The organism is Nocardioides sp. Arc9.136 (assembly GCF_030506255.1).
GTDB lineage: Bacteria > Actinomycetota > Actinomycetes > Propionibacteriales > Nocardioidaceae > Nocardioides.
This window is the reverse complement of sequence record NZ_CP113431.1, coordinates 3,939,813-4,052,598: the sequence shown is the minus strand read 5'-3', so window position 1 is coordinate 4,052,598 and position 112,786 is coordinate 3,939,813. Positions and strand designations below refer to the sequence as shown.

At 73.5% G+C, this 112,786-nt stretch carries 109 protein-coding genes, 3 rRNA genes and 1 pseudogene (2 of these 113 only partly in view); 72 read left to right on the top strand and 41 right to left on the bottom strand.

All coding sequences use genetic code 11. The features are described from left to right. The 7 genes from OSR43_RS19605 to OSR43_RS19575 all read left to right on the top strand — a co-directional run. Positions 1-32: the 3' portion of a sucrase ferredoxin gene (locus tag OSR43_RS19605; RefSeq protein ID WP_302268472.1), read on the top strand. Its footprint begins 889 nt before the window's first position; 32 of the gene's 921 nt are visible here — the last part of the coding sequence; the start codon falls outside the window, past its left edge; it ends in the stop codon at positions 30-32. Next, positions 29-1,114, top strand: coding sequence for a hypothetical protein (locus tag OSR43_RS19600; RefSeq protein ID WP_302268471.1), 1,086 nt, complete (start codon positions 29-31; stop codon positions 1,112-1,114). Before OSR43_RS19605 ends, OSR43_RS19600 begins: the two co-directional genes overlap by 4 nt. After that, on the top strand, positions 1,111-2,430 hold the full coding sequence (locus tag OSR43_RS19595; RefSeq protein WP_302268470.1) for a glycosyltransferase: 1,320 nt from the start codon (positions 1,111-1,113) through the stop codon (positions 2,428-2,430). The genes OSR43_RS19600 and OSR43_RS19595 overlap by 4 nt, the downstream gene beginning before the upstream one ends. A gap of 84 nt (positions 2,431-2,514) precedes the next feature. Continuing rightward, a complete protein-coding gene (locus OSR43_RS19590; RefSeq protein ID WP_302268469.1) occupies positions 2,515-3,918 on the top strand; it encodes an NAD(P)/FAD-dependent oxidoreductase in 1,404 nt (467 codons plus the stop codon). Beyond that, a complete protein-coding gene (locus tag OSR43_RS19585) occupies positions 3,915-4,529 on the top strand; it encodes a TetR/AcrR family transcriptional regulator (RefSeq protein WP_302268468.1) in 615 nt (204 codons plus the stop codon). Before OSR43_RS19590 ends, OSR43_RS19585 begins: the two co-directional genes overlap by 4 nt. Beyond that, positions 4,526-5,500, top strand: a complete 975-nt coding sequence (locus tag OSR43_RS19580) for an alpha/beta hydrolase (protein WP_302268467.1) — start codon at positions 4,526-4,528, stop codon at positions 5,498-5,500. Before OSR43_RS19585 ends, OSR43_RS19580 begins: the two co-directional genes overlap by 4 nt. Positions 5,501-5,569: 69 nt before the next feature. Further along, entirely contained in the window at positions 5,570-6,871 is a 1,302-nt protein-coding gene (locus OSR43_RS19575; RefSeq protein ID WP_302268466.1) for an MFS transporter, read from the top strand. Positions 6,872-6,902: 31 nt separating this feature from the next. On the opposite strand, the gene OSR43_RS19570 is transcribed toward OSR43_RS19575, so the two are convergent. The 5 genes from OSR43_RS19570 to OSR43_RS19550 all read right to left on the bottom strand — a co-directional run bounded on the left by OSR43_RS19570 (position 6,903) and on the right by OSR43_RS19550 (position 11,489). Continuing rightward, a complete protein-coding gene (locus OSR43_RS19570) occupies positions 6,903-7,361 on the bottom strand; it encodes a hypothetical protein (protein ID WP_302268465.1) in 459 nt (152 codons plus the stop codon). Positions 7,362-7,457: 96 nt separating this feature from the next. Continuing rightward, positions 7,458-8,630, bottom strand: coding sequence for a sulfotransferase (locus OSR43_RS19565; protein WP_302268464.1), 1,173 nt, complete (start codon positions 8,628-8,630; stop codon positions 7,458-7,460). Next, complete coding sequence (locus OSR43_RS19560) at positions 8,627-9,472, bottom strand: SDR family oxidoreductase (RefSeq protein WP_302268463.1); 846 nt, start codon at positions 9,470-9,472, stop codon at positions 8,627-8,629. The genes OSR43_RS19565 and OSR43_RS19560 overlap by 4 nt, the downstream gene beginning before the upstream one ends. Further along, positions 9,469-10,614 (bottom strand): hypothetical protein, encoded by a 1,146-nt coding sequence (locus tag OSR43_RS19555; protein ID WP_302268462.1) that lies wholly within the window; start codon positions 10,612-10,614, stop codon positions 9,469-9,471. The genes OSR43_RS19560 and OSR43_RS19555 overlap by 4 nt, the downstream gene beginning before the upstream one ends. Continuing rightward, a complete protein-coding gene (locus tag OSR43_RS19550) occupies positions 10,611-11,489 on the bottom strand; it encodes a TIGR03619 family F420-dependent LLM class oxidoreductase (RefSeq protein WP_302268461.1) in 879 nt (292 codons plus the stop codon). Before OSR43_RS19550 ends, OSR43_RS19555 begins: the two co-directional genes overlap by 4 nt. Before the next feature lie 46 nt (positions 11,490-11,535). Here OSR43_RS19550 and OSR43_RS19545 point away from each other — a divergent pair, with 46 nt between their 5' ends. The 3 genes from OSR43_RS19545 to OSR43_RS19535 all read left to right on the top strand — a co-directional run bounded on the left by OSR43_RS19545 (position 11,536) and on the right by OSR43_RS19535 (position 13,148). Beyond that, complete coding sequence (locus tag OSR43_RS19545) at positions 11,536-11,958, top strand: nuclear transport factor 2 family protein (protein ID WP_302268460.1); 423 nt, start codon at positions 11,536-11,538, stop codon at positions 11,956-11,958. A gap of 11 nt (positions 11,959-11,969) precedes the next feature. Continuing rightward, positions 11,970-12,455, top strand: coding sequence for a nitroreductase/quinone reductase family protein (locus OSR43_RS19540; RefSeq protein WP_302268459.1), 486 nt, complete (start codon positions 11,970-11,972; stop codon positions 12,453-12,455). 105 nt (positions 12,456-12,560) lie between these two features. After that, the gene (locus OSR43_RS19535; protein WP_302268458.1) at positions 12,561-13,148 is read left to right on the top strand and encodes a hypothetical protein; all 588 of its coding nucleotides are present in this window, start codon (positions 12,561-12,563) and stop codon (positions 13,146-13,148) included. Here the strand turns inward: OSR43_RS19535 and OSR43_RS19530 are convergent. Both OSR43_RS19530 and OSR43_RS19525 read right to left on the bottom strand, forming a co-directional pair. After that, positions 13,135-14,412 (bottom strand): MFS transporter, encoded by a 1,278-nt coding sequence (locus tag OSR43_RS19530; RefSeq protein WP_302268457.1) that lies wholly within the window; start codon positions 14,410-14,412, stop codon positions 13,135-13,137. The two genes, OSR43_RS19535 and OSR43_RS19530, sit on opposite strands and share 14 nt — an antisense overlap. Continuing rightward, on the bottom strand, positions 14,336-15,280 hold the full coding sequence (locus OSR43_RS19525; RefSeq protein ID WP_302268456.1) for a DMT family transporter: 945 nt from the start codon (positions 15,278-15,280) through the stop codon (positions 14,336-14,338). The genes OSR43_RS19530 and OSR43_RS19525 overlap by 77 nt, the downstream gene beginning before the upstream one ends. Before the next feature lie 40 nt (positions 15,281-15,320). Between OSR43_RS19525 and OSR43_RS19520 the strand changes: the two genes are divergently transcribed. Both OSR43_RS19520 and OSR43_RS19515 read left to right on the top strand, forming a co-directional pair. Next, positions 15,321-15,821, top strand: coding sequence for a MarR family winged helix-turn-helix transcriptional regulator (locus tag OSR43_RS19520; RefSeq protein WP_302268455.1), 501 nt, complete (start codon positions 15,321-15,323; stop codon positions 15,819-15,821). Positions 15,822-15,831: 10 nt separating this feature from the next. Continuing rightward, positions 15,832-16,350 (top strand): universal stress protein, encoded by a 519-nt coding sequence (locus OSR43_RS19515; protein ID WP_302268454.1) that lies wholly within the window; start codon positions 15,832-15,834, stop codon positions 16,348-16,350. 52 nt (positions 16,351-16,402) lie between these two features. Here the strand turns inward: OSR43_RS19515 and OSR43_RS19510 are convergent, their stop codons facing one another. Next, complete coding sequence (locus tag OSR43_RS19510; protein ID WP_302268453.1) at positions 16,403-17,248, bottom strand: aldo/keto reductase; 846 nt, start codon at positions 17,246-17,248, stop codon at positions 16,403-16,405. 65 nt (positions 17,249-17,313) lie between these two features. Between OSR43_RS19510 and OSR43_RS19505 the strand changes: the two genes are divergently transcribed. Beyond that, positions 17,314-17,766 carry an NUDIX hydrolase gene (locus tag OSR43_RS19505; RefSeq protein ID WP_302268452.1) on the top strand — a complete coding sequence of 151 codons (453 nt, stop codon included), beginning with the start codon at positions 17,314-17,316 and terminating at the stop codon, positions 17,764-17,766. Positions 17,767-17,938: 172 nt separating this feature from the next. Next, positions 17,939-19,288 (top strand): CapA family protein, encoded by a 1,350-nt coding sequence (locus OSR43_RS19500; RefSeq protein ID WP_302268451.1) that lies wholly within the window; start codon positions 17,939-17,941, stop codon positions 19,286-19,288. A gap of 6 nt (positions 19,289-19,294) precedes the next feature. Here the strand turns inward: OSR43_RS19500 and OSR43_RS19495 are convergent, their stop codons facing one another. Then, complete coding sequence (locus tag OSR43_RS19495; RefSeq protein ID WP_302268450.1) at positions 19,295-20,296, bottom strand: M28 family metallopeptidase; 1,002 nt, start codon at positions 20,294-20,296, stop codon at positions 19,295-19,297. Positions 20,297-20,310: 14 nt separating this feature from the next. Next, complete coding sequence (locus OSR43_RS19490) at positions 20,311-21,018, bottom strand: aspartate/glutamate racemase family protein (protein WP_302268449.1); 708 nt, start codon at positions 21,016-21,018, stop codon at positions 20,311-20,313. Between the two features lie 72 nt (positions 21,019-21,090). Between OSR43_RS19490 and OSR43_RS19485 the strand changes: the two genes are divergently transcribed. From OSR43_RS19485 to OSR43_RS19465, 5 genes are all read left to right on the top strand, one after another. After that, complete coding sequence (locus OSR43_RS19485; RefSeq protein WP_302268448.1) at positions 21,091-22,014, top strand: LysR family transcriptional regulator; 924 nt, start codon at positions 21,091-21,093, stop codon at positions 22,012-22,014. Positions 22,015-22,124: 110 nt separating this feature from the next. Continuing rightward, complete coding sequence (gene dnaK, locus OSR43_RS19480) at positions 22,125-23,975, top strand: molecular chaperone DnaK (RefSeq protein WP_302268447.1); 1,851 nt, start codon at positions 22,125-22,127, stop codon at positions 23,973-23,975. Next, complete coding sequence (gene grpE, locus OSR43_RS19475; protein ID WP_302268446.1) at positions 23,972-24,640, top strand: nucleotide exchange factor GrpE; 669 nt, start codon at positions 23,972-23,974, stop codon at positions 24,638-24,640. Before dnaK ends, grpE begins: the two co-directional genes overlap by 4 nt. Before the next feature lie 30 nt (positions 24,641-24,670). Further along, positions 24,671-25,858: a molecular chaperone DnaJ gene (dnaJ, locus tag OSR43_RS19470; protein ID WP_302268445.1), complete on the top strand. Its 1,188-nt coding sequence runs from the start codon at positions 24,671-24,673 to the stop codon at positions 25,856-25,858. 1 nt (position 25,859) lies between these two features. Beyond that, positions 25,860-26,297 (top strand): MerR family transcriptional regulator, encoded by a 438-nt coding sequence (locus OSR43_RS19465; protein ID WP_302268444.1) that lies wholly within the window; start codon positions 25,860-25,862, stop codon positions 26,295-26,297. Positions 26,298-26,315: 18 nt separating this feature from the next. On the opposite strand, the gene OSR43_RS19460 is transcribed toward OSR43_RS19465, so the two are convergent. The 3 genes from OSR43_RS19460 to OSR43_RS19450 are packed head-to-tail and all read right to left on the bottom strand — an operon-like array spanning position 26,316 to position 29,232. Then, positions 26,316-27,833, bottom strand: coding sequence for a response regulator (locus OSR43_RS19460; RefSeq protein WP_302268443.1), 1,518 nt, complete (start codon positions 27,831-27,833; stop codon positions 26,316-26,318). Beyond that, the gene (locus tag OSR43_RS19455; protein WP_302268442.1) at positions 27,830-28,435 is read right to left on the bottom strand and encodes a hypothetical protein; all 606 of its coding nucleotides are present in this window, start codon (positions 28,433-28,435) and stop codon (positions 27,830-27,832) included. The genes OSR43_RS19460 and OSR43_RS19455 overlap by 4 nt, the downstream gene beginning before the upstream one ends. Next, positions 28,432-29,232, bottom strand: coding sequence for a hypothetical protein (locus OSR43_RS19450; RefSeq protein ID WP_302268441.1), 801 nt, complete (start codon positions 29,230-29,232; stop codon positions 28,432-28,434). The genes OSR43_RS19455 and OSR43_RS19450 overlap by 4 nt, the downstream gene beginning before the upstream one ends. A 322-nt stretch (positions 29,233-29,554) precedes the next feature. Here OSR43_RS19450 and clpB point away from each other — a divergent pair, with 322 nt between their 5' ends. Genes clpB through OSR43_RS19435 form a run of 3 tightly spaced genes read left to right on the top strand, consistent with a single transcriptional unit; the run spans position 29,555 to position 34,061 of the window. Beyond that, the gene (clpB, locus tag OSR43_RS19445) at positions 29,555-32,143 is read left to right on the top strand and encodes an ATP-dependent chaperone ClpB (protein WP_302268440.1); all 2,589 of its coding nucleotides are present in this window, start codon (positions 29,555-29,557) and stop codon (positions 32,141-32,143) included. 17 nt (positions 32,144-32,160) lie between these two features. Further along, a complete protein-coding gene (locus OSR43_RS19440; protein WP_302268439.1) occupies positions 32,161-33,312 on the top strand; it encodes a hypothetical protein in 1,152 nt (383 codons plus the stop codon). A gap of 38 nt (positions 33,313-33,350) precedes the next feature. Beyond that, the gene (locus tag OSR43_RS19435) at positions 33,351-34,061 is read left to right on the top strand and encodes a hypothetical protein (protein WP_302268438.1); all 711 of its coding nucleotides are present in this window, start codon (positions 33,351-33,353) and stop codon (positions 34,059-34,061) included. Between the two features lie 12 nt (positions 34,062-34,073). Here the strand turns inward: OSR43_RS19435 and OSR43_RS19430 are convergent, their stop codons facing one another. Next, complete coding sequence (locus tag OSR43_RS19430; protein ID WP_302268437.1) at positions 34,074-35,252, bottom strand: pyridoxal phosphate-dependent aminotransferase; 1,179 nt, start codon at positions 35,250-35,252, stop codon at positions 34,074-34,076. Between the two features lie 54 nt (positions 35,253-35,306). Here OSR43_RS19430 and pyrE point away from each other — a divergent pair, with 54 nt between their 5' ends. Both pyrE and OSR43_RS19420 read left to right on the top strand, forming a co-directional pair. Beyond that, positions 35,307-35,846, top strand: coding sequence for an orotate phosphoribosyltransferase (gene pyrE / locus OSR43_RS19425; RefSeq protein ID WP_302268436.1), 540 nt, complete (start codon positions 35,307-35,309; stop codon positions 35,844-35,846). After that, complete coding sequence (locus OSR43_RS19420) at positions 35,843-36,511, top strand: DedA family protein (protein WP_302268435.1); 669 nt, start codon at positions 35,843-35,845, stop codon at positions 36,509-36,511. Before pyrE ends, OSR43_RS19420 begins: the two co-directional genes overlap by 4 nt. 45 nt (positions 36,512-36,556) lie before the next feature. On the opposite strand, the gene OSR43_RS19415 is transcribed toward OSR43_RS19420, so the two are convergent. Next, positions 36,557-37,321 (bottom strand): DedA family protein, encoded by a 765-nt coding sequence (locus OSR43_RS19415; protein ID WP_302268434.1) that lies wholly within the window; start codon positions 37,319-37,321, stop codon positions 36,557-36,559. A 59-nt stretch (positions 37,322-37,380) separates the two neighbouring features. Here OSR43_RS19415 and OSR43_RS19410 point away from each other — a divergent pair, with 59 nt between their 5' ends. Beyond that, on the top strand, positions 37,381-38,061 hold the full coding sequence (locus tag OSR43_RS19410; RefSeq protein ID WP_302268433.1) for a TrmH family RNA methyltransferase: 681 nt from the start codon (positions 37,381-37,383) through the stop codon (positions 38,059-38,061). Positions 38,062-38,086: 25 nt separating this feature from the next. After that, positions 38,087-38,689, top strand: coding sequence for a dienelactone hydrolase family protein (locus tag OSR43_RS19405; RefSeq protein WP_302268432.1), 603 nt, complete (start codon positions 38,087-38,089; stop codon positions 38,687-38,689). A gap of 1 nt (position 38,690) precedes the next feature. Here OSR43_RS19405 and OSR43_RS19400 read toward each other — a convergent pair whose 3' ends face one another. Then, complete coding sequence (locus OSR43_RS19400; RefSeq protein ID WP_302268431.1) at positions 38,691-39,167, bottom strand: TIGR00725 family protein; 477 nt, start codon at positions 39,165-39,167, stop codon at positions 38,691-38,693. Positions 39,168-39,172: 5 nt separating this feature from the next. Beyond that, positions 39,173-39,667: a DUF2867 domain-containing protein gene (locus OSR43_RS19395; protein ID WP_302268430.1), complete on the bottom strand. Its 495-nt coding sequence runs from the start codon at positions 39,665-39,667 to the stop codon at positions 39,173-39,175. 95 nt (positions 39,668-39,762) lie between these two features. Between OSR43_RS19395 and fbaA the strand changes: the two genes are divergently transcribed. After that, positions 39,763-40,794: a class II fructose-bisphosphate aldolase gene (fbaA, locus tag OSR43_RS19390; protein ID WP_302268429.1), complete on the top strand. Its 1,032-nt coding sequence runs from the start codon at positions 39,763-39,765 to the stop codon at positions 40,792-40,794. A 207-nt stretch (positions 40,795-41,001) separates the two neighbouring features. On the opposite strand, the gene OSR43_RS19385 is transcribed toward fbaA, so the two are convergent. Then, complete coding sequence (locus tag OSR43_RS19385) at positions 41,002-42,519, bottom strand: DHA2 family efflux MFS transporter permease subunit (protein ID WP_302268428.1); 1,518 nt, start codon at positions 42,517-42,519, stop codon at positions 41,002-41,004. Between the two features lie 37 nt (positions 42,520-42,556). Between OSR43_RS19385 and OSR43_RS19380 the strand changes: the two genes are divergently transcribed. Next, positions 42,557-42,985 (top strand): DUF3151 domain-containing protein, encoded by a 429-nt coding sequence (locus OSR43_RS19380; protein ID WP_302268427.1) that lies wholly within the window; start codon positions 42,557-42,559, stop codon positions 42,983-42,985. Here OSR43_RS19380 and OSR43_RS19375 read toward each other — a convergent pair. Next, entirely contained in the window at positions 42,958-43,911 is a 954-nt protein-coding gene (locus OSR43_RS19375; RefSeq protein ID WP_302268426.1) for a LysR substrate-binding domain-containing protein, read from the bottom strand. The genes OSR43_RS19380 and OSR43_RS19375 overlap by 28 nt on opposite strands. A 101-nt stretch (positions 43,912-44,012) precedes the next feature. On the opposite strand from OSR43_RS19375, the gene OSR43_RS19370 reads away from it, so the two are divergent. Then, complete coding sequence (locus tag OSR43_RS19370) at positions 44,013-45,041, top strand: YeiH family protein (RefSeq protein WP_302268425.1); 1,029 nt, start codon at positions 44,013-44,015, stop codon at positions 45,039-45,041. A gap of 16 nt (positions 45,042-45,057) precedes the next feature. On the opposite strand, the gene lysS is transcribed toward OSR43_RS19370, so the two are convergent. Next, the gene (lysS, locus tag OSR43_RS19365; protein WP_302268423.1) at positions 45,058-46,779 is read right to left on the bottom strand and encodes a lysine--tRNA ligase; all 1,722 of its coding nucleotides are present in this window, start codon (positions 46,777-46,779) and stop codon (positions 45,058-45,060) included. Between the two features lie 275 nt (positions 46,780-47,054). Between lysS and OSR43_RS19360 the strand changes: the two genes are divergently transcribed. After that, positions 47,055-48,047 (top strand): helix-turn-helix transcriptional regulator, encoded by a 993-nt coding sequence (locus OSR43_RS19360; RefSeq protein ID WP_302268422.1) that lies wholly within the window; start codon positions 47,055-47,057, stop codon positions 48,045-48,047. Positions 48,048-48,061: 14 nt separating this feature from the next. Here the strand turns inward: OSR43_RS19360 and OSR43_RS19355 are convergent, their stop codons facing one another. Next, the gene (locus OSR43_RS19355) at positions 48,062-48,973 is read right to left on the bottom strand and encodes a diacylglycerol kinase family protein (protein WP_302268421.1); all 912 of its coding nucleotides are present in this window, start codon (positions 48,971-48,973) and stop codon (positions 48,062-48,064) included. Between the two features lie 173 nt (positions 48,974-49,146). Between OSR43_RS19355 and OSR43_RS19350 the strand changes: the two genes are divergently transcribed. The 5 genes from OSR43_RS19350 (at position 49,147) to OSR43_RS19330 (ending at position 54,897) form a co-directional block, all read left to right on the top strand. Then, positions 49,147-50,430 (top strand): adenylosuccinate synthase, encoded by a 1,284-nt coding sequence (locus tag OSR43_RS19350; RefSeq protein WP_302268419.1) that lies wholly within the window; start codon positions 49,147-49,149, stop codon positions 50,428-50,430. Next, positions 50,427-51,695 carry a phosphoribosylamine--glycine ligase gene (purD, locus tag OSR43_RS19345; protein ID WP_302268418.1) on the top strand — a complete coding sequence of 423 codons (1,269 nt, stop codon included), beginning with the start codon at positions 50,427-50,429 and terminating at the stop codon, positions 51,693-51,695. Before OSR43_RS19350 ends, purD begins: the two co-directional genes overlap by 4 nt. 36 nt (positions 51,696-51,731) lie before the next feature. Next, positions 51,732-53,150 (top strand): adenylosuccinate lyase, encoded by a 1,419-nt coding sequence (gene purB / locus OSR43_RS19340; protein ID WP_302268417.1) that lies wholly within the window; start codon positions 51,732-51,734, stop codon positions 53,148-53,150. Positions 53,151-53,271: 121 nt separating this feature from the next. After that, positions 53,272-53,835 carry an RNA polymerase sigma factor gene (locus OSR43_RS19335; RefSeq protein WP_302268415.1) on the top strand — a complete coding sequence of 188 codons (564 nt, stop codon included), beginning with the start codon at positions 53,272-53,274 and terminating at the stop codon, positions 53,833-53,835. Continuing rightward, positions 53,836-54,897: a hypothetical protein gene (locus tag OSR43_RS19330; protein WP_302268413.1), complete on the top strand. Its 1,062-nt coding sequence runs from the start codon at positions 53,836-53,838 to the stop codon at positions 54,895-54,897. A gap of 93 nt (positions 54,898-54,990) precedes the next feature. Here OSR43_RS19330 and OSR43_RS19325 read toward each other — a convergent pair whose 3' ends face one another. Further along, positions 54,991-55,422: an Hsp20/alpha crystallin family protein gene (locus OSR43_RS19325; protein WP_302268412.1), complete on the bottom strand. Its 432-nt coding sequence runs from the start codon at positions 55,420-55,422 to the stop codon at positions 54,991-54,993. A 120-nt stretch (positions 55,423-55,542) separates the two neighbouring features. Here OSR43_RS19325 and OSR43_RS19320 point away from each other — a divergent pair, with 120 nt between their 5' ends. Further along, entirely contained in the window at positions 55,543-55,869 is a 327-nt protein-coding gene (locus OSR43_RS19320; RefSeq protein WP_302268411.1) for a MerR family transcriptional regulator, read from the top strand. 7 nt (positions 55,870-55,876) lie between these two features. Beyond that, positions 55,877-56,323: a thioredoxin family protein gene (locus OSR43_RS19315; RefSeq protein WP_302268410.1), complete on the top strand. Its 447-nt coding sequence runs from the start codon at positions 55,877-55,879 to the stop codon at positions 56,321-56,323. 15 nt (positions 56,324-56,338) lie between these two features. On the opposite strand, the gene OSR43_RS19310 is transcribed toward OSR43_RS19315, so the two are convergent. After that, positions 56,339-56,944 (bottom strand): hypothetical protein, encoded by a 606-nt coding sequence (locus tag OSR43_RS19310; RefSeq protein ID WP_302268409.1) that lies wholly within the window; start codon positions 56,942-56,944, stop codon positions 56,339-56,341. Positions 56,945-56,957: 13 nt separating this feature from the next. Next, entirely contained in the window at positions 56,958-58,403 is a 1,446-nt protein-coding gene (locus tag OSR43_RS19305) for an MFS transporter (RefSeq protein WP_302268408.1), read from the bottom strand. Between the two features lie 141 nt (positions 58,404-58,544). On the opposite strand from OSR43_RS19305, the gene OSR43_RS19300 reads away from it, so the two are divergent. Further along, positions 58,545-59,141 (top strand): antibiotic biosynthesis monooxygenase, encoded by a 597-nt coding sequence (locus OSR43_RS19300; protein ID WP_302268407.1) that lies wholly within the window; start codon positions 58,545-58,547, stop codon positions 59,139-59,141. Positions 59,142-59,163: 22 nt separating this feature from the next. Here OSR43_RS19300 and OSR43_RS19295 read toward each other — a convergent pair whose 3' ends face one another. Continuing rightward, positions 59,164-59,778: a hypothetical protein gene (locus tag OSR43_RS19295; RefSeq protein WP_302268406.1), complete on the bottom strand. Its 615-nt coding sequence runs from the start codon at positions 59,776-59,778 to the stop codon at positions 59,164-59,166. Positions 59,779-59,811: 33 nt separating this feature from the next. Between OSR43_RS19295 and OSR43_RS19290 the strand changes: the two genes are divergently transcribed. Genes OSR43_RS19290 through OSR43_RS19275 form a run of 4 tightly spaced genes read left to right on the top strand, consistent with a single transcriptional unit; the run spans position 59,812 to position 62,939 of the window. Then, positions 59,812-60,708: a phosphoribosylaminoimidazolesuccinocarboxamide synthase gene (locus OSR43_RS19290; RefSeq protein WP_302268405.1), complete on the top strand. Its 897-nt coding sequence runs from the start codon at positions 59,812-59,814 to the stop codon at positions 60,706-60,708. 16 nt (positions 60,709-60,724) lie between these two features. Continuing rightward, positions 60,725-61,165, top strand: coding sequence for an SRPBCC family protein (locus OSR43_RS19285; protein ID WP_302268404.1), 441 nt, complete (start codon positions 60,725-60,727; stop codon positions 61,163-61,165). A 48-nt stretch (positions 61,166-61,213) separates the two neighbouring features. Next, positions 61,214-62,779 carry a long-chain fatty acid--CoA ligase gene (locus OSR43_RS19280; protein WP_302268403.1) on the top strand — a complete coding sequence of 522 codons (1,566 nt, stop codon included), beginning with the start codon at positions 61,214-61,216 and terminating at the stop codon, positions 62,777-62,779. Positions 62,780-62,789: 10 nt separating this feature from the next. Next, the gene (locus OSR43_RS19275) at positions 62,790-62,939 is read left to right on the top strand and encodes a hypothetical protein (protein WP_302268401.1); all 150 of its coding nucleotides are present in this window, start codon (positions 62,790-62,792) and stop codon (positions 62,937-62,939) included. Here OSR43_RS19275 and OSR43_RS19270 read toward each other — a convergent pair. Further along, on the bottom strand, positions 62,936-63,610 hold the full coding sequence (locus OSR43_RS19270) for a response regulator transcription factor (RefSeq protein WP_302268400.1): 675 nt from the start codon (positions 63,608-63,610) through the stop codon (positions 62,936-62,938). The genes OSR43_RS19275 and OSR43_RS19270 overlap by 4 nt on opposite strands. Next, positions 63,607-65,562 carry a sensor histidine kinase gene (locus OSR43_RS19265; protein WP_302268399.1) on the bottom strand — a complete coding sequence of 652 codons (1,956 nt, stop codon included), beginning with the start codon at positions 65,560-65,562 and terminating at the stop codon, positions 63,607-63,609. The genes OSR43_RS19270 and OSR43_RS19265 overlap by 4 nt, the downstream gene beginning before the upstream one ends. 133 nt (positions 65,563-65,695) lie before the next feature. Here OSR43_RS19265 and OSR43_RS19260 point away from each other — a divergent pair, with 133 nt between their 5' ends. Next, positions 65,696-66,385, top strand: coding sequence for a hypothetical protein (locus OSR43_RS19260; protein ID WP_302268397.1), 690 nt, complete (start codon positions 65,696-65,698; stop codon positions 66,383-66,385). 135 nt (positions 66,386-66,520) lie between these two features. Here OSR43_RS19260 and OSR43_RS19255 read toward each other — a convergent pair whose 3' ends face one another. Beyond that, positions 66,521-67,042, bottom strand: coding sequence for a general stress protein (locus OSR43_RS19255; RefSeq protein ID WP_302268396.1), 522 nt, complete (start codon positions 67,040-67,042; stop codon positions 66,521-66,523). A gap of 36 nt (positions 67,043-67,078) precedes the next feature. Here OSR43_RS19255 and purS point away from each other — a divergent pair, with 36 nt between their 5' ends. The 3 genes from purS to OSR43_RS19240 are packed head-to-tail and all read left to right on the top strand — an operon-like array spanning position 67,079 to position 68,456. Further along, the gene (purS, locus tag OSR43_RS19250) at positions 67,079-67,330 is read left to right on the top strand and encodes a phosphoribosylformylglycinamidine synthase subunit PurS (protein WP_302268395.1); all 252 of its coding nucleotides are present in this window, start codon (positions 67,079-67,081) and stop codon (positions 67,328-67,330) included. Next, positions 67,327-68,001: a phosphoribosylformylglycinamidine synthase subunit PurQ gene (gene purQ, locus OSR43_RS19245; RefSeq protein WP_302268394.1), complete on the top strand. Its 675-nt coding sequence runs from the start codon at positions 67,327-67,329 to the stop codon at positions 67,999-68,001. The genes purS and purQ overlap by 4 nt, the downstream gene beginning before the upstream one ends. Next, a complete protein-coding gene (locus tag OSR43_RS19240) occupies positions 67,998-68,456 on the top strand; it encodes a DUF3817 domain-containing protein (protein ID WP_302268393.1) in 459 nt (152 codons plus the stop codon). The genes purQ and OSR43_RS19240 overlap by 4 nt, the downstream gene beginning before the upstream one ends. A 38-nt stretch (positions 68,457-68,494) precedes the next feature. Here OSR43_RS19240 and OSR43_RS19235 read toward each other — a convergent pair whose 3' ends face one another. Next, entirely contained in the window at positions 68,495-69,904 is a 1,410-nt protein-coding gene (locus tag OSR43_RS19235) for a glycoside hydrolase domain-containing protein (protein ID WP_302268392.1), read from the bottom strand. 160 nt (positions 69,905-70,064) lie between these two features. Further along, positions 70,065-71,507, bottom strand: coding sequence for an MFS transporter (locus OSR43_RS19230; protein WP_302268391.1), 1,443 nt, complete (start codon positions 71,505-71,507; stop codon positions 70,065-70,067). A 120-nt stretch (positions 71,508-71,627) separates the two neighbouring features. On the opposite strand from OSR43_RS19230, the gene OSR43_RS19225 reads away from it, so the two are divergent. The 4 genes from OSR43_RS19225 (at position 71,628) to OSR43_RS19210 (ending at position 75,793) form a co-directional block, all read left to right on the top strand. Beyond that, positions 71,628-72,176 (top strand): TetR/AcrR family transcriptional regulator, encoded by a 549-nt coding sequence (locus tag OSR43_RS19225; RefSeq protein ID WP_302268390.1) that lies wholly within the window; start codon positions 71,628-71,630, stop codon positions 72,174-72,176. A 44-nt stretch (positions 72,177-72,220) separates the two neighbouring features. After that, entirely contained in the window at positions 72,221-74,488 is a 2,268-nt protein-coding gene (purL, locus tag OSR43_RS19220) for a phosphoribosylformylglycinamidine synthase subunit PurL (RefSeq protein ID WP_302268389.1), read from the top strand. A 16-nt stretch (positions 74,489-74,504) separates the two neighbouring features. Then, positions 74,505-74,930: an alternative ribosome rescue aminoacyl-tRNA hydrolase ArfB gene (gene arfB, locus OSR43_RS19215; protein ID WP_302268388.1), complete on the top strand. Its 426-nt coding sequence runs from the start codon at positions 74,505-74,507 to the stop codon at positions 74,928-74,930. A gap of 95 nt (positions 74,931-75,025) precedes the next feature. After that, positions 75,026-75,793, top strand: a complete 768-nt coding sequence (locus tag OSR43_RS19210) for a S9 family peptidase (protein ID WP_302268387.1) — start codon at positions 75,026-75,028, stop codon at positions 75,791-75,793. A 46-nt stretch (positions 75,794-75,839) separates the two neighbouring features. On the opposite strand, the gene OSR43_RS19205 is transcribed toward OSR43_RS19210, so the two are convergent. Then, positions 75,840-77,477, bottom strand: a complete 1,638-nt coding sequence (locus OSR43_RS19205; protein ID WP_302268386.1) for a M20/M25/M40 family metallo-hydrolase — start codon at positions 77,475-77,477, stop codon at positions 75,840-75,842. Between the two features lie 121 nt (positions 77,478-77,598). Between OSR43_RS19205 and OSR43_RS19200 the strand changes: the two genes are divergently transcribed. Beyond that, positions 77,599-78,021, top strand: coding sequence for an SDR family NAD(P)-dependent oxidoreductase (locus tag OSR43_RS19200; RefSeq protein WP_302268385.1), 423 nt, complete (start codon positions 77,599-77,601; stop codon positions 78,019-78,021). Here OSR43_RS19200 and OSR43_RS19195 read toward each other — a convergent pair. Next, positions 78,018-78,854 (bottom strand): DNA-formamidopyrimidine glycosylase family protein, encoded by an 837-nt coding sequence (locus OSR43_RS19195; RefSeq protein WP_302268384.1) that lies wholly within the window; start codon positions 78,852-78,854, stop codon positions 78,018-78,020. The two genes, OSR43_RS19200 and OSR43_RS19195, sit on opposite strands and share 4 nt — an antisense overlap. A 56-nt stretch (positions 78,855-78,910) precedes the next feature. On the opposite strand from OSR43_RS19195, the gene OSR43_RS19190 reads away from it, so the two are divergent. From OSR43_RS19190 to OSR43_RS19170, 5 genes are all read left to right on the top strand, one after another. Next, entirely contained in the window at positions 78,911-79,291 is a 381-nt protein-coding gene (locus OSR43_RS19190; protein ID WP_302268382.1) for a sterol carrier family protein, read from the top strand. A 15-nt stretch (positions 79,292-79,306) separates the two neighbouring features. Beyond that, positions 79,307-80,668 (top strand): dipeptidase, encoded by a 1,362-nt coding sequence (locus OSR43_RS19185; RefSeq protein ID WP_302268381.1) that lies wholly within the window; start codon positions 79,307-79,309, stop codon positions 80,666-80,668. After that, positions 80,665-81,837 (top strand): CdaR family transcriptional regulator, encoded by a 1,173-nt coding sequence (locus tag OSR43_RS19180; protein WP_302268380.1) that lies wholly within the window; start codon positions 80,665-80,667, stop codon positions 81,835-81,837. The genes OSR43_RS19185 and OSR43_RS19180 overlap by 4 nt, the downstream gene beginning before the upstream one ends. A 146-nt stretch (positions 81,838-81,983) precedes the next feature. After that, complete coding sequence (locus OSR43_RS19175; protein ID WP_302268379.1) at positions 81,984-84,332, top strand: molybdopterin cofactor-binding domain-containing protein; 2,349 nt, start codon at positions 81,984-81,986, stop codon at positions 84,330-84,332. A gap of 10 nt (positions 84,333-84,342) precedes the next feature. Further along, on the top strand, positions 84,343-84,831 hold the full coding sequence (locus OSR43_RS19170) for a (2Fe-2S)-binding protein (RefSeq protein WP_302268378.1): 489 nt from the start codon (positions 84,343-84,345) through the stop codon (positions 84,829-84,831). A gap of 2 nt (positions 84,832-84,833) precedes the next feature. On the opposite strand, the gene OSR43_RS19165 is transcribed toward OSR43_RS19170, so the two are convergent. Then, the gene (locus tag OSR43_RS19165) at positions 84,834-86,600 is read right to left on the bottom strand and encodes a cell wall metabolism sensor histidine kinase WalK (protein WP_302268377.1); all 1,767 of its coding nucleotides are present in this window, start codon (positions 86,598-86,600) and stop codon (positions 84,834-84,836) included. A 155-nt stretch (positions 86,601-86,755) separates the two neighbouring features. On the opposite strand from OSR43_RS19165, the gene purF reads away from it, so the two are divergent. The 3 genes from purF (at position 86,756) to OSR43_RS19150 (ending at position 89,789) form a co-directional block, all read left to right on the top strand. Then, positions 86,756-88,309: an amidophosphoribosyltransferase gene (gene purF, locus OSR43_RS19160; RefSeq protein ID WP_302268375.1), complete on the top strand. Its 1,554-nt coding sequence runs from the start codon at positions 86,756-86,758 to the stop codon at positions 88,307-88,309. 11 nt (positions 88,310-88,320) lie between these two features. Next, a complete protein-coding gene (gene purM, locus OSR43_RS19155; RefSeq protein WP_302268374.1) occupies positions 88,321-89,445 on the top strand; it encodes a phosphoribosylformylglycinamidine cyclo-ligase in 1,125 nt (374 codons plus the stop codon). 155 nt (positions 89,446-89,600) lie between these two features. Further along, complete coding sequence (locus tag OSR43_RS19150) at positions 89,601-89,789, top strand: DUF3073 domain-containing protein (protein WP_302268373.1); 189 nt, start codon at positions 89,601-89,603, stop codon at positions 89,787-89,789. 78 nt (positions 89,790-89,867) lie between these two features. On the opposite strand, the gene OSR43_RS19145 is transcribed toward OSR43_RS19150, so the two are convergent. Beyond that, complete coding sequence (locus OSR43_RS19145) at positions 89,868-91,007, bottom strand: Glu/Leu/Phe/Val dehydrogenase (protein WP_302268372.1); 1,140 nt, start codon at positions 91,005-91,007, stop codon at positions 89,868-89,870. A gap of 95 nt (positions 91,008-91,102) precedes the next feature. Next, positions 91,103-92,065 carry a serine/threonine-protein kinase gene (locus tag OSR43_RS19140; RefSeq protein ID WP_302268371.1) on the bottom strand — a complete coding sequence of 321 codons (963 nt, stop codon included), beginning with the start codon at positions 92,063-92,065 and terminating at the stop codon, positions 91,103-91,105. A 20-nt stretch (positions 92,066-92,085) separates the two neighbouring features. Between OSR43_RS19140 and OSR43_RS19135 the strand changes: the two genes are divergently transcribed. Beyond that, positions 92,086-92,655 carry an RNA polymerase sigma factor gene (locus OSR43_RS19135; RefSeq protein ID WP_302268370.1) on the top strand — a complete coding sequence of 190 codons (570 nt, stop codon included), beginning with the start codon at positions 92,086-92,088 and terminating at the stop codon, positions 92,653-92,655. On the opposite strand, the gene OSR43_RS19130 is transcribed toward OSR43_RS19135, so the two are convergent. From OSR43_RS19130 to OSR43_RS19120, 3 genes are all read right to left on the bottom strand, one after another. Next, positions 92,645-93,922, bottom strand: a complete 1,278-nt coding sequence (locus tag OSR43_RS19130) for a hypothetical protein (RefSeq protein ID WP_302268368.1) — start codon at positions 93,920-93,922, stop codon at positions 92,645-92,647. The two genes, OSR43_RS19135 and OSR43_RS19130, sit on opposite strands and share 11 nt — an antisense overlap. Before the next feature lie 35 nt (positions 93,923-93,957). Next, positions 93,958-97,134, bottom strand: a complete 3,177-nt coding sequence (locus tag OSR43_RS19125; protein WP_302271727.1) for a response regulator — start codon at positions 97,132-97,134, stop codon at positions 93,958-93,960. A 134-nt stretch (positions 97,135-97,268) separates the two neighbouring features. After that, on the bottom strand, positions 97,269-97,481 hold the full coding sequence (locus OSR43_RS19120; RefSeq protein WP_302268367.1) for a hypothetical protein: 213 nt from the start codon (positions 97,479-97,481) through the stop codon (positions 97,269-97,271). Positions 97,482-97,576: 95 nt separating this feature from the next. Between OSR43_RS19120 and OSR43_RS19115 the strand changes: the two genes are divergently transcribed. The 4 genes and pseudogenes from OSR43_RS19115 (at position 97,577) to OSR43_RS19100 (ending at position 100,972) form a co-directional block, all read left to right on the top strand. Beyond that, the gene (locus tag OSR43_RS19115; RefSeq protein WP_302268366.1) at positions 97,577-99,448 is read left to right on the top strand and encodes a PAS domain S-box protein; all 1,872 of its coding nucleotides are present in this window, start codon (positions 97,577-97,579) and stop codon (positions 99,446-99,448) included. Positions 99,449-99,521: 73 nt separating this feature from the next. Next, the gene (locus OSR43_RS19110) at positions 99,522-100,181 is read left to right on the top strand and encodes a hypothetical protein (protein ID WP_302268365.1); all 660 of its coding nucleotides are present in this window, start codon (positions 99,522-99,524) and stop codon (positions 100,179-100,181) included. Positions 100,182-100,264: 83 nt separating this feature from the next. Beyond that, a pseudogene (locus OSR43_RS19105) lies at positions 100,265-100,666 on the top strand (DUF2382 domain-containing protein); the annotation flags it as partial. A gap of 153 nt (positions 100,667-100,819) precedes the next feature. Then, positions 100,820-100,972, top strand: coding sequence for a hypothetical protein (locus tag OSR43_RS19100; RefSeq protein WP_302268364.1), 153 nt, complete (start codon positions 100,820-100,822; stop codon positions 100,970-100,972). A 99-nt stretch (positions 100,973-101,071) separates the two neighbouring features. Here OSR43_RS19100 and OSR43_RS19095 read toward each other — a convergent pair whose 3' ends face one another. Together OSR43_RS19095 and OSR43_RS19090 are read right to left on the bottom strand one after the other, a co-directional pair. Continuing rightward, positions 101,072-101,938: a PRC and DUF2382 domain-containing protein gene (locus OSR43_RS19095; RefSeq protein WP_302268363.1), complete on the bottom strand. Its 867-nt coding sequence runs from the start codon at positions 101,936-101,938 to the stop codon at positions 101,072-101,074. Positions 101,939-102,079: 141 nt separating this feature from the next. After that, positions 102,080-102,871, bottom strand: coding sequence for an SDR family oxidoreductase (locus OSR43_RS19090; RefSeq protein WP_302268362.1), 792 nt, complete (start codon positions 102,869-102,871; stop codon positions 102,080-102,082). A 97-nt stretch (positions 102,872-102,968) separates the two neighbouring features. On the opposite strand from OSR43_RS19090, the gene OSR43_RS19085 reads away from it, so the two are divergent. The 5 genes from OSR43_RS19085 to rrf all read left to right on the top strand — a co-directional run bounded on the left by OSR43_RS19085 (position 102,969) and on the right by rrf (position 109,498). After that, positions 102,969-103,364, top strand: a complete 396-nt coding sequence (locus tag OSR43_RS19085; protein ID WP_302268360.1) for a hypothetical protein — start codon at positions 102,969-102,971, stop codon at positions 103,362-103,364. Positions 103,365-103,426: 62 nt separating this feature from the next. Continuing rightward, on the top strand, positions 103,427-103,753 hold the full coding sequence (locus OSR43_RS19080) for an STAS domain-containing protein (RefSeq protein ID WP_302268359.1): 327 nt from the start codon (positions 103,427-103,429) through the stop codon (positions 103,751-103,753). 473 nt (positions 103,754-104,226) lie between these two features. After that, positions 104,227-105,745: ribosomal RNA gene (locus tag OSR43_RS19075) — 16S ribosomal RNA — on the top strand. 367 nt (positions 105,746-106,112) lie between these two features. Beyond that, positions 106,113-109,253 (top strand): 23S ribosomal RNA (locus OSR43_RS19070). A 128-nt stretch (positions 109,254-109,381) separates the two neighbouring features. Further along, positions 109,382-109,498 (top strand): 5S ribosomal RNA (rrf, locus tag OSR43_RS19065). Together the 16S, 23S and 5S rRNA genes form the textbook arrangement of a ribosomal RNA operon. Before the next feature lie 100 nt (positions 109,499-109,598). Here the strand turns inward: rrf and OSR43_RS19060 are convergent. Beyond that, positions 109,599-110,411, bottom strand: coding sequence for a MerR family transcriptional regulator (locus tag OSR43_RS19060; RefSeq protein WP_302268358.1), 813 nt, complete (start codon positions 110,409-110,411; stop codon positions 109,599-109,601). Between the two features lie 52 nt (positions 110,412-110,463). Here OSR43_RS19060 and OSR43_RS19055 point away from each other — a divergent pair, with 52 nt between their 5' ends. The 3 genes in view from OSR43_RS19055 to OSR43_RS19045 are tightly spaced (at most 51 nt apart) and all read left to right on the top strand, a layout consistent with a single transcriptional unit that may run on beyond the window. Further along, the gene (locus OSR43_RS19055) at positions 110,464-112,293 is read left to right on the top strand and encodes a hypothetical protein (RefSeq protein ID WP_302268357.1); all 1,830 of its coding nucleotides are present in this window, start codon (positions 110,464-110,466) and stop codon (positions 112,291-112,293) included. Beyond that, positions 112,290-112,436, top strand: coding sequence for a hypothetical protein (locus OSR43_RS19050; RefSeq protein ID WP_302268356.1), 147 nt, complete (start codon positions 112,290-112,292; stop codon positions 112,434-112,436). Before OSR43_RS19055 ends, OSR43_RS19050 begins: the two co-directional genes overlap by 4 nt. 51 nt (positions 112,437-112,487) lie before the next feature. Then, positions 112,488-112,786: the 5' portion of an ATP-binding protein gene (locus OSR43_RS19045; RefSeq protein WP_302268355.1), read on the top strand. 133 nt of this gene lie beyond the right edge of the window; only the first 299 of its 432 coding nucleotides appear in the window; the start codon lies at positions 112,488-112,490; the stop codon falls past the right edge of the window.

Sequence of the window (112,786 nt, the reverse complement as noted above, 5' to 3'; positions counted from 1 at the left end):
TCGAGGCGGTGACCCCGGAGGACGCCGGATGACCAGCCCGACCGCCGACGTGCCGCTGCAGGTCCTCGCCGGCCCGCGCACGCACGGCGTCGTGGAGTACGCCGCACAGCTGGCCGCGGCGCTCGGCGCCCGCACCCTGGTCGGCGACGCCGACGTCCTGGACGGGCCGGTGCCGGACGGCCCCGTGCACGTGCACTTCACCGAGCGGCTCCTCGGCCCGACGGCGGCGACGTCGGTGCGCCGGGTGGTCGGCCTGTGCCACCGCGCGCCGACGACCGTCACGCTGCACGACGTGCCCCAGCCGTGGGCCTCGGAGGAGCGGGTGTGCGCCTACGCCGAGGTCGTCCACGCCGCGGCCGGGTGGGCGGTGAGCAGCCACCACGAGGCCGACCTGCTCCGGCGCGCGCTCGCCCGGGTCGGCGCCGACCACGACCTGCCGCCCGGCACGGTCGTCCACCTGCCCGTCGTCGGACACCCCGTCGTCGGACTCCCCGTCGTCGGACACGGCGAGCGGCCCGCCGCCCGTCCGGGACCCGAGGGGCCGGCGACCCTGGCCGCCCTGGGCTTCGTCTACCCCGACAAGGGCCACCGCGAGCTGCTGCAGGCCGCCACCGAGCTGCGCGCCCGGGGTCGCGAGGTGGACGTCGTCTGCCTCGGCGCCCCGGTCCCCGGGCACGAGGACCTGCTCGACGAGCTGCACCGCCGCGCCCGCGCCGGGGGCGTCGGCCTCACCGTGACCGGGTGGCTGCCCGACGACGAGCTGGCCGTCGCGATGGCGCGGGTGGGGGTGCCGGTCAGCGGCCACCGGCACCTGTCGGCCTCGGCCTCGGTCAACCGGTGGCTCGCCGTCGGCCGTCGGCCGCTGCTCCTCGACGGGCCCTACGCCCGCGAGATGGACGCGCTGCGGCCCGGGGCGCACGTGCTCCACGACGACGCCGGCCTGGTCCCCGCCCTCGAGCGCGCGCTCGACGACCCGGCCTCGACCTGGCTGCCCGACGGGGTGGTGCCGGCCCCCGACCTGGCGGCGGCCGCCCGGCAGTACGCCGCGTGGTGGGCCTCGGTCCACCGCACCGTCGCCGACCCCGTCCAGCCGGTCTTCGTGCCGTTCCCGTGAGCCTGCGCCGACCACCCGCCGGCAGCGCGGTCCCCGGCAACCGCTGGGACCTCGCCCCCGCGCGCCCCGGCCCGCGGCCGACCGTCACGGTGGTCGTCACCCACTACGAGCAGCCGCGCGAGCTGGCCCGCACCCTCCACGCGCTCAACCGGCAGACCCACCCGGCCGACCGGCTCGAGGTGGTCGTCGCCGACGACGGGTCCGGCACCGCACCCGAGGTCCCGGACGGGGTGCGGCTGGTCCGCCAGGCCGACGAGGGGTTCCGGGCCGCCGCCGCACGCAACCTCGGCGCCGCGGCCGGCACCGGCGAGGTGCTCGTCTTCCTCGACGCCGACACCACCCCCGAGCCGGGATACGTCGCGGCGCTGGCGCGGCTGCCGCACCGGCTCCCCGAGGCGCTGGTCGTCGGGCGCCGCCGGCACGCCGACCTCGCGGACGTCCCGGTCGACGCCCCGGTGGAGGTCGCCGGGCCGGCCCACGAGCTGCCCGCGCCGGCCTGGCTGGCCGACGGGTACGTGCGGACCCGGGACCTGCGCGACGCCGACGACACCTCCTACCGCTACGTCCTCTCCGCCGTCGCCGCCTGCAGCCGCTGGCTGCACGAGGAGGTCGGCGGCTTCGACGAGACGTTCCGCGCCTACGGCGGCGAGGACTGGGAGTGGGCCGCCCGCGCGTGGCGGCACGGCGCGCTGCTGGCGCACGTGCCGGCCGCGGTCGCCTGGCACGACGGGCCCGACTTCGCCGACCGCCCGCCCCGGCCCGACGACCGCGACCGGGCGCTCGCGGAGACCCTGGCCGTGGCGCGGCGGGTGAGCGCGCCCGGGGCGGCGCCCCGCGGGCTGCTCGTCGGCCCGGCCGACCCGGTGGTCACCGTGGCCGACGACCTGGACCCGACCGGCCTGGTCGTCGCCCTGGACAGCCTGCTCGCCGCGCTGCCGAGCGCCCGCGTGCACCTCGCCCCCGCGGCAGCCGCGCTCGTGGCGGGCGACCCGCGGACCACCGCGGACCCGGTCGACCCGGTCGCCGCCGACCACGCCTGGCACCTCCACCTCGACGCCGCGGCCCGCGGTCCGGCCGAGGCCTGGCGGGCGGTGGTGGCCCGGCTCGCCGGCCCGGAGCCACCGGGCACGCTGCGGCTGACCGGCCCCGACGGCACGCCCCTGCTCACGGCGCACGCGCTGCGCGGCGTACGGCGTCGGCGGCGGTGGGGGCGCACCGACCTCGCCGCCGACGCCGCCGAGCCGGCCGCGGCGCTCGGGCTCGCGCCGGTGCCGCCGACCACCTCGCTCGAGGCGCACCTCGGCGGATGGGGCTAGACCGCCGGGCTGCGGCGGAGCGCACGTGACCTGGTTCACAGCAGGGTGTTGACGCGTGTCAAGAACACGTTCTAGTTTCGGCGCATGTCAGCCCCCACCACCGCCGTCATCGGCGCCGGCATCAGCGGCCTCACCGCCACCAAGATGCTCGGCGACTACGGCGTGCCCGTCACGACCTTCGAGAGCTCCGACCGGGTGGGGGGCAACTGGGCCTTCGGCAACCCCAACGGGCACAGCAGCGCCTACCGGTCGCTCCACATCGACACCTCGAAGTACCAGCTGTCCTTCAAGGACTTCCCGATGCCGGAGCACTACCCCGACTTCCCGCACCACACCGACATCAAGGACTACCTCGACAGCTACGCCGACGCGTTCGGCGTGCGTGAGCGCATCGAGTTCCAGAACGGGGTCGTCCACGCCGAGCGGCTGCCCGGTGGCGGCTGGGAGCTGCAGACGCAGCGTGGGGAGACCCGGCGCTTCGACCTGCTCGTGGTCGCCAACGGCCACCACTGGGACCCCCGCACCGCTCAGTTCCCCGGCGAGTTCACCGGGGAGTCCATCCACTCCCACCACTACGTGGACCCCTGGACGCCGCTGCACCTGATGGACAAGCGGATCCTCGTCGTCGGCCTGGGCAACAGTGCCGCCGACATCACCGTCGAGCTCTCCCAGCGGGTCCTGCGCAACGAGGTCACGCTCTCCACCCGCAGCAGCGCCTGGATCGTGCCGAAGCTGATGTACGGCAAGCCCGCCGACATGAACTACAAGACCTACCCGCAGCTGCCGCTGTCCTGGCAGCGGAAGGTCGCCCAGTGGGGCCAGCGGTTCACCGGCTCGGACCCGACGAACTACGGGCTGCCCTCGCCCAACCACAAGTTCTTCGAGGCCCACCCGACCCAGTCCACCGAGCTGCCGCTGCGGCTGAAGTCCGGCGACGTGACCGCGAAGGGCAACGTCGCCCGCCTCGAGGGCGGCACGGTCCACTTCGAGGACGGCACGTCGGGGGAGTTCGACGTCATCGTCTACGCCACCGGCTACAACCTGACCTTCCCGTTCTTCGACCCCGACTTCATCAGCGCGCCGGAGAACCGGATCGACCTCTACAAGCGGATCATCAAGCCGGGCCTCGACGACCTGCTCTTCGCGGGCTTCGCGCAGGCGACGCCCACGCTCTTCCCGTTCGTCGAGAGCCAGGCGCGGCTGATCGCGGCGTACGCCGTGGGGGAGTACGCGCCGCCGTCGGTCGCCGAGATGCAGGAGGTGATCCGCGCCGACGACGCGCTCTACATGGGGCACATGCTCGACCGGCCGCGGCACACCCACCAGCTCGACTACTTCGTCTACGAGCACCAGATGCGGACCAAGGAGCTCCCGGCCGGACGCGAGCGCGCCCGCCGCCTCGGCACGCCGGTGCTCGCCGGACGGGCCGCCCAGGGCACCCCGGGGACCGCGCCGACCGGGACGCTCGCGGAGCCGGCCGTCCCGTGAGCCCCGCCGCCACCCGGGGGGACCAGCGCCGGGCCGCCCTCCTGGAGGCGCTGGACCACCACCTGCGCGACGCCGGCCGCGACGCCCGGCTCGAGGACATCAACGTCGCGGACCTCTCGCGGCGGGCCGGGGTCACCCGGTCGGCGTTCTACTTCTACTTCGAGAACAAGGCCGCCGCCGTCGCCGCCCTGATGGACGAGATGGAGGACGACGCCTGGGACGCCGCCGGCCTGCTCGGCGGGGAGGGCGTCATGCGCGACCGGGTCGCGGCTGCGATCCGCACCGTCGTCGAGGGCTGGCGGCGGCGCACCCACGTCCACCTCGCGATGCTGGAGGCCCGCGCCACCAGCGCCGCCGTCCGGGAGCGGTGGGAGTCGCGGACCGCGTCGTTCGTCGAGGTCGTCGCCGCCCTCGTCGAGTCCGAGCGGGCCGCCGGGCTCGCGCCCGCGGGTCCGTCGGCCACCGCCGTCGCCACCGCCCTGCTCGACCTCAACGACCGCACGCTCGAGCGCCTCGTCCGCGCGCCCGACGACGCCGACTGGGACCCCCACGTCGACGCCGTCGTGCACCTGTGGACCAGCGCCATCTACGGGAGGACCACCCCCTCATGACCAGCCAGACCAGCCAGACCAGCCAGCCCACCCAGCAGACCGGCCAGCAGGCCCACGAGCCGCGCACCGTGCGGCACGACGTCGCCTTCACCTCCGCGGGCGCCGAGCTCTCGGGGTGGCACTTCCCGGCCGCCGCCGGACCCGGTGCGGAGCTTGCCGGCCCGGCCGGGCGGCCCGTGGTCGTCATGGCGCACGGCCTGGCCGGCACCAAGGACTCCGGGCTCGAGCCGTACGCCGCCGGCCTGGCCGCCGCGGGCCTCGACGTGCTGGCCTTCGACTACCGCGGCTTCGGCACCTCCGGCGGCACCCCGCGGCAGACCGTCTCGATGGCCGGCCAGCTCGAGGACTACCGCGCGGCCATGACCGCTGCGAAGGGGCTCGACGGCGTGGACCCCGAGCGGATCGTGCTCTGGGGGGTCTCGCTGGCGGGCGGCCACGTGCTCGCCGCCGGCGCCGGCCGCGACGACGTCGCGGCCGTCGTGGCGCTCACCCCGCTGGTCGACGGCCTCGCGGCCGGCCGGCTCGCCCTGGCCCACCACAAGCCCTCGGCGATGCTCCGCTCGACCGTCGAGGGCTTCCGCAGCCGGGTCGCCGGGCCGCGGATGATGCCGGTGGTCGCCCGCCCGGGCGAGCTCGGCGCGCTGACGCTGGACGGGTGCTACGAGGACTACCTCGCGATCGCCGGTCCGAGCTGGCGCAACGAGGTCGACGCGACCGTCGGGCTCGAGCTCGGCGGGCACCGACCGGGCAGGCACGCCAAGGACGTCACCTGCCCGCTCCTCGTGCAGATCGCCGACTTCGACCGCAGCGCGCCGCCGCACGCGGCGCTGAAGGCGGCCTTCGAGGGCCGGGCGGAGGTGCGCCACTACCCCTGCGACCACTTCGACGTCTACGCCGGCAAGCAGTGGTTCGAGGCGGCGCTCGCGCACCAGGTGGCCTTCCTGCGCCGGCACCTCGCGCCGGCCGCCTGACCGGCGGGCCGGGCGACCGTTTCGCGCCGGTCGGGTCGAGGTGCGACCATCGCACCTCGTGATCGACGCATGACCCGGACCGAGCGGATCCGCACCACCCTCCGCGGCCTGCGGGTGGACACGACCCCGCTGCGGGACTCCCGCGACTTCCGGCTGCTCTTCTGGGCCGGCACGGTCTTCTACTTCGGCGGCATGGTCAGCTACGTCGCGGTGCCGTACCAGGTCTACTCGCTGACCGGCTCCAACTTCGCGGTCGGCGCGATCGGCCTGGCCGAGCTGGTCCCGCTGGTGGTCTTCGGCCTGTACGGCGGGGCGCTGGCCGACCACGTGGACCGGCGCAAGCTGCTCATCTGGACCGGTGTCGCGCAGGCCTTCTTCACAGCCGTGCTGGCCGCGAACGCGTTCCGCGACGAGCCCGACGTCTGGGTCGTCTACGTGGTGGCGGTCTTCCTGGTCTCCTCCTCGGCGCTGCAGCGGCCCTCGCGCGAGGCCCTCCTGCCGCGCACCGTGCGGCACGACCAGATCATGGCCGCGAACGCCCTGGGCAGCCTCGGCATCCAGGCCGGCGTGCTGGTGGGCCCGGCCATCGGCGGCGTGCTGATCGCCTCGGTCGGGCTGGGCTGGTGCTTCGTCCTCGACGTCACCGGCCTGGTGGTCGCCACGCTGCTCTACGTCCGGATGGGGTCCTACCCGCACCGGGCCGAGACCACCCCGCCGAGCCTGGCCGGCATCGGGCAAGGCATCCGCTACGCGATGTCGCGCCGCGACCTGCTCGGCACCTACCTCGTCGACATCGCCGCGATGCTGCTGGCCCTGCCCGTCGTGCTGTTCCCGGCGCTGGTCGAGGAGGTCTTCGAGAACCCCGAGCTGCTCGGCGCGCTCTACATCGCCCAGACGCTCGGCGCGATGGTCGCCACCGCGACGAGCGGGTGGACCAGCCGCGTCCACCACCACGGCCGGGCGATCGTCCTGGCCGCCGCGGCGTACGGCGCGTGCGTGGCCGTCGCCGGCGTGATGCCGTCGTTCTGGCTGGTGCTGCTGTTCCTCGGCCTGTCCGGCACCGCCGACATGATCTCGGGCATCTTCCGGGCCACCGTCTGGAGCCAGACGATCCCCGAGACGATGCGCGGCCGACTGGCCGGCATCGAGATGCTGTCCTACTCCCTCGGCCCGCTCGGCGGCCAGGTCCGGGCCGGCGTGACCGCCGACCTGTGGTCGGTGCGCGGCGCGATCACCAGCGGCGGCGTCGCCTGCTTGGCCGGGGTGGGCCTCACCGCCGCCTGGCTCCGCGACTTCTGGTCCTACGACGACCGCACCGACGAGCACGCCGTGGCCGAGCGCGCGGTGCGGACCGCGGCCGGCGAGGCCTGAGCCGGCACCACAGCCAGCACCAAGCACCGGCTCAGGGGACCGCAGCCAGCAGCGCGCCCGGCTCGACGCTCCCCGCGGCCCGCTCGAGCACGTCGCACAGGTCGGCGTAGTCCTCCAGCGCGACCGTGGCGCTCAGCGTGAGCCCGCAGCGACCGAGCAGCCAGGACCACTGCTCGGTCACCAGGTCCGCGCCCACGCCGCGGTGGCCGAAGCGGGCGTAGGCGACGTCGCGGCCCTCGAGGTCGATCACCTCCTCGTCCTCCAGGGCGAACGAGTCCAGGAGGGTGCCGAGGTCGGCGAGCGCGGCGGCCCGCCAACCGACCAGGTCGCCGTCGAGCCGGACGGGCACCTCGGTGCGGCGCAGGACCACCTCGGGCGGCACGCCGGAGCCGGGCGGGGGGCCGCCGCGCGCGGCGAGCAGGACGTCGGGGGCCGGGTCGGGGTGGTGCTGCCAGCCGGTGGGGACGGTGAGGAGGGCGGTGGTCGTCATGCGGCCACGCTGCCCGGCGCCGGCCCCGCGGCGTGCCCCTCGACGACCGGGCTGGGGAGCCCCGGGCGCGGACGCTCCCTGTGGAGGGGAGGTGGGCTACCGGTCGAACGCCGCGCGGACGTCGGCCTCGCTCAGCCCGTAGTCCTCGATGGCGTAGCGGTGGGACGGCTTCGCGGCCCCCTGCTTGGACTCCCGGTCGATCTCCTCCATCGCGCCCTGCGCGTCGGGCGTCCAGTCGAGCCCGAAGCGCTCGTAGACCGACCGCGCGGTGCCGAGCGGGTCGGCGAGCAGGTCGGCGAAGGCGACGTCGACGAACTGGGCCTGGTCGTAGCGCCCGCGGGCGTCGTGGAAGGAGTGGTAGGCGCGCGACCACAGGTCGAGCTGGGTGCGGCCGATCGTCTCGCCGACGTACGTCGTGGAGTGCCCGGTCGTGGTCTCGGCCGAGAGCGAGCACGAGGAGGCGATGCACACGACCGGGTCGCGGTGGGTGTAGACGACCAGCGCGTCGGGGTAGACCGCCATCAGCGCGTCGAGCGCGGTCATGTGCGAGGGGTTCTTGAGCACCCACCGCTTGTCGGGGTCGTTGAGGCCGACGAGCTGGAGGTTCTGCCGGTGCCGGGCGTAGGCGTCGGTCCAGTCCTGCTCGGCGAGCCAGGCGGAGTACCGCGGGACGTTCGCGAGCGACTCGTAGGAGCTGGACTTCCCGGTCTGGCGCAGGAGGCGCCAGCACTCCTCGACGGTGGTGGCGTCCATGTAGTGGATGCCCATGTACTCCGGGCTCTCCACGTGGTGGGCGGAGAACGCCTGCTGCATCGCGCCGAAGATCGGATCGGAGTCCCACGTCTCCCGCGGCGGGCGGGGCTGGGGGTACTGCGTCAGCCACATCTCCAGGCCCTGCGCCCGGGGGTCGGCGTGGAGCAGGCGGTGCAGGGCGGTGGTGCCGGTGCGCGGCAGGCCCATGACGAAGACCGGACGCTCGATCGGCACCTCCGCGTGCTCGGGTCGGGCGGTGAACTGCGCCTGGGTGAGCAGCCGCCCGACGAGCGCGCTCTTGACCTCCGAGCGCTGGAAGTAGTTGCCGCGGGGCGTGAGACCGGCCTCGGGGGAGGCGAGGTCCTCGACCAGGACGCGCAGCCCCTCCTCGTGGGCGGTGCCGCCGAGGTCGTCGAGGCCGGTGGTGCGCACGGCCGCCGCGAGGATGTCCTCGTAGGTGCCGACGTCGGCGCGCTCGCGGGTCATCACGTTGAGGCCCTCGGTGGCGCCGCTCATCGGTGGAACTCCCCGCAGTCGACGTTGAGCACCTGGCCGGTGACCGCCGAGCACAGGTCGGTGGCGAGGACGAGCGCCGCGCGGGCGACCTCGGCGGGACTCGCGAGCCGCTTGAGGTCGGTCGGCGCGGCCTTCTCGGCGTACACCTCGTCGTGGGTGCGGCCCGACTCCGAGGCGAGCCAGTCGAAGTAGCCCTTGTTGACGTCCTCGTAGATGTAGGACGGCGCCACGCTGTTGACCCGGATCCCGCGGGGACCCAGCTCGGTGGCCAGCGAGGACGACAGGTGCTCGAGCGCGCCCTTGGACAGCTTGTAGCCGGCGAACTCCTCCTGGGACTGGTAGAGCACGCAGGAGTTGACCATCAGCACCGAGCCGTGGGTCGCGGCCAGGGCGTCGGCGAACAGCGCCGACAGCCGCAGCGGTGCGAAGACGTTGGTCTCGTTGGCGGCGCGGAGGCCGTCGAGGTCGAGGCTCGTGAGCGGGTCCATGGGTGGGATGCCGAACGCGTTGTTGATCAGGCAGTCGACCCGGCCGAACTCCTCCAGGGCCCGCTCGACCAGCGCGACGCGCGAGGGCTCGTCGGTGATGTCGGTGGGTACGACGAGCGCCCGGCGACCCAGCGAGCGGACGGTCTCGGCCATCTTCTCCAGACGTCGCTCGGTGCGGCTGACCAGGACGAGGTCGGCGCCCATCCGGGCGGCCTCCTCGCCGAAGGCCCGGCCCAGGCCCGGGCCGACGCCCGAGAGCACGAGCACCTTGCCCTCCAGGAGCGGGAGCGGCCGGTAGCGGGCCTCGACGTCGGCGTCGGTCTCGACGTGGGCGGTGGCGGTCTGCGGGCTCAACTGATCATCCTTCGGGCCACGGAGCGGGTCCGGGCGGCGATCCGCGCGGCGTACTCCTCGGGGGTCACGGGAGCGGGGTGCGGGAGGTGGTCGCGCACGGAGTCGAACGGCACGACCTCGACGGTGGGGCCGTCCTCGGGGCCGAGGTCGCGCTCCAGGCGCTGCCAGCGCAGCATCATCGCGCCGGTGCGGTGCCCGGTGGTCTCGAGCCAGTTGGCGATGCCCGGGTCCCGCTCGGAGACGACGAACCGCATCCTCCCGTCGGGGTCGGTGACGGCCTGGGCCTTGGTCAGCGAGGTCTGGTGGGTCTCGTAGTCGGTGGAGACGTACCAGTCCGAGCCGATCTGCACCGCCTGGTAGGCGCAGTCGGTGCACTCGGGCACGGTGATGACCAGGGCCTGGTCCTCGTCGAGCTCGTAGTGGCCGATCGAGGACCGCTGCGAGGCGAGCCCGCCGGGGGTCGACCGCGGCGCGGTCAGGGTGTTGACCGGCTCCTCGTACTGGAAGAAGTGGGGGAAGGCGAACCACGTCTGGATCGAGCTGGTCAGCGCCCGGGCGGCGACCTCGTACTTCTTGGCGAGCGTGGCCTGCGACAGCGGCTTCGCCGGCCGGCCCAGGGTGTCGGGCCGCTCGATCCACAGCACGCCGCGCTCCTCGGTGTCCCAGTCGTTGAAGACCTCGCGGACGATGAGCGTCTTGGCGCCGGGCTCGGCGGTGTAGGTGAACTCGAAGGTGCCGTCCTCGGCGATGTCGAGCTCGCGGTCGTCGAAGGCGAGCATCGACGTCGCCGCGCTGGTGGCGGTGTAGGCCCCGCCCATCACCTGGAAGGACAGGTCGGCGCTCGTGCCGCGGCGGCCGCGCACGACGTACTCGACCCCCTCGCGCAGGTAGGCGTTGAAGTAGATCGCGTCGGGGTTGTCCAGGCCCTGCCGGGAGAACTGGTGGGTCGGGTTGACGAAGAGCGGACGCTCGAGGTCGTAGTCGAAGGCCGTCTGCATCGCCATCCGGATCCGCCCGGCGAGGTAGTCGTAGCCCTCGAGCCGGTCCTGCTCGGTGCGGATGAACGGCGCGTTCGCGATCAGCTCCTCGGCCTCGGCGATGGCGTCCTGCAGCGGCTTGGTCAGGCCCAGGGAGCCGCTCACGGGTTCACCTTCGCGATGACGCTCTCGCCGAACCGCTCCAGCGCGGCGACCTTCTTCTCCAGCGGCTCGGTGTCGGGGCCGACGATGTAGGGCACGCGGAACCCGACGATGCAGTCGGTGACGCCCTTGTCCTCGAGGCGCTTGATGCCGTCGGGGGTGTAGGCGTCGTAGGAGATGACGTGGACCTCGAAGTCGTCGCGGGTGTCGCCCTCCTCCTGGCGGATCTCGGTGAGCCGGGCGAGCAGCCGGTCCAGTTCCTCGCCGTCGCCGCCGGCGTGCATCCAACCGTCGCCCTTGCGCACCGCCCGCCGCAGCGCGGCGTCGGCGTGCCCGCCGACCAGCAGCGGCACCCGCTCGGTCGGGACCGGGCTCTGCTTGAGCGGGGCGACGTCGTAGAACTGGCCGCTGTAGGAGAAGTAGCCCCCGCTGGTGAGCCCGCGGACGATGTCGAGGCACTCGTCCATCCGCTTGCCGCGGCGCTCCCACGGCACCCCCATCGCCATGAAGTCCTCCGGCCACGGCGAGAGCCCGACGCCCAGCCCGAGCCGGTTGCCTGAGAGGTAGGCCAGGGAGGAGGCCTGCTTGGCGACCAGCACCGGCGGCCGCACCGGCAGCTTGAGGACGAAGGGGGTCAGGCGCAGCGTGGTGGTCTGCGCGAAGACGTGGGCGCAGAGCACCATCGTCTCGATGAAGTCCTTGTCCTCCAGGAACTCCCGGTCGCCGGTGTCGGTGTAGGGGTAGGTGGAGTCGGACTCCTCGGGGTAGACCAGGCTGTCGGCCACGGTCATGCTCGTGTAGCCGGCCGCCTCCGCCGCCTGCGCGAGGGGCGCGTAGTACTCCACCCGGGTCATGGCCTCGGCGTAGGTGAATCGCATGTCGCGAACAGTAGAACGTGTTCCATTTCTGTGCCAGGGTCGTCCCGTGGACCTGGACGAGCTCGTCGACCGCACCGAGATCGCCGCGGTGCTGACCCGCTACACCCGAGCGATCGACACCGGCGACTTCGACCGGCTCGACACGGTCTTCACCCCCGACGCGCGGATCGACTACACCGAGTCGGGGGGGATCGCCGACGGGTACGACGCGGTCAAGCCCTGGCTGGCCGAGGTGCTGCCGGCGTTCTTCCCCCGGCGGATGCACACCCTCGGCCAGGTCGACGTCGACCTGGCCGGCGACGAGGCCGAGGTGGCGGCGTACTTCCACAACCCGATGCCGGTGACCGGCGAGGACGGCGCCGAGCGGGTCGTGGAGTTCGGCGGGATCTACCACCACTCGATGGTCCGCACGCCCGAGGGCTGGCGCAGCCGACGACTGCACGAGCAGATCGTCTGGAAGCGCGCCTAGGCTCCCCTGCCATGGGCCTCCCCGACGAGAAGCCGGCCGGCCTGGACTCCCCGCTCGTCCCGAAGGTGCTCAAGCGGGTCGCGCAGGTCCAGGTCGCGGCCTTCCGCGCGACCAACGGCCGCGTCGGCAGCAGGTGGCGCGTCGGCGCCGGCTGGCGCAGGCCCGTGCCGACGCTGCTGCTCGACCACGTGGGGCGGAGGTCCGGCAGTCGGTTCACCACCCCGCTGCTCTACCTCGAGGACGGGCCGGACCTGGTGGTCGTCGCCTCCCAGGGCGGACTGCCCAAGCACCCCCAGTGGTACCGCAACCTGCTGGCCCAGCCCGACACCGTGGTCGCCCTGCGGGGGGAGCGGGTACGTCGCGTGCGGGCCCGGGTCGCCGACCCCGAGGAGCGGGCGGCGCTCTGGCCGCGGCTGGTCGAGCTGTACGCCGACTTCGACCGCTACCAGCGCTGGACCGACCGCGAGATCCCCGTCGTGGTGCTCGAGCCGCGCTGAGCCCGGCACGGCGCAGCTCGGCGCACCTCGGCGCAGCATGGCGCACCGGGGCCGCCCCGTGGTCGCGCGGTTGGCCGATCAGGTGCCGTCCCCGACAATGTCCCCGTGGCCCCCGACGAGCTGAGCGACGAGCGCCCCGAGCGCGCCGACCGACCCGTGCTGACCGGCCTGCTCGCGCTGGTGGGCGTGGGACTGGTGGTCGGCCTGGTGCTCGGCGGCGTGGCGCTCGGCGCGGTCAGCGTGCTCGGGCTCGGCGGCGACAGCAGCGAAGGGGGCGGCTCCTCGGACGGGCAGTCGTTCTACCTGCCCAAGCCGGAGCCGACCGAGGAGCCCAGCGACCCGTTGGTCACCCTGGCCCCCGGTCAGGAGGGCAGCGCGGACGACGAGCCGTCGGCGGAGGAGACCTCCGAGGAGCCGGAGGAGGGCGAGATCACCCTGTCCTCGGGCCAGACCAGTGTGACCCCCATGCAGCAGATCGACCTCACCGGGGTCTACCCCGGCGGCGAGGGCGCGATCCTGCAGGTGCAGCGGATGGCCGGCGGGGCGTGGGTGGACTTCCCGGTGACGGTGTCGGTGAGCAACGAGACGTTCACGACCTACATCCAGACCGGCCAGCTCGGCGAGAACGAGTTCCGCGTCGTCGACACCAGCAGCGGGCTGGAGTCCAACCCCGTGAAGGTCACGATCGGCTGACCCCTCGGGCCGGCAGGGTCGGTCCCGGCCGCGCCGCGCGGTCGGCCTCGCGCACCCACCAGCCGACCCAGGCGGTGCCGACCAGGCCGAGGACGCCCACGGCGATCGACGCCGCGGCGAGCGGCGCGACGGCCGCGACGCCGGCCACCAGCAGCGGGCCGCCGGTGTTGCCCAGGTCGCCGCACAGCCGCCAGCCGCCGAGGAACTGGGAGCGTCCGACCGCCGGCGCGGCGTCCGCGCCGAGCGTCATCACGATGCCCGAGCCGAGCCCGTTGCCGACCGCGATGAGCGCGACGACCGCGGTCACCGCGGCGACCGAGTGCGCCAGCGGCAGCAGCAGCGCCGCGACCGCCACGCTCAGCACGACCGGCACCGCCACGACGGTCCGGCCGCGGGTGTCCATCAGCCAGCCGCCGGGGTAGAAGAACGCGATGTCCACGGCGGCGGCGACGCCGAAGATCACCGAGGTGGTCGAGGCCGGGATGCCGACGTGGTCCGCCCACAGCGGGAGCAGGCCGTTGCGGACCGACCGGGAGGCGCCGATCACGACCACGGCGGTGCCGAGGGTCAGCAGGGTCCGGCGGTGCGCCCGCAGCACCGCCCACACGCCGAGGTGACCGCCGGCCGCCTGCTGCTGGTCCCGCCCGGCAGCGCCGAGGTCGGGCATGAGCAGCGCCATCAGGCCGGCGACCACCGAGAGCCCGGCGGCGAGCACGAAGGTGGCGCGCAGGTCGGCGAGGTGGATGAGCACGGCGCCGAGCAGCGGCCCGACCAGCAGGCCCACCCGGTGCGCCCCACCGAGCGCCGCCAGCGCGCGAGCGCGGTGGGCGAGCGGGACGGCGTCGATCATGAACCCCTGCCGGGCGAGCAGGAACGCCGTCCAGGTCATCCCGCTCAGCGTCACCGCGATCCCCAGGACGAGCACCGAGGAGCTCAGTGCGGCGGCCACCATGACGACCGCGTCGACCATGCCGGCCGCCACCAGCGTCCGGCGCTCCCCGATCCGGGCCACCAGCGCCCCGGCCGGCAGGGAGGCCAGCAGCATGCCGACGCCGAGGAGGGCGACGACGGTCGCGGCGGTGCTGACGTCGGAGCCGAGCTCGCGGGCCCGCAGGGCCAGCACCGGCATGACCGCGCCGTGGCCGGTCGCGTTGACGACCGTCGGGCCGTACGCCGCGACCGCGACGTCACGCAGCCGGAAGCCGCTCCCGCCGGTGCTCGGCGCGCGCCCGCTCGACCTCCGCCTCGCCAGCAGCCTCGCCACCCGCCCGATCCTGCACGACCCGCGGTCGCCGCTGGCCGGCGACCACCCCACCGAGCACGAGCAGCACGCCGAGCGCCTGGACCGGGCCGAACGCCTCGCCGGCGACCAGCACGCCGAGGCCGGTGCCGACCACCGGGTTGAGCAGCCCGACGATCGCCACCGCGCCCGCCGGCATCCGGGCGACCCCGCGGAACCAGCAGACGTAGGCCAGCACGGTCCCGGCCCCGCCGAGCCACAGGTAGCCCGCGAGTGCCGGGAGGTCGACCGCGGGCGGCGGTCCCTCGACGAGCAGGGCCACCGGCAGCAGCGCGAGCCCGCCGACGACCAGCTGCCAGGAGACCAGGGTCAGCATGTCGACCGGCGCCGGCCAGCGCTTGACCAGCACCAGGCCGACGGCGGAGGCCACCACCGACGCCGCCGCCGCGGCGAGGCCGACCGGGTCGACGCCGCCGGGGTTCTGCAGCACCAGCAGCCCGACGCCGGCCAGCCCGACCAGGGCCGCCACCACCCGCGCCCCGGACGCCCGCTCGCCGAGCGCGACGTAGGCGATGCCCACCACGGCGAGGGGGAGCGTCGCCTGGAGGGTCGCCGCCAGCCCGCCGGGCAGCGAGTACGCCGCGAGGAAGAGCAGGGGGAAGAACAGCCCGATGTTGCACAGCCCGAGCACGACCGACCGCCACCACCAGACGCCGGTGGGCAGCCGCCGGCGCCACGCCAGGAGGAGCAGGCCGGCGGGGAGGGCGCGGGCCAGGGCGGCGAAGAGCGGGCGGTCGGGCGGGAGCAGCTCCTCGGTCGTGAGGTACGTCGTCCCCCAGACGACCGGCGCGACCGCGGTGAGGGCGACGGTGCGCCACCAGATAGTTTCCACGGAAGACAAAGTATCTTCCGAGTCAGATATATTCCAAGCCGTGGAGGACCCGGACTTCGTCGGCACGGTCATCGCCCAGTGGCGGGCCGAGCGGCCAGACCTGGACGTCGCGCCCCTGGGGGTCGTCGCCCGGTTGCACCGGCTCGCGGGCCGGCTGACCGAGGAGCTGGTCGCCGTCTACGCGCGGCACGGGCTGGGGGAGGGCGAGTTCGACGTCCTCGCCGCGCTGCGGCGCGCCGGCGCGCCGTACGAGCTGGCGCCGAGGGTGCTCGCCGCCTCGACGATGGTCAGCTCGGGCGCGGTCACCAAGCGGGTCGACCGCTGCGAGCAGCAGGGCTGGGTCACCCGGCGGGTCGACCGCCAGGACGGCAGGGGACGGGTCGTCGCGCTGACCGACGCCGGCCGCGCGCTCATCGACCGGGCCTTCACCGAGCACGTCGCCAACGAGCACCGGCTGCTCGCGGGCTTCAGTGCCGAGGAGCGCGCGCAGCTCGCCGGGCTGCTGGAGCAGTGGGGCCGGGCGCTGGAGTCCGGCGACTAGTCTGCGAGGCATGACCGAGACCGCGCAGACCTCTTCCGGCCCCCGCATCGTCGTCGGCAACGACGGCTCCGAGCCCGCGCTGCACGCGCTGGAGTGGGCGCTGGACCACGCCCGCGCGGTGGGCGGCTCGATCACGCTGCTGCGCGCCTGGACGATGTCCACCGCACCGCGCCCGAAGACGCAGACCTTCGGGTACGTGCCGCCGCGCGCCGACTTCGAGGCCGCCGTGCTCGACGACCTCCGCGGCGACGTCGCGGACGTGCTCGCCGCCCGGGGCGAGGGCGTGGAGATCTCCTACGAGGCCTACTGCGGCCCCGCGGGGAACTCCCTGCTCGAGGCCTCGCAGCACGCCGACCTGGTCGTCGTCTCCGCCCGCGGCCGCGGTGGGTTCCGCGGCCTGACCCTCGGCTCGACGACCGACCAGCTGGTCCGGCACGCGGCCTGCCCGGTCGTCGTCGTCCGCGGCGCCCGGACCAACGAGACCGAGCGCACCCGCACCCTCGACGTGGCGCTGCAGCCCTCCGAGTGAGGGCCCCCCGGCGGCGGTGCCGCTGCCGGGGGAGCCCGTCAGGACCGGCCCGTCAGGACGGGACGTAGTCGAACGTGTCGGGGTTCGGGCCGGTGCGGCCGTCCTCCCCGCGGTCGAGCGCGCTGATCTCCGCGACCTCGTCGACGGTGAGCGAGAAGTCGAAGATGTCGAAGTTCTCCCGGATCCGCTGCTCGGTCACCGACTTCGGGAAGATGATGTCGCCGCGCTCGATGTGCCAGCGCAGGGTCACCTGCGCGGGCGTCTTGCCGTAGGTCGCCGCGATCCGGCCGATGACCTCGTCGTCGAGGACCGCGCCCTGCGCGATCGGCGACCACGCCTCGACCTCGACGCCGTGGCGGATCGAGGCGGCGCGCGCCTCCTCGTTGCAGAAGTAGGGATGCACCTCGATCTGGTTGACCGCCGGCACGACGCCGGTCTCCTCGACGATCCGGTCGAGGTGGGCCGGCTGGAAGTTCGAGACGCCGACGGCCCGGGCGCGGCCCTGCTCGACGAACTCGGCCAGCGTGCGCCAGGTCGAGACGTAGTCGCCGTCGTACAGCGTCGGCAGCGGCCAGTGGATGAGGAAGAGGTCGATCGTGTCGAGGCCGAGCTTGTCCAGCGTCTCGTCGAAGGCCCGGCGGGCGTCGTCGGGGCGGTGGAAGCCGTTGTTGAGCTTGCTGGTGATCCACAGCTCGTCGCGGGCGATGCCGGCGGCCTTGATCGCCTCGCCGACACCCGCCTCGTTCTGGTACATCTGCGCGGTGTCGATGTGCCGGTAGCCGATCTCCAGCGCCGTGCCCACCGCGGCCGCCGTCTCCTCCGGCGGCACCTGGTACACGCCGAAGCCGAGCTGCGGGATCGTCGTCTGGTTGTTCAGGGTGATGGTCGGAACGGTCATGTGGATCGACAAGACCAGGCGGGTCCAAATCCTTCCGGCCTGGGCCGGGAAGCGAGAATGCTCACGTGAGCACTCCCGAGCCCGTCCCCTACACCTCCTACGACACCCGCCTGGCGTCGTACGCCGTGATCACCGACGACGAGGGCCGGATCCTGCTCGCGCTGTGGAACGAGGCCTCCGACGGCGGCCGGTGGACGCTCCCCGGCGGCGGTGTCGAGCTCGACGAGACCGTCGAGGAGGGTGCGGTGCGCGAGGTCCGCGAGGAGACCGGGTACGACGTCGAGCTCGACCGGCTGCTCACCGTCGACACCTACGTCATCCCCGCCACCCGCCGCCACGTCGACACCGACCGCCCGATGAAGGCCGTCCGCGTGCTCTTCTCCGCCCGGGTCGTCGGCGGCGAGCTCACCCCCGAGGTCGACGGCACCACCGACGAGGCCCGCTGGTTCACCCCCGACGAGGCCGCCCGCCTGCCGCACGTCTCCCTCGTCGACCTGGCGCTGCGCCTGGTCGGCTGACCGGGGCCGCGGCTTGCTGCTTGCAACGCGCTGTCCGGACGTCTGCCGCGCCGTTCCACCGGCGCGGTAGTCGTCCCGACGGCGCGGTAGACACTCCGACGGCGCGGTGGACGCCCCAACAGCGCGCCAGATCACTGGACAGCGCGTTGCACGTCGCCGCTAGCGTGGCCCGATGAGGCGCTGGGGTGCGGGTCTGGTCGGGGCGGTGCTCCTGCTGACCGGGTGCACCGGCGAGGCGTCGCAGCCGCGGGAGGCGGCCGAGCCGGGGTCGTCCCCGGTGACGGCGGCGGAACCGCCGGCGACCGACCCGGACGAGGACCGGCGGCCGGAGCAGGAGCGGCGGCTCGTGGTGGTCGGCCACGCGACCGAGCCGCAGCTGCGCCTGTCGAGGGGTACGGCGGCGCGGCTGGTCGCCGGCGAGGTGACCCGGTGGCGCGGCCGGCGGGTGGTGACGACCGGTCGCGTCGAGCGGCGCCTGCGGGCGGTCGAGGGTGACCCGGGCTCGCTGGCGGTCGTGCCGCTCGCGGACGTCCGGCCGACGGTGGTCGCGGCGTTGGTGGCCGGCCGCGACCCGGTCCGCGACGACCCGCGGGCGGTCGGCCTGACCGTGGTGGGCGACGTGATGCTGGTCCGCGGGGTCCCTGACCCCTGGGGAGCGCTCGCCCCGACCGCGCGCCGCCTGCGGAGCGCCGACGTCACCGTCGGCAACCTCGAGAGCACGCTGAGCCTCGCCGGGGCACCGACCCAGGGCGGCGACTCGTTCGGCGCGACGCCGGCCCTGCTGCGGCCGCTGCGCCGGGCCGGCTTCGACGTCCTCTCGCTGGCCAACAACCACGCCGGCGACCACGGCACCGGGGCCCTGCTCGACACGGTCCGCACGTTGCGCCGCAGCCCGGTCGGGGTGTTCGGGGCGGGGCCGGACCGGTCGGCGGCCAGCCGGCCGGCGTACCGGCGGGTGGGCGACGTGCGGCTCGCCTTCGTCGGGTTCAACGCGATCGGGGAGACCCCGCAGGCGACGCCCACGAGTCCCGGTGCGCTGGGCGTGCGGATGCCGCCGCGGACGGGTCCGCTGGTGGAGGCCGACGTCCGCCACGTCGAGCGCACGGTCGCGCGGGCGCAGGAGCGGGCCGACGTGGTCGTGGTCCTGCCGCACTGGGGCACGCAGTACACCCACGAGCCCGTGCCCGTGCAGCGCACGGTCGCTCGGCGCCTCGTCGCCGCCGGCGCGGACCTGGTGGTGGGCGGGCACCCGCACTGGGTGCAGGGCGTGGACGCGGTGGCGGGGGTGCCGGTCGTGCACTCGCTGGGCAACTTCGTCTTCGACATGGACTTCCCCGACGAGGAGGTCCGCGAGGGCGTCGTGCTCGAGGCGACGCTGTGGGGTGCGGAGCTCAAGGCGCTGCGGCTGGTGCCGTACGCGATGGCGACCACGGACTTCGCGCCCCGGTTCGTCACCGGCGACCGCGCGGCGGGGATCCTCGACGACGTCTGGTCGACGAGCACCGGCCCCTTCGCGCGCTGACCGGCGTCAGCGCAGCCAGGCCAGGACGGTCCGCGCCGTCCGCCGCAGCTGGTCGCGGGACACGACCGCGGGCACGTCGTCGGCCGAGTGGTACGCCGCGTACGACGTGCTCCCCAGCCGTGCCCCCGGGAGCCCGGCCCGCACGAAGGACCAGTGGTCGCTCGACCGCTGCTCCAGGTCGCTGACCGTCGGGACGCCGGCCCGCCCGGCCGCCGCGAGCAGCTGGCGCTGGACCTGGTCGCCGGCGCCCGCGCTCCCCACCGGGAGCACCGACCCGACGCCGACCCGGTCGAGGGAGACCATGCCGTTCAGGCTGCCCCGCTCCGCGGTCGACAGCCCGGCGACGTACGCCCGGGAGCCGTAGTGGTGGTCGTCGTCGCCGGGCCCGCGCGGCTCCTCGGAGCCGAACGCGACCAGCACCACCGGCAGCCGCGCCCGCCGCTCCGCCAGCGCCTCGGCGACGGCCAGCAGGACGCCGACGCCCGAGGCGTTGTCCTCCGCGCCGGGCGCCTGCGGCACGGTGTCGAGGTGGGCGCCGACCAGCAGCCAGGGCCGGCCGGGACGGACGTCGCCGCGGGTCGCGACCACGTTCGTCGACCGGCCGCCGCGGACCGGCACGCCCCAGGAGACGCCCGCGGGCGTCGGGAACGGCTGCTGCTCCACCGACCAGCCGAGGGACTCCAGGCGGGTGCCGAGCCACCGGGCCGCGCGGCGGTACGCCGGCGACGTGCCCGGCCGTGGGCCCACCGTGCCCGCCAGGTGCTCGACCGCCGCCACCGCAGTCGCGAGGCGCACGTCGTCGGGGGAGACCCGGCGCACGGCCGGGGGACTGGCGTCGGGCGTTGCTGGGTCGGCCGTGGCCGGTGTGGGCGCGGCCGTGATCGTGCTGGACGGTGCGGGCGACGAGGAGGGAGCGCCGGACGGGTCCGCCGACGGGTCGTCGGCGCCGCTGCAGGCCGGCAGCAGGCACAGCGCCAGCCCGAGCGAGGCGATCAGGGGCCGGCGCATCCCCCGATGGTGCCCTACGCGGGCGTCGGCTGCGGCTCGAGCGCGAGGTCGACCAGCAGCGAGGCGTGGGCGACGGCGGAGTCGACGACGGGGAGCGGTGCCTGCTCCGGGCTGACGAGCAGGCCGATCTCGGTGCAGGCCAGCACCACCGCGTCGGCCCCGCGGGCGCGCAGGCCCGCCATCACCTCGACGTACGCCGCCCGGGACTCGTCGCGGAGGACGCCCTGGGTCAGCTCGTCGAAGACGACCCGGTCGACCATCGCCCGCTCGTCCTCCTCGGGGACGACCACGGCGATGCCGTGCGTGGCGAGCCGGTCGGCGTAGAAGGTCTCCTCCATCACCCAGCGGGTGCCGAGCAGGCCGAGCGTCGTCCACCCCTCCTGCCGCGCGACGGCCGCGACGGCGTCGGCGATGTGGATCGCCGGGACGGAGACCGCGGACTCCATGGCGGGGAAGTTCTTGTGCATGAGGTTGGTGCACAGCCCGACGAGGTCGGCGCCGCCGGCCTCGCAGCGGCGCGCGGCGTCGGCGAGCAGCGCCGCGGAGCCGGCCCAGTCGCCCCGGACCTGGCAGTCGCGGACCTCCGCGAAGTCCAGCGACTGCAGCGAGATGCGGGCGGAGGCGTGGCCGCCGAGGCGCGTGGCGACCTCCTCGTTGATCAGCCGGTAGTAGGTGGCGGTCGAGTGCCAGGACATGCCGCCGACGAGTCCGATGGTCTGCATGCGTCCCAGCGTGGGGGCCCGGAGGACCCAAGGGAATCCCCGCTCTCCTAGGAACGGGCATAAGTTCTCCCTATGGCCCTCGACCCCCGCCGCCTCCTGCTCCTGCGCGACGTCGCCCGGGCCGGCTCGATCAGCGCGGCCGCCCGCGAGCTGGGCTGGACCCAGCCCGCGGTGAGCCAGCACCTCGCCCGGCTCGAGCGCGAGGCCGGGGGTCCGCTGCTGCTGCGCGGCCCGGCGGGGGTGACCCCGACCGAGGCGGGTCGGGCGCTGCTGCGCCGCGCCGACGTGGTGGCCGCCGAGCTGCACGCGGCCGACGAGGAGCTCGCGGCGCTGCACCAGCTGCGCGCCGGGCGCGTGCGCCTGGTCGCCTTCCCCTCGGCCGCCGCGACGCTCGTCCCCGACGCGGTGGGCGCCCTGGCCGCCGCGCACCCCGAGATCGAGGTCGGGCTGGAGGAGGCCGAGCCGCCCGAGGCGCTGGCCGCCGTCGTCGCCGGCGACGCCGACCTCGCCCTCGTCTTCGGGTACGACGGCCCGCCGACCGGCCTCGGGACGCTGGCCTGGCGGCCGCTGCTCGACGAGCCGGTGCGCCTGGTCGTCCCGCCCGGCCACCCCGGACCGGGCCGCCGGGGGCTGGCGACCCTCGCCGCGGCGGACTGGATCGGCGGCTGCGTGCGCTGCCGGACCCACCTGGTCGACTGCTGCGAGGCCGCCGGCTTCACCCCCACCATCCGGCACACCACCGACGACTACGTGGTGGTGCAGAACCTCGTCGCCCGCGGGCTCGGCGTCACCGTGCTCCCGGAGTCCGCGCTCGCGGCGTACCGCCACCCCGGGGTGCAGGTCCTCGACCTCCCCGTGCTCGGCCGGCGCCACGTCGGGCTCGCGCACCGCCCGGGCGCCGAGGCCGTCCCGGCGACCGCGGCGCTGGTCGCCCGGCTCGTCGCCGTCGGGAACAACCCGGCCGGTTCCTCCGTTGTGCCCAGTGAGCAAAGTTGAGTTGGACGGGCTCAAGTCGTCTGTCAGACTCGGACCCGGACCTGCGGCGCCCCGTGCGCCGGTCCCCCCGACACCCAGCAGTACACCCGAGCAAGTGGAGGTTGCATCCCATGGCACGTGCGGTCGGCATCGACCTCGGCACGACGAACAGCGTCGTGTCGGTCCTGGAGGGCGGCGAGCCCACCGTCATCGCGAACGCGGAAGGCGCCCGGACCACCCCGTCGGTCGTCGCGTTCGCCAAGTCCGGCGAGGTCCTCGTCGGTGAGGTCGCCAAGCGGCAGGCCGTCACCAACGTCGACCGGACGATCCGGTCGGTCAAGCGCCACATGGGCACCGACTGGAAGCAGAAGATCGACGACAAGGACTTCACCCCGCAGCAGATCAGCGCGTTCGTGCTGCAGAAGCTGAAGCGGGACGCGGAGGCCTACCTCGGCGAGACGGTCACCGACGCGGTGATCACGGTCCCGGCGTACTTCTCCGACTCCCAGCGCCAGGCCACCAAGGAGGCCGGCGAGATCGCGGGCCTCAACGTCCAGCGGATCGTCAACGAGCCCACCGCGGCCGCGCTGGCCTACGGCCTGGACAAGGGCGACGACCAGCTGATCCTCGTCTTCGACCTCGGTGGCGGCACGTTCGACGTCTCGCTGCTGGAGATCGGTGAGGGCGTCGTCGAGGTCAAGGCGACCTCCGGCGACAACCACCTCGGCGGTGACGACTGGGACTCCCGCGTCGTCGACTGGATGGTCACCAAGTTCAAGAACGCCAACGGCGTGGACCTGGCCGCCGACAAGATCGCCAAGCAGCGCCTGCAGGAGGCCGCGGAGAAGGCGAAGATCGAGCTGTCCTCCTCCTCGGAGACCACGATCCACCTGCCCTACATCACCCACGGCGAGTCCGGCCCGCTGCACTTCGAGGAGCGGCTGACCCGCAGCGAGTTCCAGAAGCTCACCGCCGACCTGCTCGAGCGCACCAAGGCGCCCTTCCAGCAGGTGCTCAAGGACGGTGGCGTCAAGGTCAGCGAGATCGACCACGTGGTCCTCGTCGGCGGCTCGACCCGCATGCCGGCCGTGACCGACGTCGTCAAGGAGCTGCTCGGCGGCAAGGAGCCCAACAAGGGCGTCAACCCCGACGAGGTCGTGGCGCTCGGCGCCGCGCTCCAGGCCGGTGTCCTCAAGGGCGAGGTCAAGGACGTCCTGCTGCTCGACGTCACCCCGCTCTCCCTCGGCATCGAGACCAAGGGCGGCGTGATGACCACGCTGATCGAGCGCAACACCACCATCCCGACCAAGCGCTCGGAGATCTTCACGACCGCCGACGACAACCAGCCGTCGGTCGAGATCAAGGTGGCCCAGGGCGAGCGCCAGATGTGGTCGCAGAACCAGCCGCTCGGCAACTTCGAGCTGACCGGCCTGCCGCCGGCCCCGCGCGGCGTGCCGAAGATCGAGGTCACCTTCGACATCGACGCCAACGGCATCGTCCACGTCACCGCCAAGGACCAGGCCTCCGGCAAGGAGCAGTCGATGACGATCTCCGGCGGCTCCGCGCTGAGCAAGGACGACATCGACCGGATGGTCCGCGAGGCCGAGCAGTACGCCGAGGAGGACGCCAAGCGTCGTGCCGCGGTGGACGCCCGCAACCAGGCCGACCAGCTCGTCTACACGACCGAGAAGTTCCTGGCCGACAACGGCGAGAAGATCCCGGACGAGGTCAAGACCGAGGTCCAGGCCGACACCGACGCCCTCAAGGCGATCCTGGAGAACACCGAGGCCTCGGCCGAGGAGATCCAGGCCGGCGTCACCAAGCTCGGCGAGTCCAGCCAGAAGATGGGTGCGGCGATGTACGCCGCGGCCGAGGCCGACGCCTCCGCCGCCGGTGGCACCGCCGGCGCGACCGGTGACGCCGACGACGACATCGTCGACGCCGAGGTCGTCGACGAGGGCACCGAGGGCGAGACCAAGTGAGCGGCGCCCACGAGCCGGCACAGCCCGAGGACGCTCGATCGGAGGACGTGGGCGGCCCGCCGATGACCGACGACCCGGTCGACCCGGTCACCGGCGACGCCGCGGGCCACGTGGACGAGGCGGGGGTCGCCGAGACCCCCGCCGCGCCCGGCCCGGACCTGTCGCCCGAGGACGTCCAGGGCGGGCCCGCCGACGCGGCGGGCGCGCCCGCGTCCGACCCGGCGCAGGACGAGCTCACCGTCACCCGGATGGACCTCGCCGAGCGGACGGCCGACCTGCAGCGCCTGCAGGCCGAGTTCGTCAACTACAAGCGCCGCGTCGAGCGGGACCGCGAGCTGATCCGGGAGAACGCGACGTACGCCGCGCTCACCCCGATCATCGAGGTGCTCGACACCATCGACCGGGCGCGCGAGCACGCTGAGCTCGAGGGCGGGTTCAAGACCGTCGCCGAGCAGCTCGAGCGGACGGTCGAGAAGCTGGGGCTGGCCAAGTTCGGCACCCCCGGCGACGCGTTCGACCCGAGCCTGCACGAGGCGCTCAGCCACGTCGGCGAGGACCCGGACGTCGAGGTGACCACCTGCAAGGTGATCGCCAAGGCCGGCTACCGGATCGGTGACCGGGTCGTCCGCGCGGCCCAGGTCCTGGTCGCCGACCCGGCCCAGTAGGACCAGCACAGATGAGGGAGGGAGGTGCGCGTGAGCACCGATGACGGCTTCCGGGCCGACTGGGCCCAGAAGGACTTCTACGCCGAGCTCGGCGTGAAGAAGGACGCCACGGCCGAGGAGGTCAAGAGGGCCTACCGCAGGCTCGCGCGCGCCAACCACCCCGACTCCAACCCCGGTGACACCGCCAAGCACGAGAAGTTCAAGGCGGTGGCCGAGGCGTACGACGTCGTCGGCGACCCCGAGAAGCGCAAGAAGTACGACGAGATGCGCTCGCTCTACGGCTCCGGCGGCTTCCGTGGCGGCTTCGGCGGGGGCGGCTTCGGTGGTGGTGGCGCGGGCGGCCCGGGCGGCATCAACCTCGAGGACCTGCTGCGCGAGCGGGCCGGGGGCGGCGGCGGGTTCGGCGACATGTTCGGCGACCTGTTCGGCGCCGGGCGCCGCACCCAGCAGACCCGGCGCCCGCAGAAGGGCGCCGACATCGAGACCACGGCGACGATCGGCTTCACCGAGGCGATCGAGGGCGTGACCGTGTCCCTGCGGCTGTCCTCCGACGCGCCGTGCCCGACCTGCTCCGGCACCGGCGGCAAGCCCGGCACCAAGCCCAAGGTCTGCCCCGAGTGCGAGGGCGCCGGGTACGTCGTCGGCTCGGCCGGCGGTGCGTTCAGCATCAACGAGACCTGCCCGCGCTGCGGCGGGCGCCAGCTGGTGTACGACGAGGCGTGCCCGACCTGCCACGGCAGCGGACGCGGCACCTCGGCGCGCACCATCCAGGCGCGCATCCCGGCGGGGGTCAAGGACGGCCAGCGGATCCGGCTGCGCGGCAAGGGTGCGGCCGGCGAGGCCGGCGGCTCGGCCGGCGACCTGTACGTCGACGTCAAGGTCTCCCCGCACCGCATCTTCGGCCGCAAGGACGCCAACCTCACCCTCGACGTGCCGGTCTCCTTCGACGAGGCCGCGCTGGGGGCCGAGGTGAAGATCCCGACCCTCACCGGTGCCCCGGTCACCCTCCGGCTGCCCCCGGGCACGCCGAACGGCCGCACCTTCCGCGTCCGCGGCAAGGGGGCGCCCAAGCCGGACGGCACGACGGGCGACCTGCTCGCGACCGTCGAGGTGCAGGTGCCGGCGGTGCTCGACGCGAAGGCGCGCGAGGCGGTCGAGGCCTACCGCGAGGCGATGGCCGGCAAGCCGCTGCGGGCCGGGCTGTTCGAGGGGGCCTGAGATGGCTGCGTCGACACCCCCGCCGTTCGTGCCGGGTCCCGATGCAGCCGTCTACGTCATCAGCGTCGCCGCCGAGCTGACCGGTCTGCACCCGCAGACCCTGCGCACCTACGAGCGGCTCGGCCTGATTACGCCGGGCCGCACCGGTGGCGGCGGGCGGCGCTACTCCCACCGCGACATCGAGCGGCTGCGCGAGATCGCCGAGCTCACCTCCGCCGGGATCGGCATCGAGGGGGTGCGGCGGATCATGGAGCTGCAGAACCAGGTCCTCGCGCTGCGCTCGCGCACCGAGGAGCTGCACGCCGAGCTCGACGCCACCCGCGACGCGCTGCGCCAGGCGTTGACCGCGCGGCGTACCGACGCCCCGGCCAACAAGCTGCCGGTGCTCCGCTCGCCGGACCCCTCGGCCGCCGTCGTCGTCTGGCGCCGCGGCCGCTGACCAGGGGCCGGACGCGCCTCAGCAGGCGCGCAGGCTGATCGTGAACACCGACCCGCCGTAGGGGCCGGGCGCGTACGACGCGCGGCCGCTCTGCGCCTCGGCGAGCGTGCGCACCACGTGCAGTCCCAGGCCGGTGCCGGTCGCGACCGTCCCGTGGGCCCGGGCGAACTCCCGGAACAGCGAGGCGCGGAACTCCTCGGGCACCCCGTCGCCGGCGTCGACCACGTCGATGGAGACCAGGTCGCCGTCCGGCCGGACGTGCACGGTGTACGGCGCGGCGCCGTACTTGTGGGCGTTGCCGAGCAGGTTGGTGAGCATCTGCTCCAACCGCAGCGGGTCGGCGCGCACCGGTCGCGGGTCGTCGACGCGGACGGTGACGTCGTAGCGGTCCGCGACGACCGACTCGACGACCGAGCGCGGATCGACGGTCTGCAGGTCGATGCGGAGGGTGCCGCGCTGGATCTGCGCGGCGGTCAGCAGGTCGGCGGTGATGCTGTCGAGCATCCGGGCCTGCCGGGCGACCGAGCCCATCAGCCGGTCGCGCTGCTCGGTGTCGAGCTCCGGCCCGCCGATGGTCTCGGCGATCCCGCAGATCACCGCGACCGGCCCGCGGATCTCGTGCGCGGTCGTGGCGATCGCCCGGCGCAGGAGGCCGACGTCCTCGGCGGTGGAGTCGAGGTAGACCAGCACCGACCAGCCGGTGCGGCGCAGCGTCGCGCGGACGGCCCCGCCGGGCAGGACGACCTCGAAGGACGCGTCGTTCTCGAGCCGGTGGAACGCCACCAGCCCGGCCAGCTCCGGCGCGGCCAGCGAGAGCGGCGTGCCGGGCGTGCAGCGCTCCACGAGCAGCCGCTGGGCGACGGTGTTGGCGTAGACGACGCGGAAGAGCGGCTCGTCGGCCAGCTCGAGCACGCCGTACGGCGCCATGCCGAGCGCCTCCCACGACGAGACGTGCGGTCCGACCGGCGGGTGCGCCGGCTCGCTGGTGTCCGGCGCGTGCACGGTCGGCCGGCGCCGGGCGTCCGCGCGCGTCAGGGTGTCGCCCCCGTCGCGCGCGGGTGGTCCGTCTGGGGTCATCTGGTCCGGTTCCTCCGGGGCGGGCGGCGGCGGCTCCGGGACCACCGACAGGGATCGCGGCGCCCGCACCAGCCCTCCGGCCACCACGTCGCGGACGTAGTCGAGGATCGAGGTGAGCGAGGCGCCCTTCTGCACGTAGCCGTCCGCGCCGGCCGCCATGGCCCGCGCCGACATCTGGGTGGCGCCGAAGCCGGAGAGCACCACGATCGCGGCCCGCGGCGCGAGCCGGCGGATGGTCGGCAGCGCCTCGAGCCCGTCCATGACCGGCATGGAGAGGTCGAGGAGCACGACGTCGGGGCGTCCCTCGCGGACCGCCTCGATGCCGGCGAGGCCGTCCCCGGCCTCGGCGACGACGTCGAACCCGCCGCGGACCAGCGCGAGCCGCAGCAGGTCGCGCAGGTCGGCGGTGTCGTCGATGACCACCACGCGCGGGGCGTCGGGGGCGGGTACGGCGCTCATGGGGTCGGCCTTCCGTGGACGGGCTCGGCAGGGGTGACGGCGGCGGGCGCGCTGCGGGTCATGCCGACGTCGAAGTGCTCGCTGCCCAGCAGCCCGGTGATGATCCGGCTGGCGGAGTCGATGGAGGTGTCGAGCGCGGCGTGGGCCTTGGCCGGGTCGTCGAGGTCGAGCGCCATCTTCGCCACGACCATGCCCTGCAGGACCGTGTCGTTGAGCTCGAGCGCCTGCTGCTCGCGGCGGCGGAGGTCCTCGAAGAGTTGGGCCCCCTGCATCAGGCTCGCGTAGGTCCGGCGCAGCGACCAGTACCAGACGCCGACCAGTGCGCCGACGACGTCGGAGATCGCCAGCGGCCAGCCCCAGGCGGTGCGCATGGCGTACCCCGCGGCGAGGTCGACGCCGAGCTCGGGCATCAGCATGTGCACCGAGTGCGCGCCGTGGTGCACGGCGCAGGAGAGGAAGATCGCGGCCGTCGCGGCACCCAGCGGGTTGGACCGCAGCTGGTGGCTGCGCCACAGCGGCACGACGATCGCGACGCTGATCAGCAGGTAGGCGAGCATGATCACCGCGTTGCAGACCAGGCCGACGACCCAGGACTCGATCATGCGGGCACCCCCGCCAGGGACGTGAGCGCCAGGACCAGCGCCGAGCCGACCAGGAAGCGGCGGGCGGCCGGGTGCCAGTCCCGCCAGCCGGGGACGCGGGTGCCCGCGGCCAGGGGAGCGGCGGCCAGCAGCCGCCCGCAGGCGAGGACCACGACGACCTCCCAGCCGGCGGCGAGCAGGTCCCAGGTCCCCACCGGCTCGGTGCCGCCGGCGAGCGGCCCGAGGTCGGGCAGGCCGACCGTGCGCGAGACCGCCCAGACCAGGACGAGGGCGGCGTTCCCGACCGCTGCCGCGCGGAGCAGCGCGGGGCCGGTGCCGGCCGGCGCGAGCGCCGCCCAGCCGAGCTGGCCGAGCGCGCAGAGCAGGAAGAAGCCGCCGAGCGCCGGCTGGTCGCCCAGGTGGGCCGCGCCCACGGCCGCGTGCACCCCGGCGGCCGCGGTGCCGGCCACGAGTGCGAGCGGGAGGGTGAGGCAGGCGGCGGACGACGGGCCGGGCCGGTCGCCGGTGTCGGCGAGGGTGTCGGCGCGGGCGTCGGCGGGGAAGAACGGCGTGCCGGTGGGCACGCCGCTGGGCGCTCCGGCCAGCAGCCGGACCCGGACCTCGTGCACCCGCCGCTCGTGCTCGTCGCGCGGCGCCGCCGGCGGCGGGCTGAGCCGCGGCGCGAGGCGCGGGGCGAGCCGGTCGAGCGCGGCCGGGAGCACCAGCGCCAGCATCCCGGCGGTGCCGCCGAGCACGATGAGCCAGTGCACGCCGTGCGCGAGCAGGCCCGCCCCGCTCGCGGCCGTGAAGGCCGTCATGTGTTTCCTCCCCCGCCCCGGCCAGGCCGGGGCTCCCGGAGGGACGCTAGGACGCGCGTCCCGCCCCGGTCGCGTGGTTGGGGTGGAAATGGCCCGATCGGGTCAGGGGGCCCGCGACCGGGGGTGGCGGGTCAGGGGTCGGTGCAGGGGTACTTCTGCCCTGGCGCCCGAGGGTGCGCCCCGGTAGGCAGGGGCGAGGGGCTGCAGCCGCCGCACGGCTCCGACCTGCAGGAACATCGTGAAGTTGAGTGGAACAGACTCAACTCCTGGTGCGTTGCACGAAGTACGACCACCCTGGTCCACCACGTCACAGGAGACATGCATGAGCCAGTTCGGCGCTGAGAAGTTCACGACCCGCAGCCGCGAGGCCATCGAGGCCGCGCAGCTCTCCGCCACCACGGCCGGCAACAGCCACACCGAGCCGGTCCACCTGCTGGTGGCCCTGCTCCTCCAGGAGAACGGCACCGCCGCCAACCTGGTCGCCAAGGCCGGCGTCGACGTCGCCTCCCTGGTCCGCACGGCCGCGGCCGAGCGGGACCGCCTGCCGAAGGCCTCCGGGGCGACCGTCCAGCAGCCCAGCGCCTCGCCGGCGCTGACCCGCGTGCTCGCCGGCGCGCTCGACCTCGCGTCCTCGATGAAGGACGAGTACGTCGCCAGTGAGCACCTGCTGATCTCGCTGGCCACCGTCGAGAGCAGCGCGCGCACGGTGCTGACCGACGCCGGGCTGACCTCCGACGGGCTGCGCGAGTCGCTGACCGCCGTCCGCGGCAACCGCAGGGTCACCAGCGAGGACGCCGAGTCGACCTACGAGGCGCTCGAGAAGTACTCGGTCGACCTCACCCGGGCCGCCGAGGAGGGCCGCCTCGACCCGGTCATCGGCCGCGACTCCGAGATCCGCCGCGTCGTGCAGGTGCTCTCGCGGCGCACCAAGAACAACCCGGTCCTCATCGGCGAGCCCGGTGTCGGCAAGACCGCCGTCGTCGAGGGCCTCGCCCAGCGCGTCGTCGCCGGCGACGTGCCGGACTCCCTCAAGGGCCGGCGGGTGCTGAGCCTGGACCTGGCGGCGATGGTCGCCGGCGCGAAGTACCGCGGCGAGTTCGAGGAGCGCCTGAAGGCCGTCCTCGAGGAGATCAAGGACGCCGGCGGCCAGGTCATCACGTTCATCGACGAGCTGCACACCGTCGTCGGCGCGGGCGCCGGCGGCGACTCGGCGATGGACGCCGGCAACATGCTCAAGCCGATGCTCGCCCGCGGCGAGCTGCACATGATCGGCGCGACGACGCTCGACGAGTACCGCGAGCGGATCGAGAAGGACCCCGCCCTCGAGCGCCGCTTCCAGCAGGTGTTCGTGGGGGAGCCCAGCGTCGAGGACACCGTGCAGATCCTGCGCGGCATCCAGGAGAAGTACGAGGCGCACCACGGCGTGCGGATCACCGACGCCGCGCTCGTCGCCGCCGCGACCCTCAGCGACCGCTACATCACCGGGCGCCAGCTGCCCGACAAGGCCATCGACCTCGTCGACGAGGCCGCGAGCCGGCTGCGGATGGAGATCGAGTCCTCCCCTGAGGAGATCGACGAGCTCCGCCGCCGCCTGGACCGGCTGAAGATGGAGGAGTTCGCGCTCGCCAAGGAGTCCGACGAGGCCTCCCTCGAGCGCCTCGAGCGGCTGCGCGCCGACCGCGCCGACCGCGAGGAGGAGCTGCGCGCGCTGGAGGCGCGGTGGGAGGCGGAGAAGCAGTCCCTCGAGGGCGAGGGCGAGCTGCGCCGCCAGCTCGACCAGCTGCGGATCGAGGCCGAGAAGCTGCTCCGCGACGGCGACCTCGCCGGTGCCAGCGAGATCCAGTACGGCCGGATCCCCGAGCTGGAGAAGCAGATCGAGGCGGCCGCGTCGGCTGAGAAGAGCGCCCTCGAGCCGCTGGTCGGCGAGGAGGTCGGCGCCGAGCAGATCGCGGAGGTCGTGGAGGCCTGGACCGGCATCCCGACCGGGCGGATGCTCGAGGGCGAGACCGCCAAGCTGCTGCGGATGGAGGAGGTCATCGGCGAGCGGCTGATCGGCCAGCGCGAGGCGGTGACCGCGGTGAGCGACGCCGTACGCCGCTCGCGGGCCGGCATCGCCGACCCGAACCGCCCGACCGGGTCGTTCCTCTTCCTCGGCCCCACCGGCACCGGCAAGACCGAGCTGGCCAAGGCGCTGGCCGACTTCCTCTTCGACGACGAGCGGGCGATCGTCCGCATCGACATGAGCGAGTACTCCGAGAAGCACGCGGTCTCGCGCCTGGTCGGTGCGCCTCCCGGCTACGTCGGTTACGACGAGGGCGGCCAGCTGACCGAGGCGGTGCGTCGCCGGCCGTACTCCGTGGTGCTCCTCGACGAGGTCGAGAAGGCCCACCCGGAGGTCTTCGACATCCTCCTGCAGGTGCTCGACGACGGCCGGCTCACCGACGGCCAGGGCCGCACCGTCGACTTCCGCAACACGCTGCTGATCCTCACCAGCAACCTGGGCTCGACCTACCTGGTCGACCCCACGCTGGACCCGGAGAAGAAGCGCGAGTCGGTGATGGCGGTGGTCCGCTCCTCGTTCAAGCCCGAGTTCCTCAACCGGCTCGACGAGATCGTCACCTTCGACGCCCTCTCGCTGGCCGACCTCACCCGGATCGTCGACATCCAGCTCGGGCTGCTCGGGCAGCGGCTGGCGGTGCGGCGGATCTCGATCGAGGTCTCCGAGGCCGCGAAGGCGTGGCTGGCCGAGAAGGGCTGGGACCCGGCGTACGGCGCCCGCCCGCTGCGCCGGCTCATCCAGTCGGCGATCGGCGACCCGCTCGCGAGGCTGTTGATCAGCGGCGAGGTCGTCGACGGCGGCGCGGTCTCGGTCGACGTCGGCGGCGAGGGGCTGGAGCTCCGCGCGCACTGACCCGGTTGAATGAGGGCATGAGCGACACACCTGCCCGTCCGCGCCAGGCCACGCTGTCGGCCTGGATGATCATGGGCGGCTCGGTGTTCGTCGTGCTCTCGGTCTTCGAGCGGGTCTCGGGGCTCACCAGTCTCGAGACCCGCGAGTCCGTCGAGGACTTCCTGGCCGTCCCGCCGGGCGACGGCCTGGGCCTGGACACCTCCGAGGTCCTCGACCTGCTCCGGGTGCTCGCCATGACGGCCGGGGCCTGCGCGGCCGCGGCGGCCGTGCTCGGGTACTTCGTGCTGCAGCGCTCGCGCGGGGCCCGGCTCGCGCTGTCGGTCCTCGCGCTGCCGCTCTTCCTCACCGGCATGGCGGCCGGCGGCTTCGTGTCCTCCATCGTGGCGGCCGCGGTCGTCGTGCTCTGGATGCAGCCGACCCGCTCCTGGTTCGACGGGACCCAGCCTCCCGAGCGGCCGGAGCGGCCGGGCCAGCAGGCCCGCCAGGAGGGGTCCGGCCGCTCGGGCGCGTCGGGCGCGGGCTGGCCCCCGCCGATGCCCGAGCCGCCCCGCGAGCCCGCGCAGCAGGCTCCCGGGACGACGCCCGGCCCGGGTGGCACCTCGGGCAGCGGGTCCGCTGAGCCCCGCGCCTGGCAGGGCTTCGGCACGGCTCCCGGGGGACCGCAGCAGCAGACCGCTCCCCAGCGGCCGCACGAGCCGCAGCACCCCGCGCGGCTGGGCTACGCCCCGCCCCCGCACGACACCCGGCCGGCGAACCTCGTCTGGGCGTGCGCGCTCACCTGGGCCGGGAGTGGTCTCGCGGCGGTCGGGATGGGCATGGCGGTGCTGGTCATGCTCGCGGCGCCGGACCTCGTCCTGGACCAGCTGAGCCGCAGCCCCGAGCTCAGCGAGAGCGACCTGTCGCGCTCGGCGGTCCGGGACTCCGTCGTCGTCACCGGCGCGGTGGTGGTCCTCTGGTCGCTCGCCGCCGCGGTCGTGGCGGCGTTCGCCTGGCGCGGCGCCCGCTGGGCGCGCACCGCCCTGCTGGTCTCCGCGGCGCTGGCGGCGGCGCTGTGCCTGCTCAGCGTGGTGCTCGGCAGCCCCGTGGCGGTCCTGCCGTTCGGGGTCTGCGTGGCGGCGATCGTGCTGCTCGGCCGACCCGACGTCCGGGCGTTCTTCGCCGCGCGCTGACCCGCGTCCGGGGCCACGCCGTCTGGGAGAGTGGCCCCATGAGCGACTCCCCCTACGGTCCGCCCCCGCCGAGCGAGAACCCCTACGGCCAGCAGCCGCCGCACGACCCCTCCGCCCAGCAGCCGCCCGCCGACCCGTACGGCCAGCAGGCGCCCGGCGCCAGCCCGTACGGCGGCCAGCCGGGCCAGCCCTACGGCGGCCAGCCGTACGGCGGTCAGCCCTACGGCGGCCCGGGGTACGGCACCGCGCCGCGGGACCCCGACAAGCGCCCCTCGACCGTGACCGCGGCGGCGATCACCACGCTGGTCTGCGCCGGCCTGGGCGCGCTGCTGTTCGGCATCGCCACCATCGCGCTCATCGTCGCCCGCGAGTCCTTCTCCGAGGACATCCGCCGCGAGATCGAGGGCGACCCCGCCTTCGACGGCACCGACGTGCCCAGCGCCGACCAGCTGGCCACCCTCTTCGTGGTCATCCTGGCGGCGCTGCTGGTCTGGTGCCTGGTCGCCTGCGTGCTGGCCGTGCTCACCCTGCGCCGCTCGAACGTCGCCCGGGTGCTGCTGGTGATCAGCGCCGTCCTGAGCGCGCTGCTGAGCCTGGTCGGGATCTTCTCGCTGGTCTCCGCGGTCCCGCTCATCGCGTCCGTCGCGGTCGTCGTCCTGCTCTTCACCGGCGGCGCCGGCGACTGGTTCGCCCGCCGCGGTGGCCCGCAGCAGGAGCTGCCGACGGGCACCACCCAGCCCTGGGGCTGAGCCCTCGCCGGGTCAGCCGGCCGAGGGAGCGGAGAGGTCGGCCTCGCGCAGCCGCGCGAGGCCGTCCTCGATGACGGCGGTCTCCTTGCAGAAGGCCCACCGCACCAGGTGCCGACCCGCCTCGACGTCGTCGTGGAAGGCGACGGCCGGGATCGCCACCACCCCGGCCCGCTCGGGCAGCGCGAGGCAGAACTCCCGCCCGTCGGCCCAGCCGTACGCCGCCACGTCGGCGATCGCGAAGTAGGTGCCCTCCGGCACCCGGACGTCCATCCCCACCTCGGCCAGTCCCGCGCAGAGCAGGTCCCGGCGTGAGCGCAGGTCGCGGGCCAGCTCGCGCGGCCACTCCGGCTCCTCGTCGAGCGCCCGCGCCACCGCCGGCTGCAGCGGCGAGCCGGAGGTGAAGGTCAACCACTGCTTGGCGCCGAGCAGCGCGCCGACCAGCTCGCGCGGGCCGGTCGCCCAGCCGACCTTCCACCCGGTGAAGGAGTAGGACTTGCCGGCGCTGGAGAGGGTCAGCGTCCGCTCCCGCATGCCCGGGAGGGTCGCGAGCGGCACGTGCTCGTGCCCGAAGGTCAGGTGCTCGTAGACCTCGTCGGTCACCACGACCAGGTCGTGCTCGATCGCCACGGCCGCCACCTCGGCCAGCTCCTCGCGGGTCAGCACGGTGCCGGTCGGGTTGTGCGGGGAGTTGAGCAGGATCAGCTTCGTCCGCGGGCCGACCGCGGCGCGCAGCTCGTCGGCGTCCAGCCGGAAGTCCGGCGCGCGCAGCGTCACCGGCCGGCGCACCCCGCCGGCCACCTGGATCATCGCGGTGTAGGAGTCGTAGTACGGCTCCAGCACGACCACCTCGTCCCCGGGGTCCACCAGGCCGAGCAGCGCGGCGGCGATCCCCTCGGTCGCGCCGGTCGTCACCACCACCTCGGAGTCGGGGTCCAGCTCGAGGCCGTAGTGCCGGTGCTGGTGGCGGGCGACGGCCTGCCGCAGCGCCGGCACACCGGGCCCGGGGGCGTACTGGTTGTGGCCGCCTCGCAGCGCGGCGACCGCCTCCTCGACGACCGCCGGCGGCCCGTCGGCGTCGGGGAAGCCCTGGCCGAGGTTCACCGAGCCGGTCCGCAGCGCGAGCGCCGACATCTCGGTGAAGATCGTCGGCGGGATGCCGTGAAGGCGGGCGGCCGTCCGGGGAGCGAGCACGTCGGCCAGGGTACGCAGGCGGCCCGGCTGGCGCCGTACGTGAGAATGGCGCCCGTGACCACCACCGACGACTCGCTCGCCGCCGACATCGACGCCTGCTGCCGCCTGACCGGGACGTTCACGCTCCGCTCGGGCCAGGTCGCGCCGGAGTACTTCGACAAGTACCTCTTCGAGGCCGACCCGATCCTCCTCCAGCGCGTCGCCCGCGAGATGGTCCAGCTGCTGCCGCACGACACCGAGCTGGTGGGCGGCCTCGAGCTCGGCGGCGTGCCGCTCGCGACGTCGGTCAGCGGCATGACCGGGACCCCGGCGCTGTTCGTGCGCAAGAAGGCCAAGGAGTACGGCACCTGCAAGCTCGCCGAGGGACCCGACGTCTCCGGCCGGCGGGTCACCCTGGTCGAGGACGTCATCACCACCGGCGGCGCCGTCCGGGACGCCACGGTCGCCCTGCGCGAGGCCGGCGCGGTCGTGGAGGTCGTCGTCTGCGCGATCGACCGGAGCCCCGAGGGCGAGCAGCCCCTGGCCGACCTCGGCCTCGAGGTCCGTGCGGTGCTGACCAAGGCCGACCTCGACGCCGCGCGCGCCTCCGCATGAGCGCCGCCGCCGTGGTCCTCGCCGCGGCCACGGAGACCGAGGAGCTGGGCGGCGTCGCGGGCTGGGCCGTCGACCTGATGGAGCGGCTCGGCGCCCCCGGCGCGGGGTTGGCCATCGCCCTGGAGAACCTCTTCCCCCCGCTGCCGAGCGAGGTGATCCTCCCGCTGGCCGGGTTCACCGCCAGCCAGGGCAGCTTCACGCTCGCGGAGGCGATCGGCTGGACGACGGCGGGCTCGGTCCTCGGCGCGGTGGTGCTCTACCTGGTCGGCGTGCTGATCGGCCGGCAGCGGATGTACTGGGTCTGGGAGCGGCTGCCGCTGGTGAAGGTCACGGACCTGGAGAAGACCGAGCAGTGGTTCGCCCGGCACGGGCGCAAGGCGGTGTTCTTCGGCCGGATGATCCCGATCTTCCGCAGCCTGATCTCGGTGCCCGCCGGCCTGGAGCGGATGCCGTTCGGGCAGTTCCTGCTGCTCACGCTGGCGGGATCGGCGATCTGGAACGTCACCTTCGTGCTGGCCGGCTACTGGCTCGGCGAGCAGTGGCACCGGGTCGAGCAGTACGTCGGCGTCTTCCAGTGGGTCGTCATCGCCGCGGTCGTGCTCGGCGCCTGCTGGTGGCTGGTGCTGCGCGTCCGCGCCATCCGGCACGAGCGCCGGACCGCCTGAGGCCGGCCGGCCGCCCGGTCCCGCCGGCCCCGGCGGACCGGCGGGTCAGACGCTGTCGCGGTGGGGCGGGACCGAGGCGCCGGTGATGTCGCGGTCGGGGCGGCCGTCGTGGTCGTTGTCCTCCGCCAGCGGGCTGTCGGTGCGGCGGTGGCGCCACCACTCGTAGGCCAGCGGGACCGCGGTGAAGGCCAGGATCACCAGGAAGATCAGGTCGATGTTGCTCTCCAGCCACGGCACGGTGTGGCCCAGGAAGTACCCCAGGCTGGTGACCACGACGACCCACGAGACGCCGCCGACCAGGCTCCAGGTGTAGAAGCGCCGCCGCGGCATCCCGGTGATGCCGGCGACCACGGTGATGTAGGTCCGCACGAACGCCACGAAGCGGCCGATCACCAGCGCCTTGTTGCCGTGGCGGTCGAAGAACGCCTCGGTCTGGTCGAAGTACTTCTGCTTGAGCACCCGGCCGTCGCGCTCGCGCAGCCGAGGCCCGATCCGCCGGCCGATCTCGTAGCCGGTCACGTTGCCCAGCCAGGCCGCCAGGACCATCAGCGACATCGCGATGGCCAGCTCGACGAGCCGGGAGCCGGGGAAGAGGTCGATCTGCCCCGTGGCGATGAAGATGCCGAGCGCGAAGAGGAGGCTGTCGCCGGGGAGGAACGGGAAGAACAGCCCGCACTCGACGAAGACGATCAGGAGGCTGAGCCAGAAGAGCTCGGCACCGAACTGCTGGAGGAGCCACTGCGGGTCCAGGAAGTCGAGGCCGAGCATCATCGGCGAGGGGAAGCCCAGGCTTCCCGCGAGCGCGCTCACCGCCACAGCCTACCGGCCGCCTTCCGCGACGGGGGCGGCGCCCGCCTAGGGTCGCAGCCATGCAGGACGACCGCCGCGCGCCGTACGACCCGATGCCGCACGGCCCGGCCGAGGTGGGTGTCGGCCCCTGGGAGGGGCCCTGGCCGACGGGGGAGCAGTACGACGCCGCGCTGCTCGCCGAGGGGGACCGCCGCAACGTCGTGGACCGCTACCGCTACTGGACGCTCGAGGCGATCGTGGCCGACCTGGACACCCGCCGCCACGACTTCCACGTGGCGATCGAGAACTGGCAGCACGACTTCAACATCGGCACGATCGTGCGCTCGGCGAACGCCTTCCTCGCCGCGGAGGTCCACATCGTCGGCAACCGCCGCTGGAACCGGCGCGGCGCGATGGTCACCGACCGCTACCAGCACGTGCGGCACCACCCCACCGTCACCGACCTCGCGGCGTACCTCGGCGAGCGGCCGGGCGGGGCGGTCCCGCTGCTGGGCATCGACAACCTCCCCGGTTCGGCGCACCTGGAGACGATGGAGGTGCCGCGACGCGTGTGCTTCCTCTTCGGGCAGGAGGGCCCCGGGCTGAGCGAGGCGGCGCGCGAGGCCTGCGACGGGACCTTCTCCATCGCGCAGTTCGGCTCGACCCGCTCGATCAACGCCAGCGCGGCGGCCGCGATCGCCATGCACGCCTGGGTCCGCGCGCACGCCGACCTCTCCGGCGACGCCGCCTGGCGCGGCTGAGCGCGCGAGGGGCTCGACGGCTGTCGTGGCCGGGTCCACGATGGCCGGCATGGTCGACGTCGTCTGCTTCCACCACGCGCTCGGGCTGACCCGGGGCGTCCGCGCCTTCGCGGACCGTCTCCGGGAGGCGGGGCACACCGTGCACACCCCGGACCTGTTCGAGGGCCGGCTCTTCGACACCGTCGAGGAGGGTGTCGCGCACGCGCAGGGCCTCGGCTTCTCCACGGTGCTCGAGCGGGGTCGCGAGGCGGTGGCCGGCCTCCCCGAGGCGCTGGTCACCGCGGGGTTCTCCCTCGGTGTGCTGCCGGCGCAGCTGGTCGCGCAGACCCGTCCCGGCGTGCGCGGGGCGGTGCTGATGGAGTCCTTCGTGCCGCCCTCGGAGTTCGGCTCGTGGCCGGAGGGGGTGCCGGTCCAGGTGCACGGCATGACCGACGACCCGTTCTTCGCCGGGGACGGCGACCTCGCGGCGGCCCGGGACTTCGGCGCCGAGGGGGTCACCGAGGTCGAGCTGTTCACCTACCCCGGTGATGTGCACCTGTTCGCCGACAGCAGCCTCGCGACGTACGACGAGGCGGCGGCGGGGCTGATGGTCGACCGGGTGCTGGGGTTCCTCGAGCGGGTCGGCTGACTCACCCGGCGAGGAGCCGCGTCGCCGTCGCGACCGCCGCCGCCGCGTCGGGCGCCGTCGGGCCGACGTCGGCGGGCAGGTCCCAGGGGTCGACCAGCACGAGCGGCACGCCGGTGCGCCGCGCGAGCGCGATCTCGCTGAGCGTGCCCCAGCTGCACCCGACCGCCACGACCGCGTCGGCGGCCCGCAGGAGCAGCCCGTTGCGCAGCTCGCCCAGGCCGGTCGGCAGCAGGAAGGCGTGCTCGGGGGACCCGTCGGCACGATCGGTCCCCGGCAGCAGGCCGATCGCCGTTCCGCCGGCCTCCCGGGCACCGGCCGCGGCGGCCCACATCACGCCGCCCAGCCCGCCGGTCAGCACGGTCGCGCCTGCCTCGGCCAGCAGCCGGCCGACCTCGGTCGCGGCGGACAGCTGCTCGGCGGTCGCGGTGTCGGCCGGGCCGACCACGGCGACGTACCGGCCGGTCAGGGCTGCCGGCACCCCGCTCAGCGCCCCTGGAGGACGTCGCGCACGACGCGGCGGTGGACCAGCTCGGTCACGGTCTCCCGGGCCGGCAGGTCGGCGAGGAGGTACGCCGCGCCGACGATCCCGTCGGGGTCGAGGCGGACCTCCTGCTCGACCCGGCAGGCGGTCGCGCCCTCGGCGGTGACCGTGGTCGTGAGGGTGACCCGCCCCGGGGAGCGCAGGTCGGCGACGAGGACCAGCCGGTGCGTGCCCGACCCGGGGTCGTCCTCGACCTCCCAGACCCGCCAGAAGCCGACCGTGTCGCCGCGCACGAGCAGCGGCCGGTCCGGCACCGACCAGCGGCGCCCGGCCCCGCCGGCCAGCCGGTCGATGAGCCCGCGGACGACGAGCGGGCCGGCGTCGACGTACCACCGGGAGCCCGCGAGGCCGCACGCCACGACCGCCCACGCGTGGTCCGCGGGCACCGGGAGGGTGCTCGCGCGGCGGGTCCGACGGAGCGAGGTGCGACGGAGCATGCCCCGCAGGTAGCCACTAGGGTGCGAGCAGAATCCTGGCCCCGCGCCCGCACGTGCCCGCCCGAGTCCCAGTCCGTCCCCTGGAGGAGCCCGCAGTGCCCATCGTGACCCCCGAGAAGTACGCCGAGATGCTCGACGCGGCCAAGCAGAACGCCTACGCGTTCCCGGCCATCAACGTGTCGTCCTCGCAGACGCTGAACGCCGCCCTCAAGGGCTTCGCCGACGCCGGTTCCGACGGCATCATCCAGGTCTCCACCGGCGGTGCGGAGTACCTCTCCGGCCCCTCGGTCAAGGACATGGTGAGCGGCTCGGTCGCCTTCGCGCAGTACGCCGCGGAGGTCGCCAGGAACTACCCGGTCAACATCGCGCTGCACACCGACCACTGCCCGCAGGACAAGCTCGACGGCTTCGTCCGGCCGCTGCTCGACCTCTCCCGCGAGCGGGTCGAGCGCGGCGAGGCGCCGCTGTTCCAGTCGCACATGTGGGACGGCTCCGCGGTGCCGCTGGAGGAGAACCTCTCCATCGCCTCCGAGCTGCTCGAGAAGTGCATCGCGGCGAAGATCATCCTCGAGATCGAGGTCGGCGTCGTCGGCGGCGAGGAGGACGGCGTCGCCCACGAGATCAACGACAAGCTCTACTCCACCCCGGCCGACGCGATCGCCACCGCCAAGGCGCTGGGCTACGGCGAGCGCGGCTACTACATGACCGCCCTGACCTTCGGCAACGTGCACGGCGTCTACAAGCCGGGCAACGTCAAGCTCCGCCCGGAGGTGCTCAAGGAGGCCCAGGAGGCGGTCGTCTCCGAGTTCGGCCTCGAGGCCGGCGCGAAGCCGTTCCACCTGGTCTTCCACGGCGGCTCCGGCTCCTCGGCCGAGGAGATCGCCGCGGCCGTCGACTACGGCGTGGTCAAGATGAACGTCGACACCGACACCCAGTACGCCTTCACCCGCCCCGTGGCGGCGCACATGTTCAGCAACTACGACGGCGTCCTGAAGGTCGACGGCGAGGTCGGCAACAAGAAGGCCTACGACCCGCGTGCCTGGGGCAAGGCCGCCGAGGCCGGCATGGCCGCCCGCGTCGTCGAGGCCTGCGAGCACCTCCGCTCCGCGGGCAAGTCGCTCGGCTGACCGCCACCTCCTGCACGCCGCACGGCGCCGGTCTCCCCTCGGGGGCCGGCGTCGTGCTGCTTCGTCAAGGTGTGCAGGCGAATGGTCGTCCGCGGCGGCTTGGCTGCATCCCTTGAGGAATCGCCACTCCCCAGGGTGAGCCCACGCTGGGGAGCGGCGACTCGGCTGCATCCCTTGATGAACAGCCGGCCGCCGGCCGCTCGGAGGTCAGTCCGCAGCAGCGGCAGGCACGGCCGCCGCGGCCGCGCCGCCACCGAAGCCGGCGTGGCGGGGCCGCTCGAAGAACAGCACGGCGAGCAGGCCCAGGACCAGGACGGCGGGTGGCAGGAGCAGCGAGGCGCCCATGGCGTCGCTGAAGGACTGCGCCACCTGGGCGGGGAGCTCGCCGACGCCGGTCGCGCCGGCCTCGCCGCCGCCGTACGAGGGGAGCCCCTCGGCCGCGAGCCGGGCGTCCATGAGGACGGCGATCGCGGCGGAGCCGAGCACGGCGCCGACCTGGCGCGTGGCGTTGTAGACCCCGGAGCCGGCGCCGGCCTGCTGGACCGGGAGGTTGCGGGTGGCCGTGGCGGAGTTGGGCGCCCACACGAACGCGTTGCCGATCCCGAGCAGGACCATCGGCGGCACGATCCAGAAGATCGACCCGTCGGGCTGCAGGGCGAGGGCCAGCCAGGCCAGGGAGACGATGATCGCGCTGAACCCGAAGCCGGTCAGCAGCCGCGGGTGGACCCGGTCGGTCAGCCCGCCGACCGGCCGGGCGAGGACGATGGTCATGACCGCCATCGGCACGAGCAGCAGCGCGGCGCGGGTCGGGCTGAGGCCGCGGACGACCTGGGCCCACAGCATGATCGGGATCGCCATCGCGGTGATCGCGAAGCCCATCGCGCTGATCGCGACGTTGGCCAGCGAGAAGTTGCGGTCGCGGAACAGGCCGAGCGGGACCAGCGGCTCGGCGCGGTTGCGCGCCTGCCACCCGACGAAGAGCGCGAGCACCACGACCCCGCCGACGATCATCGACCACACCAGGGCGCTCCACTCGAGCTCGTGGCCCTCCTGGACGCCGAAGACCAGCAGGAACATGCCGGCACCGCTGAGCACGACACCGAGCCAGTCGAAGCGGTGGCTGTTGGTCTGCAGGACCGGCACGAGCCGCAGCGCCAGCACGAACCCGACGATGCCGACCGGCACGTTGATGAAGAAGATCCACTCCCACCCGAGGGCGTCGACCAGCACGCCGCCGAGGATCGGTCCGACCAGGGTGGCCACGCCGGCGGTGGCGCCCCACAGGGCCATCGCCTTGCCGCGCCGCTGCGCGGGGAAGATGCGGGTGATGATCGCCATCGTCTGCGGCGTGATCATCGCCGCGCCCAGGCCCTGCACCACGCGGGCGGCGACCAGGCCCTCGATCGACCCGGTCAGGCCGCACCACAGCGAGGCGAGGGTGAACACGGTCAGGCCCGCGAGGTACATCCGCCGGGGCCCGAACCGGTCGCCCAGCCGACCGGTGATCAGCACCGGCACGGCGTAGGCCAGCAGGTAGGCGCTGGTCACCCAGACCACGGCGTTCACGTCGGCGTCGAGGTCCTCGATGATCGCCGGCGTCGCCACCGACACGATGGTGGAGTCGACGAGGATCATGAAGAAGCCCAGGCAGAGGGCGAGGAGCGCCGGCCACGGGTCCTTCCCGGAGGCGGTCGGGGGCGAGGACGCGGCGGCGGTCGAGGTCACGGGGGAAGTGAACACGTCGCCGTGGACAATGCTTCCCATGACCACTCCGATCGGACGCGACCTGATGGCGGGCCCCCCGCCCACCCACCTCCCGGTGGACCCCGCGAGCGACGCCCTCGGCGGGGGCGAGGCGCCGACCGAGGTGGTACGCCGCTTCCCGGCGTCGCCGGTCGCCTGGGCCGCGCTGGCCGAGGAGGCCGTCGCGGCGGACGCCGACCCGGTGACCGTCTACGCCTACGCGCGGGTCGGCTACCACCGCAGCCTCGACATGCTGCGGCGCAACGGGTGGAAGGGCCACGGGCCGGTGCCGTGGGAGCACGAGCCGAACCGCGGCTTCCTCACCTGCCTCGCGCTCCTCGCGAAGGCCGCCCGGGCGATCGGTGAGACCGACGAGTGGGAGCGGTGCCGCGACTTCCTGCGCGACTCCTCCCCGACCGCCTACCGCGAGCTGCTCGGCGACGCCTGAGCCCGGCTCGCGGCCCGGGTCGGTGCCGGGGCCGACGCCCGGGCCAGCCTGACCAGTGCGGCGGCCGGTCCCTCCGGCCGCCGCGCGGGCAGCCAGACCGCCCGCAGCGACCGGCCCAGGTCCAGGTCGGCGACCGGCACGTCGACCAGCTGGCCGGTCGCGAGCTCGGCGGCCACCGCCAGCTCGCTGAGCACGGCGGGCGCACCGCCCTCGGCAGCGGCCGCCTTGACCGCCGCGGTGCTGGCCAGCTCCAGCCGCTGCTCCCCGAGGGCGTGGCCGGCCAGGTCGAGCGCCCGCACGAGCGTCTCCCGCGTCCCCGACCCCGCCTCCCGCAGCACCAGGTCCGAGGCCACGAGCTCCGCGGCCGACACCGGCGTACGCCGCCGGGCCCACGGGTGGGTCGGCCCGACCACCACGAGCAATCGGTCCCGCGCCACCGTCGTGGAGGCGACCGTCCGCGGCACGGTCGGTGACTCCACGAAACCGACCGGCACCCGGCCGGAGACCACCCGCTCGAGCACGTGGTGGGAGTTGCCGACGTCGAGGCTGACGTGCAGGTCCGGGTGCTCGCGGCGGAACCGGGCCAGCCAGCGGGGCGCGAGGTGCTCGGCCACCGTCAGGCTGCTCGCGACCGTCAGGTGGGCCTTGCGCTGGGCCGCCAGGGAACGGGCCCCCAGCACGACCCGCTCCACGCCCGCCAGCGCCTCCCGGGCCCAGGCCACGACGACCTCGCCCTCGGTGGTGAGCCGGGACCCCGCGGTGGTGCGGACGACGAGCGCCAGGTCGAGCTGGCGCTCGAGCTTCCCGAGGAGCCGGCTCGCGTTCGGCTGCGCCATCCCGACCTGTCGGGCGGCGGCACCGACCGAGCCGGTCTCGGCCACGCGGACCAGCAGGTCGAGCCCGGCGAGGTCGACCGGAGTGCTCATGCCCTGACGATATGAGTGCTGCCCGGCTCATATCAAGACCGCATGGGTGGAGGCCCGATCGACGGCTACCGCGCGAGGCTCACGGGCCGGAGGCTGGGGAGGTGCACCCGACCCTCCCCGCCCCGGCGGCCCGCCTGCCCGGGCTGGCGCTCGCCGGCACCGCCGGCGCCGCCGCCCTGGCGGTGCACGCGCTGGTCCCGCCCCTCGGTGCGACGCTCGTCGCCGTGGTGCTGGGCTTCGCTGCGGCCGCGTCGGGCCGGCTGCCCGCCGCGGTCCGCCCAGGGCTCGCCGCGGCGGCCCGCGGCGTGCTGCGCGTCGGGGTGGCGCTCCTCGGCCTGCAGCTGGTGCTCGGCGAGGTGCTGGCGCTGGGCTGGCCGGTCCTGGCGGTCGTCCTCGGGGTCGTCGTGCTGGGGATCTCGGCGACCCTGCTGGTCGCCCGCCTGCTCGGCGTGCCTCCCGAGCAGGGCCTCCTCGTCGCCTGTGGGTTCTCCATCTGCGGGGCCGCGGCCGTCGCCGCGCTCGACGGCGTGCGCCGCAGCCGGGCCGAGGACGTCGCCCGGGTGGTCGCGCTCGTCGTGGTCTGCGGCAGCGCCGCCATGCTCGCCGTGCCGCTCGTCGGAGCCGCGCTGGGCCTGTCCGCGGAGGGCACCGGTGCCTGGGCGGGCGCCTCGGTGCACGAGGTCGGGCAGGTGGTCGTTGCCGGCGGGCTCGCCGGGGGTGCGGCGCTCCAGGTCGCGGTCGCGGTCAAGCTCGGCCGGGTCCTGCTGCTGGCGCCGGTGCTGGCGGTCGTCGCCCTGCGCACCCGGCGCGAGCCGCACCCCGACCACGCCGACCACCACCCCGGCCGCGCCGAGCACCACCCCGTGCACCGCCCGCCGCTCGTGCCGGCGTTCGTGCTCGCCTTCGTGGGCCTGGTGCTCCTGCGCGCGCTCGTGCCGCTGCCCGAGGTGGTGCTCGGCGCGGCCGGGCAGGTGCAGGCGGCGGCACTGGCCACCGCCATGTTCGCGCTCGGCTGCTCGCTCGACCCGGCCGCCCTGCGGCGCACCGGCCGGCCGCTCGTCGTCCTCGCCCTGGCCGCGAGCGGGTGCGTCGCGCTGCTCGGCCTGCCCGCCGCGTTCCTCGTCGGCTAGCCGAGCCGCCCGCGGCTCAGCGTGGCGCGGTGAGGAGGTGGCGGATGCGGTCCGGGCCCAGCGCGAGGAACAGCGTCGGCAGGCGGGGCCCGCGCTCGGCGTCGACGAGGAGCTCGTAGAGCAGCCGGAAGAAGGCCTTCTGGTCCGCCTTGACCTCGTCGGTCGGCGCGTCGTCCAGGGCGAGGCCCCGGGCGAGTTTCGGGACGCCGTAGACCAGCGCGGTGGTGCCGTCGACGTCCAGCTCGGCGGGGAGCCGGTCGAGCAGCTCGGCCAGCCAGCGCTGCTCCTCCTCGGAGAGCCGGGCGAGCCGCTCGGCGTCCGGCTCGTCGCGGACGGTGGTGCGGTCCTCGGCGGGCACGAACTCCGCGGTCCACGTCATCGCGCGGTCCAGCCGCGGCTGGAGGTCCTCGACCGAGTCGTGGGCGTGCCCGGCGCGGGCGACGATCCCGCTGACCAGCTCGGCGCTGCCGGCGGTGACGTCGGCGACCGAGGACAGCAGGCGGAAGGGCACGACGACGCGCGGGGTGGGCAGCGTGCCGGCGGCCGCGGTCGCGGAGGCGCGCTCGAAGGCCAGCACCTGCGCGTCGCGCTTGGCGGGGTCGGCGGCCTTGCGGCCGAGGGAGTCCCACTCGTCGTACAGGCGCACCACCTCGGCGCCGAAGTCGATGTTGAAGGCCTGCTTGGGCTGGCGACGGGCGTAGAGCCAACGCAGGATCGGGGCCTCGAGCACCTTGAGGGCGTCGGCGGCGGTCGGCACGCCGCCCGCCGAGGACGACATCTTCTGCATGCCGGCGAAGCCGACGAAGGCGTAGGCGACGTAGGAGGGGGCGCGGAAGTCGAAGACGCGCTTCACCAGCTCCTTGCCGACCGTGTAGGACGACCCCGGCGTGGAGTGGTCGAGGCCGCCGGGCTCGAAGTCGACGCCCTCGACCGACCAGCGCATCGGCCAGTCCACCTTCCAGACGAGCTTGCCCTCGTGCTGGGTCGCCACGTTCGTCACGCCGGTGAACCCGCAGGACGCGCACGTGTAGGAGAGGTCGGTGGTCTCGTCGTCGTACGCCGTCACGTCGACGGTGTCGCGGCCGCACTCGCGGCAGTAGGGCTTGTAGGGGAAGCGCGCCAGGGAGCCGCTGCCCGCGGTCTCGTCCTCCTCGGCGACGGAGTCGGCCAGCGCCTCGGCCTCCTGGTCGTTCTCTGCGACCGGCTCGGCCCTCTTGGTGCGGTGCTTGGCGAGCACCTCCTCGATGGTGTCGCGGTGGCGGACCGCGTGCAGCACCTGCTCGGTGTAGGCCCCGGCGCGGTAGCGCTCGGTCTGCGAGACCTCCTCCATCTCCACGCCCATCTCGGCGAGGGCGGTGCGCAGCGGCGCCTTGAAGTGCTCGGCCCACGACTCGTGGCACTCCCAGGGGTCCGGCACGGCCGAGAGGGGGCGGCCGATGTGCTCGGCCCACGAGGCCGGCACGCCCGCGGGGACCTTGCGGAAGCGGTCGAAGTCGTCCCAGCTGTGCAGGTGGCGCACCGGGATGCCGCGACGGCGGATCTCCTCGGCGACCAGGTGCGGGGTGAGGAACTCGCGGAGGTTGCCCAGGTGGATCGGGCCCGACGGGCTGGCGCCTGAGGCGCACGTGATCAGGCGGTCGCCACCGCCGGCGTGCCGGACGGTGTCGTCGGCCGCGCGGGTGACCCAGTCGACGGGCTCCCCGGAGCCGTTCTCGGGCCGGTTGCCGCCTCGCGCCACTGGTTGCTCCTGCTGCTCGTCTCGGGGTCGGACGAGGGGCAACGCTACCGCCGGGGGAGAAGGGCGCCGGAACCGTCCCCTGCGGCGGTCCCGACGCCCTCCCGGGAACGTCGACCGGCTCCCACGTCCCCCGACGGGGGGCCGGGTCGCCCGCCGCCTCCCCCGAGTCCGGCGGGCCGACCTCGTGGTCGACGTGGGGACAAGCATGCCCGGCGACCCCAGGGCATCCTGGCCAGAGCCTGTCGCTGGCCGGAAGTTGCCACTAACCTGCGACCGTGCCCAGCCCCCGGTCGTCGAGCCTCCTGAGCGTCCTCGGCCTCGGCGACGACGACGACCACTTCTACGACCGGGTCCGCGCGCAGTCCGGGCGGGAGCTGGTATCCGTCGCGGCGGCGGTGATGCGCGAGCCCGAGGAGCTGGTCCGTGACCTGCAGCCGCTGGTCGAGCACGGCATCGTCCGGATCGAGGACGGTCGGGTCTTCGTCGCCAGCCCGGCCGAGGCGATCGTGCAGGTGCTGACCGAGACCGCCGCCACCGCCGCCCGCGCCCACTCCCGGCTCTCCGACCTCGCGGCGGCGGTGCCGCTGCTCGCCGGCCGGGGGGCCGGGGCCGACCCGGGCGAGGTCGAGGAGGTCCGGCCCATCGACGGCGAGGTCAGCAGCGGCGGCCAGGCGGGCGGCCTGCTCCGGTCGCTGATCGAGCGCAGCCGCGGCGACATCCGGTGGCTGCGCCCCGACCAGTTCCGCCAGGCCGACGAGGGCGAGATGATCGACCTCGTGGGGCGAGTGGTGGCCCAGGGACGTCGGTCGCGGGCGATCTACCCCGTCCGCGCCCTCACCGACGCCCGGGAGGTGCTGGCGCGGCGCGCGGCGGCCGGGGAGGACGTACGTGTGCTCCCGCACCTGCCGACCCGGATGTGCATCATCGGCTCGACCCACGCGATGGTGCCGGAGCCGCTGGGCTTCGCCGACCAGCCCCGGACGCTCGTCCGCGAGGCCGGGCTGGTCGAGGCGCTCACGTTGTGGTTCGAGTCGATGTGGGAGCGCGCGCTGCCGGTGCCGGGCCTGGAGCGCGGGGACGCCCGCCCCGACGTCCGCCGGTTCCTGCTCCAGCAGCTGGCCGAGGGCGCCCAGGACGAGCAGATCGCCCGCCGCCTGGGCGTCAGCCTGCGGACCGTGCGCCGCCGTGTCGCGGACCTGCTCGGCGAGCTCGGCGCCGACACCCGGTTCCAGGCCGGCGCCGAGGCGGTACGCCGCGGCTGGCTGTAGCCGGGCGGGGACGGCTAGGGGAGCACCAGCGAGTAGGCGCCCGGCTCGAGCCGCCACGTGCGGCGCCGCTCGGGGCCGTACACCTCGCCGTCGGCCGAGCAGTAGAACTGCTCGCCGTCGATGGTGACCTGCTTGGCGCGCAGGTAGACCACGTCGTCGCGCCGGTGGTGCGTGCCGCGCATGAGGGAGGCGAGGTAGCCGACCCGGCCCAGCGACCCGACGGAGCGGGCGACCATCACGTCCATCAGGCCGTCGCGGGCGTCGGCCTCGGGCGTGAGCTCGGTGCCCCCGCCGACGTTCGAGCCGTTGCCGACGGCGACCATGAGGACCGGCTGGTCGTAGTCGACGACCACCTCGCCGTCCACCTCGACCCGCAGCCGGATGAAGGGCGGCTTGACCGCCGCGAGCAGGGCGCCGATCGGGTAGCCGAGCTTGCCGAGGTTGACCTTGCCGACGCCGATCCCGTGCAGCCGGTCCTTCCAGCGGTCCGCGCGGCGGCTGGCCTGCGCCCCGGCGCCGGCGTGGACGCTGTTGACGACGATCTCGCCGACCTCGTCGAGGATCAGGTCCATCCGCCGCGGGCGGCCGTGCAGGACGACCTTGGCGGCCTCCTCGACGTTCAGCGGGATGTCGTTGCCACGGGCGAAGTCGTTGCCGGTGCCCAGCGGCAGCAGCCCGAGGACCGCGTCCTGGAGCTCGCGGCGCCGGTGCAGCGCCGCGACGACGGCGTGCATGCTGCCGTCGCCGCCGGCCACGACGATGCGCCGGGAGCCCGCGCGGTGCAGCACCCCGTCGAGCTCGCCGGGGTCGGAGGTGGCGCAGACCTCGACCGACGTGCGCTCGCGCAGGACGGCCAGCGCCCGCTCGAGCTGTTGCTCGTCCGCGGTGCCGGCGTCGCTGTTGGTGATCACGAGGAGGGGATCCATCGCCGCGACCCTAGCGCCGACACCCTCGCCGCGTCCCCGGACGCGGTCACCGGTCCCGACCCGGCTGCGAACTTGCTAGCGTGTCGTCGCAAGAGCCCCGGCCCAGCCCTTGCTGACCGGGGCCTTTCCCATTGTGGTTCGACGTGTGAGCCACTGCTTGTGAGGAGTCACCTATGCCCGCGATCGTCGTGCTCGGAGCCCAGTGGGGAGACGAGGGCAAGGGCAAGGCCACCGACCAGCTGGCCACCACCGACCCCATCGACTACGTCGTCCGCACCAGCGGTGGTCACAACGCCGGTCACACCATCGTGATCGACGGCGAGAAGTACGCCACCCACCTGCTGCCCAGCGGCATCCTGACCCCCGGCGCGACCTCGGTCATCGCCAACGGGGTGGTCGTCTCGCCCGAGGCGCTGTTCCGCGAGCTCGACGGTCTGCTCGAGCGGGGCGTGGAGATCGGCGGCCTGGTCGTGAGCGCGAACGCCCACGTCATCGCCTCCTACCACTCGACGATCGACAAGGTCACCGAGCGCTTCCTCGGCAAGAACCAGATCGGCACGACCGGGCGCGGCATCGGCCCGGCGTACTCCGACAAGGTCAACCGGTACGGCGTGCGGATCGCGGACCTGTTCGACGAGAAGATCCTGCGGCAGAAGGTCGAGGCGGCCCTCGACGTCCGCAACCACCTGCTCACCAAGATCTACAACCGCCGGGCCATCGAGGTCGACGCGGTCGTCGAGGAGCTGACGGCGTACGTCGACCGGCTGCGGCCGATGGTCGCCGACACCTCGCTGCTGCTCAACCAGGCGCTCGACCGGGGCGAGACGGTCCTCTTCGAGGGCGCCCAGGCCACGATGCTCGACGTCGACCACGGCACCTATCCGTTCGTGACGTCCTCGAACCCCGTCGCCGGCGGCGTCTGCGTGGGCGCCGGTGTCGGCCCCACCCGCATCGACCGGGTCATCGGCGTGATCAAGGCCTACACGACCCGCGTGGGGTCCGGGCCGTTCCCGACCGAGCTGTTCGACGAGGACGGCCAGCAGCTCCAGCGCCTCGGCGGCGAGATCGGCGTCTCGACCGGCCGCACCCGCCGCTGCGGCTGGTACGACTCGGTCGTCGCCCGCTACGCCTCGCGCGTCAACGGCCTCACCGACCTGTTCCTCACCAAGCTCGACATCCTCGGCGCCTGGGACCGGATCCCGGTCTGCGTGGCCTACGAGGTCGACGGCGTGCGGCACGACGAGATGCCGATGACGCAGACCGAGTTCCACCACGCCACGCCGGTCTACGAGTACTTCGACGGCTGGGGCTCCGACATCTCCGGCTGCCGCACCTTCGAGGACCTGCCGGTCAACGCCCAGCGCTACGTGCGGGCGCTCGAGGAGCTGTCGGGCGCGAAGATCTGGGGCGTCGGGGTGGGCCCGGGCCGCGAGCAGACGGTCGTCGTCAACCCGTGAGGGCGCTCGTCGTCGGCACCGGCGGCCGCGAGCACGCGCTCGCGCTCGCGCTGTCCCGCGACCCCGCGGTCACCGAGGTCCACGCGGCGCCGGGCAACCCGGGCATCGGCGCGGTCGCCGCGCTGCACGAGGTCGACCCCGCCGACCCGGCGGCCGTCGCCGCCCTGGCGACCCGCCTCGAGGTGGACCTGGTCGTCGTCGGCCCCGAGGCGCCGCTGGTCGCGGGCGTCGCGGACGCGGTGACCGACGCCGGGATCGCCTGCTTCGGGCCGTCCCGCGCGGCGGCCCGGCTGGAGGGCTCCAAGGCGTTCGCCAAGGAGGTCATGGCCGCGGCCGGCGTGCCCACCGCGCGGTCGTGGGTGTGCTCGACCCCGGCGGAGGTCGGCGAGGCGCTCGACCTGGCCGGCGCGCCGTACGTCGTCAAGGACGACGCGCTCGCCGCAGGCAAGGGCGTCGTGGTGACCACCGACCGCGACGAGGCCCTCGCGCACGCCGCGACCTGCGGCACGGTCGTGGTCGAGGAGTTCCTCGACGGCCCGGAGGTCTCGCTCTTCGCGATCTGCGACGGCACGAGCACCCACCCCCTGCAGCCGGCCCAGGACTTCAAGCGCATCCACGACGGCGGCCGCGGTCCCAACACCGGCGGGATGGGCTCCTACTCCCCGCTGCCGTGGGCGCCGCCGGACCTCGCCGAGGTCGTCGTCGCCACCGTCGTCCAGCCCACCCTCGACGAGATGGCGCGCCGCGCCACGCCGTTCCGCGGCTGCCTCTACGTCGGCCTCGCGCTGACCGCCGCCGGCCCGCGGGTCATCGAGTTCAACGTCCGCTTCGGCGACCCCGACGTGCAGCCGGTGCTCGCGCTGCTCGACTCCTCGCTCGGGGAGCTGCTGCTCGCCGCCGCGGAGGGCCGGCTGGGCGACGTCGACGCGCCGCGCTTCCGCGACGAGGCCGCGGTCAGCGTCGTCCTCGCCTCCGCCGGCTACCCCGAGTCCTCCTCGAAGGGCGACCCCGTCACCGGGGTCGAGGCCGCCGACGCGCGGGCCGACGTCGACGTGGTCCACGCCGGCACGGCGCTGGGCCCCGACGGGCTGGTCACCGCCGGCGGACGCGTCCTCGCGGTCCGTGCCACCGGCGCCGACGTGGCCGCCGCCCGCGCCGCGGCGTACGCCGCCGCCGAGGAGATCTCCTTCCCCGGCATGCAGCGCCGCTCCGACATCGCCGCCGAGCCGCTCGGCGTCGTCGAGGGCGCCTCCGTCACCGGCTGAGTCGGGACCCGACCCCGGCGTGGGAGAATCCGCCGCGTGACCGTCCCGAACGTCCTGGCCACGCGGTACGCCGCCCCCGACCTCGCCGGCATCTGGTCGCCGGAGCACAAGGTGGTCCTCGAGCGGCAGCTGTGGATCGCCGTCCTCAAGGCCCAGCGCGACCTCGGGATCGAGGTGCCCGACGGAGTGGTCGAGGCCTACGAGGCGGTCGTCGACCGGGTGGACCTCGCCTCGATCGCCGCGCGGGAGCGGGTCACGCGGCACGACGTGAAGGCGCGCATCGAGGAGTTCTGCGCGCTGGCCGGCCACGAGCACGTGCACAAGGGGATGACCTCCCGCGACCTGACCGAGAACGTCGAGCAGCTCCAGGTCCGCCAGTCCCTGGCCCTCGTGCGCGACCGCGCGGTCGCGGCGCTCGCCCGGCTCGGGCGGCTCGCCTCGGAGCACCAGCTGACGGTGATGGCCGGCCGCAGCCACAACGTGGCGGCCCAGGCGACCACCCTGGGCAAGCGGTTCGCCACGGTGGCCGACGAGATGCTGGTGGCGCTGGAGCGGGTCGAGGACCTGCTGGGCCGCTACCCGCTGCGGGGCATCAAGGGCCCGATGGGCACCGCCCAGGACATGCTCGACCTGCTCGACGGCGACGAGGCGCGGCTGGCCGAGCTCGAGCAGCGCGTCGCCGCCCACCTCGGCTTCGACCGGGTGCTGACCAGCGTCGGCCAGGTCTACCCGCGGTCGCTGGACTTCGACGTCCTCTCCGCCCTCGTCCAGCTCGTGGCCGGCCCCTCCAACCTCGCGACCACCGTCCGCTTGATGGCCGGCAACGAGCTGGTCACCGAGGGCTTCAAGGAGGGCCAGGTCGGCTCCTCGGCGATGCCGCACAAGATGAACAGCCGCTCCTGCGAGCGGGTCAACGGCCTGGCGGTCGTCACCCGCGGCTACCTGTCGATGATCGGCGAGCTCGCCGGCGACCAGTGGAACGAGGGCGACGTCTCGGACTCGGTGGTGCGCCGGGTCGCGCTGCCGGACGCGTTCTTCGCCGTGGACGGCCTCTTCCAGACCTTCCTCACGGTGCTCGACGAGTTCGGTGCCTTCCCCGCCGTCGTGCAGCGCGAGCTCGACCGGTACCTGCCGTTCCTCGCCACCACGAAGGTCCTCATGGCCGCGGTCCGCAACGGCGTCGGCCGCGAGGTCGGTCACGAGGCGATCAAGGAGGCCGCGGTCGGCACCGCCCTCGACATGCGCCGCGGTCAGGCCGAGAACGACGTGTTCGCCCGCCTCGCCGCCGACCCCCGCCTCGGGCTGTCGGCCGACCAGCTGGCCTCGCTGGTCGCCGAGCCGATCACCTTCACCGGCGCCGCGGTCGCCCAGGTCCAGGAGGTCGTGCGCCGCGTCGCGGAGGTGACCGAGCGGCACCCCGACGCCGCGGCGTACGCCCCCGGCGAGATCCTCTAGACCGGTCGCCCGGGGCGGGTCGGCGGGCGCGCGTGCTGCTCCGGGGGTCGGCCTGGACATCCCGCCAGAGCCGGGACCGACCTCCTGCAACGATCTCGCCCGTGCCGGACATGAGCCAGGCATGAGCGAGGGCCGCGAGGACACCTTCCGGCGGCTGTACGCCGCCCACTTCGACGCGGTCCTCGGCTTCGCGCTGCGCCGGGTCGAGCGACCCGAGGACGCCGCCGACGTCACCGCGGACACCTTCCTCGTCGCCTGGCGACGGCTGGCGCACGTGCCGCCCGAGCCGGAGACCCGGCCCTGGTTGTACGGCGTGGCCCGCCGCGTCCTGGCGAACCACCGGCGCGGCGACGGGCGACGCAGCGCGTTGGGCGACCGGCTCCGCCGCGAGCTGGCGTCGGTGGTCCCCGACGGCAGCGACGCCGTCGTCCACCGCGCCGACGTCACCGCGGCGATGCGCCGGCTGAGCGCGCGCGACCAGGAGGTGCTCGAGCTCCACCTGTGGGAGGGGCTCGAGCCCCGGGAGATCGCCGACGTCCTCGGGGTCACGACGGTCGTCGTCCGGCCGCGGCTCTCCCGGGCCCGGGGCCGCCTGCGGGCGCTGCTGCCCGAGGACCTCGGCAACGATCCGCCACCCGCCGGACATCTCCCCAGCACACCCCAGCTCACCCGGAAGGAGCCGTAGATGAGCAGCGACGACGACCACGCCGGCGCCCCCCTCACCGACGCCGCGGTCGCGCGGCTGCCGCTCGCGGCCGGGCGGGCCGAGCTCCTGGAGGAGATCATGCGCACCGCCGTCACCGACCGACCGACCGCACCGGTTCCGGGCACCCCACCGCGCCGCACGAGGTGGCTGGTGCCGGTCGCCGCGGCGGCCGCCGTCGCGGCCGTCGCCGCAGGCACACTCTGGTGGACCGGAGGGGACAGTGCCGCGCCCCGACCCGCCGCCCCCGCGGGCAGCCCGTCGGCCGCGGCCGAGGCGCCCTTCCGTGCGGTGCTCGACGCCCCCGGCTGGACCGCGACCCACGTCTACGAGGGCGAGGGCGGCGACGGCGACGGCGAGGTGGCCTACGAGAAGGGCTCCGCCTCCGTCGAGGTCAGCTGGCGCCCGGCCGCGGCGTACCAGACCTATCTCGAGGACCGCCGCCACATCGTCGACCCGCCCGCCGACGGCGAGCCGGTCGAGGTGCTCGGGCTGGCCGGCCAGCTGTGGCCCTACAGCGCGGACGACCACACCGTGATCCGTCCGGTGGAGCGCGGTCACACCCTCGAGGTGCGCGGCAGCGGGATGGACCGGGACGCCTTCGAGGCGCTCCTCGGCCGGCTCCGGCTGGTCGGCCGGGCGGACTTCGAGGCGGCGCTGCCCGCGGAGTTCGTGACGTCGGGCGAGCGGGAGGCGGCGATCGAGGCGATCCTCGACGGCATCGCGGCGGCGAGCGGCCAGGAGCGGACGTTCGGGGAGGAGACGCCGCCGGTCACCTCGGACCAGGCGGACCCCTACCAGCTCGGCGCCGAGGTCACCGGCCAGGTCGCCTGCGCCTGGCTGCGCGAGCTCCGGGACGCGAGGCGGGTGGGCGACGACGGGCGTGCCCAGGTCGCCGTCGACGTCCTCGGGAGCGCCCGGTCGTGGCCGGTCCTGCTCGAGATGGCCACGTCGGGGGAGTATCCCGGGTACGTCTGGGACTACACCGACGACGCCGCACGAGGCCAGGTGCCGGAGGGCTTCGAGGGCGGCCTCGGCTGCTGACACCAGCGACACCGCAGGTACACGTCAGGAACACACAGGGGCCCGGACACCGAGCGGTGTCCGGGCCCCTGCTGTCGTTCCGCGCGTCGGGCGTCAGCCCTCGATCGCGGCCGGCTGTGCCTCGGGGGAGGTGGAGCCGATCTCGATCTTGCGCGGCTTGGCCTTCTCCGCGACCGGCACGACCAGCCGCAGCACGCCGGCGTCGTAGGACGCCTCGATGCGGTCGAGGTCGAGGTTGTCGCCGAGGACCAGCTGGCGGCTGAACGAGCCGCGGGTGCGCTCGCTGGCCAGCATCTGCCAGTCGCCGTTGCCGGCCACGCGCTCGGCGCGGACGGTCAGGACGTTGCGCTCGACGTCGAGGTCGATGCTGTCGCGGGCGACGCCCGGCAGGTCGAACTCGATGACGAACCGGTCACCCTCGCGCCAGGCGTCCATCGGCATGACCGCCGGGCGGTTGGTGGTCCCCAGCAGCTGCTGGGTGAGGCGGTCGAAGTCGCGGAACGGGTCGGTGGTGCGCAGCAACATGGGGTCTCCTCCTCAGGATCTGTGTCGCCGGCGGGCCCGGACCGGGTGGTGCGGGCTCGTCGTACCTGTATCAACGGTTACAGGTTTCTTATATTCCACGTTCACGGCAGAATCAACCCCGTGACAGGTGGGCGGCGGCAGACGCACGAGCGGGGGGTCTTCGCGATCTCGGTGGCGGCGGAGATGGTCTCGATGCAGGTCCAGAACTTGCGCGTCTACGAGCGGCGCGGGCTCCTCGACCCCGACCGGACCCCCGGCGGCACCCGCCTCTACAGCCGCGCCGACATCGACCGGCTGCACCGCATCCGCGACCTGCTCGCCGACGGCCTCAACCTCGCGGGCATCGCACGGGTGCTGGCGCTGGAGGAGGAGGTACGCCGCCTCCGCGCGGCGAACGCCCGGCTGCGGGCCGGGCCGCAGGAACAACGCGGCCCGCGCGGGGGTTGAGCCGGCCGTGACCACCGGGACCTGGGTGCTGCTCGGCGCCGTGCTGCTCGCCCTGGCCGTCGGCGGCTGGCGAGCGGTGGTCGACGGACGGTTCGCGCGAGGGAGGGCGAGGATGCAGGAGTCGGGCACGGCGGAGCCGACCGCCTGGTCGCGCGTCGCGGCGGCGGTGCCGGACGCGGCGCCGGGGGAGCGGGCCACCCTGGTGCAGTTCTCGACCGCGTTCTGCGCCCCGTGCCGGGCCACCCGGCGCACGCTGGCCGAGGTCGCCGAGCTGGTGCCGGGGGTGGTCCACGTCGAGGTCGACGCCGAGCACCACCTCGCGCTCGTGCGGGACCTCGACGTGCTGCGCACCCCCACCACGCTGGTCCTCGACCGGTCCGGCCGGGAGGTCAGTCGCGCCGCCGGTGCCCCGCGCAAGGAGCAGGTCCTCGGCGCGCTCGCCGCGGCCGACTGAGCACCGCTCGTCCGGTCAGCCGGCTCCCGGCGGCTCGATGGGCCGGCCCCAGGTGACGGTCTCGAGCACCTCCGCGGGCGCGACCGACCGCAGGTCGCCGTCCGGCCTGGCGCCCAGGGCGCCGTTGACGGTCGAGAACGCCAGGCGCGCCGCGACGTACACCGTCGCCGCCACGACCTGGGCGTCGTCGAGCCCCGCCTCGCGGAGCCGGTCGACGTCGGCCTGCGTCGTCGCGGACGGGTCGCGGGCCACCAGCCGGGCCCAGGCGGCCAGCGCGCGCTCCCGGTCGTCGAGCCCGGCGTCGCTGCCGGTCAGCACCGCGACCGGGAGGGACGGGTCGCCGGCCTCGGCGGCGAGCCTGCCGCCCCAGGCGATCGAGCAGTACGCGTCGCCGATCGTGCTGGCGAGCGCGGTGACCAGCACGCCGCGGTCACGGACCGACAGCCCGGCCGCCTCGGCCGAGGAGGTGGCCAGCGCGGCGTACGCGTCGAAGACCCGCGGCTGGTGTGCCCACACGCGGGTGAGGTTCATGACGAAGCCGTGGCTGGTGCGGTCGGCCTCGAGCATCGCGTCGACGGCGGGGCCGGCCGGGGGGTCGGGGAGGAAGGTCTCGGAGGCCATGACCCATTCGACCTCACTCGTGCCGGCGTGACCAGACCGCGGCGGCGAGCGCCAGGGACAGCACCGCCAGCGAGGCGAGCAGGGCCGCCCGGAGCGCGCCCTCGCCGCCGAACGGGCCCATCGCGATGCCGTACGTCGTCATCAGCAGCGCCGCGCCCAGCGAGGACCCGATCCGCTGGCCGGTCTGCAGCGCCGCGCCGGCGGCGCCGCCCATCCGGGGCGGCACCTCGGCGAGGGTGAGGGTGAAGTTCGGCGAGATGACGCCGCCGCCGCCGAGGCCCGCGAGCAGCAGGCACGGGACCAGCGCCATCCAGATCCGCCCGTCGTCGAAGCCGGGCGCGAGCCAGGCGGTGAGCGCGGTGCCGGTCATCATCGTGACGAGCGCGACGACGGTCAGCGTGCGCCCCGCCTGCGACACCAGCCGGCCCGCGAGGGGTGCGGTGACCGCGGCGCCGGCGGCGAACGGCGTGGTCAGCGCGCCGGCCGCCAGCGGCGAGAGGCCGAGCTCGCCCTGCAGGTGGACCGAGAGCACCAGGAAGATGCCGGTGAACCCCGTGAAGTAGAGGGTGCCGATCGCCATCCCGGTGCTGTAGCCGGGCAGCGTGCGCAGCAGGCCGACGTCGAGCAGCGGCGGCCGGCCCTGGCGTCGCAGCCGGGCCTCCCACCGCACGAAGGCCCAGCCGAACGCCGGGGCGCCGGCGAGCAGCACCAGCGGCAGCAGGGCGCCGCTCTCCAGGCTCACGAGCGGGAAGAGCACGCACAGCACCGCACCGCCGAGCAGCAGCGCGCCCGGCACGTCGATCCACGTGCCGCTGTCGTCCCGACGGTCGGGGCCCGGGACGATCACGGCGATCGCGACCAGGGCGGCCAGCCCGATGGGGACGTTGACCAGGAAGAGCCAGCGCCAGCCCTCCTCCTCGCCGGCCAGCGCGATGATCGCGCCGCCCAGCACCGGCCCCAGGGCCGAGGAGAGGGAGACGGTGAAGCCGAAGGCGCCGAACGCGCGGCCGCGCTCGGGACCCCGGAAGAGCTGTTGGATCAGGCCGGAGTTCTGCGGGGTGAGCAGCCCGGCGGTCGCGCCCTGCGCGAGCCGAGCGGCGATCACCGTCGCGGTGTTCGGCGCGAGTCCGACCGCGGCGCTGGAGAGGATGAAGCCGGTCAGGCCGATCAGCATCAGCCGGCGGCGGCCGTAGGCGTCGCCCAGCCGGCCGCCGGCGACCAGCGTGAGCCCGAAGGCCAGCGCGTAGCCGGACACGACCCACTGGATCGTGCCGGCGGAGGTGCCCAGCCCCTCCTGCATGGAGGGGATGGCGACGTTCACAATCGTCACGTCGAGCAGCGACATGAAGCCGACGACGAGGGTGACGCCGAGGATCCTCCAGCGCCGCGGGTCGGGGGTGTAGTCGTCGTCGAGACGCTCCTCCGGCCGCTGGTCGGCGCTGGTCCCCTCCTCGCTCACCGGGACCCGTTGCCCCGTCGGTGCCGGGCCTACTCAGCGCGGGCGGCGCCGAGTTCGCTGCGTGGTCCGGTCGCGCGGTCCGGTCGCGCGGTCCGGTCGCGCGGTTTGGTGGCGCGGTGCTCGTGGCCGGACCATGCGGGCATGACCGCGCCCGTGACCGTCTCCATCACCCGCACGCTCGACCCCGGGCACGACGCGGAGATGCTGAGCTGGCTGCAGGCGGGCACCGCGCTGGCCCAGCAGTTCCCCGGCTTCCTCGGCGCCGGCTGGGTGCGGCCGGAGACCGGCTCGAGCACCTGGCACATGCTCTACCGGTTCGCCGACGGCGCCGCGCTGCAGGCGTGGGAGCACTCCCCTCAGCGGCAGTGGTGGCGCTCCTCGGCCGCCGGCCTCGGCGTGGTCGACTCGCGCGTGGAGCGCCGTACCGGCATCGAGGGGTGGTTCGACGACCCGACCACCCGCGACGTCGAGGACCTGCGCGCGGTGCCGGCCGCGCCGCCGCGCTGGAAGCAGGCCTCGGTGATCTTCCTGGTGTTCTACCCGCTCAGCGTGCTGGTCAACTGGCTGGCCGCCCCGGTCCTGGGCGGGGTCTGGCTGCCGCTGCGCGTGCTCGCCGTCGTCCTCGTGATGACGCCGGTGATGACGTACGTCGCCCTCCCGTGGATGACCCGCCGGATGGAGTGGTGGCTCCACGGTCGACCCGCCCCCTGGCGCCGCACGGCCCGCGCGACCGGCTGATCGGCCGGCTGGGCGGGGCGGGTCACGCTCGCGCGGTGCCGCCCCAGTTGGCCAGCTTGACGGCGACGGCGTGCAGGTCGGCGCGCCAGACGTCCTCCGGGCCGGGCGGGAGGATCTCGTCCCACTCCGCGGCGTGGGAGCCCAGCACGCCGGTCAGGCCGGCCGTGCGCGCGAAGAACCACTGGTGCAGGTGCGAGCCGCCGTCGCCCCAACGGTCCACGTGCACGCGCCCGATGTTCTCCAGGGCGCCGACGATGCGCACCAGGCGGTTGGTGATCCGGCCCAGCTCGGAGGCGAGGTCGTCGTCGAGGTCGCCGAGGTCCAGGTGCTCGCGGGCGTGCAGCAGGAGCACCAGCGGCAGCCCCGACGGCGCGCCGCGGTGGGTCAGCACCCAGTGCTCGTCCTCCCACACCACCCGGGCGGGGTCGAAGCCCGCGCACGACGAGCAGGGCCGGGCAGGGTCCTCGCCCTCGCGCAGCGGGTCGGGGGAGGGCGGTCGCAGGGCCCGCGGTGCGACCCGGCCCTCGCGCACCTCCCAGGGGAAGCTGTCCCAGTCGCCCGAGGGCGGCATCGGCAGCCGCGCGTCGGCGGCGTGCTCCAGGACGCGGGCGTGGACGGCGGCGGCGGACTCTGCCATGGACCCACTGTGCCACCGCACTAGCCTGGGCACGTGGCAGACGTCGAGATCCCCGCAGCCCCGACCATCGAGGGCGCGACGCACCTCCACTCCGGCAAGGTGCGCGACCTCTACGAGCTGACCGAGGGCCCGTACGCCGGCGCGCTGCTCATGGTCGCCAGCGACCGGATCTCGGCCTACGACTTCATCCTCGACGCGACGATCCCCGACAAGGGCGAGATCCTCACCCGGATGTCGCTGTGGTGGTTCGACCGGCTCGCCGACATCGTCCCCCACCACGTCCTCTCCACCGACGTGCCCGCGCAGGTCCGTGGCCGCGCGGTGGTGTGCGAGAAGCTCTCGATGTTCCCGGTCGAGTGCGTCGCGCGGGGCTACCTCACCGGCTCCGGCCTGGCCGACTACCGCGCGACCGGCGCGGTCTGCGGCAACCCCCTGCCCGACGGTCTCGAGGACGGCTCGCGGCTGCCCGAGCCGATCTTCACCCCGGCAACGAAGGCGGCGTTCGGCGACCACGACGAGAACGTCGACCTCGAGGCGGTCGCGGCCGTCGTCGGCCCCGGCGGCGCCGCCCGGCTGCGGGACCTGACGCTGGAGGTCTACGCCCGCGCCGAGGCCGTCGCGCGGGAGCAGGGGATCATCCTGGCCGACACCAAGCTGGAGTTCGGCGACCGGCCCGACGGCACCACGGTGCTCGGCGACGAGGTGCTGACCCCGGACTCCTCGCGGTTCTGGCCGCTCGCGGAGTGGCAGCCGGGCCGCACCCAGCCGTCGTACGACAAGCAGGTGGTCCGCAACTGGCTGACCTCCCCGGAGTCCGGCTGGGACAAGGCGTCCGGCGCGGCGCCGCCGCCGCTCCCGCCCGAGGTCGTCGAGCGGACCCGTGCCCGCTACGTCGAGGCCTACGAGCGGCTCACCGGCGAGACCTGGTGACTCCGGTGGCGCTGCCGTGAGCGGCTCGGTCCACTTCCCGGTGCCGCCGGAGGTGGTGATCGACTACCTCGCCGACCCGGCCAACCGGGCGGAGTGGCAGTCGAGCCTGGCGCGGGTCGAGGACGTGGTCGGGGAGGTCGGGGTCGGCCAGACCTGGACCGACGTCACGCTCCCGGGGCTCCGCCCGCGGATGCGCACCACCGAACTGGTGCGGCCGCTGCGCTGGTCCGAGACCGGCACCTGGCGCGGCTTCGAGGCCGACCTGACCCTGGAGCTGGCGCCGGCCCCGGGCAGCGGCTGCGTCGTCTCGGTGTCGATGCGGCTGCGCGGGCGAGGGCTCGCGGGCCCGCTCGCGCGGGCGCTGCAGCTGGTCTCCCCGGGCGCCGTCCGGTCCGACCTGCGCCGCGCCGCGCGCATCCTCGGCGCGCGGCACCGGCCGGGCTCGGATCCTTCGTGACCAGTGAGTAGGTTGGGCCCGTCCGGACCGTCGTGATGGAGGCCACAAGTGTCGTCGTACAACCTCTCGTCCCTGCTCGAGACCAGCGCCCAGCAGTACCCCGACCGGGACGCGGTCGTCCTCGGTGAGACCCGGCTGACCTATGCCGCCGTCGACTCGTTCGCCAACATGGTGGCCAACCTGCTGGTCTCCCGCGGGATCCGCCCCGGCGACAAGGTCGCGCTGAGCTGCCCCAACCTGCCCTACTTCTCGGTCGTCTACTACGGCATCCTCAAGGCCGGCGCGACCGTGGTCCCGCTCAACGTGCTGCTCAAGGGGCGCGAGGTCGCCTACCACCTCGAGGACTCCGACGCGAAGGCCTACTTCTGCTTCGAGGGCACCCCCGACCTGCCCATGGCCAAGGAGGGGTACGCCGGCTTCGGCGAGGCCGCGGGCTGCGAGCACTTCTTCGTGATCACCGCCGACCTCGCCGCGGCCAGCCCGATCGAGGGCACCGAGACGATGGCGCAGGCGATGGGCGGCCAGCCCGGCGAGTTCACCTCGGTGGAGACCGACGAGGACGACACCGCGGTCATCCTCTACACCTCCGGCACGACCGGCCAGCCCAAGGGCGCGGAGCTGCGGCACCGCAACATGCGCGACAACGCGCTGCTCGGGGAGCAGCTGTTCGGCGCCGACGCGAGCAAGCCCGACACCTACCTGTGCGTGCTGCCGCTGTTCCACTCCTTCGGCCAGACCGTCATCCAGAACGGCGCGTTCGCCTACGGCGGCACCGTCGTGATGCTGCCGCGCTTCGAGGCGCAGGCCGCGCTCGGGCTGATGCTCAAGGAGAAGGTCACCTTCTTCGCCGGCGTCCCGACGATGTACTGGGGCCTGCTCGGCGCGCTCGAGGAGGGCGTCGACGTCGGCTCCATCGCCGAGAACCTGCGCGTCGCGGCCGCCGGCGGCTCCGCGCTGCCGGTCGAGGTGCACAAGGACTTCGAGAAGCGCTTCGGCGTCACCATCCTCGAGGGCTACGGCCTCTCGGAGACCTCACCGGTGGCGTCGTTCTCCCCGCACGGCCAGCCGCCGCGCGTCGGCTCGATCGGCGTGCCGGTGCCCGGCGTGGAGATGACGCTGCTCAAGCCCGAGTCGTGGGAGGAGATCGACGAGCCGGGCCCCGACGCGGTCGGCGAGATCGCGATCAAGGGCCACAACATCATGAAGGGCTACCACGGCCGGCCCGAGGCGACCGACGAGGCGATCCACGACGGGTGGTTCCGCTCCGGCGACCTCGCGCGCAAGGACGAGGACGGCTGGTACTACATCGTCGACCGGTCCAAGGACATGATCATCCGCGGCGGCTTCAACGTGTACCCGCGCGAGATCGAGGAGGTCCTGATGACCCACGAGGCGGTCTCGCTCGCCGCGGTCATCGGTGTGCCGCACGAGAGCCACGGCGAGGAGATCAAGGCGTTCGTCATCCTGAACGAGGGCGCGTCGGTCACCCCCGAGGAGCTCGTGGCGTGGTCCAAGGAGCAGCTCGCGGCGTACAAGTACCCCCGCCTCGTCGAGGTCGTCGACGCCCTGCCGATGACCGCGACCGGCAAGATCCTCAAGCGCGAGCTGGCGTGAGGTCCGCCCGGTGAGGGTGCTGCTCTACCTGCTCGCGGCGTTCCTCGTCGTCTCCGGGGCGCTGTGGTGGGTCGCCGGGTCGGGCGTCTTCGGACCGATCCTCGCCGGCCTCGGCGTCGCGCTGGTGATCGTGGTCGTCCAGAACACCCGGCGCGGCTAGCCGGGCTGCCCGCCCAGCCCCGCGTCCCGCGCCAGCGCCACCATCTCGGCGCGGGACCGGGCGTGCAGCTTGCCCAGCACGTCGCTGACCCGGTTGCGGACGGTCTTGTCGGACAGGAACAGCCGGCGCGCGATCGTGGTGTTGTCGAGCCCCTGCGCGATCAGCTCGAGGACCTCGTGCTCGCGGGGGGTCAGCTGGGGGAACGCCGAGACCGTCGGCCGCGCGCCGGAGAAGTACGCCAGCACCCGGCCGGCGATGCCCGAGCCGAAGACGGCCTCGCCGCGGGCGGCGCCCACGACCGCCCGCTCGATGTCGTCGACCTCGGCCTCCTTGAGCAGGTAGCCCCGGGCCCCGGCCCGCAGCGCCGCGAAGACCGAGTCGTCGTCGGAGTCCATGGTCAGCACGACCACCGCGACGTCGGGGTGCTCGACCCGGATCCGCGCGGTCGCCTCCAGCCCGCCGACGCCGGGCATCCGCAGGTCCATCAGCACCACGTCCGGCGCGTGCTCGCCGGCCAGCGCGACCGCCTGCTCGCCGTCGGCGGCCTGGGCGACCACCTCGATGCCCGGCAGGTCGTCGAGGACGGTCACCATCCCGGCCCGGAAGACGGGGTGGTCGTCGACGACCAGCACCCGCACGGCGGAGGACGGACGGGACGGGTCGGTGCTCACGGGACCTCCAGGGGCAGGGTGGCGCGGACCGTGGTGCCGCCGCCGGGCGTGGGGACGACCTCGAGCCGGCCGCCCACCTCGGCCGCCCGCTCGCGCATGCTGACGGTGCCGACCCCGGCTCGCGGACGGGCCGGGAGCCCGACGCCGTCGTCGACGACCTCGACGACGAGGTCCCGGCCGCGGACCGCGGCCCGTAGCCGCACCGTGCCGGCGACCGCGTGCCGCAGCGCGTTGCTGAACGCCTCGGACGCGATCGCGTACGCCGCCACCTCGACCGCGGCGTGCGGCGCACCGAGGTCGCCGACCTCGGCGGTGCAGCGCGGCACGTCCTCGTGGCCGACCACGAGGTCGCGCAGCGCCCCGGCCAGGCCGCGCTGGTCGAGCACCGGCGGGCGCAGGCCGTGGACGAGGGCGCGGAGCTCGGTGACGGTGCCGCGCAGACCGTCGCCCAGCTGGGTCACGCGCTCGGCGAGCGCCGGCTGGTCGTCGCGGGCCAGCCGCTTGGCCAGGGACTCCAGCTGCAGGGCGGTGCCGGCGAGGTTCGGGGCGACCCCGTCGTGCAGGTCCGCGCGCAGCCGTCGGCGCTCCTCCTCGCGCGCGGCCACGATCCGGCCCCGGGAGCGGGCCACGTCCGCGACCAGCCCGGCGGCGTACGCCAGGGTGCCGGCGCGGGCCGCGACCTCCTCGACCGCGGCCTCCTGCTCGGGGGACCAGCGCTCGCCCGCGGTGCGCAGCCCGACGTGGAGCTCGCCGACCCGGGCGCCGAGGGCGGTGCACGGGACGACGCGGCTGCCGTGGAGCGGGGTGCCCGAGGCGACCGACACCTCATCGCTGGTGAAGGCCACCGACGGCAGCCGCAGCGCGTCGCGCAGCCCGTCGACCAGCCCCTGCAGCGCGTCGACCGGCTGGGAGGCGGCGGCGACGTGGCGCCCGACGCGCGACACCACGGCGTACGGGTTGTGCCGGTGCCCGAAGAGCCGGCGGTCCACCAGCTCCTGCACCCGTTCCCGGCCGGCCGCTGCGGCGAGGGCGGAGAGGGCGACGAGCGCGACGCTCCAGGTCGAGTCGGGAGCGACCGCCTGCACGCCGTACACGAGGAGCACGTACACCGCGACGACGGCGCCGGTGAGCAGGCCGAAGACAAGCGTGCGGTTGAGCGTCAGCTCGACGTCGAAGAGCCGGTGGCGCAGCATCGCGACGCCGATCGCCACCGGGAGGGCGGAGAGCCCCACGACGCCGTTCCACGCGTCGAGCGAGCCGAAGGGGATCAGCACGGCCACCACGAGGAGCAGCCCGCCGAGGAACAGCCACTGCAGCTGGGTGCGTTCGACGTCGCGGGCGCGGCGGATCCGAACGGCGAGAGAGACGACCGCCAGCGGGATGCCGACGAGGAACAGCAGCGAGGCGCCGGTCTGGGTGACGTGGCGCAGCCAGGTGGCCCGCTCGATCCCGAGCGGGTTCATCAGGCCGGGGACGATGTCGGCGTCGATCGGGGACAGCATCCGCGCCACCGTCGTGACCGTCGCGACCACCGCCACGCCCAGCACGACCGGGCGCCAACGCGGGCTCGGCGGGCGGCCGTCGGGGAAGACGTGGGGAAGCAGCGGGAGGGTGAAGAAGTACGGCGCGAAACCCCAGATCGCCACCCAGGCGGCGAACCCGCCGAGCACCCCGACGCCCGCGACGTGCCCGGCGTAGACCGCCAGCACCTGGTAGGGGCCGATCAGTGCCGGCACCAGCAGCAGCCAGCCGACCGGGTTGCGCGGGCGGGCCCGCACGACGAGCGCGCCGACGACCGGCCAGACCGTGCCCAGGGCGAGGTCGCCGGCGGCTCCGGCCCGGGCGCCGTCGTCCCACCAGGCCTGCAGTGGGCGGACCAGCGCGCAGGAGGTGACCGCGACCACCGCCAGGACGGCGGCGAGGGCGCGGAGCGCGCGGTCCGGGACGGTCACGTCGCTCATGCTGCCCGAACTGGCGTCCCCGGATCAGGAGGTCGGTGTCCCTCGTGCCCGGGACACAGGGAGGGCCACCGTCGTCCTCACCAGCCGGTCGACCGCGACCGGCCCCACCGTCCCGGAGGACACGATGACCACCACCGCCCCTCTCCCTGGCACCGCCGACCGTGCCACCACCTCGACCCGCGGCCGCTGGCCGCTGGCCGCCACCGCGGCCGGCACTCTCGGCTTCGTCGCCACCCTGGTCCTCGACGGGCGCAACGACGTCCCCACCGAGGTCCGCTTCACCGACGGCTTCTTCGACACCCTCGACCCGATGGTCTACCGGCTCTCGCTGGTGCTCGGGTACGCAGCCGTCGCCATGCTCCTGCTGCTCGCGGCCCAGTGGAGGCGACGCGTCGAGCCGCGGGTGCCTGCCTCGACGGCCGCTTCGCTCGTCACGCTGGGACTGGTCTCGTCCGCGGCCGGCCTGACCTACGGCTACGGCTGGAAGGGCGCGCTCGGGCTCTACCTGCCCGACGGCGCCGAGGGCGGCTCGTTCGACCAGGCCGGCCTGACGACGTACTTCATGCTCAACGACTTCGGCTCCTGGATCGGCTGGCTCGGCGTCGTCGTCGCGGCCGCCGGGATCGCCTGGATGGGCCTGCGTGAGCGGACCGTCTCCCGCTGGATCGGCGTCGTCAGCCTGCTGCCGGTCCTGCAGACCACCGCGATGGTCCTCGGGCTCGGCGTCCCCGGCGTGCCGGCCCTGCTCGCCCCGATCTACCTGGTCGTGCTCGGGCTCGGACTGACGTTCGGGCGCAGCGTCATCAACCGTTGAGCCACGATGCTGGTCCGGCCCGGCTCCTCAGGGGAAACCGGCACCTCTCAGGGGTTGCAACGCCCGAGAAGTGCAGGTTTCCCCGGGGGCCGGGGAATCCGGCGCCCCCGCCGCACCGCGTCGGCCACCTGCGGCTCAGGCGAACGGGTTCGGCCGCCCACCGGGCATCTCGCCCAGCAGCTCGCGGGCCTGGGCGGCCACCTTGTGCTCGACGAGCACCTCGTAGCGGGTGGCGACCACCTGGGTGACCGAGGAGAAGTCGCGGCGCCCGCGGGTCGCGGCGTACCCGGCCAGCGCCCAGATCAGCCCGAACAGCGCACCGAAGAGCACGGTCGAGAGCAGGATCGCCAGCAGCCCCTCCTCGGTGAAGATGCTGAAGAGCAGGCCGATGAACAGGCCGAACCAGGCGCCGGACAGCAGGCCGCCGAGGGCGACCTTGCCGGTGGTGAGGCGCCCGGTGATCCGCTCGAGGCGCTTGAGGTCGGTCCCGACGATCATGCACTGCTCGACCGGGAACTTCCGGTCGGCCAGGAAGTCGACGGCCTTCTGGGCGCCGGCGTAGTCGTCGTAGACGGCCAGGGACTGCGGGAACTCCAGCCCGAGCGGGGACCGCCCGGCGCCCGAGCCGCCCATGGGCGTTCCAGTGGGGATGCTCATGTCCTCCACTGTGCCCGCCGCACCTAGACTGGAGACATGCCTCGAGTCGTCGTCGACGTCATGCCCAAGCCCGAGATCCTCGACCCGCAGGGCAAGGCGGTCCTCGGAGCGCTGCCCCGGCTGGGCTTCGCCGGGGTCGCCGACGTCCGTCAGGGCAAGCGGTTCGAGCTCGAGATCGAGGGGGACGTCACCGAGGCGGTGCTCGCCGACGTGACCCGGATGGCCGAGACCCTGCTGTCCAACCCGGTCATCGAGAACTTCGCGGTGCGGGTGGAGCAGGACGCATGAAGGTCGGCGTCGTCACCTTCCCGGGCTCCCTCGACGACGTCGACGCCCAGCGCGCCGTCCGCCTCGGTGGTCACGAGGCCGTGGCGCTGTGGCACGGCGACCACGACCTGCAGGGGGTCGACGCGGTCATCCTGCCGGGCGGCTTCTCCTACGGCGACTACCTGCGCTGCGGCGCCATCTCCCGCTTCTCCCCGGTCATGACCGAGGTGGTCGAGGCCGCCGGTCGCGGCATGCCGGTGCTGGGCATCTGCAACGGCTTCCAGGTGCTGTGCGAGTCCCACCTGCTGCCCGGTGCGCTGATCCGCAACCAGCGGCAGAAGTTCCTCTGCCTCGACCAGCGCCTGCGCATCGAGGACACCGGCACGCCCTGGACCGCGGCGTACACCGAGGGCCAGGAGGTGGTCATCGCGCTCAAGAACGGCGAGGGCTCCTTCGTCGCCGACACCGAGACGCTCGACCGCCTCGAGGGCGAGGGCCAGGTCGTGGCCCGCTACCTCGGCGAGAACCCGAACGGCTCCCTGCGCGACATCGCCGGGATCCGCAACGAGCGCGGCAACGTCGTCGGCCTGATGCCCCACCCCGAGCACTCCGTGGAGGAGCTGTGCGGGACCGGCACCGACGGACTGGGCTTCTTCTCCCTCGCCACGCTGGCCGCGGAGGTCTTCGCGTGATCGGCTCGCCGAACCGCCTCTTCCGCACCGTCGCCACCGCCGAGGCGGTCACCTGGGCCGGCCTGCTGGCCGGCATGTTCCTCAAGTACGTCACCGAGACCACCGAGCTCGGCGTCCGGGTCTTCGGGATGCTGCACGGCGTCGTGTTCGTCGCCTACTGCGTGACCACCGTCGTGGTGGCCGTCGACCAGCGCTGGTCCGTGGGCCGGCTCGTCGGGGGCCTGGCCTCCTCGGTGCCGCCGTTCCTGACGCTGTGGTTCGAGCGGTACGCCGCCCGCCACGGCATGCTCGCCGACTCCTGGCGGCTGCGCTCGGCCGGGACGACCCCGGCCGGCGTCGAGCGGCCCGTCGCCTGGGTGCTGCGCAACCCGGCTCGCGGCCTGGTCGCTGCCGTCGTCGCGGTCCTCGCCCTCACCGGCCTCGCGCTGCTCGTCGGCCCGCCCGCCAGCGGCTGACCCGAGGCAGCGGCCGGTGAAATGTCGGCCGACCAGCCTCAGCGCACGCCGGAGCGCAGCGCCGCCCAGGACTCGGGGTTGACGACGCCGGAGACGGTGAGGTCGACCTTCTTCTGCCAGGCGCGGACGGCGGCGTCGGTACGGGCGTCGAAGACGCCGGTCACGACCACCTTGGCCTGGGGGCTGGCCGCGTTGAGCGCGCGCTGCACGCGGCGTACGTCGGCGCCGGCCGAGCCGCGCTTGAGGACCGGCGTGCTGCCGGCGGCGTGGAGCGACATCCAGTTGGCCTTGGTGAACCGGTCCTTGGCGGCGAACCCGTGGCCGGTCTGCCAGGAGCGGATGCTCGCGAGCGTGCGCGCGTTCAGGCTGCCGTCGACGGCGCCGGCGTACCCGCCCTTCTCCTTGAGCAGGCACTGGAGCGCCTTGACCTGGCCGGGGTCCGAGGCCTTCTGGCTGCCCGTGGCCGGACGCAGCGCGGCGTAGGTCGGGTAGGAGACCCGCACACCGCCGCAGTGCTTCTCGGCCGGCGCGACCGAGCCGCGGCCGAGCTCGAGGAAGTTGCTGTCGATGTTGATCCGGACCCCGCCCCAGGTCTCGTCGTGGCCGCCGCGGTACTGCTTCACGCGGCCGCCCGGCCGCCACCCGTCGTCGCGGACGTAGGAGGTGGAGGTGTTGGCGACGCCGTCCCACCGGGCGATCCAGATGGCGTCGGGCATCGTGTAGGCGCCCGGACGGTTCACCCGGGCGTCGTCGAGCGCCTTGATGCCCGAGCCGGCGCTGGAGTAGACGCCGGAGACCCAGCCGAGCTCGTGGAGCCGGTCGGTCCACGCGGAGAGGAACGCCAGGGCGGACTCGCGGCAGTGGGTGTTGGCGTTGTCGTAGCCCTCGAGGTCGTACCAGAGCGTGCTGCCCTTGGCCATGCCCAGCGCGGTGGCCGCGGCCACCGAGGAGTCCGCCTCGGCGCTGCCCTGCTGGCGCGCCTGGAAGTAACGGCCGTTGTCGCCGGGCTTGGCGCTGATCTTCACGTCGTCGTCGTAGCGCGGGAACCGCGGCTGGCAGGACGCCTGCGGGCCGAGCGTGATCGGCAGCAGGCGCCAGCCCTTGGCCAGCTGCTTGGTGACCCAGGCCGGGGTGAGGTTCGGCTGGGAGCGGCAGGCACGGGAGTCGCCGGCGATGTAGATGCCGACCGCCAGGAACGGCGAGTGCTTGAGCCAGCGGTTCATCTTCCACTGCTCGGGGGCCAGGCACTGGTCGAAGCCGTAGCCGGTGAAGTCACCGGGCGTCACGACGTTCGCCTTCCTCGCCGCGACCTGTCCCGCGACCTGCCCCGAGGACTGGTCCGTGCGCTGGGTGGCGGCGGAGGGCTCCTCGGCTCGGGCGGTCTGCGCTCCGAGGAGGACGGCGCCCGCGAGGGCGGCGGAGAGGACGGCAGAGGTACGGCGGCGCATGGTGGCAGGCTCCAAGGTCGGGGAAGGCGCCTCACCATAACCACAGCAGTCACACCCGTCACAGGCGTTCGAAGGAACTACACGGGTGTACTTCGGGCCCGCCGGTCGCCACCCGGAGGAGGCGCCCGACGGGCCCGCGAGGTCCGCAGGATCTGCGGCGTCAGGCGCGTGCGTGCCGCACCAGCGCCAGCGCGGCCCCCGCCGCCAGCAGGCCGAACCCGGCGGCGGTGAGGAACGCCGTGTCGGCGCCGGGCAGCACCTCGCCGGGCACCGCGCCGGCGGCGTACACCGACGCGACGACCGCGAACCCGACCGCGCCGCCCAGCTGCTGGCTGGTCTGCAGCAGCCCCGAGGCGGCGCCCGCGTGCTCCGGCGCGACTCCGCCGAGGACGGTCGAGGTGACCGGCATGAAGACCAGCGCGGCGCTCAGCCCGTTGAGCACCAGCGGCCCCAGCAGGGACGCGGCGTAGGAGTCGCCGGCCGAGACGGTGCTGAGCCAGGCGAAGGAGCCGGCCAGCCCCAGGGTGCCGAGGACCATCATCGGGCGCGCGCCGAGGCGGACGAGCAGTCGCGGGCTGACCCGGGACATCGCGAAGATCGACAGGCTCAGGGGCAGGAACGCCACGCCGGTCATCACCGGGCTGTAGCCCAGCTCGCCCTCGACCAGCTGCGGGACGAGGAAGAACAGCGCCAGCTGGGCGCCGAAGACCGGCATCATCACGCCGAGGGCCCCGACGCGTCGCCGTTCGCGGAGCAGCTCGAGCCGCAGGATCGGGTGCGCGACGCGCTGCTCGGTGAGCACGAGCGCCACCAGCGCCCCGACGCCCGCGACGAGGCCGCCGATCGTGCGGCCCGACGTCCAGCCGTGCTCGGGGGCGCCGATGAGCGACCACACGACCGCGACGGCGCCCGTGGTGGCCAGGACGGCGCCGAGCACGTCGAAGCGGCCGGGGCGGCGTGCGGTCTCGTCGAGGTAGCGGCGGGTGAGGGCGAGCACGGCGAGGCCGATCGGGATGTTGATGAAGAGCGTCCAGCGCCAGGAGCCCACGTCGGTGAGGAAGCCGCCGAGCAGGAGCCCGACCGACATCCCGCCGGAGGTGACCGCGCCGAAGAGCGCGAGGGCGCGGTTGCGCGCCGCCTCGTCGGGGGCGCTCGTGGTCAGCAGGGCCAGGACGCTGGGGGCCGCCAGCGCGGCTCCGACGCCCTGGAGCGCGCGGGCGCCGACGAGCACGGCGGGGTCGGTGGCGAGCCCGCCGAGGAGCGAGGCGGCGGTGAAGACGGCGAGCCCGGACTCGAACATCCGGCGGCGGCCCAGGACGTCCCCGAGCCGGCCGCCGAGCAGCAGGAGCCCGCCGAAGGCGAGGGTGTAGGCGTTGAGCACCCACGACAGCGAGGCCGGGCCGAAGGCGAGGTCGTCGCCGATGTGCGGCAGGGCGACGTTCACGACGGTGGTGTCGAGGATGAGCATCAGCTGGGCGGTGAGCACCAGCGCGATGGCCGCGGCGGCGCGGCCCGCGTTCTCGGGCAGGTCGACGGGCAGGCCGACGCGCTGGTCGACGCGCTGGTCGACGGGCTGGGTGGTGGAGGTGGTGGTGGACGACATGGAGGAGGTCCTGTTCTGGCCCGGAGGACCAAGGTACCGTTGATCCGGAGGATGACTCCGCTTCCTTCCACGACAATACGGAGACTGTCTCCGTTTAGCAAGCCCCAGCCAGGAGGACCCGTGCGCGCCGACGCGAAGCGCAACTACGACCGGATCGTCGAGGTCGCGCGCGAGGTGTTCCGCGAGCAGGGGTACGACGCCTCGCTCGACCTCGTCGCCAAGCGCGCCGGCGTCGGGCCGGGCACCCTCTACCGGCACTTCCCGAGCCGGGACGCCCTCGTGGACGCGGTCATGCAGAGCTGGGTCGCCACCGTCGAGGAGGCCGTGGGCCGCGCGCTGGCGGTCCGCGGCGACGACCGCGCCCTGCTGCTGACCTGGTTCGAGGAGTACGTCGCGCTGATCAGCGTCCACAAGGGCGGGCCGGCCAAGCTCACCGGCGCGATGGGCGACGAGCGGTCCCCGATCCGCACCAAGTGCGAGGTCCTGCGCTCGGCGGTCGACCGGGTGCTCGAGGAGCTCCGCGCCGCCGGTGCGCTGCGTGAGGACGTCACCGCCCTGCAGGTCGCGCGCCTGGTCGGCGGGGTCGCGACCGTCGCCGACCAGGGCGGGCTCGAGCCCGCCGAGGTGCGTCCCATGCTCGAGGTGCTGGCCGACGGTCTCCTCCGCTGAGCCCGCGGACGGCGGCCCGCCCCGGCGCCGGTAGATTGGCCGCCGTGCTGGACACCGTGGCCGCTGCTGCCGAGGACCCCGCCCGCGACCAGCCCTGGGCCGATCTCGGTCTCAAGGCCGACGAGTACGACCGGATCCGCGAGATCCTCGGTCGCCGTCCGACGAGCTCGGAGCTGGCGATGTACTCGGTCATGTGGAGCGAGCACTGCTCCTACAAGTCCTCCAAGGTCCACCTCAAGCAGTTCTCCGAGCTGCCGCAGGAGACCCCGCTGGGCAAGACCCTCGCCGGCATCGGCGAGAACGCCGGCGTCATCGACATCGGCCAGGGCTACGCGGTGACGTTCAAGGTCGAGAGCCACAACCACCCGTCGTACGTCGAGCCCTACCAGGGCGCGGCGACCGGCGTCGGCGGCATCGTCCGCGACATCCTCGCCATGGGCGCCCGTCCGGTCGCGGTGATGGACCCGCTCCGGTTCGGTCCGCTGGACGCCGACGACACCCAGCGGGTCCTGCCCGGGATCGTCGCCGGCGTCGGCGGCTACGGCAACTGCCTGGGCCTGCCCAACATCGGCGGGGAGGCGGTCTTCGACCCCACCTACCTCGGCAACCCGCTGGTCAACGCGCTCTGCGTCGGCGTGCTCCGCCACGAGGACCTGCACCTGGCCAAGGCGAGCGGCGTCGGCAACAAGGTCGTGCTGTACGGCGCGCGGACCGGCGGCGACGGCATCGGCGGCGTGAGCGTGCTCGCGAGCGAGACCTTCACGGAGTCCGAGGACGGGGGCTCCGGCCCGGCGAAGCGGCCGGCCGTCCAGGTGGGCGACCCGTTCATGGAGAAGCTCCTCATCGAGTGCACGCTCGAGATCTTCGCCGCCGGCCTCGTCGCCGGCATCCAGGACCTCGGCGGCGCCGGGCTGTCCTGCGCGACCTCCGAGCTGGCCTCCGCGGGCGATGGCGGCATGCACGTCGACCTCGACCTCGTGCCGCTGCGCGACTCCACGCTCTCGCCGGAGGAGATCCTCATGAGCGAGTCGCAGGAGCGGATGATGGCGGTCGTCGAGCCGGACGACGTCGAGGCGTTCCTCGCGATCTGCGCGAAGTGGGAGGTCGACGCCACCGTCATCGGCGAGGTCACCGACACCGGTCGCCTCCACGTCGACTGGCACGGCCAGCGCGTCGTCGACGTGCCGCCGCGCTCGGTCGCGCACGAGGGCCCGACCTACCAGCGTCCCCTCGCCCGCCCCTCGTGGCAGGACGGGCTCCAGGCCGACCGCGCCGAGGACCTCCCGCGCCCGGCGACCGGCCAGGAGCTCCGCGAGACGCTGCTGCGCCTGGTCGCCAGCCCGAACCTCTGCGACAAGTCGTGGATCACCGACCAGTACGACCGCTACGTCCGCGGCAACACCGTGCTCGCCCAGCCCTCCGACAGCGGCATGGTGCGCGTCGACGAGGAGAGCAACCTCGGCGTCGCCGTCTCGACCGACTGCAACGGACGCTTCGCCAAGCTGGACCCGTACACCGGCGCGCAGCTCGCGCTGGCCGAGTCCTACCGCAACGTGGCGACCGGCGGCGCCGTGCCGCTCGCGATCTCCGACTGCCTCAACTTCGGCTCGCCGGAGGACCCGGCGGTCATGTGGCAGTTCGCCGAGGCCTGCCGCGGGCTCAAGGACGGGTGTGCCGAGCTCGGCATCCCGGTCACCGGCGGCAACGTCAGCCTCTACAACCAGACCGGCGAGACGGCGATCCTGCCGACCCCCGTCGTGGCGGTGCTCGGTGTCGTCGAGGACGTCACCCGGCGCACCCCGTCGGCGTGGTCCGCGCCCGGCGAGAGCGTCTTCCTGCTCGGCGAGACCCGCGAGGAGCTCTCCGGCTCGGAGTGGGCGAACGTCGTGCACGGCCACCTCGGCGGGCTCCCGCCGCGGGTCGACCTCGCTGCCGAGAAGGCGCTCGCGGCCCTGCTGCACGAGGGCGTCGGGCTGCTCACCAGCGCGCACGACGTCGCCGACGGCGGGCTCGCGCAGACCCTCGCCGAGGCCGCGATGCGGAACATGGTCGGTGCCCGCGTGACGGTCCCCGGCGACGCGTTCGTCGGGCTGTTCGCCGAGTCGGCCGCCCGCGTCGTGGTCACCGTGCCGGCCGGCGACGCCGACCGCCTGCGCGACCTCGCCGCGCGCCACGGCGTGCCGCTCACCGAGCTGGGGACCACCGGCGGCGACGCGCTCGTCGTCGAGGCTGCCGGCGAGGGCGCCTTCGAGGTGCCGCTGCTGGAGCTGCGGTCGGCCTGGATGGCGACGCTGCCCGCCGCGCTGGCCTGATCGCCGGTCCGGCGACGTGCCCGACGACCTGGTGGTCACCGGGCGGTGGACCGTCCCGGACGCCGAGCTCTCGGAGCGGTTCTCCCGCTCGTCGGGCCCCGGTGGGCAGGGCGTCAACACCGCCGACAGCCGGGTCGAGCTGTCCTACGACGTCGCCGGGTCGCCGTCGCTCCCCGAGCACCTGCGCGAGCGGGTGCTCGCACGGCTGGCGGGGCGCCTCGTCGGCGGCGTGCTGACGATCGCCGCGAGCGAGCACCGCACCCAGCTGGCCAATCGGAGGGCGGCGCGGGAACGAATGGCCTCCGTGCTCCGTGACGCCTGCGCCCCGCCCCCGCCGACCCGGCGCCCCACCCGCCCCACCCGCGGCTCGAAGGAGCGGCGGATCGCCGAGAAGAAGCGGCGCGGGGAGACCAAGCGCGGCCGGCAGGGGCGCTTCGAGTGAGGCCGGTGCGGGTCGGTCGACGGCTGCTGCTCTCGGGCTTGGGTATCGGCACCCTGGCCGCCTGTGGCGGCGAGCCACCGAGGAAGGACGGACCCGTGACCGGAGCACCGACGAGGCGACGCATCGCCTACGGCGACGACGCCTCGCAGGTGGGCGAGCTGCACCTGCCCGCGGGCGACCCGCGCGGGGTGGTGGTCGTGGTGCACGGCGGCTTCTGGCGCGCCCAGTACGACTTCTCCCTCGGCACCCCGCTGGCCGACGACCTGGCCGCACGCGGCTGGGCGGCCTGGAACATCGAGTACCGCCGGGTCGGCCCGGGGACCGGCGGGGGCGGGGGCGGGGGATCACCCGAGACCTTCGACGACGTGGCCGCCGCGATCGACGTGCTGGGCGACGCCGACCTGGGGCTGGACCTGACGACGGTCGTGGCCGTCGGGCACTCCGCGGGCGGCCACCTCGCCGCGTGGGCCGCCTCGCGGACCCGCGACCCGAGGTGGGCCGGTGGCGTCGAGCTCACCGGCGTGGTCTCCCAGGCCGGCGTGCTCGACCTGCGCCGGGCGGTCCGGGAGGGGGTCGGCCAGACGGCGGTGCCCGACCTGCTCGGCATCCCGGCCGACCCCGACGCGGTGGAGGCGGCGTACGACCCGCAGCAGCAGCTGCCCCTCGACGTGCCGGTGTGGTGCGTGCACGGCCGCGACGACGACGTCGTCCCCGTGAACCAGTCCGAGGAGTACGTCGCCGCCGCGACCGCCGCCGGTGCGCGGGCCGAGCTGGTGGCCGTCGACGGCGACCACTTCGTCGTCATCGACCCCGAGGGCCCGGCTTGGGCCGAGGTCGTCGGGGTTCTGGACGGGCTGGGCTGAGCGCGGGGCCCGGCGCCGGCCCGTCCAGGTCGTGCGCGGACGGTGCTCAGCGGGTGGCGGTCACCGTCCCGGCCCCGTGCCCGTGGTCGTGCGCGAGCGGGGTGGTGGCGTTGCGCCGGTCGTGGCCGGTGGCCCGGCCGTTGACCGACTTCGTGCTGAACGCGTAGGTGCCGACCAGCGAGGCGATCGCCTTGGTGTTGATGCGCACCGCCTTCATGCTGACGTTCGACAGGTCGTCGCACGCCTGGTGGTAGCACTCGTCGTACGCGACGCCGGCCTTGCCGCCGAACAGCCGCGCCTCGGCCTTGGTCTTGATGCCCTCGGCGCCGGTGAACAGGCCGCCCGCGGGGATGCCCTCGGCGATGAACGGGCCGTAGTCGCTGCGGCCGTCGAAGGCGGTCGGCCGGGTGGCCAGGTCACGGCTGCGGAAGAACGTCCGGAAGGCCCGCTCGATCTGCGCCGACCCCTTCGGGGCCTCCGCGGCGTCGTCGCCGGCCGGGAAGGCGGAGTTGTCGCCGTCGTAGACGAACAGGGCGTAGTTCGGGGAGCCCACCATGTCGAAGTTGAGGTAGAGCGCGATGTCGCGCAGCGCGCGCGGGTTCTCCGTGGCGAGCTCGCTGACGTAGTGCTCCGCGCCGAGGAGGCCCGACTCCTCCGCGCCCCACCAGGCGAACCGCACCTGGTTCCGGGGGGCCTTGATCTTCTGGGCCAGCTTCTCGGCGACGTGGAGCAGCGCGGCGCTGCCGGTGCCGTTGTCGTTGATGCCGTTGCCCTCGACGACGCTGTCGAGGTGGGCGCCGGCCATCACGACGTTCCCCTGGCGGCCGCGCTGGGTCTCGGCGGTGACGTTCCAGGTGGTGCGGGTCTCGGACTCGGTGGAGGTGGAGACCCGGACGGTGTCGCCCTCGAGGTCGCGGCCGAGCGCGAAGGTGGTGGTGACGGCCGGCACGGTGCCGACCGGGCCGCCCAGGGTGCCGATGAAGGGTCCACTGCGGTCCTCGCCGTTGCCCTGGTTCATCAGCACGACGGCGCTGGCGCCGGCGTCCTGGGCGTTGACGACCTTGACGGAGAAGTCGCAGGTGCCACGGCGGACCAGCGCGATGTTCCCGGCGGTGAAGCCGGCGAAGTCGGCGGCCTCGCAGCCGCTGGTGGAGTTCTCGATGTCGTCCAGGGCGAGGTCGACGCCCTCGACGGTCCCGGTCACGTCACCCGACCCGGAGTACTCCAGGATGTCGAAGTCGGTGCCCTCCACGAACGTCGCCGGCTCCGGGGCGGTGCGCTGCAGCACCGGCGGGGCGGTGACCTCGAAGTAGGAGAAGTCGAAGGACTGGACCTGCGGGTGGTAGCCGGCCTTCCGCAGCTGTTTGACGACGTAGTTCTTCGACGCGCGGTAGCCGGGGGTGCCCGACGCGCGGCTGCCGTGCTTGTCGCCGATCCGCTCGAGGGCGACGAGGTGCTTGCGCACGCCGGGCCCGTCCACGGACTTCACCAGCGCGGCCACCCGGTCCTCGGGGGAGGCCTTCGGGGCGGTCTTCGCGGCGGTCTGGCGGGCGGACTGCTGGGCCGGCGCGTCGGGGGACGCGGTGGCGGTGGAGCCGGGCAGGGTGGCGGCCGCGAGCACGGCCGCGCCGGCGAGGCCGGCCAGGGGGCCCGCCACACGGCGGGTGGTGCGGTTTCTGCTCACAGGGGATCTCCCGAGAGACGGGCGCGCCGGCGGCGCGCGAGGCGGTCAACCTAGGACTGCGCCGCGTGGGTCCACAAGGGTTCCGGCGCCGACTTTGCCGACCCGCGCCTAGCCTGGGCGGATGCTGCTGCGGTGGAGGCTGGGCGTCGTCGTGGGCGGCGGGGTCGGCGTCGGGCACGAGGTGTGCCTGCGGCTGGCCCGCTCCGGCTCCGGCGTGCTGGTGGTGGATCCCGACGCCGCCTCCGCGGAGGCGACGGCCGCCGCTGTCCGGCAGCGCCGGGTGTCGGGGTGGTCGCTGCAGGCGGACCCGTCGGTCGGCGGGACCGACGCCGCGCTGGTCGCCGGTCGTGCGCGCGACCTCGGCGGGGCCGACCTGCTCGTCACCACCGGCCTGGGCGCCCGGGCGGCGCTCGCCCTGGGGCGGGACCTGCTGGCCGACCCGGTGCTGGTCCCCGGTCCGCGCGACCTCGACGTGGACCGCACCGCCGCGGCGGTGCTGGGGCTGCTGCGCGACGCCGAGCCGGGCGCGGTCGTCCTGCTCTAGGCGGACGCCACCGAGGTCGCCACGCGGGTCTCCGGGCCGGGGCCGGGCTGGCAGTGCGGGCACCACCAGGTACGCCGGTTGGCGGGGTCGTTGGGGAGCTCAGGGACCACCTCGACGGTCGTGCCGCACCGCAGGCACGGCCGCCCGGCCCGGCCGGAGACCCAGTGCGACTCGCCCTTGCGGCCGATGCCGGTGGTGACCTGGTAGGCGCCCTCGACGGTCGCGGAGTGCCGCAGCGCCTTGGCGCCCAGGGCGACCAGCCGCTCGACGTCGACCTCGCCCACCGGGGTCCACGGGCTGCGGCCGAGGAGGAAGGCCAGCTCGTTGGCCCACAGGTTGCCCCACCCGGCGACCTTGCGCTGGTCGAGCAGCGCCGAGACGAGCGGCACGGCGGGCTCGGCGGCCAGGCGGCGTACCGCCTCCTCGGCGTCCCAGTCCTCGCGCAGCGGGTCGGGGCCGAGGTGGCCCACCAGCTCGTGCTCGCGGGAGGTCTCGACGAGCTCCATCTCGTGCAGCCTCAGGCCGTACGCCGTGTGGCCGGCGTCGGTGGCGAGCACGATCCGCACGTCGGGCATCAGCCGGCGGGGGAGCTGCTTGCCCGGGCCGGTGACCGACCAGGAGCCGTCCATCAGCAGGTGGGTGTGCAGGGTGGCCCCGCCGCTGAACCGGGTCAGCAGGTGCTTGCCGTGCGTCGCGTGCTCGAGGACGACGCGGCCGGCGAGGTCGCGCGTCGCGAGCCGCGGGACGCGCAGGTCGCTGCGGGTGACCGTGCGCCCCTTCAGCGGGCGGTCCAGCCGCCGCGCGAGCTTGAAGACGCTGTCCCCCTCCGGCACGGACCCATCCTCCCCGGCCCGGGCAAGCCCGTCGCGGCGGAAACTATCCTCGGTCCGTGCCCGCACGCCTGCGCCCCGCCGACCCCGCCGACGTCTCCGCCGCCCTCGGGCGGGTCCGTGCCGACGCCGCCGGGAAGGGCGAGAAGGGCGACCTGCGGCTGCTCGTCAAGCACTACCTCGCGCTGCTGGAGACCCGGGCGCCCGGCCACTCCGTCGAGGTGCGCGTGCCGCCGTACGCCGCGGTCCAGGTCGTGCCGGGGGTGCGGCACACCCGCGGCACCCCGCCGGCGGTCGTCGAGACCGATGCCGCGACGATCATCGCGCTGGCGACCGGGCAGCTGACCTGGCACGAGGCCGAGGCGGCCGGCCGGGTCCGGGCGAGCGGGGAGCGGGCCGACCTGTCGCCGTACCTGCCGCTGCACCGGACCGTGCCTTGACCTAGCGTGGGCGGCATGACGAACCGCCCTTCCACCGACGAGCTCCGCACCAAGGTCACCGACGTCCTGCCCGGGCTGAGGGCCGACCTCGAGGACCTCGTCCGGATCGAGTCCGTGAGCGCCGACCCGGCCCGTGCGGGCGAGGTGCAGCGCAGCGCCGAGGCGGTCGCCGAGCTGTTCCGCGCCGAGGGGTTCCCGACCGTCGACATCGTCACCGCCGAGGGCGGCGCCCCCGCGGTGATCGCCCACAAGCCCGGGCCGGAGGGCGCGCCGACGGTGCTGCTCTACGCCCACCACGACGTCCAGCCGGAGAACGACCACGCCGACTGGGACTCCCCGCCGTTCGAGCCGACCGAGCGCGACGGCCGGCTCTACGCACGCGGCGCGGCGGACGACAAGGCCGGCATCGCCGCCCACCTGGGTGCGCTGCGCGTCTTCGGCGACGACCTGCCGGTGAGCGTCACGATGTTCATCGAGGGCGAGGAGGAGGTCGGCTCGGAGTCGCTGCCGGCGCTCCTGCGCGAGCACCAGGAGCGGCTGCGCTCCGACGTCATCGTCATCGCCGACTCCGGCAACTGGGACATCGGCGAGCCCGCGCTCACCACCAGCCTCCGCGGCCTGGTGCGCGCCGACGTCGAGGTCCGCACGCTCACCCACGCGGTGCACTCCGGCATGTGGGGCGGGCTCGTGCCCGACTCGCTCATCGCGCTCTCCCGCGTCATCGCCAGCCTCCACGACGACGCGGGCGACGTCGCGATCGCCGGCCTGCACAGCGGCCCGGCGGCCGACGTGGAGTACCCCGAGGAGCGGCTGCGCGCCGAGTCCGGCGCCGTCGCGGGCGTGCAGTGGATCGGCACCGGCTCGGTCGTCGAGCGCCTCTGGACCAAGCCCGCCCTGTCCATCACCGGCCTGGACGCGCCCAAGGTGGAGGGCGCCAGCAACACGCTGGTCCCCGCGGCCCGCGCCAAGATCAGCCTCCGGATCGCTCCCGGCGACACGACCGAGAACGCCGTCGCCCGCCTCCGCGAGCACCTCGAGGCGAACGTCCCGTGGGGCGCGGAGCTGAACGTGACGATCGTCGACACCGGCGAGGCCACCCAGATCGACGCCACCGGCCCGGCGTACGACGCGGCGCGCGAGGCGTTCACCGAGGCCTGGGACGGCACGGCGCCGGTCGACATGGGCGTCGGCGGCTCGATCCCCTTCATCGCCGAGTTCCTCGAGGCGTTCCCGCGGGCGAGCGTCCTGGTCACCGGCGTGGAGGACCCCGACACCCGCGCGCACGGCGCCAACGAGGGCCTCCACCTCGCCGAGTTCGAGCGGGTCGTGCTCGCGGAGACGCTGCTCCTGGCCCGGTTGGGCACCCTGGAGGTGTGATCGCCGACACCCGCGCCGTCCTCGCCGAGCACCGGCGAGCGCGGGTGGAGGCCCTCACCGACCGCCTGGTCGCGACGATCGAGGCGGCCAACCCCGGCTACCGCACGTCCGGCCTGGTCCCGCACGAGGACCTGCGGCGGTCCTGCCGAGACAACGTCGACCGGGTGCTGGAGCTGCTCGGCGAGCCCGGGGCCGACCCCGCACGCGACCCCGCCGAGGACCCGGCGTACGACGCGGCGCGGGTGACCGGGCGCCGGCGCAGCGAGCAGGGCCTGCCCCTCGACGACGTGCTGCGGTCCTTCCGGCTCGGCGGCCGGCTGATCTGGGAGGACCTCGTCGAGCACGTCGGCGAGGCGCTGCCGGGGGCGGAGGTGCGGGACGTCGGCACCCGCCTGTGGGAGGTGGTCGACCAGACCTCGGCGCAGGTCGCCGCGGCGTACCACGCCACCGAGCGCGCCGCGGTCCGCGCCGACGAGCAGCTGCGCGCCGAGCTGTGGGAGGGGCTGCTCCACGGGCGGGCCCAGGACCCCCGCTTCGCCCACGAGGCAGCGCGCATCCTCGACCTGCCGGTGGGCGACGACCTGCTCGTCGTGACCGGCACCGGGCCGGACACCGACCGGCTGCTCGCCGCGCTGGCGCCGCTCCGCTCCTGCTGGGTACGCCGCACGGGCGGCGTGGTCGGACTGGTGCTGGTCGGTGCGGGTGGCGCGGCGCAGGTGCACGACGCGCTCCGCCCGGTCGGCGGCGCGCTGGGTGCCTCCGTCGTGGTCCGCGGGCTCGCGGGCGTCGGCACCGGCTTCCGGCAGGCCTCGATCGCGCTGCGGACCCTCGACGGCGGAGCTGGGCTCGCGACGTTCGACGAGCGGCTGCCCGAGGCGCTGCTGCTCACCGCCCCGGAGGTGGCCGGCCGGCTGGTCGCGGTCTGGCTCGGCCCGCTCCTGGCCCTCGCGCCCGGCGAGGCGGACCCGCTGCTGAAGACCCTGGAGGCATGGGTCGCGACGGGCGGCTCGGCCACCCACACCGCGACCCGGGTGCACTGCCACCGCAACACCGTCCTCAACCGGCTCCGCCGCGTCTCCGCGCTGACCGGCCGCGACCTCGTCGACGTCGTGCCGCCGGTCGAGCTGGCGCTCGCGCTCCGCGCCCACCGGGCGGGGCTCACCCAGTAGCCGCCGAGGCCGGGTGTGCGGAGTGCACAGACCCATCCGGAGGATCGTGGGCGACGAAGGCATGGTGTGGCGGCGGTCACCCGTGCCACAGTTCGACAGGCGAGCCGCAGTTGTAAAGTCTCGCGACCTCTCGGGAAGGACCACGCATGACCGCGCTCGAGCACGACCCCCAGGCCGGGAACGGCGGACCACGAGCCGAGCTCGGGCGCCGCGGCTTCCTCGGCTGGGTGATGGCCGGCACGACGCTGGTGGTGGCCGCCGACCTCGGCCTGGCGCGCACGCCCGCCGGCGCGGCGATCCCGTCGCCCCCGCAGGTGCCCGAGCTCTACGACCTCGAGGACCTCCAGACCGACGCGGCGCTCCCGACGGCCAACCTGGTCACGGTGGCGATCAACCAGGACGGCACCGCGTCCTTCGCGCTCCCGCGGATGGAGGTCGGCCAGGGCATCGTCACCTCGACGGCGATGATCCTCGCCGACGAGCTCGACCTGCCCGTGGAGAAGGTCCGGGTGACCCTCGCCCCGGCCCGCCCCGAGCTGCTGTTCAACCAGCTCACCGGCGGCTCCAACACGACGTTCTCCACCTTCACGCCGATCCGGGTGGCCGCCGCCGTCGCCCGCCGCCGGCTGCTCGACGCGGCGGCGGTCCAGCTCGGCACCACCGTCGACCGGCTCACCACGACCGGCGGCGTGGTCAGCGACGCCCTCGGCAACACGGTGACGTACGGCGACCTCGCGACGTCCGCGGCCAGCCAGGTCGTCGAGGCGGTCGAGGTGCTGCTGAAGTCGAAGGCCGACTACCAGGTCATCGGCACGCCGCGGAACCGCACCGATGCCCGCGACGCGGTCACCGGGAGGAAGAAGTTCACCACCGACCTCGACGTCCCCGGTGCGCTGCCGACGATGGTCTGCCGCCCGCCGGAGCACCAGGGCTCGCCGCGGCGGGTCCGCAACGCCGCCCAGGTGCGCCGGATGCCCGGCGTCACCCACGTGGCGATGGTCGACACCGGCGTCGCGGTCCGGGCGCGGACGTTCGGCCAGTGCATCGACGGCGTGCGCGCCCTGGAGGTCGACTGGAACCCCGGCACGGTCAGCGGCGAGTCCGACCAGACGATCCTGGCCAAGCTCAAGACCCAGGAGCTGCCGATGGTCGTGCCGGAGGTGCCGCTGCTGGCCGAGCAGGTCGACACCCGCTTCGAGTTCATGTTCCGGTCCAGCGCGGCCCTCGAGCCGTACGCCGCGATCGCCGACGTCCGCAAGGACCGCGCCGAGGTCTGGGCCGGCCTCAAGGCGCCGATCGTCGCCCAGGGGAACATCGCCGCGGCCACCGGCCTGCGGCCCGACCAGGTGGAGGTCAACGTCGTCACCGGCGGCGGGTCCTTCGGCCACAAGCTCTTCGGCGACCACGCGATCGAGGCCGCGAAGGTGTCGAAGGCGATGGGGGTGCCGGTCAAGCTGATGTGGCACCGCGTCGACGAGCCCCGGCAGGGCCGGCTGCACCCGATGGCGACGTCGCGCGTCCGGGCGACCGTGCTCGCCGGCCAGGTGCTCAGCTTCGAGCAGCGGCACACCAGCGTCACGACCGACTTCAGCCACGGCCTCGGCGAGATGATCACCTCGCTGGCCGACGAGCTGCCCACGGGGCTCGGCGGGCTGGGCTTCGCGGAGACGATCTTCAGCCTGACCCAGGAGCTCCCGTACAACTTCGGCGTCGTCACCCAGCTGCTCAACGAGCCGCTGGAGTTCGAGGACAAGTTCTCCACCGGCTCGATGCGCAACATCTACTCCCCGGACGTCTGCGTCGCCGCCGAGCTGACCATCGACCAGCTGGCGCAGCGGGCCGGCAAGGACCCGGTGCAGTTCCGGCTGGACCACGTGAAGAACAAGCGGGTCCGGGCGGTGCTGGAGAAGGTCAAGCAGGAGGGGCGCTGGGGGCGCAGGATGCCGGCGGGCACGGCCCAGGGCGTCGCGCTGCACAAGGAGTACAAGGGCGCCACCGCCGTCCTCGTCGAGATCGACTGCCGCCCGCGGACCGTCGACCGCGACCTCGGCAAGGAGACCTACACCGGCCCGCGCGTCACCAAGGCGGTCATCGCCGTCGACTGCGGCCTGGTCATCAACCCGCGCGGTGTCGAGGCCCAGATGCAGGGCGGGTTCATGGACGGCCTGGCCATGACGCTCAGCGCGAGCAACCACCTGCGCGACGGACGCTTCCTCGAGGGCAGCTGGGACAACTACTTCTACACGCGGCAGTGGAACGTCCCGCCCGAGGGCGTCGAGGTCCACATCGTCGAGTCCGGCTCCGACACCCCCGGCGGCGTGGGCGAGGCCGCGGTCGGCTCGTCGGCGGCCGCCGTCGCCTGCGCGTACGCCCGCGCGACCGGCACGCTGCCGACCCGCTTCCCGATCAACCACGGGCAGGTGCGGTTCAAGCCGAAGTCCTACGTCCCCTCGATGCCGCCCTCGCCGACCAACGGCCTCAAGAAGACCTACTGAGGAGCTCGCCGTGCCCAAGCAGACCTTCATCCTGAACGGCAAGCCCGTCACCGTGGACGTCCACGACGACGTCCGAGTCCTGTGGGTGCTCCGCGACCTCCTCGGCGTCACCGGCCCGAAGTACGGCTGCGGCATCAACGTGTGCAAGGCGTGCACCAGCCACATCAACGGCAAGGCGTTCAACCCGTGCTCGGTCCGGGTCGGCGACCTGGGGAGGACCGACAAGGTCACCACCATCGAGGGCCTGCCCGCCACCGTGGGGGCCAAGGGCCGGGACCTGCACCCGATGCAGGAGGCGTGGCTCGAGCTGGACGTCGCGCAGTGCGGCTACTGCCAGCCCGGCCAGATCATGGCGGCCGTCGCGCTGGTCAAGAAGGTGCGCCGCGAGGGCCGGGAGATCTCGGAGAAGGACCTCGACTCGATCCGCAACATCTGCCGGTGCGGCACCTACGTCCGCATCCGCGAGGCGATCGAGAAGGGCGCCCGCGCGATGCGCTGAGCTCAGGCCGCGGGGAGCCGCACGCGGAACGTGCTGCCCCGGCCGAGCTCGGACTCGACCTCGATCCGGCCGCCGTGCCGCTCGACGATCCGGGCGACGATCGCCAGGCCGAGCCCCGTGCCGGGCTGCGCGACCGCGACCGGGTTGGTCGAGCGGAAGAACTCGGTGAACAGCCGCTCCTGGTCCTCCGCGCTGATCCCGAAGCCCTCGTCGCGGCACTCGACGACCACCTCGTCGCCGTCCCGGGCCAGGGCGACGGTGACCGAGCGACCGGGCTCGGTGTACTTCACGGCATTGCTGACCAGGTTCGACAGGACACGGTCGAGCTCGTCGGGGTCGCCGCTGGCCAGGACGGGGTACGGCGGCGCGTCGATGCGCACCTCGAGGTCGCGCTGCCGCGCGGCGACCGTGGTGAGGTCGACCGCGTCCGCGGCGACGGTGCGCAGGTCGACCGGGCGCGGGATGACCGGGTTCGCGGGGTCGCCGACTTTGGAGAGCAGCAGCAGGTCGTCGATCACCCGGACCATCCGGCGGGCGCCGCGGTCCATCGCCGAGAGCGCCTGCTCGACGCCCTGGTCGAGCCCCTCGCCCTCGAGCATCTCCAGGTAGCCGACGATCGACGTCAGCGGGTTCTTCAGCTCGTGCGCGACGGTGGCGATCAGCTGGCCCTTGTACTGGTCGAGCGCCTGGAGCTCCTGGACCAGCCGGTGCTCGCGCTCGAAGGCGCGGAGGTTGAGGATCGCGGTGCCGAGGTCGCGGCCGATGTCGAGGGCCGCGTCGGCCTCGGTGTCGGACCACCACGCACCGCCGTGCGGCCGGGTGAGCACCAGGTTGCCGAGGCACTCGGGACCGACGCCGAGGGGCACGAAGAGGATCGAGCCGACGTCGATGCTGTCGAGCAGGTCGACCACCTGCTCGCGCTCGTCCTCGCTCAGGCCGTCCTCCAGCCGGCCGCGCGCCACCACGACCGTGCGCTGGGCGGCCCAGGCGAGCCGGGCCGAGCGCTCGGCGATCTCGACGATGCCGGCGGACAGCTCCACCTCGGTCCCGTCGAGGGCGTGGACCGTGCCGCTGCCGAGGCCGTCCTCGTCGAAGGTCTGGATCCACATCCCCAGGGCGCGGAACCCCTCGACGAGGGCCTCGCTGGACTCGTCGAGGATGCGGGCCAGCGAGCGCTGCCGCGACGCGCGGCGGACCACCTTGCGGGCCGTCTCGGCGAGCCGGACCTGCTCGGCGAGCTCCTCGCGCTCCAGCTCGCGCAGCACCGCGCGCGAGGCCTGCGCGGCGTACCGCTCCAGGAGCCGGCGGCGGGTCGGGCCGGGACGCCGACCGTCGTCGGGGACGTCGATGGAGACCAGGCCGCGCATGGCGCCGTCGTCGTCGAGCAGGGGGGCGGTGAGCATGTCGAGCGGGTGCCAGGCCTCGGCGTCGTCGGACACCTCGATCTGCGGCACCCACGCCCAGGTCTCGACGTCGGAGCGGAGCCGCTCGTGGGGGACGAACTTCAGCAGGCCCCAGTCGTCGGCGACCTCGAGCTCGGTGGTCAGCAGGTGCAGGGGGGTACGACGGCCGGTGAGCTCGCCGCGGGCCTGCGGGCTGCCGGCGACCGCCACCATCTCCAGGTGCTCGTCGCGCACGAGCCCGATTGCGGCCACGCCGAACCCGGCGACCGCGGTGATGCCCTCCGCGATCAGCTGCAGCGACTCCTGGGCCTCCGGCGACAACCCCGAGGGACCCGGCCGGGTGGCGGCGGTCGCGGGGTTCGTCATCGGGCTCCAGTCGAGGGGGAGGGGGCGGCGCGGAGCTGGCGGGTGGGGCGCAGTGAGCACCGCCACGATACGCAGCCCCGGTGGCATGCGTCCGCCGATCGGTCGGGACCGGCCGGGAATCGGGCGGTGCCGCGCCGCGCCGCTACGATCGGGCCGTGCCCTACCTCAGCAGCACTGGCAGCTCGCGCAGGGGCGGAGACGGCCGGCTGACGACCGCGCTGGACCCGCAGGAGGCCGGACCGCAGGACGCCTGCGGCGTCTTCGGGGTCTGGGCCCCGGGCGAGGACGTCGCGAAGCTGACGTACTTCGGTCTCTACGCGCTCCAGCACCGCGGCCAGGAGTCCGCCGGGATCGCGGTCAGCAACGGCCGCCAGATCCTGGTCTACAAGGACATGGGCCTGGTCTCGCAGGTCTTCGACGAGACCACGCTGGACTCCCTCAAGGGCCACGTCGCGATCGGCCACTCGCGCTACTCCACGACCGGCGCGAGCACGTGGGAGAACGCGCAGCCGACGTTCCGCCCGACGGCCGACGGCTCGATCGCGCTGGGCCACAACGGCAACCTGATCAACACCCACGAGCTGCGCGGCATGGTCGACGACCTGCCCGGGCCCGACGACGAGCTGGAGCTGCACACGCGCCCGGCCGGCGAGGTCACCAACGACACCAGCCTGGTGACCGCCCTGCTCGCCCACCACCCCGACAGCACCCTCGAGCAGCGCGCCCTGGAGGTGCTGCCCACGCTGCGCGGCGCCTTCTGCTTCGTGTGGATGAACGAGAACACGCTGTACGCCGCGCGCGACCCGCAGGGCATCCGCCCGCTGGTCCTGGGCCGCCTCGACCGCGGCTGGGTGGTCGCCTCGGAGGACGCCGCGCTGGCGACCATCGGCGCCAGCGTGGTGCGCGAGGTCGAGCCCGGCGAGATGCTCGTCATCGACGACCAGGGCCTGCGCTCGCACCGGTTCGCCGAGCCCGAGCGCAAGGGCTGCGTCTTCGAGTACGTCTACCTCGCCCGCCCCGACGCCACCATCAGCGGCCGCAACGTCCACGAGGCACGCGTCGAGATGGGTCGTCGCCTGGCCCGGGAGTTCCCGGTCGAGGCCGACCTGGTCATGCCGGTGCCCGAGTCGGGCACGCCCGCGGCGTCCGGCTACGCCCAGGAGAGCGGCATCCCCTTCGGCCAGGGCTTCGTCAAGAACGCCTACGTCGGGCGCACGTTCATCCAGCCCAGCCAGACGCTGCGCCAGCTCGGCATCCGGCTCAAGCTCAACGCGCTGGAGCACATGATCCGCGGCAAGCGCATCGTCGTGGTCGACGACTCGATCGTCCGCGGCAACACCCAGCGCGCGCAGGTGCGGATGCTCCGCGAGGCCGGCGCGCTCGAGGTGCACGTGCGGATCTCCAGCCCGCCGGTGAAGTGGCCGTGCTTCTACGGCATCGACTTCGCCACCCGCGCCGAGCTGATCGCCAACGGCCTCGAGGTCGACGAGATCGCCGCGAGCGTGGGTGCCGACAGCCTCGGCTACATCTCCCTCGAGGGCATGGTCGAGGCCACCGGCCAGCCGGCGAAGGCCCTGTGCCAGGCGTGCTTCACCGGCGAGTACCCCGTCGAGCTGCCCGACGAGTCGCTGCTCGGGAAGCACCTGCTCGAGGCCACCTTGAAGTCCCCCACCATGGGCAAGGCGCTGCCCGTGCTCAACAACCCCTGAGGATCAGCCCGGTGACCGACGCCCAGCCCCCCGTCCCGCAGCGGAAGAACGCCTACGCCGAGGCCGGCGTCGACATCGAGGCGGCCGACACCGCCATCGAGCTGATGAAGGGCTGGGTCGCCAAGGCCACCCGGCCCGAGGTCATCGGCGGGCTCGGCGGGTTCGCGGGCCTCTTCGACGCCTCCGCGCTGACCCGCTACACCCGGCCGCTGCTCGCCACGTCGACCGACGGCGTCGGCACCAAGGTCGCGATCGCCCAGGCGATGGACGTGCACGACACCATCGGCTTCGACCTGGTCGGCATGGTCGTCGACGACCTCGTCGTGTGCGGTGCCGAGCCGCTGTTCATGACCGACTACATCGCCACCGGCCGGGTCGTCCCGGAGCGGATCGCCGCGATCGTCAAGGGCATCGCCGAGGCGTGCCAGGTGGCCGGCTGCGCGCTCGTGGGCGGCGAGACCGCCGAGCACCCCGGCCTGCTCGCCCCCGACGAGTACGACGTCGCCGGCGCCACCACGGGCGTCGTGGAGGCCGACCGGCTGCTGGGCCCGGGACGGGTCCGCCCCGGCGACGTGGTGCTGGCCATGGCGGCCAGCGGCCTGCACTCCAACGGCTACTCCCTGGTCCGCCACGTCCTGCTCGGCTCGCCGGAGGACGGCGGCGCCGGCTGGTCGCTGGACCGCAACGTGCCCGAGCTCGGCCGGTCCCTCGGCGAGGAGCTGCTCACCCCGACCCGGATCTACGCCAAGGCCTGCCTCGAGCTGGCCGACCGCACCGGCGTGCACGCGATGTCGCACGTCACCGGCGGTGGCCTGGCCGCGAACCTCGAGCGGGTGATGCCGGTGGAGCTGACCGCCACGATCGACCGCGGGACGTGGACCCCGCAGCCGGTCTTCGACCTGGTCCGCCGGGTCGGCGACGTGCCGCAGGCGGACCTGGAGGCCACGCTCAACTGCGGGGTCGGCATGGTCGCCCTGCTGCCCGCCGCGGACGTGGACGAGGCCGTGCGGGTGCTCGCCGGGCACGGCGTCCGTGCCTGGGTCGCCGGGGAGGTCCGGGAGGCCGGAACGGCCGGCCACACCGCGTCCCAGGCCGGTGGCAGCGTGCACCTGACCGGCCAGCACCCCGGCTGGTAGCCGCCGGGGCGCGCCCCGACGGCGACGCGCGCAGCGACTTCCTACCCGGACGTGCGGGAACAACCACGCAACAGGTAGCGTTGGCGCCACGGAGAATTTCTGAGGACAGCCCGGGTGCCACTGTGCCCCGGCCAAGTTGCGAGGGGGCTGACCCTATGGGGCGCGGCCGAGCGAAGGCTAAGCAGACGAAGGTCGCCCGCGACCTGAAGTACCGGACTCACGAGACGGACTTCGGGAAGCTGGCGCAGGAGCTGCACGGCGGGGAGACCGACCACCAGGAGGCCGAGGTGGATCCGGAGATCCTCGAGAAGTGGGCCGACGTCGTCGAGCCCCGGCGCGACTGACCACTGACCCGGCCGTCCGGCCCCTGTCCCAGGGGCCGGACGACCGGGTCGATGCGTGACGAGGCTGTTCCGGGCGGGTCAGCGACCCAGCCAGATGCCTCGCAGTCGGCCGACGTCGCGCATGCGGCGCTCGGCGAGCCGGTCCGCGGCGACCGCGGGGGAGACCCCCTCCGCGGCCGCCGTCTCCAGGACGGCGCGGGTGGTGTCGTAGATGCGTGCCGCGCGCTGCTCGGCACGGTCGAAGGAGAAGCCCTCGAGCTCGTCGGCGACCTGGACCAGGCCGCCGGCGTTCACGCAGTAGTCGGGCGCGTAGACGATGCCGCGGTCCAGCAGCGCCTTGTCCACCCCGGGGTGGGCGAGCTGGTTGTTCGCGGCGCCGCACACGACCCGGGCCGAGAGCACGTCGACGACGTCGTCGGTAAGCGCGCGGCCAAGCGCGCACGGCGCGTAGACGTCGAGCGGCTCGCCGAGCAGCTCGGCCGTCGACCCCACGGCGCGCACCGGAGCGGGCCCGGTCCCGGCTGCGTGCTCGGCGAGCACCCGCTCGACCGCGGGCGCGTGGACGTCGGTGACGACGACGCGCGCGCCGTCGGAGACCAGGTGGCGCACGAGGTGGCGCCCGACCTTGCCGACCCCGGCCACGCCGACGGTGCGGCCCTCCAGCGAGGTGCTGCCCCAGGCGTGCTCCGCCGCAGCGCGCATGCCCTGGAACACGCCGTACGCCGTGAGCACCGAGCTGTCGCCCGCGCCGCCGTGGGCGAGCGTCCGCCCGGTGACGAAGGAGCACTCCCGCGCGACGTGGTCCATGTCCTCGCTGTAGGTGCCGACGTCGCAGGCGGTGTAGTAGCGCCCGGCCAGGGACTGGACGAACCGGCCGTAGGCGCGCAGCAGGGCCTCGGACTTCGTGGTGGCGGGGTCACCGATGATCACGGCCTTGCCGCCACCGAGGTCGAGCCCGGCCAGCGCGGCCTTGTAGGACATGCCGCGGGAGAGGTCGAGCACGTCGGCGATCGCGTCGTCGGTCGAGGCGTAGGGGTGGAAGCGGGTGCCGCCCAGCGCCGGGCCGAGGGCGGTGGAGTGGATCGCGACGATCGCGCGGAGACCGGTGGCCGGGTCGTTGCAGAAGACGACCTGCTCGTGCTCGGCGCCGAGCTCGAAGACATCGACGGCGGCGCTGCGTGGAGGGGTGGTCCCGGCGGTGCGGGGGGTCGCTGACATGGGTGTGCCTGCTCTCTGCTCGGCCGCGGGGGTGGTGCGGCGACGGGTGTGCTGACCCGCAGGGGTGGCGCGGGTCACACCCAGCCTAGGGCCCCTCAGCCGAGCAGCCGCACCAGGGCGTACGCCGCCGCGAACGTCGCGACGAAGACGACGAGGGCGAGCAGCGCCGTCGCACCGGCGGACCTGCGGCGGTCCGCGGCGGCGGCCGCGGGCCCGGCCGGACCGGCCGTGGTGTGCAGCACGGTCGCGTCGCCGGCCAGCGACCGCCGCAGCCGGGCGACGAACGTCGCCGCGTCGGCGGGCCGCCGCTCCGGGTCGGGGTCGAGCGCGGCGAGCAGCACCGCGTCGGCGGCGGGCGGCAGGTCGGCGAGGGCGGACGGCGCGACCGGGAGTCCGGCGTGGGCCCGCGAGCTGACCGAGCCGGTCCGGGCCAGCTCGCCGGTGAGCATCTGGTAGGCGACGGCAGCCAGCGCGTGGACGTCGGCGCGGCGGTCGACCCCGGTGCCCAGGGCCTGCTCGGGCGCCATGTACGCCGGCGTCCCCACGACCTGGGTCAGCCCGCTGGCGTGCAGCATCGCCTTGGCCACGCCGAGGTCGGCCACGAGGAGCCGGTCGCCGGCACTGCCGCCGCTGCGCAGCAGCAGGTTCTGCGGCTTGACGTCGCGGTGCACGACGCCGAGGTCATGGAGCACGCCGAGCCCGTCGGCGGCCTGCTCGACCAGGTCGAGGACCCGGCCGGGCGGCAGCGGGCGGCCCGGCTCGAGCAGGGTGGCCAGGGAGCCGAGGTCGGCGTGCGTCATCACGAAGTACGGCGTCCCGTCGGCCTCGCCGATGTCGTGGACGCGGACCACGTGGTCGCTGTCGGCGCGCCGGAGGATCCGCGCCTCCTCGAGGAACCGCTCGCGGACGTCGAGCCGCTGCGCCCAGTTCTCGGCCAGCGCCTTCACCGCGACGTCGGAGTCCAGCTCGGCGTCGTGGTAGAGCCAGACCGTCGCGAAGCCGCCGACGCCCAGCCGCTCGACGCGCCGGAGTCGGCCGAGGCGCTCGGGCAGGGGCATGCGTCGTATCGTCCCAGACCGTGAGCCACGACCCCGGCACCGAGCCCACCCCCGACGAGCTCGACGCCCTGGCCCTGCGGGCCGCCGCGGGTGACCGCGAGGCGCTCGAGGAGCTGCTGGCCGCGGTCCAGCCGCGGGTGCGGCGGATCTGCGGGCGCATGCTGCTCTTCCCCGAGGACGCCGAGGAGGCGGCGCAGGACGCGCTGCTGCTCGTCGCGACGAGGATCGGGTCCTTCGGCGGGCGCAGCCGGTTCACCACCTGGCTGCACGTCGTGGCGTCGAACAGCGCCCGCTCGACGTACCGGACGCTGCGCCGCCGCGCGGCCGAACGGCTCACCGACGAGCTCCCCGTGGCCGCGGACCCGCGCACCACGAGCGTCATCGCGGGCAGCCGGCTGGACCTGCTCGACGCCCTGGAGGTCGTGGGAGCCGAGCACCCCGAGCTGGTGGAGCCGCTGGTGCTGCGCGACGTCCAGGAGCTGGACTACGCCGAGATCGCCCGGGTGCTCGACGTCCCGCTGGGCACGGTGAAGTCACGGATCCACAGCGCCCGCAACGCGGTGCGACCGCTGCTGCGCGTCACCGACTGACCGGCGCGCGCATCACGACCACGTCGCCGTGGGTGCCGTAGCCGGCGAGCCGGCCGCCGGCCCGGGTGCCGTCGAAGGTCACCGCCAGCCACCCGCCGCCCTCGGCGTCGGCCAGCGGCACGAGCGTGGGCCACGGGATGTTCGAGGGGTACGGCGCGTCGAGGCGGCCGGTGCGGCGCAGCGCCAGGTCGTGCACCGGCCACGTGCGCTGGTCCTTGTCGCTGGCCAGCACCCGCCACCGGCCGTCGAGGCGGAGCAGCGTCGTGCCCTCGCACTCGCGCGGCGAGGGGTCCGCGGCCAGCAGGCGCAGCCCGCCGAGGTCGGGGCCGCCGGCGAGGGCGGGGTGGAACTCGAAGTACCGCCGCGCCGACACGAAGCCGACGAGCCAGCCGTCGTCGGTGCGGACCAGGTGCGGGTCCCACACCGCCACGGAGCGCAGGCCGTCGGTCGGCAGCGGCAGCTCACGGGTGTCGAGCACGTGCGTGCCCCGCAGGAGGTCGGCCGTCGTCTCCGCGAGCGTGACGCGGGTGCGCCGGCGGCGGTCGAAGTCGCCCCACGTGCTCGTGGCGACCAGCCACCGGTCCCCGTCGCGGACCAGGTGCGTGGCGTGGTCGCCCAGCACGCCGGGCCGGTCCGGGCGGCGGAAGAAGAGGTCGGCCGCGTGCTCGAGGTCGAGCGTCACCGGGTCCAGGGTCCACACCGAGGTGTGCGCGGTGTCGAAGAACCCGGGGCCGGCCGAGGTGGCGGTGAGGTGCACCAGCCCGCCCGGGCGGTACGCCGCGCCGTCGGCCGTCGTGACCACGCGCAGGTCGCGCAGCCCGAGCTGGCCGAAGGAGCCGAACGTGCCGCCGGCGGCCTCGAGGGTGGTCACCCGCCGCTCGTCGCGGGTGTCGACCCGCCGGGCGAGGTCGACGCGGCAGCGCGCGACCCAGCTGCCGGCCTCCCGGGCCAGCAGCGTCACGTGCGTGCCGGTCAGCGCCAGCCCGAGGCGCTCGACGGGCGCGCCCGCGCGGCCGTGCCGCCGCGACCGGTGCCGGGTCGTCCGGCCCGCGGCGGTGACCTCCAGCCGCGCCGTGCCGTCGTAGGACGCGACCACCCGCAGGCCGTCGCCGGCCAGGGTGAGCGGGCCGGCGCCCGGGCCGACGTCAGGGCCCTCGACGGCGACGTACGGCGCGACCGGCCCGCCGGGTGCGCCCGAGGTCGACGCGAAGGGCCGGACCAGCTCGACGGGTCGCCGCCGGGCGACGACCTCGAACCGCGGCAGCACCGGGGGGAGGACCGGCTGCGGTCCCGGCGCACCCACTAGGTGCCGACCGCGTCCCGCAGGGCGCCCACCGCCGCGGTGATCTCGCGGTCGAGGTCCGCGAGCAGCCCGTCCATGCCGGCCGCGCTGCCCTGCTCGGCGTGCTCCTCCATCCGCTGGGCCACCTCGGCGACCCGGGTCAGGCCCAGGTTCAGCGCGCTGCCCTTGACCAGGTGGGTGGAGGTGAACGTGCGGTTGGCGTCCCCGCACCGGACGGCGTCGTGGATCGCGGCGACCTGCTCGTCGATCCGGCCCAGGAACGAGGTGGCCGTGCGGACGAAGAAGCTCACGCCGTCCTTCTTCAGCTCGTCGAGCATCCGGACCCGGGCGGGGTCCAGCACGGCGCCGGTCGGGCGCGACCGGCCCGCGTGGTCGTCGAGCGCCCCGTCGGCAGGCCGGTCCGGCGCCGCCTGCGGGCCGGTCCAGCGCCGGAGCACGGCGTCGAGCTCACCGGGGTCGACCGGCTTGGTGAGGAAGTCGTCCATGCCGGCGGCCAGGCACCGCTCGCGCTCGCCCTCGAGGGCCGAGGCGGTCATCGCGATGACCGGCAGGCGCCGGCCGGCCGGCTCGGTGCGACGGATGGTGCGGGTGGCCTCGAAGCCGTCCATCCGCGGCATCCGGCAGTCCATCAGCACCGCGGCGTACCCGTGCTCGCCGCGCAGGCGCTCGACGGCCTCGATCCCGTCCGAGGCGACGTCCGCGGCGTACCCCCGGCTCTCCAGGATGCCGGTGGCGACGAGCTGGTTGACCGGGTTGTCCTCCACGACCAGCACCCGGACGCCGAGCTCGTAGGCCGGCCCCGCGGCCGGCCGGTCGACGGTGCCCGGACCGGGACCGACCACGGAGGCGATCACCTCGCGCAGGTCGTCGTGGCGCACCGGCTTGGCCAGCGTCGCGTCGAAGCCGGCCGCCCGCGCGTCCCCGCCCCCGACGGCCTGGTCGGAGGAGAGCAGGAGGAGCCGGGGCTCGGCGACGTGCGCGTCGGCGCGGAGCCGCCGCGCGAGCTCGAGGCCGTCCTCCTCGGGCATCAGCAGGTCCAGCACCGCCACGTCGTACGGGCGGCCGCTGCGGGTCGCCTCGCGCAGGGTCAGCGCGGCCTCGGTCCCGGAGGCGACCGCGACCGCGTCGACGCCCCAGGAGGCCAGCTGCTCGACCAGCACCGCGCGGTTCGTCGCGTTGTCGTCGACGACGAGCACGCGCCGGCCGGCGAGCGGAGCCGGTTCGGACCCGGCCGGCGCGGCGTGGCGGGGAGCGTCGGCGCGGTCCAGGCGCGCGGTGAACGCGAAGGCGCTGCCCCGGCCGGGCTCGCTCTCCACGGAGATCTCCCCGCCCAGGGCGTGGACCAGCTGCCGGGAGATCGCCAGGCCCAGCCCGGTGCCGCCGTGCCGACGCGTGGTGGAGGGGTCGGCCTGGGTGAAGGCGTCGAAGAGCCGGGCACGCCCGCGGGGGTCGATGCCGACGCCCGTGTCGCGCACGGTCACCCGCACCACGGCCTCGACCGGGGTCTCCTCGACCAGCTCGGCGCTGATGACCACCTCGCCCCGGTCGGTGAACTTCACGGCGTTCGACGCCAGGTTGGCGACCACCTGGCCCAGCCGCACGGCGTCGCCGCGCAGCACCCGGGGGACGTCGGCGGCACAGGCGACGACGAGCTCCAGGCCCTTCTCGTGGGCCGGTCCGGCCAGCACGCCCGCGGTCTGGTCGAGCACGCCGCGCAGGTCGAAGTCCGCGGTCTCCAGCTCCAGCTTGCCGGCCTCGATCTTCGACAGGTCGAGGATGTCGTTGATGATCGCCATCAGCGTCAGGCCGGCGTCGCGCAGCCCGTCGACGAGACGCTGCTGCTGGTCGTCGAGCGCAGTGCGCCGCAGCAGGTCGGTCAGGCCGATCACGCCGTTCATCGGCGTGCGGATCTCGTGGCTCATCGTGGCCAGGAACTCCGACTTCAGCCGCGAGGCCTCCATCGCCTGGTCGCGGGCCTCGGCCAGCTCGGTGGCGTGCCGCTCGCGCTCGGCGACGAGCCCGAGCTGGATCGCGACCTGCCGCAGCAGCTGGTAGGAGGTCTCCTCCGGGGGCGCCTCGTCGGCCACGAGGGAGACCAGGCAGAGCACCTCCTCGGCCTCGAGGACCGGCAGCACCACCAGGCTGTGCGTGTCGGCGAGGCCCGGCGCCGGGGCGGTCGTGATCTCCCGGGTGCGTCGCGCGCGCTCGACCAGGGCGAGGTCGGCCGCGACCGCGCCGTCGAAGGTCGCGAGGGGCACGAGCCGGCCGGCGGCCGGCACGTGCACCGCGAGCGGCTGCCAGCCGCTGCCGTGCGCCGGGAGCGCCCGCGCGGCGATCTCGAGGGCCTCGCGCAGGGTGGTGGCCCGGTTGGCGGCGAGGGCGACCTCCTGCAGCAGCCGCAGCCGCTGGCCGGCCTCGGCGGCCTCGGCGTCGGCCACCTTGAGGGCGGTCACGTCCTGGACGGTGCCCCGCAGCGCGCGGCCGCCGGTCGACAGGCCACGGCCCCGGCCCAGCGCGCGGATCCAGCGGACCTGCCCGTCGGGCCGCACCAGGCGCGCGTCGACCTCGAAGCTCTCGCCGCCCGCCACGACCGAGGCCAGTGCGGACGCCACCGCCTCCCGGTCGTCAGGGTGGAGGGAGTCGAGGAACGAGTCGAGGGTCGGGGTCCACTGCAGCGGGTCGCGGCCCGTGATCCGGAACATCTCGGTGGACCACTCCGCCACGTCGGCGGCCGGGTCCCAGCTCCAGCTGCCCAGGCGGGCGATCTCCTGGGCGTCGGCGAGCGAGCGCTCGCGCGCCCGCAGCTGCTCCAGCAGCCCCTGCCGCCCGGCGTACGGCGTGACCCGGACCAGCCAGCGCCATTGCTCGCCGGCCTCGTCGGGCAGGCGCACCGACGTCACGAGGGCGGGGACCCGGGTCCCGTCGGCGCGCACGAGCACGGCCTCGACGTTGTCGCCGGCGTGCTCGTCGGTGCCCTCGTGGGGGTGCTCCGCCTCGCCCGGCTCGCCCGGCCCGCCCGGGCGCACGGTGAACAGGTCGCGCACCGGCGCGCCGAGCAGCTCGTGCGGCGCCCGGCCGACGGCCGACGCGACGGCGTCGTTGACGTAGGTGATGGTGCCGCCGGCGTCGAGGAAGCACAGGCCGTCGGTCGTCGTCTCGGCCACCCACCGGAACACGTGCTCCGGTGGTCCACCCGCCTGCGCCACGCACCCACCTCCGACGGACCATCATGTCGCCCCGGCCCCCACCTGCGCAGCGGAGGCTCCGAATCCGCCGGTGGGACCCGGGCCGCTGTGGACCGCCCGGTGACCTACTCCGAGGGCTGGGGCGCGTCGGGGACCTTGCAGTCGACCTTGGGGTTGACGCCGACGTAGTTGAGCGGGCCGGCGACGACGGTGAGGACGGTGTCGCCGACCGTGCTGCAGCTGGCGTCCCGGTCGTCGCCGAAGTAGCCGCGCTGCCAGGCGGCGGCCGCGCCGATCACCAGCCACACCACCACCAGCAGTCCGATGAGTCCGCGCACGGGGGTCTCCTTCCCAGGAGGGTCAGGGGTCGTGCCCCCGGTACCCGCCGTCCGCGACCGTCCTCACCGGACCGGGGTGCAGTAGGTTCCGGCGCATGCCCGGTCTCCCCACGATCGTCGTCGTCGACGACGCCCCCGAGGTGCGGCTGCTGGTCAAGACCCGGCTGCGGCTGTCCGGTCGGCTCGAGGTCGTGGGCGAGGGGGCGGACGGGTACGACGCAGTGGAGCTCGCCCGCGCGCACCGCCCGGCGCTGATGCTGCTCGACGTCTCCATGCCCGGTCGCGACGGGCTCGGCGCGCTGCCGCTCGTGCTGGACGCCTCCCCGACCACGCGGGTGGTGATGTTCAGCGGCTTCGACCAGGCCGGCCTGGCCGAGCACACCCGGCGGCTGGGCGCGACCGACTTCGTGGAGAAGTCCGTGCCGCTGGAGGAGCTCGTGGACCGGCTGGTGGACGTCGCCGCGCCCGGGCCCCCGTCCGAGCCGGCCCCCGCCGCGGTGGAGGACGGTCCGCCGCCCGAGCTCGACCCGGTGCTCGCCGAGCACCTCGAGCGGTTCCGCGAGATCTTCGACGACGCCGCGATCGGGATGGCGACGATGACCCTGGACGGTCGGGTCGTGCGGGTCAACCGCCACTTCGTCCAGGTGCTGGGGGAGGACGCCGACGCACTCGTCGGCACGCCGTACCCCGACCTCGCCCACGACCACAAACGGGTCCTCGAGGCCCTGCAGCTGCTGCGCGAGAGCGGTGGCGCGGTCCAGATCGAGCACGGGCTCGCCGACGACCCGGGCCGTCGCCTCCACGCCACGATCTCCGCGGTCCTCGACGCCCAGGACCGCCCGCTCTACTTCCTGCTGCAGGCCCAGGACGTCACCGAGCAGCGGCTGGCCGAGGCGGAGCTGCACGAGACCGAGCAGCGCTTCCGGCTCCTGGTCGAGGCCGTGCAGGACTACGCGATCTTCATGCTCGACCCCGAGGGCCACGTGGCCAGCTGGAACGCCGGCGCCCAGCGCAGCAAGGGCTACTCCGCCGACGACATCGTCGGACGGCACTTCCGGGTCTTCTACCCGCCGGACAAGCAGGCCGAGCGGCATCCCGAGCACGAGCTGGCCATCGCCCGGCGCGAGGGCCGCTACGAGGAGGAGGGCTGGCGGCTGCGCAAGGACGGCAGCCGGTTCTGGGCGCACGTGACGATCTCGGCCGTCCACGACGCCGACGGCGACCTGGTGGGCTTCGCCAAGGTCACCCGCGACTCCACCGAGCGCCGGCGCATCCTCGAGCTGCAGCAGCAGGCCAACGAGCGGCTGCGGCGCTCCGCCGCCGACCAGGCGGAGTTCCTCGCGGTCACCGCCCACGAGCTGCGCTCGCCCGTCGGCGTCCTCGCGGCGACGGCGGAGACGCTGGCCCGCCACCACGCGGACCTGACCGACGGCGAGCGCCAGGACTTCGCCGAGGGCATGCGGCGCACCGCCGACCAGCTGCGCCGGCTGCTCGACGACCTGCTCACCGCCTCGCGCGCCGACGCCCGCAGCCTCGGTCTCACCCTCGCGCCGGTGCCCCTCGACGAGCCGCTGCGCTCGGTCGCGACCGCCGCTCGCGGCAGCCGGCCGGGCGGCGACGTCCTGCTCGACCTCGACCCGGGTCTCGTCGTCGTCGCCGACGCCGGGCGCCTGGTGCAGATGGTCGACAACCTCGTCGTCAACGCGCTGACCCACGGGCGGCCCCCGGTCGTGGTCAGTGCCCGCGCCGACGGCGACAGCGTCGTGATCGCGGTCCGCGACTCCGGCGCGGGCGTGCCCGCCGAGTCCCGGGACCGCCTCTTCGAGCGGTTCGGCACCACCACCGGCGGCACCGGGCTGGGGCTCTACATCGTGCGCGCGCTGGCCGAGGCGCACGGCGGCTCCGCGACGTACTCGGTGGAGGACCAGAGCTTCGTGCTGCGTCTCCCGCGCGAGCGCCGCGACTGAGCGCCTGAGCGGCCGGGCGGCCGTATGACCGGGCTCGGGCGGGGTACTCCCCGGTTCCGAGACAGGAGCGACGATGACCGACGCCCATCCCCCAGCCGCCGGCGGTCCCGGCCGGCCCTCCATCCCCCGCCCCGCCGAGGAGCAGGTGGTCCTCCGCGCGGACACCGAGCACGGTGACGTGGTCGGCGCCTCGCGACGGCGCACCCTGGACGTGCTCGCGACCCTGGCCGGTGCGCTCGCCGCGCTGGGCACCCTGGTGCTGCTGTCGGCGCTGGTCGGCACGATCGGCACCATCGGCTTCCAGCGCGGCGTCGACGGCTCCGACCTGTCGATCGGCGGTCTCGTCGCCGGTCTCGTCGTCCTGTTCCTCGCGTGCCTCGTCGGCGGCTGGGTCGCCGCCCGCGTGGCGCGCGCCCGCGGCCCGCTCCACGGCCTGCTCGCCGCCCTGTGGCTCGTCGTGCTGGCCGCCCTGCTGGCCGGCCTGGCGGCCCTCGCCGGCGACGACGCCGACGTCCGCGAGCGGGTGGGCCTGCCCGACTGGTTCAGCTCCGACGCCCTCGGCACGGCCGCGATCGTCACCGGGGTCCTCGCGCTGCTGTGCATGCTGCTCGGCGGCTGGCTCGGCGGACGGCTGGGTGAAAGCCACCGGCACAGCTCGGAGGTCGAGGTCGTCAGGACGCGTCGCAAGGTGCGCACGCACCAAGGCGGCATCACCGCGGAGGAGCACCGATGAGCCACCAGCCCGGCCACGAGCCCGACCCGCTCGATCCCACGACCCCCGTCGACCTCCCGGGGACGAGCGGGGCGGTCGAGCCCGACGACGGCTCGGTGGTGCGCCACGAGGAGCGCTCGGTCGTCGGCACCGAGCAGCACGAGTCCGGCCGCGTCCACGTGCGCAAGCACGTCGAGACCTACCCGGTCGAGGAGACGGTGAGCCGCAGCGTCGAGCACGCCGACACCTCCGAGCGCGTCCCGGCCCTCGAGGGTGACAGCGGGGAGGTCGAGACGCTCGAGGACGGTGCGGTCTCGATCCCGGTCTTCGAGGAGGTGCTCGTCGTGACCAAGAAGCTGGTCGTGCGCGAGCGGGTGATCGTGCGCAAGCACACCGTCGTCGACGAGCACACGCTCCAGACCGAGCTGCGCCGCGAGCACGTCGAGGTCGAGGGCGACGAGGGGATCGAGGTCGAGGACCGCCGGAGCGCCCCTCCGCCCGGCTAGACCGCCGCCGCCCGGCACCCGGCCGACGGCCACCCGGACCGCGCACCAGCGCGGTGCGGGTGGCCGTTTGCCGTGCTGGGGGCCGGGAGGCGCCGCTCACACCTTGCCCGGTTCTCCGGCGAGGGCGGGCCGGGGCGGCCTAGCCTGCGCCGCATGGCCCTGGTGCGTTGCAGCTGCCTGGCCCAGGTCGTCCCGGCCGCCGGCGGCGGGCACGACCTGAGGGTCCGGGTCCTCGATCCCGCGTGCGGGTACGTCGTGCACCGGCTCGGTGCCGAGCTCGCCGAGCCGGAGGTGCCGAGCCGCTGACACCCGGGCGGGCACGCCTACGACGCCGGGGCGCCCACGACGCGGACGGCCGCCCGCACCCGGGGGGGTGCGGGCGGCCGTCGGTGGACCGGGGGAGCGTCAGACGCGGCGGTCGTCCACGTCGCCCTCGACCTCGATGTGCTCCTTGCGGACGTCCTCGGTGACCGTCTGCTCGTCGACGACGGTCTCGGTGCCGAGGCGCACCCGCTCGACCGGCTCTGCGGTCTTGTCCACGACCGCGCGCTCCTCGTGCAGGACGACCTCGTGCTCCTCCTCGGAGATGGCCGGCCCGTCGAGGGCCTCGTCGACGTTGCCGCCGGTGACCGGCTCGGTCTCCACGACCGCACGCTCCTTGGTCACCGGGACGGTGCGCGTCTCGGTCTCGGTGGTGACGTACTTGCGCAGCCGTGCGCGGCCCGCCTCCTGGCTGGTGGTGCCCACCTCGAGGCGCTCCTCGGACCGCGTCATGGCGTCGTCGGTGTTCGGTCCCGAGGTGTCGTGGCCGGCGGGCGCCGTGCCCGCCGTGCCGGTGGTGCCGGTGCCGGTGCCGGACGTGCCGGAGACACCGAGGACGCCGTCGTTGCGGGTCGTCGCACTGTCGTCGTACGTCGTGCCGGCGTCGCCGTACGTGCCGGCCACGCCCGAGGTGCCGCTCCCGAGGCCGTAGTGGGCGTAGAGCCGCTCCTCCTCGGACTGGTCGAGGTGGCCGGCGTCGAGGTCGACGTTCGGCGCGTCCTTGATCTTGTCCTTGGTGTACGGCAGCCGCAGGTCGCTGCCGGAGAGCTCGGCGTCCTGGACCGGTACGAAGGTCTCCTTCATGCCGAACAGGCCGGTGTTGACGGTCACGAACTCCGGGCGACCGGTCTGGTCGTCGAGGAAGAGCTGACCGACCTTGCCGATCTTCTCGCCGTCGGAGCCGTAGGCGGTCGAACCGATGACGTCGCGCGCCTGGGTCTCAGTGATCATGGGGGAGTGCTTCCTTCCGATCGGGATGGTTGCTGACCCCTCCCTTCCCCGTCGTCTCTCGGCCGCATTCGGCTCGGCTGGGCAAAGTCGACAAGACCATCCCGGAGGGTGAGCCCCGTCACGACGGTGGTCGGTGGAGGGTCACAGCTCGCGCCAGCCGGCGCCCGCCTCGTCGTGCCCGTGCGCGGCCATCAGCGAGAGGCCGCCGTCCACCACGTAGCTGCTGCCCGTGACGTAGGCGGCACGCGGCGAGGCCAGGAACGCGATCACCGAAGCGACCTCGTTGACGTGCCCCGGTCGCCCGAGCGGGTTGCCGGGGCGCTCCTGGTGGTAGGCCTCCTCGGTGTCCATGCCGGTCATCTCGGTGGAGATCTCGCCGGGGGCGACGGAGTTGACCGTGATGCCGTGCTCGCCGAGCTCGAGCGCGAGCACCTCGGTCAGGGCGCCGAGCCCGGCCTTGGCGGCGCAGTACGCCGCGGCACCGAGCCGCGGGACGTGCTCGTGCACGCTGGTCACGTTGACGATGCGCCCCGGGTGGCCGGCGTCGACGATGTGCCTCGCCGCGGCGCGGCAGGTCAGGAACGGGCCGTCGAGGTCGGTGGCCAGCACGTGGCGCCAGGTGTCGAGGTCCGTGTCGAGCACCCGGCTGCTGTGGCCGGTACCGGCGACGTTGACGAGCACGCCGAGCCCGCCGAGCTGCTCGACGAGCCGGTCGACGACGGCGCCCGCACCGGGATCGGAGGCGTCGAAGGGCTCGACGAAGGCGCGCTGGCCGCGCTGCTCGATCGCCCGCGCGGTCTCCCGGGCGCCCTCCACGTCCTCGTGGCTGGTCAGCCCGACGTCGTACCCCTCGGTGGCGAGGAGCTCTGCGGTGGCGCGGCCGATGCCGGAGTCGGCGCCGGTCACGATGGCGAGACGGGGGTAGTTGGTCATGCGGCGTCGGTACCCACCGACCGCAGCGCGTTCCGCGTCCTCCGTCCACCTCGCGGGGTGGTGGCGGCCGTCGTGTCCCCGGTCTAGCGTCTCGGGCATGAGGCGTCCGCACGAGAACGTCGCGACCGTGCTCGTCGACCCGACGGTCCTGCGCGAGCTCGAGCTGGACCTGATGGCGCTCGACCTGTGGGTCTGGCCGGTGGCGACCGCGCCGATCGCGGCGGACGGACCGCGGATGGCCTTCCAGGTCCGGCGCCGGCTGGTCGAGGCCCGGCGCGGCGCCTGGGACTGCGCGCAGGAGTGGACGCCGGTGTGGGTCTCCTTCGGCACGAGCTGGTACGTCGCCGACGACCCGCTCCCGTGGGCTGCGCACGCGGCGTTGTGGGAGGCGCTGGGCCGCCACGCCGACCGGGTCCGGCACGCGGGCCGGCTCGGCGGCGTCCCCCGGCTGCCGGTGCGGCGCGAGCTCGGCGCCGAGCGGGACTCGGCTTGAGCGGCTCGCCGCACCGCGGACAACGGGTGCGCACGGGCCCACACACTCCTACGCTGCGGTCCGTGGACGGTAGGAGCCTCTCGTTCGAGACCCAGGGCGACGTGCTGCGCGTCGCCGGCTCCGTCGACGAGGACATCGTCGCGGTGCTCCAGGAGCGGCTCGCCGACTTCGTCGCCGGCCACCGGGGCCAGGTCGTGTGGGTCGACGTCGACGACGTCGACTTCCTGCCCAGCGCCGGGATCGGCGCGCTGGTCGCCGCGCAGGGCGCGGCGCTCCGGGCCGGCGGGCTGCTGACCCTGGTGGCGGCCGACGGCACGCTGCCGGCGCGGGTCTTCGCGCTCATGGGGATCGAGCACGACGCCGCGGTCACGCGCGGGACGGCCGGCTGAGACCCCTGACCGGAGCGCCGCCGAAGGTGGGTGGCCGCCCGATTTGGCACTTCACCGGGAAGCCGTCTAATGTTTTCTCTGTCGCCAGGGAGCGGCGGGGAGCAAGGCCGGTCTGGTCGGGCTTCCGGCCCCGGGTTGACCACAGCATGGTCCTGGTGGTTCGGGGGCTGCACCGGTTTGTTGGTGTGGGTCTTGGGTGTCTAGGGTGTGCGAGCCCCGGAGGGCAGTGAGGGATCGCTGTCCGCGGTGTGCGTGTGATTCTTGAGAACTCAACAGTGTGTCATAGTCGACGAATTAGTTTGTTATGCCCCGTCGACTGATCTCCCTCTTTTGTGGGGTTGGTTGGTTGATGGTTTCTTTGACAATGATTCTGGCTGGATCTCCTTACGGGGGTCCAATGAATGTCAGTTTCTCCTGTCAGGGGCATCTCTTTTTCCGCCGTCGGGCTTTGTGTCTGGTGGTGGTGTTGTTTTTCAACGGAGAGTTTGATCCTGGCTCAGGACGAACGCTGGCGGCGTGCTTAACACATGCAAGTCGAGCGGTAAGGCCCTTTCGGGGGTACACGAGCGGCGAACGGGTGAGTAACACGTGAGTAATCTGCCCTCCACTTCGGGATAAGCCTCGGAAACGGGGTCTAATACCGGATATGACGACTGCATGCATGTGTGGTTGTGGAAAGTTTTTTCGGTGGGGGATGTGCTCGCGGCCTATCAGCTTGTTGGTGGGGTAATGGCCTACCAAGGCTTCGACGGGTAGCCGGCCTGAGAGGGTGACCGGCCACACTGGGACTGAGACACGGCCCAGACTCCTACGGGAGGCAGCAGTGGGGAATATTGGACAATGGGCGGAAGCCTGATCCAGCAACGCCGCGTGAGGGATGACGGCCTTCGGGTTGTAAACCTCTTTCAGCGGGGACGAAGCGCAAGTGACGGTACCCGCAGAAGAAGCACCGGCCAACTACGTGCCAGCAGCCGCGGTAATACGTAGGGTGCGAGCGTTGTCCGGAATTATTGGGCGTAAAGGGCTCGTAGGCGGTTTGTCGCGTCGGGAGTGAAAACCCAGGGCTTAACTCTGGGCTTGCTTCCGATACGGGCAGACTAGAGGCATGCAGGGGAGAACGGAATTCCTGGTGTAGCGGTGAAATGCGCAGATATCAGGAGGAACACCGGTGGCGAAGGCGGTTCTCTGGGCATGTCCTGACGCTGAGGAGCGAAAGTGTGGGGAGCGAACAGGATTAGATACCCTGGTAGTCCACACCGTAAACGTTGGGCGCTAGGTGTGGGGCCTATTCCATGGGTTCCGTGCCGCAGCTAACGCATTAAGCGCCCCGCCTGGGGAGTACGGCCGCAAGGCTAAAACTCAAAGGAATTGACGGGGGCCCGCACAAGCGGCGGAGCATGCGGATTAATTCGATGCAACGCGAAGAACCTTACCTGGGTTTGACATACACCGGAAAGCGCTAGAGATAGTGCCCCTTTTTGTCGGTGTACAGGTGGTGCATGGCTGTCGTCAGCTCGTGTCGTGAGATGTTGGGTTAAGTCCCGCAACGAGCGCAACCCTCGTCCTATGTTGCCAGCACGTCATGGTGGGGACTCATAGGAGACTGCCGGGGTCAACTCGGAGGAAGGTGGGGATGACGTCAAGTCATCATGCCCCTTATGTCCAGGGCTTCACGCATGCTACAATGGCCGGTACAAAGGGCTGCGATGCCGCGAGGCGGAGCGAATCCCAAAAAGCCGGTCTCAGTTCGGATTGGGGTCTGCAACTCGACCCCATGAAGTCGGAGTCGCTAGTAATCGCAGATCAGCAACGCTGCGGTGAATACGTTCCCGGGCCTTGTACACACCGCCCGTCACGTCACGAAAGTCGGCAACACCCGAAGCCGGTGGCCTAACCCCTTGTGGGAGGGAGCCGTCGAAGGTGGGGCTGGCGATTGGGACGAAGTCGTAACAAGGTAGCCGTACCGGAAGGTGCGGCTGGATCACCTCCTTTCTAAGGAGCACACACCCCGATCACCGCCGAATGTGTGGTGACGCATGGTGGTGTCTCACTAGTGGAATCGTCGATGATGCTTTGCCCGGTGGGGCTTTGCTTCCTCAGTACTACCCGTTCGCCTTCCCTTGTTTGTGGGGTGGGGGTGTCCGGGTGTGGAACCTGGGAGTGGGGTCTGATGGGGTGGGGTTGGCACACTGTTGGGCTCTGGGGAATCACACCCCAGTGTTGAAGCAGACCTTCCGGGACTGCCATCTGAGTTTGTTGCTTGGTGGTGGCCCGGGTGGGTGTGGAGTTTGTGAACTGGATAGTGGACGCGAGCATCTTGTAATACTTTTGTAGTTGTTGTCTTCGTTGAGTGTTTGTGAGACAAGCTATGAAGGGCACATGGTGGATGCCTTGGCATCAAGAGCCGATGAAGGACGTAGGAGCCTGCGATAAGCCCTGGGGAGTTGGCAACCGAGCGTTGATCCGGGGATGTCCGAATGGGGGAACCCAGCTGGAGTCATGTCCAGTTACCTGCACCTGAATATATAGGGTGTGTGGAGGGAACGTGGGGAAGTGAAACATCTCAGTACCCACAGGAAGAGAAAACAACAGTGATTCCGAGAGTAGTGGCGAGCGAAATCGGATGAGGCTAAACCTTGTACGTGTGATACCCGGCAGGGGTTGCGTATGAGGGGTTGTGGGACCGTTCTGCTGGTTCTGCCGGACTGGCGCAGAGTAAGAAAACGCAAGTGAAGTTGAAGTCCATTGGAAAGTGGCGCCGTAGAGGGTGATAGCCCCGTAAGTGTAAGTTTGTGTCTCTGGAGCGGTATCCCAAGTAACACGGAACCCCTGAAATTCCGTGTGAATCTGGCGGGACCACCCGTTAAGCCTAAATACTCCTTGATGACCGATAGCGGACAAGTACCGTGAGGGAAAGGTGAAAAGTACCCCTGGCGGGGAGTGAAATAGTACCTGAAACCGTGTGCCTACAATCCGTCAGAGCCCGGCTGCCCCTTGTGGGTGTTGGGGTGATGGCGTGCCTTTTGAAGAATGAGCCTGCGAGTTTGCGTTGTGTTGCGAGGTTAACCCGTGTGGGGAAGCCGTAGCGAAAGCGAGTCCGAACAGGGCGTTTGAGTAGCACGATCAAGACCCGAAGCGAAGTGATCTATCCATGGGCAGGTTGAAGCGCGGGTAAGACCGCGTGGAGGACCGAACCCACTTAGGTTGAAAACTGAGGGGATGACCTGTGGATAGGGGTGAAAGGCCAATCAAACTTCGTGATAGCTGGTTCTCCCCGAAATGCATTTAGGTGCAGCGTTGCGTGTTTCTTGCCGGAGGTAGAGCACTGGATAGCCGATGGGCCCGACCAGGTTACTGACGTTAGCCAAACTCCGAATGCCGGTAAGTGAGAGCGCAGCAGTGAGACTGCGGGGGATAAGCTCCGTAGTCGAGAGGGAAACAGCCCAGACCATCAGCTAAGGCCCCTAAGCGGTGACTAAGTGGAAAAGGATGTGGAGTCGCATTGACAACCAGGAGGTTGGCTTGGAAGCAGCCACCCTTGAAAGAGTGCGTAATAGCTCACTGGTCAAGTGATTCCGCGCCGACAATGTAGCGGGGCTCAAGTCATCCGCCGAAGCTATGGCATTCATGCGTTAACTAAGCCGCCTTTTGGGTTGGTTCAGGTGTGTGGATGGGTAGGGGAGCGTCGTGTCGCGAGTGAAGCTCCGGGGTGACCCAGGGGTGGACGCGACACGAGTGAGAATGCAGGCATGAGTAGCGAATCACGTGTGAGAAACACGTGCGCCGAATGATCAAGGGTTCCAGGGTCAAGCTAATCTGCCCTGGGTAAGTCGGGACCTAAGGCGAGGCCGACAGGCGTAGTCGATGGACAACGGGTTGATATTCCCGTACCGGCAAAGTAGCGCCCATGACGAACCTGGTGATGCTAACCACCCGAAACCTTGCTTACTGAACCCTTCGGGGGGATGGGGCTTGGCGGAGCGTGGGACCCGAGCTGGTAGTAGTCAAGCGATGGGGTGACGCAGGAAGGCAGCCCAACCACGGCGATGGTTGTCCGTGGCCAAGGATGTAGGGAGCAGTGTAGGTAAATCCGTACTGCTGACTTTGATGTCGATCCTGAGATCTGATGGGGACCCAATTGTGGGGAAGTGGGTGATCCTATGCTGTCGAGAAAAACCTCTAGCGAGCTACGCGCCGCCCGTACCCCAAACCGACTCAGGTGATCAGGTAGAGAATACCAAGGCGATCGAGCGAACCATGGTTAAGGAACTCGGCAAAATGCCCCCGTAACTTCGGGAGAAGGGGGGCCCGATCTGTGATCCCACTTGCTGGGGGAAGCAGTGACGGCCGCAGAGACCAGGCCCAAGCGACTGTTTACTAAAAACACAGGTCCGTGCGAAGTTGTAAGACGATGTATACGGACTGACTCCTGCCCGGTGCTGGAAGGTTAAGGGGACCTGTTAGACGCACTTGTGTGTCGAAGCGGAGAACTTAAGCCCCAGTAAACGGCGGTGGTAACTATAACCATCCTAAGGTAGCGAAATTCCTTGTCGGGTAAGTTCCGACCTGCACGAATGGAGTAACGACTTGGGCGCTGTCTCAACCGTGGACTCGGCGAAATTGCACTACGAGTAAAGATGCTCGTTACGCGCGGCAGGACGGAAAGACCCCGGGACCTTTACTATAGTTTGGTATTGGTGTTTGGTTCGGCTTGTGTAGGATAGGTGGGAGACTGTGAAGCATTCACGCCAGTGAGTGTGGAGTCATCGTTGAAATACCACTCTGGTCGTACTAGATGTCTAACCTAGGTCCGTGATCCGGATCAGGGACAGTGCCTGATGGGTAGTTTAACTGGGGCGGTTGCCTCCTAAAATGTAACGGAGGCGCTCAAAGGTTCCCTCAGCCTGGTTGGCAATCAGGTGGCGAGTGTAAGTGCACAAGGGAGCTTGACTGTGAGACAGACATGTCGAGCAGGGACGAAAGTCGGAACTAGTGATCCGGCGTCGGCATGTGGAAGCGACGTCGCTCAACGGATAAAAGGTACCCCGGGGATAACAGGCTGATCTTCCCCAAGAGTCCATATCGACGGGATGGTTTGGCACCTCGATGTCGGCTCGTCGCATCCTGGGGCTGGAGCAGGTCCCAAGGGTTGGGCTGTTCGCCCATTAAAGCGGCACGCGAGCTGGGTTTAGAACGTCGTGAGACAGTTCGGTCCCTATCCGCCGCGCGCGCAGGAAACTTGAGAAAGGCTGTCCCTAGTACGAGAGGACCGGGATGGACGAACCTCTGGTGTGCCAGTTGTCCCGCCAGGGGCACGGCTGGTTAGCTACGTTCGGAAGTGATAACCGCTGAATGCATCTAAGCGGGAAGCACGTTTCAAGATGAGGTTTCCCACCACTTATGTGGGTAAGGCCCCCAGCAGAACACTGGGTTGATAGGCCGGAGGTGTACAGCAGCAATGCCTAGCCGACCGGTACTAATAGGCCGAGGGCTTGTCCCACAACCACTCAACCAAGACAACAACCACGTTGCACGAGTGCTCGCGTCCACGAATCCAGAACACGCCAGACTTGGTCTGTGCGGTCGGTGCGCCACCAGGCGTCCCGAGACCGCATGGTCCGTTAGAGTTACGGCGGCCATAGCGAAAGGGAAACACCCGGTCCCATCCCGAACCCGGAAGTTAAGCCTTTCAGCGCCGATGGTACTGCAACCGCGAGGTTGTGGGAGAGTAGGACGCCGCCGGACAACACTTCAAGAACAGCGCCATCCCTCCGGGGATGGCGCTGTTCTGCATTTCCAGCCTGATGATCCCGCTGCGTCGACGCGGGGATCGGCGCAGGCGGCCTCAGCCGAGCAGGCGCTCGCCGAGCACCCGGTCGACCCGGGTGACCATCGCGAGGTCGAACGTGCTCTGCAGGGCCCGCGTCGCCAGCTGGCGCAGGTCGTCGAGGGCCTGCTCGACGTCGGGCCAAGCGACGGCCGGCTTGCCCGCGTCGACGAACGGCTGCCACACGCGGTCGACGAAGAGCTCGACGTACAGCTTGGCCACTCCGTCGGCGTGCCGCCGGAGCCGCTCGAGGAGGTCGAGGGCTCCGGGCGCGTCCAGCCCGAGCAGGCGCATGGCCTCCTCGCCCGCGATCAGGAGGGCCGGTGCGACCACCTCGACCTGCGGCTCGCCGTCCGCGGCGTCGGGCGCCTCTCGCACGAGGCCGAGGCGGAGCGCCGTGGCCAGCACCTCGCCGGCGTCGTCGGCCTGCAGCCGGAAGCGGTCGACGAGGTCGGCCAGCGTGGTGACCTCCGGCTCGGGTGCGCTGAACATCCCGCGCGCGTGCTCGGTGAAGGCGAGCAGCTGCCCGTCCGCCGTCGTGTCCCGGTCGAGCATCCGGGCGATCCCGTCGAGCTTGAGGCCGGCGGCGCGCAGCTGCTGGACCAGGCGGACCCGCTCGACGTGCTCGGGCCCGTAGAAGCCGGTGCGTCCGCGGAGGTGCGGTGGGGGCAGCAGCCTGCGGGACTGGTAGCTGCGCAGGGAGCGGACCGAGACACCGGTGCGCCGCGCGAGCTCCTCGACGACGAACACCTCGTCGGTACCCGGCTCACCGGCCCCGGCAGGGCCCGCTGGCGCCGTCTCCCCGCTGGGGGAGGACGTGTCGTGGACCACGGCGCGATCCTAGCCCTTGCCACGGTTGCATCGAACGATGTTACATAGAAGCATGTTGTTCTCCGAGACCCCCGCCGTGCCGACCGCGGTCGAGGACCGGCCCGCGGGCGCTGCCGCCCTCGGCGAGGTCGCGCTCGCCTCCGGCCTGGCGCTCCTCATGACGATCGCGCTCGGCGTGGTCGTGGTCGCCCACCGCTCCGGCCGGCTGCCCGCGCTGACCCGGCTGATGGAGCGGATGGACCGCTCCCGGTTCTTCGGCACCCTCGCCCCGTGGGCGCAGGTGCCGCTGATGGTGGCGATGGTCTCGCTGATCACCGCCCTGCTGGGGATGTACTGGGACATCGCGCTGCACATCGGGATCGGCCGCGACGAGGGGCCGCTGGCCAACCCGGCCCACTACCCGATCCTCTTCGGGCTCTTCGGCATCTCCGCGGCGGGCGTGCTGGCGTGCGCCCTCCCGCGGCAGGACGAGGTCGGGCCCTCGGGCGTGCGCCTCGCCCCGGGGTGGAACGCCCCGGCCGGCGGCGTGCTGCTCACCGGAGCAGGCACCTACGCGCTCCTGGGCTTCCCGCTCGACGACGTGTGGCACCGGATCTTCGGCCAGGACGTGACCCTGTGGGGCCCGACCCACCTGATGCTCATCGGGGGCGCCGGTCTGTCGCTGGTGGCGATGGCGGTGCTGTTCGAGGAGGGCCGCACGGCCACCGAGCGCACCGGCAGGCGGACCAGCCCGGTGGCGACGTACGTGCTCAAGGCGTGCCTGGTCGGCGGTCTGCTGATCGGGATGAGCGTGTTCCAGGCGGAGTTCGACTTCGGGGTGCCGCAGTTCCGCCTGGTGCTCCAGCCCTTCCTCATCGCGCTCGCCGCGGCCTTCAGCCTGGTCGTCGCCCGGCTGTGGATCGGCCGGGGCGCGGCGATCGCCGCGGTGCTGTTCTACCTCGTGGTCCGCGGCGGCGTGAGCGTCGTCGTCGGCCCGGTGCTCGGCGAGCTGTGGGCCTCGGTGCCGCTCTACCTCGCCGAGGCGGTCGTCGTCGAGCTGGTCGCCCTCCGGCTCGCGCACCGTCCCGTCGCCTTCGGCGTGACCAGCGGCGTCCTCATCGGCACCGTGGGGTACGCCGCGGAGCACGCCTGGACCCAGGTCGCGTTCCCCCTCCCGTGGACCTCGGACATCGCGGTCGAGGGTGTCGCCATGGCGACCGTGGCCGGTGCTGCCGCCGGCCTGCTCGGCGGGCTGCTGGTTCGGGGTCTGCGGCGCGACCTGCCCGACGCCCTGCGTCCGCGGCTGCTCTTTGCGCTCGCGCTGGCCGCGATCGCCGCGTGTGCGACCAACGGGGTGCTCGCGACCCAGCCCAGCGACCTGGAGGGCACCGTCGCGGTGGCCGACGCGGGCGGTGGGGAGGTCGACCTCGAGGTGCGCCTCGACCAGGACGCCGTCTCCGGGGCGCCGGCCTGGCTCACCGTCACCGGGTGGCAGGGCGGCCAGGGGAGCGAGGGGCTGGTCGTCGACCACCTCGAGGAGACCGGCCCCGGGGTGTGGCGCACGACCCGGTCGGTGCCGGCCGACGACGGCTGGAAGACCATGGTGCGGCTGCACGACGGCCGTGACCTCACCGCGATGCCGGTCTACCTGCCCGAGGACACCGCGCTCGGTGAGCCGGAGATCCCGGTCGAGGACGGCACGCGCCCCTTCGACGAGGAGAAGCTGCTGCTCCAGCGCGAGCTCTCCGACGACGTCCCGGGGTGGCTGTGGCTCGCGGCGGGCTCGGTGGTCCTGCTCTGCTCCCTCGCCCTGGTCCTGGGCCTGGGCTGGGGCGTCACCCGGTTCGCGCGGGCGACGCGTCCGGACGTGGGCTCCGTGACCGCCCCGAAGGTGCCGGCATGACGGTCGGGCCGACCGCGCCGCTGCACATGGGCGCCCTGCACGGGGGCGAGGGGTTCCTCGTGCTGCTCCTCGCGTTCGGGCCGCTGCTCGTCGCCTTCCTCACCGTGTTCTACCTGCGGTGGCGCGGCGAGCAGGAGGGCTGAGCGCAGCGCCTCGCCCGTTTGGGGCGGGCCGGGTCCGCTCACCGGGGGTGCATGACCGCCCTCGAGCAGGACCCGTGCACCCGCGTGCACCTGTGGCACGACCTGGCCGCGGTGGCCGACGCGCGCCGAGCCCTGGTCCAGGACCTCGAGCAGGCCGAGCTGGACCGGCGTGCGGCCCAGGACGTGGTCCTGGTCTTCTCCGAGCTGGCCAGCAACGCCGTCGAGCACGGCCCGCCCCACGGCTGCGGCCACGTCGAGGCGACGTGGTGCCTCTACGACACCGGGGCCCGGCTGACCGTGGCGGGCGACGTCGACCCCGAGGTGGGCGAGGAGGTCCTCGACCGGTTCCA

Bases quoted from the DNA above. Each gene is read 5' to 3' on its own strand.
- OSR43_RS19600 (WP_302268471.1), top strand. From the start codon at position 29: ATGACCAGCCCGACCGCCGACGTGCCGCTGCAGGTCCTCGCCGGCCCG.
- OSR43_RS19590 (WP_302268469.1), top strand. From the start codon at position 2,515: ATGTCAGCCCCCACCACCGCCGTCATCGGCGCCGGCATCAGCGGCCTC.
- OSR43_RS19580 (WP_302268467.1), top strand. From the start codon at position 4,526: ATGACCAGCCAGACCAGCCAGACCAGCCAGCCCACCCAGCAGACCGGC.
- OSR43_RS19575 (WP_302268466.1), top strand. From the start codon at position 5,570: ATGACCCGGACCGAGCGGATCCGCACCACCCTCCGCGGCCTGCGGGTG.
- OSR43_RS19570 (WP_302268465.1), bottom strand. From the start codon at position 7,361: ATGACGACCACCGCCCTCCTCACCGTCCCCACCGGCTGGCAGCACCAC.
- OSR43_RS19565 (WP_302268464.1), bottom strand. From the start codon at position 8,630: ATGAGCGGCGCCACCGAGGGCCTCAACGTGATGACCCGCGAGCGCGCC.
- OSR43_RS19550 (WP_302268461.1), bottom strand. From the start codon at position 11,489: ATGCGATTCACCTACGCCGAGGCCATGACCCGGGTGGAGTACTACGCG.
- OSR43_RS19540 (WP_302268459.1), top strand. From the start codon at position 11,970: ATGGGCCTCCCCGACGAGAAGCCGGCCGGCCTGGACTCCCCGCTCGTC.
- OSR43_RS19515 (WP_302268454.1), top strand. From the start codon at position 15,832: ATGACCGAGACCGCGCAGACCTCTTCCGGCCCCCGCATCGTCGTCGGC.
- OSR43_RS19510 (WP_302268453.1), bottom strand. From the start codon at position 17,248: ATGACCGTTCCGACCATCACCCTGAACAACCAGACGACGATCCCGCAG.
- OSR43_RS19500 (WP_302268451.1), top strand. From the start codon at position 17,939: ATGAGGCGCTGGGGTGCGGGTCTGGTCGGGGCGGTGCTCCTGCTGACC.
- OSR43_RS19495 (WP_302268450.1), bottom strand. From the start codon at position 20,296: ATGCGCCGGCCCCTGATCGCCTCGCTCGGGCTGGCGCTGTGCCTGCTG.
- OSR43_RS19490 (WP_302268449.1), bottom strand. From the start codon at position 21,018: ATGCAGACCATCGGACTCGTCGGCGGCATGTCCTGGCACTCGACCGCC.
- OSR43_RS19485 (WP_302268448.1), top strand. From the start codon at position 21,091: ATGGCCCTCGACCCCCGCCGCCTCCTGCTCCTGCGCGACGTCGCCCGG.
- dnaK (WP_302268447.1), top strand. From the start codon at position 22,125: ATGGCACGTGCGGTCGGCATCGACCTCGGCACGACGAACAGCGTCGTG.
- OSR43_RS19465 (WP_302268444.1), top strand. From the start codon at position 25,860: ATGGCTGCGTCGACACCCCCGCCGTTCGTGCCGGGTCCCGATGCAGCC.
- OSR43_RS19460 (WP_302268443.1), bottom strand. From the start codon at position 27,833: ATGAGCGCCGTACCCGCCCCCGACGCCCCGCGCGTGGTGGTCATCGAC.
- OSR43_RS19455 (WP_302268442.1), bottom strand. From the start codon at position 28,435: ATGATCGAGTCCTGGGTCGTCGGCCTGGTCTGCAACGCGGTGATCATG.
- OSR43_RS19450 (WP_302268441.1), bottom strand. From the start codon at position 29,232: ATGACGGCCTTCACGGCCGCGAGCGGGGCGGGCCTGCTCGCGCACGGC.
- clpB (WP_302268440.1), top strand. From the start codon at position 29,555: ATGAGCCAGTTCGGCGCTGAGAAGTTCACGACCCGCAGCCGCGAGGCC.
- OSR43_RS19440 (WP_302268439.1), top strand. From the start codon at position 32,161: ATGAGCGACACACCTGCCCGTCCGCGCCAGGCCACGCTGTCGGCCTGG.
- OSR43_RS19435 (WP_302268438.1), top strand. From the start codon at position 33,351: ATGAGCGACTCCCCCTACGGTCCGCCCCCGCCGAGCGAGAACCCCTAC.
- OSR43_RS19420 (WP_302268435.1), top strand. From the start codon at position 35,843: ATGAGCGCCGCCGCCGTGGTCCTCGCCGCGGCCACGGAGACCGAGGAG.
- OSR43_RS19410 (WP_302268433.1), top strand. From the start codon at position 37,381: ATGCAGGACGACCGCCGCGCGCCGTACGACCCGATGCCGCACGGCCCG.
- OSR43_RS19395 (WP_302268430.1), bottom strand. From the start codon at position 39,667: ATGCTCCGTCGCACCTCGCTCCGTCGGACCCGCCGCGCGAGCACCCTC.
- OSR43_RS19380 (WP_302268427.1), top strand. From the start codon at position 42,557: ATGACCACTCCGATCGGACGCGACCTGATGGCGGGCCCCCCGCCCACC.
- OSR43_RS19375 (WP_302268426.1), bottom strand. From the start codon at position 43,911: ATGAGCACTCCGGTCGACCTCGCCGGGCTCGACCTGCTGGTCCGCGTG.
- OSR43_RS19355 (WP_302268421.1), bottom strand. From the start codon at position 48,973: ATGGATCCCCTCCTCGTGATCACCAACAGCGACGCCGGCACCGCGGAC.
- OSR43_RS19350 (WP_302268419.1), top strand. From the start codon at position 49,147: ATGCCCGCGATCGTCGTGCTCGGAGCCCAGTGGGGAGACGAGGGCAAG.
- OSR43_RS19335 (WP_302268415.1), top strand. From the start codon at position 53,272: ATGAGCGAGGGCCGCGAGGACACCTTCCGGCGGCTGTACGCCGCCCAC.
- OSR43_RS19330 (WP_302268413.1), top strand. From the start codon at position 53,836: ATGAGCAGCGACGACGACCACGCCGGCGCCCCCCTCACCGACGCCGCG.
- OSR43_RS19325 (WP_302268412.1), bottom strand. From the start codon at position 55,422: ATGTTGCTGCGCACCACCGACCCGTTCCGCGACTTCGACCGCCTCACC.
- OSR43_RS19310 (WP_302268409.1), bottom strand. From the start codon at position 56,944: ATGGCCTCCGAGACCTTCCTCCCCGACCCCCCGGCCGGCCCCGCCGTC.
- OSR43_RS19300 (WP_302268407.1), top strand. From the start codon at position 58,545: ATGACCGCGCCCGTGACCGTCTCCATCACCCGCACGCTCGACCCCGGG.
- OSR43_RS19295 (WP_302268406.1), bottom strand. From the start codon at position 59,778: ATGGCAGAGTCCGCCGCCGCCGTCCACGCCCGCGTCCTGGAGCACGCC.
- OSR43_RS19260 (WP_302268397.1), top strand. From the start codon at position 65,696: ATGACCACCACCGCCCCTCTCCCTGGCACCGCCGACCGTGCCACCACC.
- OSR43_RS19255 (WP_302268396.1), bottom strand. From the start codon at position 67,042: ATGAGCATCCCCACTGGAACGCCCATGGGCGGCTCGGGCGCCGGGCGG.
- purS (WP_302268395.1), top strand. From the start codon at position 67,079: ATGCCTCGAGTCGTCGTCGACGTCATGCCCAAGCCCGAGATCCTCGAC.
- purQ (WP_302268394.1), top strand. From the start codon at position 67,327: ATGAAGGTCGGCGTCGTCACCTTCCCGGGCTCCCTCGACGACGTCGAC.
- OSR43_RS19235 (WP_302268392.1), bottom strand. From the start codon at position 69,904: ATGCGCCGCCGTACCTCTGCCGTCCTCTCCGCCGCCCTCGCGGGCGCC.
- OSR43_RS19230 (WP_302268391.1), bottom strand. From the start codon at position 71,507: ATGTCGTCCACCACCACCTCCACCACCCAGCCCGTCGACCAGCGCGTC.
- OSR43_RS19200 (WP_302268385.1), top strand. From the start codon at position 77,599: ATGCTGCTGCGGTGGAGGCTGGGCGTCGTCGTGGGCGGCGGGGTCGGC.
- OSR43_RS19185 (WP_302268381.1), top strand. From the start codon at position 79,307: ATGACGAACCGCCCTTCCACCGACGAGCTCCGCACCAAGGTCACCGAC.
- OSR43_RS19175 (WP_302268379.1), top strand. From the start codon at position 81,984: ATGACCGCGCTCGAGCACGACCCCCAGGCCGGGAACGGCGGACCACGA.
- OSR43_RS19165 (WP_302268377.1), bottom strand. From the start codon at position 86,600: ATGACGAACCCCGCGACCGCCGCCACCCGGCCGGGTCCCTCGGGGTTG.
- OSR43_RS19150 (WP_302268373.1), top strand. From the start codon at position 89,601: ATGGGGCGCGGCCGAGCGAAGGCTAAGCAGACGAAGGTCGCCCGCGAC.
- OSR43_RS19145 (WP_302268372.1), bottom strand. From the start codon at position 91,007: ATGTCAGCGACCCCCCGCACCGCCGGGACCACCCCTCCACGCAGCGCC.
- OSR43_RS19140 (WP_302268371.1), bottom strand. From the start codon at position 92,065: ATGCCCCTGCCCGAGCGCCTCGGCCGACTCCGGCGCGTCGAGCGGCTG.
- OSR43_RS19115 (WP_302268366.1), top strand. From the start codon at position 97,577: ATGCCCGGTCTCCCCACGATCGTCGTCGTCGACGACGCCCCCGAGGTG.
- OSR43_RS19110 (WP_302268365.1), top strand. From the start codon at position 99,522: ATGACCGACGCCCATCCCCCAGCCGCCGGCGGTCCCGGCCGGCCCTCC.
- OSR43_RS19100 (WP_302268364.1), top strand. From the start codon at position 100,820: ATGGCCCTGGTGCGTTGCAGCTGCCTGGCCCAGGTCGTCCCGGCCGCC.
- OSR43_RS19095 (WP_302268363.1), bottom strand. From the start codon at position 101,938: ATGATCACTGAGACCCAGGCGCGCGACGTCATCGGTTCGACCGCCTAC.
- OSR43_RS19090 (WP_302268362.1), bottom strand. From the start codon at position 102,871: ATGACCAACTACCCCCGTCTCGCCATCGTGACCGGCGCCGACTCCGGC.
- OSR43_RS19085 (WP_302268360.1), top strand. From the start codon at position 102,969: ATGAGGCGTCCGCACGAGAACGTCGCGACCGTGCTCGTCGACCCGACG.
- OSR43_RS19055 (WP_302268357.1), top strand. From the start codon at position 110,464: ATGTTGTTCTCCGAGACCCCCGCCGTGCCGACCGCGGTCGAGGACCGG.
- OSR43_RS19050 (WP_302268356.1), top strand. From the start codon at position 112,290: ATGACGGTCGGGCCGACCGCGCCGCTGCACATGGGCGCCCTGCACGGG.